This is a genomic window from Aeromicrobium sp. P2_G6, assembly GCF_056403535.1.
Window position 1 is genome coordinate 115,344 of record NZ_JBFUFH010000005.1, and the last position, 110,156, is coordinate 225,499.

A 110,156-nucleotide genomic window follows, 5' to 3' on the forward strand; every position below is an offset into this window, starting at 1 on the left:
TGAGGCGTGGGTGCCGGGCGAAGCACGCGCGGTACCGGCGGAGCGACGCGCGGACGGCCTGCTCCCACGTGTCTGCTTCGCCACCCTCGTCGCCACCCTCGCGGAAGACCCAGGAGCGCATCGCCTCGACGATCTCAGCCTTGCTCGACAGGTGGTTGTACAGCGACGACGGGCGCACGCCGAGCGTGTCGGCGACCTGGACGATGGTGAACCCGCCGGTGCGGTCGACAAGGCCGAGTGCGGCGGTGGCGATCGCGTCCCGTGAGAGCAGCGGCGTGATGGGTCGTCCCACGAAATTTCCTCTCAAGACAATAGAACTTGTCAGGTTTCCTTGCCATTTGGTGCGGATGCCACGATACTCAAACGAATCATATTCGTTTTGCCGACCGCGAGGTAGCCATGTCCATATCTGAACGTCCCACTTCCTCGGACCCATCTTCGTCCACGTCCGGCTCGAGCACCCTGCGAGCAAACTCGATCGGCGCCGTCGGCGTGACCGCGACGGTCATCTCCGCGGCGGCGCCCCTGACGGCCCTGGCCGGCGTGGCACCGATCGCGCTGGCGATCGGCGGCGTCGGCGTGCCGGGAGCCTACCTGCTGGCCGGGATCGTGCTGTGTGTCTTCGCCATCGGCTTCGGCGCGATGGCGGCGAAGATCAGGCGGACCGGCGGCTTCTTCGTCTACATCGGCCACGCGTTCGGCGGCACCGCGGGGTTCGCGGCAGCCGTGCTGGCGATCGTTTCCTACAACCTGCTCCAGATCGGCGTCTACGGTCTCTTCGGCCTCCAGACCCAGGCGGCGCTGGACGACCTCTTCGGCGTGACCGCTCCGTGGTGGGTGATCGCGGCGATCGCGGTGGTTGCGGTGTTCACCCTGGGGGCGCTCGGGATCGACGTCGGGGCGAAGGTCCTCGTCGTGCTGATCACCCTGGAGTCGGCGATCCTGGCGATCATGGGTGTGGCCATCATCGCCCAGGGCGGCGCCGATGGGCTCGGGGTCGCGTCGTTCGAACCGGGCAACATCTTCAACAGCGGGGTGTTTGCGGTCCTCGGGATCTGCTTCGCCGCGTTCATGGGCTTCGAGTCCACAGCGTTGTACCGTGCCGAGGCGCGCGATCCCGCGCGGACGATTCCGCGGGCGACGTACGCCGCTGTCGGGTTCATGGCGTTGTTCTACTGCTTCATCACCTGGACCGTGGTGCAGGCGTTCGGCGAGGCCGGCATCCAGGCCGCGGCCGGTAAAATGGGTCCGGGGCTCTTCTTTGCCACCATGGACCAGTACGTCGGCGCGTGGGCGGTGCACGCCATGTACGTCCTGATCGTGACCAGTGTCTACGCCTCGCAGCTGGCCTTCCACAACGCGATCAACCGGTACGTGTTCGGGATGGCGGAGAGCGGCGCGCTGCCGACGGTGTTCGCCCGCACCAACCGCGCCGGCAGCCCGGCGTTCGCGGGCGGGGTGCAGAGCCTGCTTGCCCTGGCCGTCGTGCTCGCCGCCGCCGCGCTGGACCTCGACCCGATCCAGGACCTGCTGATCAAGGTGAACACTCCTGGCGTCATCGGCATCATCCTGCTGCAGCTGCTCGCCGCGGCCGCGGCGGTGGCGTTCTTCGTCCGCCGACGGGACACGCCGCGACGGGGTTTCTTGATCTCGACCTCGGTGGCAGCGGCCGGGCTGATGGCCTGGGTCATCTACGAGGTGGTCAAGCACATCGACGTGCTCACCGGCGCGCCGCAGGCAACCAACGTCGTGCTGGTCGGGATTGTCCCGGCGGTGCTCCTGCTCGGTGTCGTCGGCGGCCTGGTGCTGCGCAGCGCCCGACCCGAGACCATCGCCCTGCTGGCCCACGACGACGCCGAAGTGGAGCTCGCGGAGTGATGGATCTCGTCGTCGCCGCTGACCGGATCAGAACCCTCGCAGATCCCGACTCAGGTCCCACCGCGGTCGGGATCCGCGAGGGCCGGATCGCGGCCTTGGGCACCCGCGAGGACATCGCGGCGTGGCGCGGGTCTGCGACCCAGGTGATCGACCTCGGTGACGCCACGATCACGCCCGGTCTCATCGACGCGCACATCCACCCGGTGCTCGGGGCAGGGCTCACCCGAGGAGCCGCGCTGCTCGGGTTGGACATGCATGACGTACGCCGGACGCTGGCCGAGCACGCCGCCACTGTCAAGCCGGGCGAGTGGGTCCTCGGGTGGGGGCTGGACACGAACGCCGTGCACGGCCGAACCCTGACAGCGGCGGACATCGACGACGTGGTCGGCGGGCGACCGGCGCTGATCCGGTTGTTCGACGGCCACTCGGCGCTCGCCTCCACCGAGGCGCTGCGGATCGCCGGCGTCACCGGCGCGCGTGCCTTCGACCAGCGGTCCGAGGTCGTGTGCGACGCCGACGGTATACCGACCGGGCTGCTGCTCGAGGCCGCGGCGATCGCCCTCGTCGACGCCGCGGTTCCCGAGGCATCCGTCGAGGAGATCGCCGCCCGCACCTACGAGGCACTATCGGGCATGGCGGCGCTCGGGATCACCGCGGCACACGCGCTCGAGCACGCGGCCCAGGCGGCGACCGTCTACGGCCTGATCGAGAGCGCGGGCGACCTGCCGGTGCGGCTACGCTGCTCGCCGTGGGTCCAGCCGGGCACGGCCGAGGAGGACTGGGCTGCGGTGGCCGCGCTCCAAGGCTCGGGCGGCCGGCGCTGGTTGGTGCGAGGTGCGAAGCTGTTCATCGACGGCACCGTCGACAACGGCACCGCCTGGCTCGAGGAGCCGGACACGCTCGGCGAGTCCAGGGCGCCGTACTGGCCCGACCCGGAGGCGTACGCGCGGGCGATCGCCTGGTTCGACGAGCACGACGTGCCGACCGCCACGCATGCGATCGGTGACCAGGGCGTCCGCTACGTCCTGGACGCACTCGCGCGAACCCGCCACCGCGTGCGGCACCGTATCGAGCACATCGAGACGATCCCGGACGACCTCGTCGAGGCATTCGCAACGCTGCCGGTCACGGCGAGCATGCAGCCGACGCACTGCACGGAGTACACCACTCCCGATCACAGCGACAACTGGTCGACGCGGCTCGGGCCGGCTCGGGCCGGCCGAGGCTGGCGGATCGGGGACCTCCGAGCGGCCGGCGTGCGCGTCGCGCTCGGGTCCGACTGGCCGATCGCCGACTTCGATCCACGCGGGATCCTGGCGGCCGCGCAACTACGTCGCCGCGGCGGAGCTCCTGACCGCACGCCGATCAGCCCCGAGCAGGCGATCTCCGCCCGGATGGCGCTGGAGGGTTACACCACGCACGCCGCATGGTCCGTCGCCGAGGACGAGGTCGCGGGGACGCTCGAGGTCGGCAAGCGTGCTGACCTGACCGCGTTCGCCGTCGACCCGTTGGTCGCGCCACCGGACGAACTGGTGGACGCTCCGATCGTCCTCACGGTCGTGGACGGCGCGGTCTCCCACCGGGGAGCGCTGGGTTGAGGGGGACCTCTCAGGTGAGCGCGACCGTGCCACAACCACACCACGAACAGGATGGATGAGGAGAACGATGGGGACGCGGACCCAGCGCGACGCGGGCGACGGCAGCCGCGTCGCGGTCATCACAGGCGCAGGAAGTCCCGCGGGCATAGGGGTGGCTTGCGCGCGAGCGCTGGCCGGGACACACCGTCTGCTGGTGTCAGCGACGAGCCCGCGCATCGACGCGCGGGTGGGCGAGCTGCGCGCGTCGGGGGCGAACGCCATCGGGTTCGTGGGTGACCTCACCAGCTCCGCGACGGCCGACGAGCTGATCGGCGTGGCGCTCGAGCGCTGGGGCAGGGTGGACGCGCTGGTCAACAGCGCTGGCATGGTGGCCACCTCCGGCGAGGAGGAGCAGTCGCCGGCCGAGGACACCAGCGATGAGCAGTGGCGAGCACTGATCGCCCGCAACCTCGACACGAACTTCTACGTCACCCGTGCGGCGCTCACTCCGATGATTGCCGAGGGCTATGGCCGGATCGTCAGCATCGGGTCCCTCTCTGGCGGTGTGATGGCCTATCGAGGGGATGCCGCCTATCACGCGGCGAAGGCCGCAGTGATCGGGCTGTCCCGCTCGATCGCAGTCGACCACGCACACCGTGGGATCACCTGCAATGTCGTGGCGCCGGGCTGGATCGCCACCGGCTCGTCCTCAGAGCACGAACGCACGCTCGGGGGTGCCACACCGGTCGGACGCCCGGGGACCCCGGAGGAAGTCGCGTCCTTGGTCGCCTACCTCGCGTCCCCGGCCGCGTCGTACGTCACCGGCCAGGTGCTGGCGGTCGACGGCGGCAACTCCATCGACGAGGAGCCTTTCCTCGTCCGCCCGGGCGAACAGCTCTGATGAGCAAAGCCACGGAGAGCGTGGACATCGGTGCCGGCGCTCCGTCTCGCGACAGGCGGCCGTACCGTTCCGAGAAAGAGGAATTGAGACTCATGGCTGATCAGGTTTTTGACTTCTTCGCCCGCCCCGAGCTGCCTTCGCCGACGCTGGGRATCGAGGAGGTTCGGCGATTGTTGGACGAGGTGTTCGGGCTGCGATGCAACCTCACTGAGCTGGGGAGCCAGCAGGATCAGAACTTCGTCGTGTCCGACACCGAGAGCACCGCGCCGATCGGCGTGCTCAAGCTGAGCAACCCCGTCTTCAGCGAGGGGGAGATCGAATTGCAGGACCTCGCCGCGAAGACTGTCGCTGAGCGCGAGCCGACGCTGCGCGTCCCTCAGGTGGTCGCCGGGCCGCGCGGGCCGATGTCCGCGTGGTGGGACACCACTCAGGGACGCATTCACGCCCGGGTCATCACGCACGTCTCCGGCATGACGCTGATGGGATCCGGATACCTCTCGCCGGCTGTGGTGGCCAGGATGGGCGAGCTTGCCGCGAAGGTGAGCGTCGCGCTCTCGGACCTCCGGCATCCGGCGTCTGCTCGTGTGCTGCAGTGGGACCTTCGTCATGCCGAGCGGGTGATCGCGACGCTCACCCTCGACGAACCCGACACCGACGTGCGCCAGTTCGCCTCCGCCGTCGCCGCGTCAGCGCAGAGCCGGCTGGATGCGGTCTCCTCACACCTGCCCGTTCAGATCGGGCACTGGGACATCACCGATGACAACGTGATCGCGGCCGCCACACCGGGTGCGCCGCTGCCTGATGCCGTCATCGACTTCGGAGACGTCGCCGAGTCCTGGGCCGTGAACGAGATCGCCGTCACCGTCTCCTCGCTCCTGCATCATGACGGCCTCACGCCAGCTCATGCGCTGCCGGCCGTACGCGCATTCCACTCGCTGCGTCCGCTCAGCGAGGAGGAGGTCGACGCGATCTGGCCGCTGGTCGCCCTCCGCGGGGTGGTCTTGGCGCTGAGCGGCCGTCACCAGGTCCGGCTCGACGCGCAGAACGACTATGCCGACGCCGCGCTGGATCGCGAGTTCCGCATCCTCCAGCAGGCGGCATCGGTGCCCTTCGAGGTGATGAGCGAGATGTTGCGTCGCGCAGTGGGTCTCGAGCCCCGTCCGCGACCGGTCTGGAACGAGGCTCCGCTGGTCGGTGGCGTGGTCGACGCGGTGATTCTCGACGCTGGGACGATGTCGCCGCTCAATGACGAGGGACGTTGGTTGGACCAGGAGGCACTGACTGACGCCGCGCTGGCTGCCCTGGACGGCGGTGCACCTGCAGCGATCGCGCCGGCGTGGCACCCCCGGCTCACCGGGAGCCCCATGCGCACCCCTGCCGCACCGGCGACGGTGCCCACCGCGCTCACCCTGTGGCTCGCGCACGACCGGGCCGTCGATGTCCCGTCGGGCGGCCAGCTCACGCAGACTGCCGATGGCATCGCCGTCTCCCTTGACGGGCACGCCATCCGCTTCACCGGCTTCACGGACTCGGCGTCGGAACCAGGCCTGCTGCCCGCGCGCACCCCGATCGAGATCCAGCTCACCCGCGCCGATGTCGGCGAGGTCCCGCTGCGAGTGGAACCGTCGTACGCCGTTGGCTGGCAGAGCCTCGCCGGCGATCCCGGACCGGTCATCGGCCTCCCGGCGGTCACTCTCGAAAGCGGCGATGACACTCTCGCACGCCGCGAACGGGTGCTCGCCGAGGTGCAGGAGCACTATTACGCGTGCCCTCCCCGCATCGAGCGAGGATGGCGCGAGTTCCTCGCCGACACCGACGGCCGCGTCTATCTCGACATGGTCAACAACGTCACCTCGGTCGGACACGCCCACCCGACCGTGGTCGAGGCTGCCAACCGGCAGATGCGACTGCTCAACACCAACTCACGGTTCAACTACCGCGTGATCGCTGAGTTCGCGGACCGTGTCTCGGCGACGCTGCCCGACGAGCTCGACACGGTGTTCTTCGTCAACTCTGGCTCGGAGGCAACCGATCTCGCCATCCGCATCGCGATGGCCGCGACCGGGCGCACGGACATCGTGGCCATGCGCGAGGCGTACCACGGTTGGACCTTCGCCAGCGACGCCGTGTCGACCTCCATCGCAGACAACCCCAATGCCTTGACCACGCGACCACCGTGGGTGCACACCGTCGACGCCGCCAACCCCTTTCGCGGGATCCACCGCGGCCCCGACGCCGCTCGCTACGCTCCCGAGGCCGTGCAGGTCATCGATGACCTGGCAGCTGCGGGAACACCACCCGCCGGGTTCATCTGCGAGCCGTACTTCGGCAACGCCGGCGGCGTCGCGCTTCCTGACGGTTATCTCGCGCAGGTGTATGCCGCCGTACGCCGGCACGGTGGCATCGCCATCGCCGACGAGGTCCAGGTCGGCTACGGCAGGCTCGGCGAGTGGTTCTGGGGCTTCCAGCAGCAGCGAGCCGTGCCCGATGTCGTGGCCGTCGCGAAGTCCGTGGGCGCCGGGCAACCGATCGGCGTCGTCATCACCCGTCGAGAGATCGCCGACCGTTACCGCACAGGCGGGTACTTCTTCTCCTCCACCGGCGGCTCGCCGGTGTCGTCGGCGATCGGCCTGGCCGTGCTCGACGTCATCCAGCAAGAGGGCCTGCAGGAGAACGCGCGCGTCGTCGGTGCGCACTTGAAGGCCCGCCTACTCGCACTCGCCGACGCGCACTCCATCGTGGGCGCCGTCCACGGCTCCGGCCTCTACCTGGGCCTCGAGTTCGTGCGCGACCGAACCACCCTCGAGCCCGCGACCGAAGAGACAGCCGCGATCTGCGATCGCCTGCTCGAGCTGGGCGTCATCATGCAGCCGACCGGTGACTTCCAGAACGTGCTCAAGATCAAGCCCCCGCTGTGTGTCTCACAAGAATCGGTCGACTACTTCGCCGACTCCCTCGAGCGGGTCCTCACGACGGGCTGGTGACGGCGCGGCGGTGACTACGCGATCGCGAAGAGCTGGACGGATCGGGCTGCTGCTGGGTGATGCAGTGGATGCCGCCGCCGCGGGCGAACAGCGGCCGGGCGTCGACTGAGACGATGCGCCGACCCGGGTACGCGTCCTGGAGGATCTCGCGGGCTTCGCTGTCGCGGGGGTCGTCGAACCCGCAGGCGACGACGCCCTCGTTGCACACCAGGTGGTTGACGTAGCTGTAGTCGACGAAACCGTCCTCGTCCTCCAGCACGGTGGGCGCCGGCAGGGCGACGATGTTCCAGCTCTCGTCGAAGCTCGCGAGGATCTCTTCGACGGCGGCGTGATCGGGGTGTGACGGGTCCGGTTGGGCGTGGACCAGAACGGTGCCGGCTGTGGGGATCGTCGCGACGATGTCGACGTGGCCGCGGGTGCCGAACTCGTCGTAGTCGCGGGTCAGGCCGCGCGGCAGCCAGACCACCCGGTCAGCGCCGATGGTGCGGGCCAGCTCGGCCTCGACCTGTGCCCTCGACCAATCGACGTTGCGACCCTCGCCGCGCTGGACGGTCTCGGTGACCAGGGCCGTGCCGCGGCCGTCGACGTGGATTCCGCCGCCCTCATTGATCATGGGTGACTCGATCAGCTCGGCCCCGGCCCACTCAGCGACCTGGCGGCCGATCTGGGCGTCGTGCTCCCACGACGCCCACTGCTGGGCGCCCCAGCCGTTGAACACCCAGGCCACCGCTCCGAGCCGGCCGGCGATGTCGGTGTCGGGCTCGCGGACCACGAAGCTGGGTCCGATGTCCCGCATCCACGCGTCATCGAGCTTCGCCTCGAACAGCTCGATCTCCGAGCCGAGCCAGTCGCGCGCGACCTTCGCAGCAGAGGGGTCGACCACCATGCGTACGGGCTCGAACTCGCTGACGGCGTGAGCAACCGCAGCCCAGGTGGCGCGGGCCTCGTCAGCCTCGCCGGCGGTGTCACCGAGCGTGTAGCCGGAGCTGGGCCAGGCCATCCACGTGCAGGTGTGGCGAGCGGTCTCCGACGGCATCCGCCACATCAGGCGAGCCCGGAGTAGGTGTCGGGGCGCCGTGTGCGCAGGAACGGGAAGAGCGTGAGCCAGTCCTCGCGCTGGTCGATCGCGAGGTCGGCGACGAGGACGGCCTCGGTGTCGCGGGGCGCCTCGGCGAGCACTCGCCCGTACGGATCGACGATGAACGACGAGCCGTAGAACTGCAGCGTCCCCTCGTCTCCGGTTCGGTTGGGTACGACGATGAACAGCCCGTTGGCGATGGCATGCCCGACGATGACCTGCCGCCACAGCGGCTGCGTGTCGAAGTCCGGGAAGTCAGGCTCCGAGCCGATGGCAGTCGGATAGGCGAGGACGTCGGCGCCGCCCAGTGCGTAGAGCCGGGCAACTTCGGGGAACCACTCGTCCCAGCACGTCGGCAGGCCGAGGTTGAACCCGAGCTCGTCGGGCTGGTGGACGGGGTAGGCGTCGTCGGCCGGGCCGGGACGGAAGTACTTGTCCTCGAAGTAGCCCTCAGTCACCGGGATGTGGGTCTTGCGCGTACGGGCGACGACCTGCCCCGACGGCGCCACCAGAATCGCGCAGTTGAACCCCAGCCCGTCATCACCGTCGGCGCGCTCATAGAGCGAAGCGTGCACGAAGATGCCGTGCTGCTGGGCCATCCGTGCCGCGAAGGTCGCGGTCGGGCCCGTCAGGAGGTCCTCGGCGATGGCTGACGGCAACCCGCTCGGGAGGGTGTCAGCCGGGTAGCGCGAGAGGGTCAGCTCGGGGAGGAACACGATCCGTGCGCCGAGCTCGGCTGCCTGGGCCACCCCGTCGGCGAGGACCTGCTGCAGCTCCGCGGGGTCCTCTCGCCAGTGATGCTGGACCAGGCCGACACGCACTGGCGGCACCGTCGACGGCTTCGCGCCGGCGAGCGAGGGCTGGACGTCGAAGGCGGTGATCAGTTCCATGAGTCTCCAAGTCGGGACTGGTAAAACGAAGAAGATTCGTTTTAGTATGGTGACGACGTACCGGACTGGCAAGGGGTTCGGCAAAAAATTGTGGCGGAGGTGGCGTGGATGGCTCGGCCGTCGTCACCGATCCTGTCCGCCGAGAAGATCGCCCGGGCGGCTCTCGAGCTCGTGGACTCCACCGGCGAGTTCACGGTTGGAGCCGTCGCGAACCGGCTCGGGGTCCGGCCGTCGTCGCTCTACAACCATGTCTCCGGCCGCGACGACATCGTCGAGGGCATGCGTGCCCTGATGATGAGTGACGGCGCCCTCCAGTTCGACCCGGATGCCTCGTGGGACGACGCGTTGCCGATGTTCCTGCGCGAGTACCGCGATTCGTTCGCGCGACACCCGCGGCTCATCCCGATGCTCACCTCCAACACCGTCGTCTCCGAACCGGTCATGCAGATGTACGGGGTCATGGCCACGATCCTGCGCAGGTCCGGCGTCCCCGACGAGCTTCTGCTCGACGCGATCACGATCATGGACAGCTATGTCATCGGAGCAGCGCTGGATGTCGCAGCGCCGGACGAGGTCTGGGACTCGAGCGCAGCAACCAGCGACGCCATGCACGCGGCCATCGATGCCGCGCCAACCGGGCGTGCGCGCGCCGACCGCTCGTTCGACATCGGACTCCGCGTGATGCTCGAAGGCATCCGGACCCTGGCCAAGGAAGCCGATGCAACATCAAGCACCGTGGAAGGTTGAGCCATGACCAACGAAGACGTCGATGTCCTGATCGTGGGCGCCGGAGCGACGGGACTGTCCGCGGCGTACGCATTGCAGCGCGCCGGCCGCTCGGTGCTGGTGCTCGAGTCGCGGGCGCGCGTCGGTGGCCGGTTGTGGACCGACGAGGTCGACGGCGTGGACCTCGAGATCGGCGGGCAGTGGGTCTCGCCTGACCAGGATGCACTGCTCGCGATGCTCGACGAGCTGGGTCTCGAGACGTTCGAGCGACACCGCGAGGGCGAGTCGATCTACGTGGGTCTCGACGGCGAGCGTCGCACGTTCACCGGAGAGGTGCTGCCGGTCGCCGCGGCCGTCGAGTCGGAGATGACGAGGCTCACGGGCCTGCTCGATGAGCTGTCGGCACAGCTGGACCCATCGCGTCCCTGGGACATGCCGGGCGCCCGTGAGCTCGACCAGATCACGTTCCTCGGCTGGCTCGAGCAGAACTGCGACGAGCCGGAGGCCCGCGACAACATCGGCATGTTCATCGCGCAGGCCATGCTGACCAAGCCCGCCCACACGTTCTCGGCGCTGCAGGCGGTGCACATGGCGGCGAGCGCGGGCAGCTTCAGCAACCTCGTCGACTCGGAGTTCATCCTCGACAAGCGGGTCATCGACGGCCTCCAGCAGGTCCCGCTCCGCCTGGCCGAGCGACTCGGCGCCGCCGTGCGTACGGGCCATGACGTCGAAAAGGTCGTCTGGACCGAGGCCGGCGTCACCGTGTCGTCCGGGGACCTGACGGTCACCGCCGGTCACCTGGTGCTCGCGATCCCGCCGACGGCGGTCACGCGCGTGCGCTTCGAGCCGCCGCTGCCGTCGATCCAGCGCGAGACCCGCCAGCACCAGTCGTTCGGGCAGGTCATCAAGGTCCACGCGACCTACGAGACACCGTTCTGGCGCGACGCCGGGCTGTCCGGTACGGCGTTCAGCCCGTACGAGATCGTGCACGAGGCGTACGACAACACCAACCACGACGAGACCCGGGGGACGCTCGTGGGGTTCGTCTCCGACCTGCAGGCCGATGCCGTGCTCGCGCTGCCGGCAGCCCAGCGGCGCGAGGCGATTCTGTCGTCGCTGTCGACCTACTTCGGGCCCCAGGTCACTTCGCCGCTGACGTACTTCGAGAGCGACTGGACGTCCGAGGAGCTCGGCAGCGGGGCGTACGGCTCGAGCTTCGACATCGGTGGCCTCACCCGCTTCGGCCCCCGACTCCGCGAGCCGGTCGGGCCCATCCAGATCGGTAGCTCAGACGTCGCCGGCCTGGGTTTCCAGCACGTCGACGGTGCTTTGCGCGTCGGTGCAGAGCTGGCACAGGCGATCACCGGCGACTGACACAGGGCTAGTCAGCCTGCTCGGAGTCGAAGAGTGCGGTCATGCGACCTGCGGGATCGAGCCCGGTCAACAACGCCTCGCTGATGCTGGTCAGCTGATCGATCTGCTCGCGCGTGAGCGGATCGAAGACATACCGCCGAACGGTGTCGACGTGGCCGTGGGACGCCGACTCGACGGCGCTCCAACCGTCCTTGGTGAGCTTCGCGTTCGTCGCCCGCGCGTCCTCCGGGCAGGGCACCCGTTCCACCAGCCCACGATCCTCCAGGCGGCGCACCACGTGTGACAGCCGCGGGAGGGTGGCGTTCGTGCGCTGTGCCAACGAGGTCATTCTCAGCGTGCGGTCCGGTGCTTCCGACAGCATCGCGAGGACGAAGTAGTCGAAGTGCGTCAAGCCGGCGTCCGCGCGGAGCTGCGAGTCCAGCGCGCTCGGAAGCAGCTCGACCACAGCGATGAACCGCAGCCACGCGGCGCGTTCGTTCTCGTCCAGCCATTGGGTGCCCATACCCGAGAGGATACCGCATTAGTTGACACAACAACTAAATGCTGTAGGGTAATAGTTGTAGGAACAACTAATACCAATCAGAGGAGCTCGTCATGGCACAACTTTCCATTCTTGGTACCGGCAACATGGGCCAGGCCATCGCCGCGATTGCACGCAACGGCGGCCACAGTGTCCAGCTGCTCGGTTCGGACGACACCAGCACCCCGATCAGCGGCGACGTCGTTGTCCTCGCCGTCCCCTTCTCCGCGATCAACGATGTGATCGCCCAGCGCGGCGAGCAGCTCGCCGACCGGGTCGTGGTCGACATCACCAACCCGCTGAACTTCGAGACCTTCGACTCGCTCGTGGTCGCGGATGACAGCTCCGCGACGGCTGAGATCGCCGCCGCCCTGCCGCAGTCGCGGGTGCTCAAGGCGTTCAACACGACCTTTGCCGCCACCCTCAGCGCCGGAACGGTCGGTCCGTTGACCACCTCGGTCCTGATCGCGGGCGACGACGCCGACGCCAAGTCGACCCTTGCCGGCATCGTCACCGACGGTGGGCTGAAGGCGATCGACGCCGGCGCGCTCTCCCGGGCGCGTGAGCTCGAGGCGCTCGGCTTCCTGCAGCTGACGCTCGCAGCGACGGAGAAGGTCTCCTGGTCCGGCGGATTCGGCATCGCGGCCTGACCCTCGTCAGCAACGGCGAGAGAAGCACGACATTCAAGGAGGAAAGAGTCATGAGCAAGAGACTGAGTGTGGCGCAGCACCGCCGGCGGTGGAGGATGTCGACGACGGCGGTCGTGTCCATCGGGGTCCTGGGAATCGCAGCGATTGCCCTCGCGCGGTACGACCGTATCGAGCTGAGCCCCTGGGGCCGCTACGTCGCTCTTGCCATGGCCGTCTTCTCTGCTCTGGCGGGTATGGCATTTGCATTCGCCAGGGCAGCCATCGAGAGCAGAGGCGACTGACCTCGCCGGGGCCGCTTCGCGAAGGTGAAACGGCCCCGGGGCGACGAGGGCCGCCTCGCTAGATTGCTTGCATGAGTGCGCCCGTTGACCGTGCCCGCCTGGACGTACGAGCTCACTGGCCGGTGGCCGCACCGGTCGCCTCACTGCTGGTGCTCATCGCCACGTGGTTCAACCACGACCAGTGGGCGGTGCTGGTCGTCGTCGGGGTTGCACTGGTCGCCGGGATCATCGCCGCCGTCCACCACGCCGAGGTCGTGGCGCACAAGGTGGGAGAGCCGTTCGGCTCGTTGATCCTGGCGGTGGCGGTCACGGTGATCGAGGTCGGCCTGATCGTGATGCTGATGACCAGGGGTGGCCAAGGCGCCAGCACGTATGCCCGCGACACGGTCTTCGCGGCGGTGATGATCACCCTCAACGGGATCGTGGGCATCTCGTTGGTGGCCGGCGCACTCAAGCACCACCTGGTGAGCTTCAATGCGTCGGGCACCGGATCGGCGGTGGCCACCGTCATCACCCTTGCCGGGGTCTGCCTGGTGCTGCCCAGCTTCACCACCTCGGCCGAAGGCCCGGAGTACTCACCCTCGCAGCTGGCGTTTGCTGCGGTGGCTTCCCTGGCGCTGTACGCCGCCTTCGTGTTCACGCAGACCATCCGTCACCGCGACTTCTTCCTGCCGGTCTCCAGCGATGAGCGCGGGCACGTCACCGGTCTGCTCGACCTCGACGCCGACGGCCACGCCGACCCACCGTCCGCGCGTGACGCCTGGCTCAGCCTCGGGCTGCTCCTTGCCGCCCTCGTGTCAGTGGTCGGGCTGGCGAAGCTGCTCTCGCCCAGCATCGAGGACGGCGTTGCTGACCTGGGTCTTCCCTACGGGGTGGTCGGCGTCGTGATCGCGCTGTTCGTGCTCGCGCCGGAGTCGATCTCAGCGCTCCGCAATGGTGCGCGCAACCGGGTGCAGACGAGCCTCAACCTCGCGTACGGCTCGGCGATGGCGTCCATCGGCCTCACCATCCCGACGGTCGCAATCGCCATGATCTGGATCGATGGCCCGCTCAAGCTCGGGCTGGAGCCCACGCAGATGGTGCTGTTGGCGCTCAGCGTCGTCGTCACGGCGTTCACGGTCGTCCAGGGCCGGGCGTACGCGCTTCAAGGCTTCGTCCACCTGGTGCTGCTCGCCGCCTTCCTGTTCCTGTCCGTGCAGCCCTGATACGCCCGGACGTACGCCGGCAGGCCGGCCGCACACCAGTCGTCCCTCAACCTCGCGTACGGCGGAACGCTCCGCGACCGTTGCGGCGGACCATGGCGACGACCGTGGCCAGGCGACCACGGCTGGGGTCGGGCTCCAGCCCGGCGCCGAGACGGTGAAGCTGGTCGGTGTGCCAGCTCAGGTCGAGGATCCCGTCGAGCTGCTTGAGGTCCGCGACCTTGCCCAGAACGCCGCGCATGCCGAACTTCACGTTGTGGGCCTCGATGCTGTCCGCGCGGCCGCCGAGGATCACTGATGCCGAGTCGGTCGTGAGGACAGTGGGGCGACCGATGCCGACGACGTCGCACTCGCCGGTTCCGACGGCCGAGTCCATGCCCGTGCGCGACCGGAATCCGCCGGTCACGGCGAGCGGCACATCTCCGACGACCTCGCGCACCGTGCGGGCGTACTCGAGGAAGTACGCCTCGCGCGCCCGCGTCGATGCTGCTGCGGTGCCCATCATGGCCGGTGACTCGTAGCTGCCGCCACTGATCTCGATCATGTCGAGGCCCTCGCCGGCCAGCGCAGCCAGGACGCCGCGCGACTCGTCCTCGGTGAACCCACCGCGCTGGAAGTCGGCGGAGTTGAGCTTGATGGCGACGGCGAAACCGGGGGAGACCCGCGAGCGGATGCGGCGGACGACCTCGAGCGGGAACCGCATGCGACGCTCGGGATCGCCGCCCCACTCGTCGGTCCGCAGGTTCGACAGCGGGGACAGGAACTGGTTGACCAGGTAGCCGTGGGCGCCGTGCACCTGCACGCCGTTGAACCCTGCCGTCTCACACACAACAGCCGCCGTGGCGAATCGGTCGATGATGTCCTCGATCTCGTCACCGGTCAGCTCGCGAGGGGTGGTCGCGCCGGGCAGGTTCAGCGCAACAGCGCTCGGTGCCACCGGCGTATGACGCACCGCCATCAAGCTCGACTGGCGACCCGGGTGGTTGAGCTGAGCCCAGATCGGCACGCCGGCGTCCTGGGTGGTCTTCGCCCACCGGGACAGGGCGTCGAGGTCGCGTTCGTCCTCGATCACGACGTTGTCGGGCTCGCCGAGCTGACGACGGTCGACCATGACGTTGCCGGTGATGATCAGGCCGTATCCGCCGGTGCTCCAGCGCTCATACAGCTTCGACAGCCGGTGGTCGGGCGAGTTGTTCCGGTCGGCCAGCGCCTCGCTCAGGGCTGACTTCATGATGCGGTTGGGCAGCACCTGGCCGTTGGGCAGGGTCAGGGGATCGTGGAGTGATGGCATGGCAGGTCCTTGTGTCGGGTGGGTGCGTCAGATGTTTAGGCGTGTGACCGGGCGAGCCCGTTCGTCTCGAGATCAGCGAGGGCTCCCTGCACCGCTTTGTCGGTCAGGTACTTCGCGTCGAGAACCGGTGCGGCGACGCCTCGCAGCGTTGACACCGGACGCCAGCGACCCGGCACCGTGAGCCTGCGGCGCCGATCCTCGATGCCCCGGACGATCGCTGCCGCAGCAGTCTCGGGCTTGATGCGCTTCAGCATGAACTTCGGGCTCGCGGACAACAGCGCGTGCAGATGGGGATCGGCGTCGACGCCTTCGCGGATCATGTCGGTCTCGATGAGCGAGAAGTACGCCGTCATGACCGAGGCCCCGTGCATCGCCAGCTCGGTGTTGAGCCCGCGTCCGAGCTGTTCGACGGCAGCCTTGCTCATGGCGTACGGGATCGCGCCGGCGCCGTTCATGTAGGCGAACACCGAGCTGATGAGCACCAGCTGGCCCTGGTTGGCGATGACCTCCTCGATCGTCGCTGCGACGGTGTTCGTCACGCCGTCGACGTTGACCGCCATGACAGCTGTGGTGTTCTCGGGTCGTGACGCGCGCATCGTGCCGCCGACGCCGAGGATGCCCGCATTGGCGATGGCCATGTCGATACGACCGCGCGACTCGCGGGCGATCTCGACGGCACTCCGGACGGACGCGAGATCGGTGACATCGCACTCGACGGCCATGCCGAGGCCGTCAGGCAGTGCCGCGGCAGTCCGCTCGGCGGTGGGCAGGTCACGGTCGGCGATGACCACGTACGCCCCTCGCTTGGCGAGCTCCGCTGCGGTCGCCGCCCCGAGGCCGCGGCCTCCTCCGGTGATGAAGGCGACCTTGCCGGCGAGCTGATATGTCGTGCGACGACGGGGATTGAGGTTCATGGCGGAGAACATAACATCGTTACAAAAGTTCCGGAAGGGCTATTGACGAACTCATGCTCAATTGAAAGTATGATCGTAATATAAATCTGAGGAGCAATGCCATGAAGTGGAAAGACGTACCGAACCAGACGATCGATGTCGATGGGGTGCCCTTCACCTACCGGGCCCTTGGGCCCGAGGGTGGCGTGCCCGTGGTCTTCCTCCACCACCTGATGGCGACGCTTGACGACTGGGACCCGAAGGTCATCAACGGGCTCGCTGAGCATCACCGCGTCATCGCGTTCGACAACCGTGGTGTCGGTGGCACCGGCGGATCGGTGCCGGACAACATCGAGGCGATGGGACGCGACGCGATCGCGTTCATCCGGGCGCTCGGACTCCAGAAGGTCGATCTCCTCGGGTTCTCCCTCGGCGGTGGCGTCGCACAAATGGTGCTCCTGCAGGCGCCGGACCTGGTGCGCCGCGCCATCCTCGCCGGGACCGGGCCTCGTGGTGGAGGCGGCATCGAGGAGATCACCAAGGTGGCAGTCCTCGCCTACGTCAAGGCGGCCGTGACCCTGAGCGACGCACGCAACTTCCTGTTCTTCCCGCGTACGACCGAAGGCAAGCGCGCCGCGAAGGCCTACTTTGCCCGCCTCAAGGAGCGCACGACGGGACGGGACAAGTCGATCTCGCTGCAGGCGCGGCGCGCACAGCTCAAGGCGATTCGCGCCGCCGGCCTGTCCAAGCCCGATGACCTGTCGCAGATCACCCACCCGGTCTTCGTCGCCAACGGAAGCAACGACCTGATGGTCGCGAGCAGCCACTCGATCGCCATGGCTGAGCGCATGCCCGACGCCCACGTCAAGATCTACCCGGACTCCGGCCACGGCGGCGTGTTCCAGCATCACGCGGAGTTCGTCGAGGACGCCCTGAAGCACCTCGCCGGCTGAGCTGACGGCCCTTGCGCAGCCGGGAGGCGTGTCCTAATGTCGAGCAACTCGCGTTCGTAACTTCGTTATGGAGATCTCATGAGCAGTGCCGACTTCCTGACCGTCGACGTCTTTGACCGTCCGCCCGGCGGGCGCCTCCTCTGGCGGCGCCGGGCGAGCCGCGAGGTCGCCCGTGGGATCTCCGGTCTGCGAGCCGCGACCGTCAACCACGCCAACAACGCCACATATTCGCTGGCGCCGAGTCTCGTGCCGGGCGGGTGCGCGCTGGTCGCGGCCTGGGACTCCCCGGATGCGGCCGAGGCGGCATACCGAGGACCGCTCCGTGCGTTGATCGACGGCCCGGGGCGCTTCAGCCTCGACGGCCAGATGGTCCGCGTCAGGGTGAGCGAGGACGGTGACCGGTGGCACGGCTGGTCGCCCTGTGCCGAGGGCGCTGAGCCCCTCGAAAAGGACGAGCCGATGGTGGCGATCGTCCACGGCGTCCTCCGCAAGGGTCACCTCGTGCGGTTCGTCCGCAACAACCTGCACGCAGCCAGTCGTGCGGCCCACCATCCTGGCCACCGTGGCAGCGTCGACATCTCGTCCCAGCTGCCGTACGAACACACGTCCATCAGCCTCTGGAAGACGTACGCACTCGCTCAGGACTTCGCCTACCGGCCCGGAGGGCATGCGACCGGCATGAAGCACTCTCTGCAGAACAATACGCACGCGACCGGTGTGTTCCTGCAGGTGCGGCCCACGGCGAGCACCGGGATCCTCGGGATCGATGCCCCGCCGTTTCCGGGCTTGTCACCGGCCAACCGCGGCGGGTCGTGAGCCCCATGCGGAAGTCTGCGCGCGAGCAACGAGCGATGGTCATGGACGCCGCGCTCACCCAGTACGGCATGACCGGCATCGACGCCACCTCTGTCGAGGCGATCGCGCGGCGGGCGCAGGTGTCTGCGCCGTACGCCCACAGGCTCTTCGGCGCCAAGGCGGAGCTCGTCACCGCGGCCATCGCTGAGCACACCGATCGGCTGCTGGGCGTACTGCGATCCGCCGCTGCCGAACGAGGCCCGGACGAGACGGCCTTGCGGGCGATGGGATCGGCATACGACCAGCTGCATCAGGACGATCCGGGCGCTCTGCGGCGGCAGCTGCACGTCTGGGGCGCTGCCCACGACCCGGCGGTCACCGCGCCCGTGCAGAGCAGCTTCGGGGCCACCTGGGACGACGCCGAACGCATGAGCGGCGGACGACCCGACGAGATCAGGGAGTTCATGGCTCAACTGGTGCTCCTGACGATCCTGTCGTCCCTGGACCTGATGGACCTGTACAAGCCGAAACCACCCAGCTCCAAACGCTCGATGAAAGAGGATCATGTCCAACCTGTCGCGCCTGCTCAGTGACTCAGCCGGCCGCCACCCTGACCGGCCAGCCATCATCTTCGGCGGTTCGTCGCTGACGTATGCCGAGCTCGACGCTGCGGCGAGCCGCGTCGCCCATCTCCTGGTGTCCCAGGGGATCGAGCCGGGGGACAAGGTGGCGTTGTCGTCGCCCAACGTGCCGTACTTCACGATCATCTACTTCGGCATCCTCAAGGTCGGCGCGACGGTGGTGCCCCTCAACATCCTGCTCAAGCCGCGAGAGGTCGCGTACCACTTGGTCGATTCTGAGGCCAAGGCCTACTTCGCGTTCGAAGGGTCGGCAGATCTGCCCATCGGCGAGACCGGCTGGCTCGGGTTCAGCGACACCGACAGCTGCACCGACTTCTTCCTCGTGTCAGCTCGGGGGTCGACGCCCACCGCAGCGCTGGCCGAGCAGCTGGCCACGGGCGCGGCCCAGGACTACTCACAAGCAGTCGCCGATCAACCCACAGAGTTCGCGACCGTTGCGGTGGACGACGAGGACACCGCTGTCATCCTCTATACGTCCGGCACCACTGGGCAGCCCAAGGGTGCTGAGCTGCGACACCGCAACATGCGCGACAACGCGCTGGCCGGGCTCGACATCTTCAAGATCGATCGGGCACACCCCGACACGTACCTGTGCGTCCTTCCGCTGTTCCACTCGTTCGGGCAGACCGTCATCCAGAACGGAGCCCTGGCGTTCGGCGGCACGATCGTGATGCTGCCGCGGTTCGAGCCCAAGGCTGCGCTGGACCTGATGCTGGAGCACCGCGTGAGCATCTTCGCCGGCGTGCCGACGATGTACTGGGCGCTGCTCAACGCCCTCGACGAGGGTGTCGACGTGGCCGCGCTGGCGGCGAACCTCCGCATTGCCATCGCCGGGGGCTCGGCCCTGCCCGGTGAGGTTCACAAGAACGTCAAGCAGCGCCTCGATGTGACGATCCTGGAGGGCTACGGCCTGTCGGAGACGTCGCCGATCGCGTCATTCGCCCGCTTCGGCGAGGAGCCGCGGGTCGGCTCGATCGGTGTGCCGATCCCCGGCATCGAGATGAAGCTCATCAACGACGACAGAAGCGATGTCGCCGACAACCCGAACGCGGTGGGTGAGATCGCGATCAAGGGCCACAACGTCATGAAGGGCTACTACCGACGCCCTGAGGCGACAGCCGAGGCGATCCGCGACGGCTGGTTCCGGTCCGGCGACCTGGCGAAGAAGGACGAGGACGGCTTCTACTACATCGTCGACCGGTCGAAGGACATGATCATCCGCGGCGGCTTCAACGTCTATCCGCGCGAGATCGAAGAGGTGCTGATGCAGCACCCCGCCGTGTCGCTGGTTGCGGTCATTGGCGTCCAGCACGACCAGCACGGTGAGGAGATCAAGGCCGTCATCGTGAAGAACAAGGATCACGACGACGTGTCCGAGGCCGATGTCGTGGCGTGGGGGAAGGAGCAGTTCGCTGCCTACAAGTACCCCCGGGTCGTGGAGTTCGTCGACGAGCTCCCGATGACGAGCACAGGCAAGATCCTCAAGCGGCAGCTGAGCTGACCCCGAGCCGAGCTGAGCCTGCGCTGACGGAGGGGCCAGCGCAGGCTCAGCTCAATGCGTGACCACAATCTCGCCGGACGAGTTGATCAAACGGGTCAGTTGCCTCAGCGGCGGTCGACGAACAGGTCGTACTCGAGCCTTCCCGTTCCTCCGTATTGCGAGAGGTCGACAGTTCCTAGGTCACGGATGACGTCCACATCGAGGAACGTGTTGCCGGTGCATTCCCGCGCTGGGCGGCGGAGGATCTCGACCGCTGCGTCGGCGACGATCTCGGGAGTTCGGGACTTCTCGATAGCGCCCTCTCCGCCCAACAGGTTCTGCACGGCCGCGGTTGCGATGAGGGTTTCGGGCCACAGACAGTTTGCCGCGACGCCCGCCTCGGAATACTCCGCCGCCCATCCCAGGGTCAGGAGGGTCATGCCGTACTTGGCCATCGTGTATGCCGGGTGTGCGCCAAGCCAGTGCTGCGAGAGGTTCAGCGGCGGCGACAGCGACAGGATGTGTGGGTTCGTTCCTTCGCGCAGGTGGGGGAGTGCCTTGCTGGAGAGCAGATAGGTGCCGCGCAGCTGGATCTGTGTCATCAGGTCGAAGCGTTTCAGGGGCAGTTCTTCCGTACCCTCCAACGCGATCGCGGAAGCGTTGTTGACCACGATGTCGATACCGCCGAAGTGCTCGACCGCCTGGGCGACTGCGTTGTCGACCGATGCCTCGTCGCGGACGTCGCCGACCACGGCGAGGGCGTGGCCGCCCGCGGCCTCGATCTCGGTAGCGGCAGTGTGAATTGTCCCGGGAAGTCTAGGGTTTGGCTTGTCGGTTTTCGCGAGCAGCACGACGTTGGCCCCGCGACGCGCTGCGGCTATGGCAATAGCCAGACCGATGCCGCGGCTGCCGCCCGACATGATGATCGTGCGTCCGCTGAGGCTCATCCGGTGATTTCCTTGCCGAAGATCGTGCGCGCGATGATCCACTTCTGAACCTCGTTCGTGCCTTCGTAGATCTCGCCGATCTTGCTGTCGCGGTAGATCGCCTCGACCGGTCCGGGTGTGCCGTCGGCGCTGAGCTCTCGGGCGAAACCGAGACCGCCGAACGCCTGAACAGCATCGCGGGCGAGGTCGACCGAGAGCCTGGTGGCGTAGTGCTTCGCCATCGCGGCTTCCGGCTCAGGGAACAGTTCACCGGCGTCGCGGCGGAGGGCCGCCTTGAGGTAGAGACTGCGGGCGTTCTCGAGCTCGGTGGCGCGATCGGCCATGAGGAACTGCCAGTGCTGGTTGGCAGCGATTGGCCTCCCGAACGCCTGTCGGGTGCCGAGGTGGGCGACTGCGTGATCGAAGGCGGCTTGGGCCATCCCGACGCCGGCGGCAGCGATCCCGATGCGGCCCAGGGTGAGCGTTGCCAGAGCCTGGCGGAGTCCATGCCCTTCCACCCCGCCGAGCAGTGCGTCGTTCCCGAGCTGGACATCGTCGTACCAGACGTCTGCAGTCAGCTGTCCCCGGTTGCCCATCTTCAGGTCCGGCTCTCCGACACGGACACCGGGCAGGCTGGTGTCGACGATGAAAAGCGAAAGTCGGTCGCCGGTACGGGCCAGGGTGACGATGAAGTCCGCGACCGGCGAGTTGGAGATCCAGCGCTTGCGGCCGTTGAGGACCCATTCATAGCCCTTGCGCTCGGCACTCGTGCGAACGGCTTGCGGGCTGAGATCAGAGGACGCCTCTGGCTCGGTGGTGGCGAAGGCGCCGACGGCCGAGCCGTCGGCGACGCGCCGCAGCCAGGTCTGCTGCTGTGCTTCGGTCCCATGCGTCAACGTATTGCCCGCGAGGATGCAGTGGACGTCGAACACCGCGGCGATGCTGCTCGAGTAGTACGCGAGCTCTTCGATCGCGACGGCCGTGGCCGTGACGGGGCGCTCGAGGCCTTCCCCGCCGACTTCGCGCCCGAACGGGACACGGTAGAGCCCCGCAACGGCGAGGGCATCGAAGACGTTGCGCGGGAACCCGTCGACACGTTCGTCACCGTTGGCGATGTGCCTCGCTGCGGGTGCGACGATGTCGGTCGCGACCTGTCGAACCCGGGCTCGGACGTCCATCGCCTCTTTGGGGGACAGGAGGTCGTGATGGAGGCGATCGGCCTGCCTTGAGGGGTGGGGACTGATGGACATGCTGATGCGTCTTCCTCTGATGGGTTGGAGGTCGTATGTCTCGCCGTCAGTGGGTGACGACGATCTTGCCGCTGGCGCGACCCTGCTCGACGTACGCCATGGCCTCGAGGGTCTGGTCGAACGGGAACGTGCGGTCGAGCACCGGCCGCAGCGTGCCGTCGTCGTACAGCGCGGCGAGCCGCGTGAGCTGCGCACCGCTGGCCTTCATGAAGAAGAACGAGTAGCGCACTCCCAGCTTCTTGGCCTGCTTGCGAACCTTGCGGCTGAGCAGCGCCATCACGGGTTTCATGATCGGCTGGCCGAGCTGTTCGGCGAAGGACGGGTCGGGTGGGCCGACGACGCTGATCGCGAGTCCGCCGCGCCTGAGCACCGTCAGGGACTTCTCGAGGTTGGTCCCGCCGAGCGAGTCGAGGACGACGTCGTAGCCGGCGAGCACCTTCGAGAAGTCGCTCTTGGTGAAGTCGATGACCTCGTCCGCGCCGAGGGCTCGGGCGCGCTCGACGTCGTCGGTGTGAGCCGTCGTGGCGACGTACGCACCCAGGTGCTTCGCCAGCTGGATGACGGTCGAACCGAGGCCGCCTGCGCCGGCGTGGACCAGGACCTTCTGGCCCGGCTTCACCTGGGCGAGCTCGACGAGCGTCTGCCTCGCCGCAAGGGCGACCAGAGGTACGGCAGCTGCTTCTTCGTGCGACAGGGACTTCGGCTTGAGGGCCACATCGTCCTCGTCGATCGCGACGAACTCGGCGAACGTGCCGATCCGCAGGTCGCGGGGTCGGGCGTACACCTCGTCGCCGGTCGCGAATCCGCGCACGTCGGCGCCGACCTCCACGACGATGCCGGACACGTCATGCCCCAGGACGAAGGGGCGCTGGTACTTCAGCAGCTGCTTGAACTCACCGTTGCGAACCATCTTGTCCAGGGGATTGATGCTTGCCGCGCGGGCTCGGACGAGCACGTCGCGGGGGCCCACCTGGGGTTTGGGCACGTCCACGGAGCGGAGCCCGTCCTTGCCGTAGGACTCGACGATGAATGCCTTCATGTCAGCTCACCTTCTGGATTGCGTGTGATGCGGTGTCGCGGAGCGCGAGCTTGGCGATCTTGCCGACCGCGTTACGTGGAAGGGCGTCCACCACGTGGATGGCGATGGGTCGCTTGTAGCCGCTCAGGCTTGCCGCGCACCGCGCGTGAAGGGCTTCGAGGTCGACCACGTCGCCGGGCTCGGGCTCCACGTAGGCGACGACGACCTCGCCCCACATCTCGTCGGGGACGCCGATGACCGCTGCCTCGAGCACCGTCGGGTCGCCGGTCAGGACGTCCTCGATCTCCTTGGGGTAGATGTTCTCGCCACCCCGGATGATCATCTCCTTCGACCGGCCGACCAGCGTCAGATAGCCGTCGTCGTCGAGGTGCCCGATGTCGCCCGTACGGAGCCACCCGTCGGTCAACACCTGCTCCGTCTCCGCCGGACGACCGAGGTAGCCCCGCATGATGTTGGGCCCGGCGACGACGACCTCGCCGTCGACGCCGCGGGGGACCTCTGAACCGTCCACTGCCAGGATCCGCAGCTCCTGTCCGGGGAACGGCAGTCCGACGGTTCCCGCCTTGCGCGGGCCGTCGACGGGGTTGACCGTGGAGCCGCACGTCGCCTCCGACAAGCCGTAGCCCTCGACGATCGGAATCGCGTATCGCGACTCGAACCGCTCCAGCAGCTCGGCCGGCGCCGGTGCCGCACCGCAGACGGCGAAGCGGACCGATGACGTGTCGGGCCGTACGTCGGCGGGCAGCGTCGCGAGCATGCCGAAGATGGTCGGGACGCCGCTGAAGAACGTCGGGCGCTCGGTCTCGACCAGCGTGAAGAAGGTGTCCGGGTGGAAGCGGCTCGCCACCACGACGCTGGCACCGGCGAGAAGTGGCATCAGCACGCTGACGACGATCCCGTTGACATGAAAGAGCGGCAGGATCAGTAAGCACTTGTCGGCCTCGTCAAGACGGAACGCGTCCGAGCCCATCTGCGCCATCGCGTCGAGGTTGGCGTGGTCGAGCATGACGCCTTTGGGGACGCCGGTGGTGCCACTCGTGTAGATGAGCAGCGCGAGCGCACTCGGATCGACGTATGGCTCGCCGGCCGAGCCTGGCTCGACGACCTTCCGCAGCTCACTGACGTCCAGCACCGGCACGTCGGGCGAGTCGAGGGGCTCGGCGTCGGGCTCGACCACCATGAGGGCGCTTCCGGAGTCAGCGAGCTGGCGAGCGACCTCGCCGGCGGTGAGGCTCGGGTTGACTGGGGTGATGGTGGCGCCGATGCGCCACGCGGCGAACAACAGGACGATGAACTCGACCCGGTTGCTCAGCTTGAGCGCGACGACGTCACGCGGACCGATGCCGAGGTCGTGGAGGTGCGACTCGGCAGCCCGCACGCGGTCGAGCAGCTCGGCATTGCTGAACGTACGCGCGGAGTCGGACACGGCCAGTCCCTGTGGATCCAGGGCGGCGCGGCGATCGGGGAGAGAGGAGAACGACATGGTCATCGGGCTTTCAGGTGACGGGTCAGGAACTCGACCTGGTCAGCGACGACGGCTTCGAAGGCGTCGCCGAGATAGATGTCGAAGTGGCCGGCCGGATAGGTCTTGATCTCGCCCTTGGGAGCGGTGCGGGCGTACGCGAGCGTCTCCGCCGGCGGGGTCACCGAGTCGGTGTCGCAGACGCAGAACAGGATCGGCGAAGCGACCTTCTTGGCTGCGCGACCCGGACGGTATGCCGTGATGGTGGGCACCACTCGTGCCGCAACCTCGTTGACGAACGTCGTGCCCTCGGGCATCAGCGCCTCGTAGCCGGGCAGGGCGTCCGGTGCCGTCATCAAGGCCCTGGAACCGGGTGTCCCGGCGAGCGTGATGCGTACGGGCTCCTTGCCGCGAGCCTTCGCGACCAGGTCGCGGCCCACCAGGGGCATGAGCCGCATCGACCCGATCGGCCCGAGCGCCTTGGCCGACGCGAGACCGTCGGTGAACGGGCACTGCGACACCGCGGCGGTCAGCTCGGGGTGACGTGAGGCCACGGTGATCGCGTGACCGCCGCCAAACGAGCTGCCCCACACCGCCACGCGTGTGCCGTCCACGTCATCGCGGGCCTTGACGTGCTCGATCGCGGCATCCCAGTCGGCCAGTTGTCGCTTGATCGACAGGAGCTGGCGAGGCTGGCCACCGGAGTCGCCGAAGTGGCGGTAGGTGAAGGCAACGGCAGCAATGCCGGCCGCGGCGAACCGCTCGGCGAATGCGTCCAGACGCATCTCGCGGGTCGCTCCCAGTCCGTGCCCGAGGATCACGACGGGCGGTGAGGTGACGCCGACCGGAAGGTAGAGCCATGCCGCGCAGAAGTCTCCGCCCGAGGTGAAGGAGATGTCCTGACGGGTGAAGGTCTTCGTCTTGGTCTTGCTCATCGCTGCTGCTCCGATCCTGAGGTGACCGCGGCGCCGGCGCCGCGGGTCGTACCGGCCTGCAGCACCTCTTCGTAGACGCCGGGAATGTAGAGCGGCAGCTCTCCGGCTGCCTCCGTGCTGGCCATGTAGTCGCGCATCAGCTCCTGGCCCACCTTGGAGAGGGCCGTGGTGAGGAACTCCGCGCGCTCGAGGTGCAGGCCGTCGGGCAAGGACATCGAGCCGCCGAAGTAGACGGCCCGCTTGATGGCGCCGACGGACGCCTTGGTCCGCCTGCCGAAGTGCTCGGCCAGCTCGATGGCCCGGTCGAGGACCTGGTCCTGCGGCACGACGTCATCGACGGCGCCGATCTCCAACGCCTGTGCCGGGGTGAACGGCTTGCCCTCGAGGATCGCGACGAGGGAGCGGTGCGTGCCGACGAGCCGGGTCAACCGCTGAGTGCCTCCGCCGCCGGGCATGATGCCCAGCAAGACCTCAGGCTGGCCGATGAAGAAGTCGCCCTCTGCCATGACCCGCAGGTCGTTGGCCCAGCTGAACTCGGCCCCCAGCCCCAGGGCGGATCCGTTGAGGGCGGCCACGAAGATGACGCCGCTCTGGTTCATCTTCAGGAATGTCTGGTGGACGCGTTCGAGCTGGATCGTCGGCCACAGCGGGGTCTTGCCCAACAACGGCCGCATGCCGCCGACGCGATTGACCCCCCTGGCTGTGTGCGCCAGCGCGGAGGCGCCCCTGACCCCGACGGACGGGACCGTTGCGCCGCCCTCCTGCAACCAGCGGACCTCGGCGTGGCTCACGAAACGTCCGGGATGATTCCCGGTGAAGACCACCGCATGAACGTTGGGATCGGCGTCTGCACGATCGACCAGGGCATCCAGCTGCTCGGCGATGTCGTTGCCGAACAGCCCGAGCGGACCGCCGTCGATCCGGGCGACCAGGACGGTTCCTCGATCCTCGATCTCGAGGTTTCCTCTGACTTCTTCGGTCATGGCGGTTCCTTGCACGAATGGGGGAGTTTCCAGCACACTATAACGAAGTTACAATGGCCCGACAAGACCTCACCTGCGGTGCTCCACCGGTCACGCAGGCGCCGATGGGAGTATGGGAACCATGTCCGAGGAACTGGCACCGCCGCTCGACCCGCCAGCACGTCTGGTGCAGGCCACGGTCAAGCTGCTGGCAGAGCAGGGACCCTCGGCCATCAAGGCGCGGACGATCGCGGCCGAGGCCGGCATGTCGACGATGGTCGTCTACCACCACTTCGGTGGCGTCCCTGAGCTCGTCGGGGCCGTGATCGACCACGGGTTCCGCGAGATCGAGAGCGCCTTCGCCCAGGTGCCCGTCACGGATGACCCGGTGACCGATCTCTTCTTCATGGCGTTGGTCGTCAGGGACATGGCACGCGCCAACCCGCACCTGTACGACATGATGTTCGGCCTGTCGACCCGGGCAACGTACCGACCGACGGACAAGGTGGCCCGCCGAAGTGGGCACTCCGAGGCGTTCCAGGCTGCGTACGCACACGTGACGGCGGCCTGCGAACGACTCGTCGCGTATGAAGGTGTCCAGGCCGTCGACGCCAAGAGCATCGCCGCCGGGCTGTGGAGCACGATGCACGGCTACATCAGTCTTGAGCTGGCGGACCACTTCGTCGAGTTCGAGGACCCGGTCAGGGCGATCATGATGCCGGCCGGTGTCGTGTTCACGGTGGGCCTTGGAGCAGACCTGGCAAGCGCCAAGGCGTCGCACGAGGAAGCCTTGCGCCGCCACGAGGCTGCCGCGCTGCGCTGAGCTGAGCGCCTACGTCCGTACCTGGTCCTGGCGCCCGAGCGCGTCGACCTCACGCTCGATGTCTGGGACCGCCTTGGCGGCGAAGCGCCTGAACCACGGCCACGTGATCGAGGAGTTGACGAACCCCTGGGCGACGTTGGCGATCGACACGGCTCGTGGCACGTACACCCGTCGTTCGCGCCGCTCGAGGCCTCGGACGATCGCTTCGGCCGCGTCCGTGACGCTCGTCGTCACGTTGCCCGGATAGGGCAGGCCGTCGCGGAGCTTGCGGAACGACGGCAGGTCGGCCTCGGCGCCGCGCACCAGGTCCGTGTCGATCCATGACGGGTGGACCAGGCTGACGGAGATGCCGAGATGGGCAACCTCCTGGCGGTACGTCAGCCCCAACGCTTCGACGGCCGCCTTGCTGGCGCCGTACGACGACATCGAGGGCAGCGCCAGGAACGACAGCGCGGACGCGATCACGGCGACATGGCCGCGGCTGCGCTCCAGGTGAGGCGTTGCGTGCTTCAGCGTGCGGAAGACACCGTTGACGTTGACGTCGAAGACCCGCTCGAACGACGCGTCGTCCGTCTGGCGGATGGTTCCGTATGCCACGACGCCGGCGTTCGCCACCAGGAAGTCGATTCCACCCAGGGCCGACGCGCAGTCGTCGATGGCGGCCTTCAGGTCCTCCGAGTTCCGCACGTCGACCTCACGCCACTCCGCCGTCGGACCGAGCTCGAGGGCGAGACTCCGGAGGCGTTCGGGTTCGAGCCCGATGAGTCCCACTCGGGCGCCACGCTCTGCGGCGATGCGCGCCACCTGCTCGCCGATCCCGCGCGCCGCTCCGGTGACGACGACCGTCTTTCCCTGCAATGAAGTCTTCATGGAGAGGAACTGTAACTTCGTTATGTACGCTTGGCAACGGTGCCGAGAACATTCCACCTCAGGCGCGCTGGTCCGCCTCGAGCATGGCGAGCGCTGACTGGGTGCCGTTCTCGAGGACGGACTTGGACAGCCGTCGATCGGAGAGCGCCCGGGAGAGCTGCATCGTGCCGACCAACATCGTGAACAGGTTGAGCGCCGTGCCCTGAGCCGCTTCCGGGTCTTCCGGAGAGAGCCGACCGGCGATCTCGTCGAGGATCGCCTTGGCGCCGGTGGTGTACGCGCGCTTGGCCGTGGTCGAGCAGCGCCCGATCTCGTCGAGGAGCGCTGCTGACGGGCACCCCGTGTCCCGATGGTCGCGCTGCTTGACGGTCAGGTAGTCCCGTATGAACTCCTCGAGACCGGCGCGACCGGGCGCCAGGTCGCTGAACGCGGCCGCCTGCCGGCTCAGCTCCTCGTGGACCACGGTCGCGACGAGGTCGTCCTTGGACTCGAAGTGCGCGTAGAACGCGCCATTCGTCAGTCCGGCGTCGGCCATCAGCGTGGCGACGCCCGACCCGTCGAACCCGTCCTGCTTGAAGCGCTTGCTGGCAGCGTCGATGATCCGTCGCCGGGTGATGTCCTTGTGTTCCTTGCCGTAGCGCGCCATCTGTTCATTGTATGACGGTCATCATGGAAAAGGTGATGCGACCTCTGTCAGTAGACCTGCACACCGTACGCGGCGAGCGCCTCCGTCACGGGCTGGAAGAACGTGGTCCCACCCGTCGTGCAGTCGCCGCTGCCGCCTGAGGTCAGGCCCAGCGCCTTGGTGCCGTCATAGAGGGCGCCACCGCTGTCGCCGGGCTCGGCGCAGACCGTCGTCTGGATCATCCCGCTGACCGTTCCGCCGCCCTGGTAGTGGACGGTCGCGTTGAGCGCCGTGACCCGGCCGGTGCGGATGCCGGTCGTGCTGCCGCGTCGGGTGACGGATTCTCCGACGACGGCGTTCGCTGCGCTGGTGATGTCCTGGCCGCCGACCGTGCCGGGGTAGTCCGTGAAGGACGAGGTGTACTGCACCAGGGCGTAGTCGTTGCCGGGGAAGCTGGCCGACAGCGTGTTGCCCAGCAACGTGGTGCGGCTCGACGAGCTCCACCACTTCTTCTCCGGCTTGCCGCAGTGGCCGGCAGTCAGGAAGTAGTGCGCCGTGCCCTTCATGACGTTGAAGCCGAGGGAGCAGCGGTACTTGGAGCCGTAGATGGCATCGCCGCCCGAGGCGAGGGCGCGGAACGATCCTGCCACCGTCTGCAGCCGTGCCGTCCCGTCGAGGTCTGCGACCGCGCGCTTGACCTTGTCGAGGCGAGAGCCCTTGACGGTGCTGTCGACCGAGACGACGACTTGCTGCGTGGAGGTGTCGACGCCCCAGGCCGTACCCGCGAATGCGGCCGACCGGTCGAGGTGCTTCATGGCCGCGGCGAGCTGCGCGCGGCTGGCGCCACCGTCAGAGCTCGCCTGGGCGGGTGCCTGCACCGCCAGGGCCGCCAGGCCGAGTGTTGCGACGAGTGCGCCCATGCGCCGTGCGAGTTGCAGGTTGGAACTCATGACTGGCTCCTTCATCTGGTGCCGGAGACCCGAGATCCCGTTGATCTGCTCGCACGCACCGCCTCCCACACCATCCTCCATATGCGGCGCATCGACAAGACCCGATCGAACCAGATCTGCTGCCAGATCGGGCTAGTGCCAGGTCGTCTCAGCGAGCCAGAACCGCGCTGACCTGCGTCCGGATGTCGTTCACGACAGCCGCATCGCTCACGCTGGGGTTCGCATTCGCGGCCATGCTGAGGAAGCTGATGGCCGAGACGATGTGGGCCAGGGTCCTGGCATCGTCATCACCGATCGACTCGTCCCGGACCAGGACGGCCGCGATGGCCTCCTCGGTCTGCGCACTGATCGCGAGCGCCTCGCCGTGGTGGGGCTCCTCGGGATCGCCGAACGCCATCTCACGCAGGTAGATGCGGCCGTTGTCGATCTGGGTGCGGTTGCACTCCACGATCGGCTGCATGATCGCCATCACCGCATCCAGCACGTCGGGGACGTTCTCGGCAGCTCTCCGGCCTCGCTCCAGCGCTTCGGCGTAGTGGGCGTTCTGCACGAGCAGGAGAAGCTCGCCCTTGGTCTTGGCATAGAGGAACAGGGTCCCGGTGCCGATGTCTGCCTTGTCGGCGATCTGCTGGGTCGTGACCTCTTCGACACCGTGCTCGGCGAACAGCTCGCTCGCGGCGGCCATGATGCGTTCGAGCTTCTGCTGCTTGTTGCGCTCGCGCCGGCCGACCGGCTGGGAGGCGAGAGTCATGGCGCATCCTCCGGGAATCGGCTCTGACGTGGCTCGGGCACATACTCCCACGACCGAGCGCGCCGGTGGGGTCTACGCCTCGTAGTGCGGGAGAACATGCCCGTCCTTGACGTAGGTGAGCGCGGCGGTGACGTCGTACGCATGGACCGCCGATGTCACCGGCTTCAGCTGCAGCGACATGTCCTTCACCGCGCTGCTGGAGAAGAAGGCGTCGCGGGCGGCGTCGTCGACGAACCCGAGCATCACCGAGGCGTGGTAGCGCTGATCGTCGGGGTTGTCGTGGGCCACGTTCGGGGTGTCCCACAGCTTCTTGCTCCAGGGCAGGAAGGTCTGCGTGCGCAGCTCCCTCAGCGCACCGGTGGCGACCAGTGACGGCACCAGCTGCTTCGTGACGTACGTGCGGAACGCGCGCGCTCCGACGCCTTCGCGGCGGCGAATGTAGAGGACAGCGCGAGAGCCGACCGCCTCGCCCGAGCCGGCGACGTCGTACCAGCGAGAGGCGCCCGGGAGTCCGGCGTAGAGCAGGGTGCGSCKGAACACGTTGATCTCGTCCTTGAACGCCATGGCGTTCTGCTTTCGCCCCTGCAGCGTCGAGAGCACGGACTTGAGGGTGACTTCCGCGATGCCATCGACCTTCCGGTCGGCAGGGATGGCGGTCTCGACGCCCTGGGTTGCCGGCCACCGGCCGGGGTTGTCCTCGGCCAGGTGGATCTGCCGGTACTCCTTGAGGCCCGGGTTGGCCGAGATGATCCCGGAGTGTGGCCCCTTCCAGTAGTCCATGCCGGTCTGGCGGGGCTGGTCGGTGCGCACCCACAGCAGGATCGAGCTCGAGAGCTGCTTGCTGACCTTCGGTGCCGTGGTCGGTGCGGCGTTCATGGTGCTCTTCCTGTCGTGAGGATCAGCGGTTGAGGAAGTCGACGGCGACCGGAGCGAACTGCTCGTGGAACTGGAAGATGCCGCCGTGGCCGGAGTCGGGGTAGATCACGAGCTCGGATCCCTTGATGCGACGGTGCAGGTCCTCGGAGAGGATCGACGGCACCATGCGGTCGTTGTCGCCGTTGGCGATGAGGGTCGGCTGGGTCAGCGTCGACAGGTCAGACGGGGTGGACCGGCCGTACTTCTTGATTGCCTTGAGCTGCGTCTGGAACGCCTGTGTCTTGATCTTCGCGTCGCGGTCGGTGGTGCGCTCCTCGAGGCGCTTGACGAACGCCTTCGCAGCGGGCTTGCCGGTGGCGTTGCGGTTGAAGAACAGGAACTCCTTGGGGTCCGACCGCGTCAGCGTTGCGCGGAGGATGTCCCAGTAGGTGGTGCCGGCAACCTTGTCGATGTCCTTGCCGCCGCGCGGCCCGGTGCCCGTGAGCACGAGCCTGCGGACCAGGTCGGGGTGCTTGACGACCAGGTCCTGGGCGACCATGCCGCCGAGGGAGAACGAGAAGATGTCGACCTTGTCGAAGCCGAGGGCCGCGATGAAGGTGTAGGCGTCGTCGGCCATGGCCTCGACGCTGTCGGGAACCTTGCCCGTCGAGCCGCCGACGCCCTTGTTGTCGAAGGCGATGACGTGGCGGGTCTTCGCGATGGGGTCGACGATGCGGGGGTCCCAGTTGTCCAGGGTCGCGGCGAGGTGGACGAAGAAGATGACGGGAATCCCGCCCTTCGGTCCGAGCTCGCGGTAGGCGTACGTCGTGCCGCCGGCGTTGATCGTGCGGGCGGGCGCCTTCGCGTACGAGGTGATGACGGGTTCGTCAGGGGTGTGGCTCATGGTTTCTTGCGCTCCTTGTGGGGTTCATTCCTGCCCGCAATTACGAGCACACTCAATTATGAGGACACTCAGAAAGATTTGTCAAGCGCGTGAACTATCGGGAGCCCGGGACGGGACAGAGGAATTCCAGTGCGCTAGAATGTGCAGAATAGTGCACATAATCGAGCGAAGAGGTACAACATGAGCGACCAAGCTCCGGGCATCCCGCCCTTCCATCTGGCGATCCCGGTCCACGACATCGAGGCTGCGCGCCACTTCTACGGCGAGGTGCTCGGCTTCGAGGCCGGACGCTCGGACACGCGCTGGACGGACTGGAACGTCGAGGGTCATCAGGTCGTCACCCATCAGGTCGAGGGCCACGTCAACGCCGTCGCGGGCACCAACCCGGTCGACGGCCACGACGTCCCGGTGCCGCACTTCGGGCTGGTGCTGGACGTTGCGCGGTTCCAGGAGCTCGCCGACCGACTCACCGATGCCGGGACCGACTTCGTGATCGATCCCTACGTGCGTTTCGAGGGCGAACCGGGTGAGCAGTGGACGATGTTCTTCCTCGATCCCTCAGGCAATGCGTTGGAGTTCAAGGCCTTCAGGGACCTGTCGCAGCTGTTCGCCGTCTGATGCCGGCAGACGTGACCAGCGAGGGCCAGATCGATCGGGCGTTCCTGACCCGCATCGGCGAGCGGATCCGCGAGCTGCGTCAGTCGCGCGGTCTCACGATGCAGCAGCTCGCTGACCGGGCGAGCATCAGCCGGCGCCTGATCACGCAGATCGAGCACGGCCAGGCCAACCCCAGCCTCGTGACGATCACCCGCATCGCGCGCGAGCTCGGCACGGACTTCACGAACCTCCTCGATGGTGCGGCCTCGTCTGCGAGTCCCATGGAGGTGTTCGGCGCCGACGAACACGTGCTGGTCTGGTCGAGCGACAACGGCAGCACGGCCCACCTCCTGGTGTCGACCCGCGACACGCGTGCCGCGGATCTCTGGTTGTGGCGGCTTGCGCCCGGAGACAGCTATCACGGCCACGCAGACCCGGAGCGTTCGCAGGAGCTGTTTTACGTGCTCGAGGGGACGCTCACGGTCTCGGCTGATGGCATGGAAGTGCTGGTGCCCCACGGCAGCGCCAGTCGGTTGCGCAGTGATCGCGCCTACTCGTACGTCAACGCCGGTCACAGCCCTGTGGTCTTCGTGAGGACTGTCGCGCTGCAACCGGGCTGACGGATCAGGCGAGCCGGGCGGGGAAGCCTCCGGTCGCGACGGGTCCCCATCGCGTGGGGGTGATGCGCATCAGGCACTTGCCCTGGTCGAGCATCGCCTGGCGGTACTCGGCCCAGTCGGGGTGTTCGCCGGAGATGTTGCGGAAGTACTCGACAAACGCGTCGAGGCCCTCGGGCACGTCGAGCACCTCGCACGTGCCGTCGACCTGCACCCACGGACCGTCGAAGTCGTCCGACAGCACGACGACGCTGACCTGGGGGCGCTTGCGGGCGTTCTTGGCCTTGGCTCGCTCGGGATAGGTGGAGACGACGATCCGGCCGGAGTCGTCGACACCGCCGATCACCGGCGAGGCCTGGGGTGAGCCGTCGGCGCGCTGGGTGATGACGAGCATCCGGTGACGGGGTCGTACGAACTCGACCAGCTCTGACTGGCTCACGGTGGTGGAGGTGGCGATCTGGCGTGCCATTGACGAGGTACGTCCTTCCGACGCAAGGTGGCTCATTCGATCGTACGGTCGGCCGCAATTGTCGGGGTCGAAGGCCATGCTGGCCACATGACGACGTACGTTGTGCTGTTCCGGGGCATCAATGTCGGCGGCCGCAACAAGGTCCCCATGGCCGGACTGCGCGAGCACCTCGAGACCGACTTCACCAATGTCCGCACGTACATCCAGTCCGGCAACGTGCTGCTCGACTCGGATCTGCCGGCCGACCAGGTGGCGGCGCGCATCGACGCCGGGCGGCCCTCGGCGTTCGCTCTCGACTCAGACCTCGTTCGAGTGCTGGTGCTCGACGAAGGGGCCTACCGCGAGGTCGTGGCCGCGGCGCCGAAGGGATTCGGTGACGATCCGGATCGCCACCGCCACGACGTCATCTTCTACATGGGCGTGACGGCAAGCGAGGTCGAGCCGTTCATCGTCGTCAATCCCGAGGTCGACGAGGCCTTCATCGGTGAGCGGGCGGTCTATCACCGACGGGTCACGGCGCTGGCGACCCGCAGCAGGCTCAACAAGATCATCGGCTCGCCGGTCTACCCGTCCCTCACGATCCGCAACTGGAACACCACGGTCAGGCTGGCGGCGATGCTCGACGACTGAGCTCGGTCAGACGTGATCATGCGGCGAGCAGGAGGATGCCACCGGCCACCAGCTCGACGCCGAAGTAGAACCAGATCGGGTAGAACCGAACCGATGCGTCGAGCAGCCGTGACACGAGCCGTCCGGCGGCCATGCCCAGGAGTGCAAGGCCAACGGTGACAACGACGCCGGTGCGGATGTCGCCGACATCGAGAGCGGCAGCGCCCAGCACGGCTCCCATGGCGATGCCGAAGCCGCCATAGACAGCGCGGACCTCTGACCGGCTCTCCGGGGTCTGGACCGACAGGTGGAACGGGCCGGCCAGCGCCGCGGGGGCGGCGAGCCCGTACAGACCCATCACGAGGAAGAAGAGCGCGATGACGGTGATGACGGTCGTGGCCATGCGTGTTCCTTCGTTCGATCCGGGACGGTCGGCGTCGTGCGATCATCACTCACATGGTGGGCGAGGCGCTTCCGGAAACGTGCTGGGACGAGCGGCCGACCGTGTGGCTCTGGTCAGGGCACGCCGCCTACGTGGGGCCGTCCCTCCAGCTCGACACGCACTCGGGCTCGGTCGACTGCTTCGCGCTCGGTCTGGACGAGCCATACACGCTCCGATCGGGCGATGCCGTGGAACGACGAACACGAAGCGCCTTGATCCCGGCGCGTACGCCCCATCAGGTGGTGGCCGGCGACGGTCGCATGATGTTCTTCTACGTCGACCCCAGCGCCGCGGGGTCAGGGAAGCTCCTCGGCCAGATGATGGACCGTACGACGACCATCGCCATCGACCATCGGGACGAGGCGGCGTTGATCGCGGCTTGCCGGGGTCCCGCGCTGCTCGACCCCGAGGTCCTGCGCCAGTCCCTGCTCGGGAGGGTGGAAGCAGACCCGATCGACGAACGCATTCGCGAAGCCATGTCCATCCTGCGGTCCAGGCCCGGCGGCCGGCTGAGCGCGGCCGAGATCGCGACCGCGGTCGGGCTCTCGCCGTCACGATTCCTGCACCTGTTCTCGGCGCACGCAGGAACGAGCTTTCGCCGCTACCGGCTGTGGGCCCGGATGTGTCACGCGGCCGGTCCACTCAGCGAGGGGGCGGACCTGACGACGGCGTCCAGCGAGGCCGGGTTCGCATCGCCGAGTCACTTCAGCGACACGTTCCGCACGATGTTCGGGCTGAGTGCCACGGCGCTGCTGTCCCGCCAGACGCGCGTGGTTGTCCAGCCCGGCGACTGAGTCCGTCAGACCACGGAGAACTCGTAGCGCACCACGTTGACGTACGTCTCGCCGGGCCGCAGCACCCGCTGCGGGAAGTGCGGGTGGTTGATCGAGTCCGGGAACGTCTGCATCTCGGCGGTGACGCCGGCGAAGGCTTCGTACGTCTCGAGGTCGCCCTTGGCGCTGGCGCCCTCGAGGTAGCCGCCGGCGTAGACCTGGGTGCCGGGCTGGTCCGTGACCAGTGTCAGGCGCCGACCGCTGTCCGGGTCGGTCAGCGTTGCGACCTGGCGCATGCCCTCACCGTCCAGGACCCAGTTGTGGTCGTATCCGGCGTTGTCGACGGCATCGATGTTCTTGCCGATCGGGGTCTCCACACGGAAGTCGAACGGCGTGCCGTCGACGCTGAGGACCTCGCCGGTGGGCAGCAGCTCGGCATCGACGGGTGTGTAGGCCGAGGCGTCGATCTGCAGGAGCTGGTCGAGCACCGTGCCGGAGTCATGGCCCGCGAGGTTGAAGTACGCGTGGTTGACCAGGTTGACGATCGTCGGCTGATCGGTCTCGGCCTCGATCCGGATCTCGAGCGCGCCGCCGTCGAGGGTGTAGATGACCCGGGCGTCGAGGTTGCCGGGATAGCCCTCCTCGCCGTCCGGTGATCGGCGGGAGAACGTGACGCTGTCGTTGTCGGGGTCGAGGGCTGTCGACCATACGTAGGTGTCGAAGCCCAGGTCGCCGCCGTGCACGTGGTTCTGGCCCTCGTTGCGGGTCACGGCATACTCCGTGCCGTCGATCTCGAAGCGCCCTTCGCGGATGCGGTTGGCGTAGCGGCCGGCCGTCACGCCGAAGTAGTAGGGATCGCGGGGCAGCTCGTCGTACGACTTGCGGCCGAGGACCACGTCGGCGAGGACGCCGTCACGGTCGGGCGCGTGCAGCTCGAGGATCCGTGCGCCGAGGTCCGCCAGGACGACTCGGCAGACGTCGTTGGAGATCGTGACGGCGGTGATCGTGTGGTCGCCTGCGGCGGCGGTGAAGCTCTCGAGCATCGTGAGGCTTTCTGGAACGGGTCGGAAGCCCCACCTTCTGGTGTGGCCACGGAGCTCCTCCTCACCGCGCGAGAACTCTATCCGAGAGAGGTCACACGGCCCGAAAGGGCTATGGCGGTCCCGAGACGGCCCGTCCTACGCTCCGAAGATGGACGACCACGAGCTGGTCGCACGTCTTCGCGCCGGTGACGAACGAGCCTTCGCGTCGCTCGTACGCCAGCACCAACCCAGCCTGCTGCGGCTGGCCGAAGCGTTCGTCGGCAGTCGAGCTGTCGCCGAAGAGGTCGTGCAGGACACCTGGCTCGCGGTCTGCAAGGGGGCTGCTGGGTTCGAAGGACGATCGTCGCTCAAGACCTGGATCTACACGATCCTCGTCAACCGGGCGCGGTCCACGGCGGCGCGGGAGCATCGCAGTGAGCCGCTCGACGGGGACGAGTACGACGGGTGCTTCGACTCCTCCGGGGTCTGGGCGACGCCGCCGGTGCCGTGGTCCGAGAAGGTCGATGACGAGATCGTCGCGCACCAGTTCGCCAAGCTGGTGTCGAAGGTCCTGCCGGAGCTGCCGGACGCCCAGCAGCAAGTCCTCGTGCTGCGCGATGTCGAAGGGCTCCCGGCCGCCGAGGTGGCTACGCTCCTGAGCATCAGTGACGGCAATCAGCGCGTCCTGCTGCATCGCGCCCGGTGCCGGATCAGGCAGCATCTCGAGCTCGCGATGGGAGGTGAATGGTCATGATGTGGTGGCACAGGCGTCGCGCGATCGTGTGCGAGCAGGCCGTTCGCCTGATGGCGGGCTATCTCGACGGTGCCCTGCCGGACGCAGACCGCCGCCGGCTCGAGGCCCATCTCGCGGACTGCCCGCACTGCAGCGAGCACCTGGCCCAGCTGCGCATCGCGATCGTCGCCGCGGGTCATGCCCAGCCCGAGGACCTGCCCGACGAGGTGGTCGACGACCTGGTTGCGGTGTTCCGTCGCTGGCAGCAGAAGTAGAGGCGTCGAACTTTTCTGTAACGCCGACGGGTCTCGCTGGGACTACTCATCAGGGCGACAGAAAGGAAAGGTTCCATGACCACCACGATTGACGAGGCCAAGCTTGATGCCTTCATGGGGCAGCTCGCGGGCTACATGACGGGCGCGACGGTATGCCTGGGCATCTGGCTCGGCGACCGGCTCGGACTCTTCCAGGCACTCAACGGCAGCGGACCCACCACCGCCGATCAGCTCGCCGAGCGGACGAACTGCCACCCACGGCTGGTCCGCGAATGGCTCAACTCCCAGGCGGCCGGCAAGGTGTTGACCTACGACGGTGCGACCGACACGTACGAGCTGTCGCCCGAAGTGGCACTGGCCGTGGCCGACGAGGACTCGCCGGCGTTCACCGCGCGGGGACTGAGCGTCCTCAACTCACTGTTCATCGACGCCGAGAAGGCCGCCGAGACGATCCGCGGCAACGGGGCGCTGAGCTGGGCCGATCACGACCGTCACCTGTTCGACGGCACCGAGTGGTTCTTCCGCACGGGCTATCGCGAGGGGCTGCCGGTGTGGATCGACGCCCTCGAAGGTGTCTCGGACGTCCTCCATTCGGGTGGCAGCATCGCCGACATCGGCTGCGGTCACGGCGCTGCAGTGGTCGTGCTCGCCGACCTCTACCCGGAAGCGACCCTCACGGGCTTCGACTTCCACGCACCCTCGGTCGAGACCGCGAAGGAACGCGCCGCCGAGGCCGGCGTCTCGGACCGTGCGTCGTTCCGTCAGGCGGATGCCCAGGGGTACGACGGCAGCTATGACCTGATCTGCTTCTTCGACTGCCTGCACGACATGGGCGACCCGGTCGGGATCCTGCGCTATGCCAAGGAGCACCTGAATCCCGGTGGCACGATCCTGCTGGTCGAGCCGTTCGCGCTGGACGACCTCGCCGCCAACATCGCGGACAACCCGATGGCCGCGATCTTCTACACCGCTTCGGCGACGATCTGCACGCCGAACTCGCAGTCGCAGGAGGTCGGTCTCGGCATCGGTACGCAGGCCGGCGCCGCCAGGTTGCGTGAGGTGGCGAACGAGGCCGGACTGACGCACGTACGAACGGCGGACCAGACACCGTTCAACCTCATCCTCGAAGTCCGACCCTAGGAAGTGACGATGACCGCCGAACCTGTAACCGACGTCGACTACTCCGACCTGAGTGCTGTCTTCATCAACTGCACGCTCAAGCGATCACCGGAGGTCTCCAACACCGAGGGCCTGGCCGCGATCTCGATCGACATCATGCGCAAGCAGGGTGTCGCGGTCGAGTCGATCCGGGCCGTCGACCACGAGATCGCGACGGGGGTGTGGCCCGACATGACCGAGCACGGCTGGGAGCGCGACGAGTGGCCCGGCATCTTCGACAAGGTCATGGCGGCCGACATCCTGGTGCTCACGACGCCGATCTGGCTCGGGGAGAAGTCGTCGGTGTGCACCCGGATCGTCGAGCGGCTCTATGGCAACTCGAGCCTGCTCAACGAGGCCGGCCAGTACGCCTATTACGGGCGGGTCGGCGGTTGTCTCGTCACCGGCAATGAGGACGGCGTGAAGCACTGCGCCATGAACGTGCTCTACTCGCTGCAGCACCTCGGGTATGTCATCCCGCCGCAGGCGGACTCGGGCTGGATCGGCGAGGCCGGGCCTGGACCCAGCTACCTGGATCCGGGCTCGGGAGGACCGGAGAACGACTTCACCAACCGCAACACGACGTTCATGACCTGGAACCTTCTGCACCTGGCCCGCATGCTCAAGGACGCCGGCGGCATACCTGCGCACGGCAACCAGCGGTCCCTGTGGGACGCCGGATGCCGGTTCGACTCCGAGAACCCCGAGCATCGCTGATCCCGGTGAGCAGGGCGTGAGGGATCATGTCCGCATGGATGATCAGCTCGAGGCCGCCGTCGAGACCTACCTGTCCGCCGTGCGCGAGGCTGATGTCGAGCGGGTGCTCTCGCTCTTTGCTCCCGATGCCGTCGTGCACTCGCCGCTGTACGGCGTGATGGCGCCGACCGAGTTCTACCCGACGCTGTTCGCCGACACGAGCGAGGCGAACCTGGAGCTGCGATCGGTCATGCACGGTCGCGACATGAGCGGCGTCAGGACCATGAGCTTCTGGTTCCACTTCGACTGGCGCCTGCCGTCGGGAGCAGCGGCGCCATTCGATGTCGTGGACGTTGTGACGCTGGACGACGACGGCAGGTTCACCTCGCTGCACATCATCTACGACACCGTCGACGTGCGCCCCGCCTTCGAGGCGGAAACCGGCCGGGCGTCCTGGCGGCAATGAGCCAGTAGGTCAGGACAGGACGCGCCCGCCGAGGCCGTCGAGCACGATGTCGAGGATCCGGTCGTGCCATGCGTGCCGCGCGGCGGAGGTGGTGCCGTCGCCGTTCTTGCGGGACAGCGGGTATGCCCCGACAGTTCCCTTGACCGACGTCGTGAGGGCGAGGTTGCCGGCGATCTGCACCGAGACGGTCGCGTCCTCGATCGTGAAGCCCTGGTCGTGCAGCGAGGCGATGTAGGGCGTGATCTGCTCGACGACGCGTTGGGGCCACTTCGGCGGCGAGAGCGCGACGACGTCGTAGCCGGGGTATCGCTCGCAGATGGCCCACACCGAATGGGTGATCTCGCGCAGCAGGTCACGCCACGGCAGGTCGGCCTCCGGCCAGTCCACCGAGAGGGCGGCCCGTTCGATCGCGGCGACGAGCAGCTCCTCGCGATCCTGGACGTAGCGATAGAGGCCCGAGTGCGCGACGCCGAGCCGCGCGGCGACCGACGGCATGCTGAACGTGCCGATCCCGTCCTCGAGCACGGCATCCACGATGAGCTCCAGGCTGAGGGAGCGTGGCCGGCCTGATCTGCGGTCCATGGTGTGATCGTACGTTCAGCCATCACAGCCTTGGCCAGGCGGCCGAGGTTCGCCGGACATCGTGTCTAGGAACGCTCGGGCGACGATTCCTCGAACACCAGCAAGGTGCGGGTGCTGAGGATCCCCGGGATGCCCTGGATCTCGTCGAGCACGAGGCGTCGCAGGCCGGCGTTGTCGCTGGCGCGCACCAGCATCACGACGTCGAACTCTCCGCCGACGAGCGCGATGTGCTCGACGCCCTCGAGAGAGCGCAGCTGGGCGTGGATGCTGCGCCAGTCGGGCTGCCGGACGTTCATCGTGAGGTACGCCGACGTGCCGAGGCCGCGGCCGACCGGGTCGACGAGCGCGGAGTAGCCCTTGATGACACCGGACTCGGTGAGCCGCTCGACGCGGGCGTAGGCGTTGGCGCGCGAGATGTGGACCTCCTCGGCGAGCTGGCGCATCGAGAGCCGGCCATCTCGCTCGAGCGCATCGAGGATGCGGTTGTCGATGTCGTCGATCTGAGCTCCGGCCATCTGTCTCTTCCTCATCGTGTGACGTGGGTCGCGCTGGACATACGGCCATCGTTCGCCGTGTCTGCCAAGACATCTTCTCGACAATCCTGCAGCACTTGAACTCGGATGGCCAGAAGGCGCACTGTTCTGTGAACAGTCGAATTCCGCGAAAGGAGTCGCCGGGTGCCCAGCAACGACCTCCTGCCGTCCGAGGAACCCGTCCAGCTGCTCGACCCCGAAGGGCGCCGTGTCGAGGCAGTCGCGCACGCGTTCCCGTCGGACGACGAGATGCTGCGGGCTCACGAGGCGCTGGTGATCGGCCGGCGGATCAACGAGCAGGCGTACGCCTTGGTGCGCCAGGGCCGCCTCGCGGTCTACCCGTCGTCGTACGGCCAGGAGGCGTGCGAGGTCGTCGCCGCGCTGGTGCTCCGCGACCAGGACTGGCTCTTCCCGACCTACCGCGACGTCGTCTCGATCGTCGGCCGCGGCGTCGATCCGGTCGAGACGCTGACGCTGCTCAAGGGCGACTGGCACTGCGGCTACGACCCGACCGAGCACCACGTCGCACCGCAGACGACGCCGCTGGCGACGCAGCTGATCCATGCGGTCGGTGTCGCGCACGCGGCGACCCTGCGCGGTGAGGACACGGTGGTGATGGCGATGTGCGGCGATGGCGCCACGAGCGAGGGCGACTTCCACGAGGCGCTCAACTTCGCCGCCGTGTTCAAGGCGCCGGTCGTGTTCTTCGTGCAGAACAACGAGTACGCGATCTCGGTGCCGCTCGCCCGCCAGAGCGTCGCGCCGTCGCTGGCCCACAAGGGCATCGGCTACGGCGTGCCGGGGGAGCGGGTCGACGGCAATGACGTCGCCGCGCTGCTGTCGGTGCTCGGCGGGGCTGTTGACGCTGCCCGGAACGGTGGTGGCCCGCAGCTCGTCGAGGCACACACGTACCGGATGCAGGCGCACACCAACGCCGACGATGCCACGCGCTACCGCCCCGACGGCGAGGTCGAGGCGTGGGCGGGCCGCGACCCGTTGCTACGCAGCGAGGCGTACCTGACAGCCCGCGATCTGCTGACCGAGGAGCGGCGAGCCGAGATCGCCGCGCAGGCCGAGGAGGTCGCCACCGTGATGCGGGACGGCCTGATGAAGGACGTCGAGCCCGACCCGCAGGAACTGTTCCGCAACATCTACGCGACACCCACGCCGCAGCTTCAGGAGCAGGCGGCATTCCTCGCCGAGGAACTGAGCCGGGAGGAGGCGCGCTGATGGCCGAGCACGAGAAGATCACGATGGCGCAGGCGCTCAACCAGGCCCTGCGCGACGCGATGAAGGCCGACGAGTCGGTGCTGGTGTTCGGCGAGGACGTGGGCGCGCTCGGCGGTGTCTTCCGCGTCACCGACGGCCTGACGGCAGAGTTCGGCGACGCGCGCTGCTTCGACACCCCGCTGGCCGAGTCCGGGATCATGGGCATGGCCGTCGGCCTCGCGATGAACGGGATGCGCCCCGTCGTGGAGATGCAGTTCGACGCGTTCGCCTATCCCGCGTTCGAGCAGCTCGTCAGCCACGTCGCCAAGATGCGCAACCGCACGCGCGGCGCCGTCGGGCTGCCGATCACGATCCGCATCCCGTACGCCGGTGGGATCGGTGGCGTCGAGCACCACTGCGACTCGTCGGAGGCCTACTACGTGCACACGCCCGGCCTGACCGTCGTCGCGCCGGCGACGGTCGCGGATGCGTACACGCTGATGCGCGAGGYGATCTCGTCGCCTGATCCGGTCGTGGTGCTGGAGCCCAAGAAGCTCTACTGGAGCAAGGACGAGGTCGACCTCGACGAGGCGCAGCCCGGCATCGGTCGCGCGGTCGTACGTCGTGAGGGCACGGACGCGACGCTCATCGCGTACGGCACCTCGGTGCCGATCGCGCTCGAAGCCGCTGACGCGGCTGCCGCTGAGGGCCGCAGCCTGCAGGTCGTCGACGTCCGGTCGCTCGTGCCGTTCGACGACGAGACGGTGTGCGCGGCCGTACGTTCGACCGGCCGCGCCGTCGTGGTCGCCGAGGCCGCCGGGTTCGCGAGCGTCTCGTCGGAGATCGTTGCCCGGGTCACCGAGCGGTGCTTCCACCACCTTGCCGCGCCGGTGCGTCGGGTCACCGGGTTCGACATCCCCTACCCGCCGCCCAAGCTCGAGCACCTCCACCTGCCGAGCGTCGATCGCGTCCTCGACGCGGTCGACGACCTCCAGTGGGACGACGACGTATGACCAACACGTTCACCCTGCCCGACCTGGGAGAAGGCCTGACCGAGGCCGAGATCGTTCGCTGGCTCGTGGCCGTCGGCGACGAGGTCGTCGTCGACCAGCCCGTCGTCGAGGTCGAGACCGCCAAGTCGATCGTCGAGGTCCCGTCGCCGTACGCCGGCCGGGTCAGCGAGCTGCACGGTGCCGAGGGTGGCACGGTCGCCGTCGGCAGTCCGCTGATCTCGGTGGAGCCGGTGTCGGTGCCGGCCGCAGTCGGGGAGTCGTACCGCGAGGAGGAGCGGGCCGGGTCCGGCAACGTGTTGATCGGCTACGGCACGCCGGAGGGCGCTGCCAGCGGTCGCCGCCGCAGGCCTCGTACGGCCTCCGCTGCTCCATCGCCGACGCCTCAGTCGTCGGTGCCGCGGGTGTCATCGCCGCTCGTACGGCGGTTGGCGCGTGAGGCGGGGGTCTCGATCCTCGGCATCACCGGGACCGGCGTCGACGGGCTCATCACCCGGCATGACGTCCAGGCCGCGATCGATGCCGCGGCGGCACCACAGGCAGCGCCGACGGAGTCGGTTGAGTCGGTGGAGACCGCGGACCGCACCGGGCTCGAGATCGCCCAGCGCATCCCGATGAGCGGCTTCCGCAAGGCCGTCTCGACCGCCCTGTCACGCAGCCGCAGCGAGATCCCCGAAGCCACGGTGTGGGTCGACGTGGACTTCACCGAGCTGTTCGCGCTGCGCGCCGCCGCGAAGGCAGCGGGCAAGCCGGTCCCCGGCCTGCTGGCATACCTCGCCCGCTTCACCGTCGCCGCTCTGCGGGCGCACCCCGAGCTCAACGGCGAGGTCGACACCGCGAACGACGAGCTGATCCAGTACGCCGGCATCAACCTCGGGCTTGCTGTGCAGACCGATCGCGGGCTGCTGGCGCCTGCCGTGCTCAACGCGCACCTGCTCACGACCGCGGAGCTCGACACCGAGATCCAGCGCGTCACGGCCGCGGCCCGCGAGGGCAAGGCGACGCAGGCCGAGCTCACGGGCGGCACGTTCACGCTCAACAACTACGGAGCGTTCAACGTCGACGGCAGCGCCGCGATCATCAACCACCCGCAGGTCGCGATCCTCGGCTTCGGCCGGGTCATCGACCGCGCGTGGGTCGTCGACGGTGAGCTGGCGGTCCGCAAGATCGCGCAGATGTCGTTCGTGTTCGATCACCGGGTGTGCGACGGCGGCACGGCCGCGGCGTTCATGCGGGTCGTCGCCGACGCGATCGAGTCACCCGCCTCGGCCATCGCGAACCTCTGAGCTCACCTCGTGGCCTCGGAGACGTGCAGGACCTCGAACACGTCGCCGAGTGCAGGGTCTGGCTCGGCTGCCCACAGGGAGAACTGGATCGTCTCCCAGTTCTCCAGGTCGATGCCGAACAGCGACACGAGCGCGCCATCTGCTCGCCTGCTCAGCTCGACCTGAGCCGCCTCCGTCGCGGCGTCGGTCGGATCGGTGTGCGGAGGCAGTGCCGACGTGGACCGGGTCGCGAATGCCGCCCGGCCGACGTCGCCCCGTACCTGGCAGGTTCCCTCCAGCCAGGAGCGGACGACAGGTCGACCGAAGTCGCGGACGATCCCGCCGAAGCCCGCACCTCCGAAGAAGAACCGGGCGGCGCCCTCGACGTCGGCCCAGCGGTAGAAAGGTGCGTACTGGTTGACGCGGGCGCCCCGGGCGCCCTTCTCCTGGATCAGGTACGCCTTGAGACTGAGGCCCGGATAGCCGTCCATCTTGGCGCCGTGCTCAGCGACCCGCTTGCGGATGATGCCCATGTCGTAGTCGGTGGGCAGGGGGATCGAGTACTGCGCAATCAGCATGGCGGCTCCATCGTCGGACGGGTGGCAGGGCCATCATGCACATACCGGGACAAGGAGCCTTGGGGATGCTCAGAGTTCGGTCTCGGTGACCTCACCGGTGAACGTCGTCATCGACGCGACATCGAAGGTCTGGGCGTCGGCGGCGGTCTCGGCCATCGCCGAGGACTTCAGCGCGGCCTTGAGCGCATCGGCGTCGTCGAACCACAGCTCGGCGACGAAGTACGGAGCGTCGCCGCCCATGGCTCGTGGGTGTGACCGGGAGAAGCGGCGCAGGTTCGGCAGCTTCGACGCCAGGGGTATGTGGACCTCGGTGTAGTGCTTCTCGAACGCCTCGGGATCGGCGGGCGCGCCGTACTGGATCGTGATGCGGTGCATGGAGGTCCTTTCAGGGTGCGTGGTGGTTTCGAGGCTCCGCTTCGCTCCGCACCTCAACCACCGGTGTCATCGCTGGTCGAGGTGCGGAGGCCGTCCGCGGCCGGAGCCTCGAAACCAGGTCAGGTGGCAGGGGGCCAGGTCTTGGCGACGAGGGTCAGCACGTCGTACGTCGCCACCGGCTTGCCCTCGGCGTTGGTGACGACGGCGTCCCAACGCACCTCACCGTAGTCGGCGCTGTTGCGCGGGGTGATCTGCTTGACCGTCAGAGTGACGTCGATCGTGTCGTCGGCCTTGACCGGCGTCAGGAACCGCAGGTTGTCGACGCCGAAGTTGGCCAACACCGGCCCCGGATTGGGCTCCACGAACAGCCCGGCGGCCAGCGACACGACGAGGTAGCCGTGCGCGACGATCCCGCCGAACAGCGGGTTGGCGGCTGCCGCCTCGGCGTCGGTGTGCGCGTAGAACGTGTCGCCGGTGAACTCCGCGAAGTGCTCGATGTCGTCGAGTGTCACCGTGCGGGACGACGAGCGGATCGTGTCGCCGATGCGCAGCTCGGCGAGGCTCTTGCGGAACGGGTGCACATCGTCGACGCGCTGCTCCGAGCCCTTGATCCACTGCCCGGTGATCGCCGTGAGCATGTCGGGCGAGGCCTGGATCGCGGTGCGCTGCATGTGGTGCAGGACGCCGCGGATGCCGCCGAGCTCCTCGCCGCCACCCGCGCGGCCGGGGCCACCGTGCACCAGCATCGGCAGTGGTGAGCCGTGGCCCGTCGACTCCGGAGCGTCGTCGCGGTCGAGCACGAGGATGCGGCCGTGCCACGGTGCGAGTCCGAGGGTCACGGTGCGGGCGATCTCGGGGTCGTGGGTGACGAGCGACCCGGCGAGGCTGCCCTGTCCGCGAGCGGCAAGCGCGACCGCCTCGTCCACCGAGTCGTACGTGATGACGGTGCTGACCGGGCCGAAGGCTTCGACCTCGTGGGGTTCGGTGGCGCCGGCGGTCGCGCGCAGCAAGATCGGCGACATGAACGCGCCGGCCTCGGCGTCGGCATCGACGACGTCCACGTGGTCCGGGTCGCCGTACACGATCTCCGCCGAGCCGCGCAGGATCTGGACGGCCTTGCGGACCTCGTCACGCTGGCCCAAGCTCGCGAGAGCTCCCATGCGTACGTCGGGGTTTGCTGGGTTGCCGACGGTGATCTTCGAGAGCCGCGCACTGATCGCGGTGATGACCTCGTCGGCGATCGCGGTCGGCACGATCGTCCGGCGGATCGCGGTGCACTTCTGACCGGCCTTGACCGTCATCTCGGCGACGACGCCCTTGACGTAGAGGTCGAACTCGGGGTCGTCGGTCGTGACGTCGGGGCCGAGGATCGAGCAGTTGAGCGAGTCGGCCTCGACGCCGAGCTGCGCGCCGCCGTGCAGGACCGAGGGGTGCTGGCGCAGCGTCGCTCCGGTGCTCGCGGAGCCGGTGAACGCGATGGAGTCCTGGGCGCCGAGCTGGTCGAGCAGACCTTCGGGGCTGCCGCACAGCAGCTGCAGCGAGCCCTCGGGCATGAGGCCGGAGTCGATGATGCGGCGGACCACGAGCTCGGTGAGGTATGCCGTCTGGCTCGCCGGCTTGACGATCGTGGGGAGACCGGCGAGGAACGCGGGCCCGAGCTTCTCGAGCATGCCCCAGACCGGGAAGTTGAACGCATTGATCTGGACCGCGACACCGGGTCGCGAGGTGTAGAGGTGCTGGCCGAGGAACACGCCGGTCTTGCCGAGCGGCTCGGTCGCGCCGTCGAGGATCACGGTGTCGTTGGGCAGCTCGCGGGTGCCCTTGCTGGCATAGCTGAACATCGTGCCGATGCCGCCGTCGATGTCGACCTGCGAGTCGCGCAGCGTCGCGCCGGTGCGCGCCGACAGGGCGTAGAGCGGGTCCTTGTCCTCGCCGAGGTGCTTGGCGACGGCCTTGAGGATGCTGGCGCGCTCGTGGAAGGTCAGCGCGCGGATCGCCGGCCCACCGACGGTGCGAGCATGGTCGACCATCGCCGAGAGGTCGAGGCCGGTCGCCGAGATCCGGGCGATCTCCTCACCGGTCGACGCATCGAGAAGGGGCTTGCCGTCGTCCGAGGCGCGGAACCACGAGCCTCCGACATAGCTTTCGAGCAGTGCACTCACGGGCCTAAAACCTTTCGTTGCGCGAACCTGATGCCGCGTGCAAGACTATTACAGACCGGTCGGTCAGTAAATGGCTGACGCGAGATTTCTGGAGGCGCACATGACGTTGGCACCCGAGGCCGACGAGGGCAAGCTGCGGGCGGAGTTCGAGGCCACGATCGAGCGGCACGACCGCATCGAGCCGCGCGACTGGATGCCCGAGGCATACCGCAAGACGGTGATCCGGCAGGTCGCCCAGCACGCACACTCCGAGATCATCGGCATGCAGCCCGAGGGCAACTGGATCACCCGGGCACCCTCGCTGCGCCGCAAGGCGATCCTGCTGGCCAAGGTGCAGGACGAGGCCGGCCATGGGCTCTACCTCTACTCGGCGTGCGAGACGCTCGGCGTCTCCCGGCTCGAGCTCACCGAGATGCTGATCAACGGCAAGCAGAAGTACTCCTCGATCTTCAACTACCCGACGCTGTCGTACGCCGATGTCGGCACGATCGGCTGGCTCGTCGACGGCGCCGCGATCTGCAACCAGGTCCCGCTGTGCCGCACCTCGTACGGGCCCTACGGCCGCTCGATGATCCGGATCTGCAAGGAGGAGTCGTTCCACCAGCGCCAGGGCTATGAGCTGCTCGCGACGATGATGCGCGGCACCGACGAGCAGCGCGAGATGGTGCAGGAGTCGGTCAACCGGTTCTGGTGGCCGGCGCTGATGATGTTCGGCCCGCCCGACGAGGACTCGCCCAACACCGCCCAGTCGATGGCGTGGGGCATCAAGCGCAACACCAACGACGACCTGCGCCAGCGCATGGTCGACATGACCGTCCCGCAGGCCGAGGCGCTCGGCGTGACGCTCCCGGACCCCGAGCTGAAGTGGAACGAGCAGCGCCAGTCGTACGACTTCGGGTCGCCGGACTGGGACGAGTTCAAGGACGTGATCCACGGCAACGGGCCGTGCAACACCCAGCGCATCGCGCATCGTCGCCGCGCCCACGAGGACGGTGCGTGGGTGCGCGAAGCCGCGACGGCGTTCGCCGCGAGAGGAGAAGCATGACTGAGCAGATCCAGGGCGACTGGCCGTTGTACGAGGTGTTCGTCCGCGGCAAGCGCGGGCTCAACCACGTGCACGTCGGCTCGCTGCACGCCGCCGACGACGAGATGGCCGTACGTCATGCCCGCGACGTCTACACCCGCCGCAACGAGGGCGTCAGCATCTGGGTCGTGCGGTCCGACGCGATCACCGCATCGAGCCCCGACGAGAAGGATCCGCTGTTCGCCCCGAGCGGCGACAAGGTCTACCGGCACCCCACGTTCTACGACATCCCCGACAACGTTCCACACATGTGATGGACATGAGCCATACTCCTGATCCGAGCCACCTGCCCGACGACGACTCCGTCTACGCCGGGCTGCTGGGCAGCGACGACTCCCAATGGGCCTTCGGCACAGACTTCGAGGACCCGCTCGCGGGCGTCGACACCACGGTCCCCGACGGCGTCGACACGCATGAGCTCGCGGTCTACTGCCTCATGCTCGCCGACGATGCGCTCGTGATGTCGCACCGGCTCTCGCAGTGGTGCAGCAATGCGCCCGACCTCGAGGAGGACATCGCGCTTGCCAACATCGCGCTCGACCTGCTGGGTCAGGCGCGGCTGTTGCTGGCGCGTGCAGCTGCGGCGGATCCGTCGGTCGTACCGTCCCTGCCTGAGGGGTCGCCGGTCCCGCCGGAGGATGCCCTCGCGTTCTTCCGCGGCGATCGCGAGTTCCTCAACGTACGCCTCGTCGAGGCCGACAACGGCGACTTCGCCGTGACGATCGTTCGGCTGCTGCTGTTCTCGACCTGGCGGCTCGCCCTGCTCCAGCGCCTCGCGGACAGCCGCGACCACGTGCTCTCGGCGGTTGCGGTCAAGGGCGTCAAGGAGATGACCTATCACCGCGACTACGCCGGGCGCTGGTTCCTCATCCTCGCCCGCGGCACTGAGGAGTCGCGCCGCCGACTGGTGGCCGGGCTCGACGCGACCTGGCCGCTGTACGCCGAGCTGTTCACCACGCACCGCGCCGAGCTCGTCGCTGCCGAGTCGGGCGTCGGGGTCGACCCGGCAACGGTCGCCGACGAGGTCGACGTGCTGCTCGAGCAGGTGTTCTCGATGAGTGGTGTCGACCGCCCGGAGGTCGCGCCTCTTGCGGGCGTACGCGGGGAGACCGGCCGCGACGGGCTGCACACCGAGGCGTTCAGCCGGCTGCTCGCTGAGATGCAGGTCGTGGCGCGGGCGCACCCCATGGGCCGGTGGTAATCGTGACCACGATCGCTCCCGCGCGAGGTGCATATGAGGTCGCGGCCTCCGTCACCGATCCGGAGATGCCGATGCTGACGCTCGACGATCTCGGCGTCCTGCGCGACGTCGAGGTCGAGGGTGAACGAGTCGTCGTGACGATCACGCCGACCTACTCCGGCTGCCCGGCCATGGCGACGATGCGCGACGACCTGGTGCACCGGCTGCATGACGAGGGCTTCGCCGACGTCGAGGTGCGGGTCAGCCTGCACCCGGCCTGGTCGAGCGACTGGATCACGGCCCGCGGACGGCAGGCGCTCGCCGAGCACGGCCTCTCGGCCCCCGGGCCCGCCCCACGCCACGACGGCCCGGTCGTGCTCTCGCTGCTGCCCACCCGCCGTACGCTCGCCTGCCCACGCTGCGGCTCGTCGGGCGTCGAGCTCACCTCGGAGTTCGGGCCCACGGCCTGCAAGGCGCTCTACCGCTGCGCGTCCTGCCTCGAGCCCTTTGAACACGTCAAGGAGATCTGACATGACCGTCATGGCCACGCCGGTCTCGGCGGCCCGCGCCGCGTTCCACACCCTCACGGTCGCCTCGGTGGAGCAGCTGACCGAGGACTCTGCCGCCATCACGTTCGACGTGCCGGAGGAGCTACGCGAGGCGTACGCCTTCGAGGCCGGCCAGTCGCTAACGCTTCGGCGAATGATCGAGGGTGAGGACCACCGTCGTACGTACTCGATCTGCGCCGCTGTCGGTGAGCGACCGCGCATCGGCGTTCGAGAGATCCCCGACGGGTTGTTCTCGCACTGGCTCGTGCACGACGTACGGCCGGGGGATCGCATCGAGGTGCAGACCCCGACCGGCAACTTCCGCGCCGATCCCGAGGGCGGGGGGCGCCACCTGTGCATCGCTGCGGGCTCCGGCATCACGCCGATGATCTCGATCGTGTCGTCGCTGCTGCGGCACTCCGATGCCGAGGTCACGATGCTCTACGGCAACCGCACGAGTCAGTCGGTGATGTTCTCCGAGGAGCTGGCGGACCTCAAGAACCTCTACGGCCCGCGCTTCGACCTCGTGCACGTCCTGTCCCGCGAACCCCGTGACGTCGAGCTGTTCTCCGGTCGGCTCGAGGCCGATCGTCTGCGCCGGCTGCTGACGGCGCTCGTGCCGGTCGGCGACCTCGACCACGTCTGGCTGTGCGGGCCCTTCGGGCTGATCGCCGACGCCCGCACGGTGCTCGCCGAGGTCGGCGTCGAGCCCGGCAAGGTGCACTTCGAGCTGTTCTACGTCGACGAGCCGCCGCCGGAGCTGCACCGCGCCGACAAGGTCGTCTCGGGCATCACCAGCGACGTGACGATCGTGCTCGACGGGCGTACGACCACCGCGCCGATGTCACGCGACCAGAGCGTGCTCGACAGTGCGGCAGCGACCCGCAATGACCTGCCGTTCGCCTGCAAGGGCGGGGTGTGCGGCACCTGCCGGGCCAAGGTCACCGACGGCGAGGTCGAGATGCTCCGCAACTATGCGCTCGAGGACACCGAGGTCGAGGCCGGCTTCGTGCTGACCTGCCAGAGCCACCCCGTCACCGAGACCGTCACGGTCAACTTCGATGCCTGAGGTCGAGCCGATTGCTGCCGATGAGATCGCTCGGGCCAGCGCCGACACGATGTGGGCCGCCGACCGGGCCAGCCGGCTCCTCGGCATGGAGATCGTGGACGTCGCCCCCGGTCGCGCCACGGTGTCGATGATCGTCCGTCCCGACATGATCAACGGCTGGGACGTGTGCCACGGCGGGTTCATCGCGTCGCTTGCCGACAGCGCGTTCGCGCTGGCGTGCAACTCGTACGGCGAGGTGACGGTGGCATCGGGCTTCGACATCGCGCTGCTCGAGCCGGCCCACGCTGGTGACAGGTTGCTGGCAGTCGCGGTCGAGCGTTCTAGGCGTGGACGTACCGGCATCTACGACGTCACGGTCACCCGGACCGCGGGTGCGGCGCCGGCGACGATCGCCGAGTTCCGCGGCCGCAGCCACTCGACCGGCCGGCCGATCACCTAGGACTGGCGCTCGTGCAGCGAGAGCCCGTCGAACGCCAGGGTGGCGATCGACGCGGCGAGGACGTCGGGGTCGACCGGACCGCCCGGGCGGTACCACTCGACGAGTGAGTTGACCATGCCGAACAACAGCCGGCTGATGAGGTCCGGCGGGATGTCGTCGCGCAGTGCGCCCTCGTCGACCGCGGCCTGCACGAGGACCGCCAGGCGCTCGTCGATGCGCCGCCGGCGCTTGAGCGCGGCCAGCTCGATCTCGCTGTTGCCGTGCACGCGCAGGAGCAGGGTCACGGCGGGCAGGTGCGCGACGAGGATCTCGACCGACTCCTGCACCACGGTGCGCAGTCGCTCGTACGCACTGGTGCCGGGTGCCGCCGCAGCGGCGGAGTCGACCGCGGCCGAGAGCCCGTCGAGGGCCTCGTCGAGGGCGGCCGCCAGCAGGTGTTCCTTGCTCGGCACGTGGTGATAGATCGCGGACTTCGTCAGCCCCAGCTCCTTGGCGAGGTCGCCCATGCTGGTGCCGTCATAGCCCTGGCGGTTGAACAGCTCGATCGCGCGACGCAGCACGGTCTGCTGGTCGTAGCCGGGCCTGCCGCGCCGGGGTGTCGCCGCCTCGGTCATGGCTCAAGCGTCTCACGGCGTACGCCGTGCAGGCCCCTAGGCGAACGCGGACAGGCCGGTCAGCTCGCGGCCGATCGTGAGCTGGTGGATCTCGGCGGTGCCCTCGTACGTCAGCACGGACTCCAGGTTGTTGGCGTGCCGCATGACGGAGTACTCGCCCGAGATGCCGTTGGCGCCGAGGATCGTCCGAGCCTTGCGGGCGATGTCGAGCGCGACGCGGGTGTTGTTGAGCTTGCCGGCGCTGACCTGGGCGGGCTTGAGGATGCCCGCCTCCTTGAGGCGCCCGAGGTGGACGCTGAGCAGCAACGCCGTGCCGTGCGCGACGCTCATGTCGGCGAGCTTGCCCTGCGTCAGCTGGAACGCGCCGATCGGCTTGTCGAACTGCGTGCGGGTCGTGGCGTACTCGATGGCGGTCTCGAGGCACGACCGTGCCGCGCCTGTCGTGCCGAAGACGATGCCGAACCGGGCCTCGTTGAGCGCGCCGAGCGGACCGCGCAGGCCCTCGGCTCCGGGCAGCAAGGCAGCCGCCGGCAGGCGCATGTCCTCGAACGTCAGCTCGCTGGTGACCGAGGCGCGCATCGACATCTTGTGCTTGATGGCCCGGCCGGAGAAGCCAGGCGTATCGGTCGGCACGACGAACCCGCGGATGCCGTCGTCGGTCTGGGCCCACACCACGACGACGTCGGCGACGCTGCCGTTGGTGATCCACATCTTCGAGCCGTTGAGCACCCAGTCGTCACCATCGCGCTTGGCGCGCGTACGCATGCCGTTGGGGTTAGATCCGTGGTCCGGCTCGGTCAGGCCGAATGCGCCGACGTAGTCGCCCGCGGCCATGCCGGGGAGCCACTGCTCCTTCTGCTCCTCGGAGCCGTAGGCGTGGATCGAGTACATCGCGAGCGATCCCTGCACGGAGAACAGCGACCGCAGGCCGCTGTCGATCGCCTCGAGCTCGATGCTGGCCAGTCCGTACGCCGTGGGGCCGACGCCCGCGCAGCCGTAGCCGGTCAGGTGCATGCCGAGCAGGCCCGCGCCACCCATCTGCTTGGCGATGTCGCGGGCCGGCAGCTCGCCGCTCTCGGCCCACTCGGCGACGTGCGGTTCGAGCTTGTCCTGGGCGAAACGGCGGGCCGTGTCGCGGATGGCCCGCTCCTCGTCGGTCAGCAGGTGGTCGACGTTGAGCAGGTCATGACGGGTCTCCATGGATCCACCTTCTCAGAGCGCGGTGTCGGTCGTTCAGGGGCTACGAGTCGAGCCGGCGGCCGGCCCACGACCACGCGTACGAGTCGTCCTCGGCGGCGAGACCGCCCTCGCCGAGCTCGAGTGGGCGGAACGTGTCGACCATGACGGCGAGCTCGTCGAACGCCTCGACGCCGAGGCTTGCCTCGATCGCGCTGGGCTGCGGCCCATGGGCGTACCCACCGGGGTGCAGCGAGATCGAGCCGATGCCGATGCCCGAGCCCTTGCGCGCCTCGTAGTCGCCGTCGACGTAGAACATGACCTCGTCGGAGTCGACGTTGGAGTGGAAGTACGGCACTGGGATCGCGAGCGGGTGATAGTCGACCTTGCGCGGCACGAAGTTGCAGACCACGAAGTTCTGGCCCTCGAAGACCTGGTGCACCGGTGGCGGCTGGTGCACGCGGCCGGTGATGGGCTCGTAGTCCGAGACATTGAACGTGTAGGGGTAGAGGCAGCCGTCCCAGCCCACGACGTCGAACGGATGGGTGTCGTACGTCATCCGGCTGCCGACGATGCCGTTCGGCCCCGAGCCGCGGTGCTTGACGAGGACCTCGACGTCAGTGCCCTCCTCGAGCAGCGGTGCCTCGGGCCCGTGCAGGTCGCGCTCGCAGTAGGGCGCGTGCTCGAGCAGCTGGCCGTAGCGCGACAGGTAGCGCTTGGGCGGTGCGATGTGGCTGTTGGACTCGATCGCGTACGCCCGCACCCCGCCCGTTGAGCTTGTCGAAACGTCGGGCAGCCAGCGGTGGGTCGTGGCGCGGGGGATGACCACGTAGTCGCCGGTGCGGAACGACAGCGCGCCGAAGACCGTCTCGACGACGCCGGAACCGGACTCGATGAACACACACTCGTCGCCGATCGCGTTGCGGTAGAGCGGCGATGGCGCACTGCCGACGGCGTACCCGATGCGGACGTCGCCGTTGCCGAGCACGAGGCGCCGTCCGGTCACGAGGTCGAGTGTCGTCGGATCGGTGTCGGCGAACAGCTGGGGCAGGCGCAGGTGGCGCGGCTTGAGCGGGTGGTTGGCGGTCGTGGAGTGGTCGGGGAGATCCCAGATCTCCGAAGCGACGATGCCCGACGGGACGCCGAGGTGGTAGAGCAGCGAGGAGTCACTCGAGAAGCCCTCCTCGCCCATGAGCTCTTCACGGTGGAGCGCGCCGGCGTCGGTGCGGAACTGCGTGTGGCGCTTGGGCGGAATCCGCCCGACGCTGCGATAGTGGGCCACGATGTCTCCTGTGTCCGGATAACGGATTGATATGTCCGATAAAAACACCATGCGATATCGTGGGGAACGTGTCAACCCTGCTCGATCGCCTGGTCGATGACGCCGCGATCTTCCCGCCCGGCAACGCGCCGCTCGACGTCGCGATCCGCGACCACGCGAGCCACCGGGCCAGCGCGTACGCCTCGATGGTCGGGCCGCTGCTGGTCCGCGACAACGACGTCGCCGAGGTCGTCGACCTCGCGGAGGGACCGCTCGAGATCGGCGTCATCGGGACGACCGGTCCGATCGGCCTGGAGCAGGCCATCGCCACGCTCCACGACTTCCCGCACGTCAGGGTGGTCGCATTCGAGCTGCCTCTACCGTCCGGTGATCCCGCGTCGGCGGCCAAGGACCTGGTGCTGGCGCTCGCCGGGTCCGACGACGTGACGGTGTCGGTCGAGCTGCCGAGGCCCGGCGCGTACGTGTCCGACGCCTGGCTCGCGGCTGCCGACGAGATCGCCGCAGCCGGGTTCCAGGCCAAGTTCCGCACGGGCGGGGTGGAGTCCGCTGCATACCCCGACGAGCAGGAGCTCGCCGCCGTGTTCAGCGCGCTCCTGCATCACCGGCTCAAGCTGACCGCCGGGCTGCATCGCGCCGTCCGCAACACCCAGCCGGCTACGGGCTTCGAGCAGCACGGGTTCCTCAACATCATGGTCGCCGTCCACCGGCTGCACTCCGGCGCGACGGTGGACGACGCTGCCGAGGTGCTCGCGGACCGGGACGGCCGTGCGCTCGCGGAGGTGGTCCGGGCGTGGTCGGAGGAGGAAGCGGCAACCGTGAGGCGTACGTTCTGCAGCTTCGGCAGCTGCAGCGTCATCGAGCCGTATGAGGACCTCGTCGACCTGGGAGTGATCGCATGAGCGGCTTCGGCCTGGACCATCTGCCGTACGGCGTCGTCGCGCATCAGGGCCGGGAGCTGGTCGTCGTACGCCTCGAGGAGGACGTCGTCGACCTTGCGGCCCTGGATGCTGCGGCGCCGTCCTTCGACCCGTTGCTGTTTGCCGGTCCGGACCTCGGTCCGCTGCTGGCAGCAGGACCGGACGTCTGGGCAGCTGTGCGTTCGTGGTTGCAGGAGACCCTGGTCGACTCGTCGGTCGGCCGCATCCCGCTGGTCGAGGTCGAGCCGCGGATGCCGTTCGCGGTGGCTGACTACGTCGACTTCTACGCCTCGCTCAACCACGCGTCCAACGTGGGCAAGATCTTCCGCCCCGACGCCGAGCCGCTGCTGCCCAACTGGCGCCACCTCCCGGTCGGCTATCACGGCCGCGCCGGCACGGTCGTCCCGTCGGGCACCCCGATCGCCCGTCCCCACGGCCAACGGCGCCCAGGACCCGACGGCCAACCAGGATTCGGGCCCTCGCAGGCGCTGGACATCGAGGCCGAGCTCGGGTTCGTCGTCGGCGTACCCAGCACCATGGGGGCGCCGGTCAGCGCGGACGCGTTCGCGGACCACGTCTTCGGTGTCACGCTGCTCAACGACTGGTCGGCCCGCGACATCCAGGCCTGGGAGTACGTCCCGCTCGGCCCGTTCCTCGGCAAGTCGTTCGCCACGTCGATCTCGCCGTGGATCACCCCGCTCGCCGCGCTGCAGGACGCCCGCGTGCCGCTGCCAGTGCAGGACCCCGAACCGCTGGACTACCTCCGGCTCGCCGAGCCGGCCGGGTACGCGATCGACCTCGAGGTCGTCATCAACGGCACCGTGGTGTCGCGACCGCCGTACGCGTCGATGTACTGGTCACCCGCGCAGATGCTGGCCCACATGACCGTCAACGGCGCCTCCCTGCGCACCGGCGACCTCTACGGCTCCGGCACGATCTCCGGCCCCGAACGCGACCAACGCGGATCATTGCTCGAGCTGTCCTGGGGCGGCAACGAGCCATTCACCCTCGACGACGGCACCAACCGCACGTACCTGCTGGACGGCGACACCGTCACCCTGCGCGCCACCGCCGGCACCATCACCCTCGGCGAAGTCGAAGGCACCATCACCCCCCGCGCTTCTTCGCCGGTCGAGTAGCTCGACGAGCTCTGCGAGGAGTGGGGGTCCCCCCACGAGCTCTGCGAGTAGGGGGAGTATCGAGACCTCCCAGCGGACTCAGGCCAGGGCTTCGGCGACGGCTCGGGCCGCCTCGAGGACCAGGGGCTCGACAGTTGCCGCGTCGATGTCGTGCAGGCTGACGATGCCGACCGAGGCCTCGAGGCCGGGGACGCCCCGCACCGGCGCGGCCAACCCGGCAGCGCCGGGCTGGAGCTCACCGGACGTGCTCGCGACGCCGTCCACGTGCCGGCGACCCAGCAGGATCGCCTTGCCGGCCGCGCCCTTGTCGAGACGATGACGGGCGCCCACCCGGTATGCCACATGCATGTCGCTGCGGCTCGGCTCGACCACGAGCAGCGCGACCGCGTCCTCACCATCCGCGATCGTCAGGTGCGCCGTGGCGCCGCTGGCGTCGGCGAGCCGGGTGAGCGCCGGGGTGGCGCGCGACTTGAGCTCAGGAAGGTACGCGTTGCGGAACGCCATCATGCCGAACCCGGCACCGATCCGGCCCTGGTCGTCGCGATGCAACAGGTCATGCTCCTCGAGCGTCACGATGAGCCGGTAGGCCACCGTGCGGCTGATGCCGAGCGACTCGGCGATCTCGTTGATCGTGAACCGCGAGTCCGACCCGGCGACGAGCGACAGGATGCGCAACCCGCGATCGAGCGTCTGCGCGGTCTCGGCGGCCATCGGTCCTCCTCGGTCGGTCGTTGAAAGTGTCGCAGGCGTCAGAGCATCGCACCGGGATTGAGGATGCCCTGCGGATCGAGCGCCTCCTTGACCCGGCGGGTGAGGTCCATGACGTCGGGCCCGAGGTAGGACGGCAGCCACGGCTTCTTGAGTCGTCCCACGCCGTGCTCGCCGGTGATCGTGCCGCCGAGGCCGATCGCGAGATCCATGACCTGCCCGTATGCCTCTTGGGCCCGGGCGGTCTCGTCAGCGTCCATCGGGTCGAACACGATCAGCGGGTGCGTGTTGCCGTCGCCGGCGTGCGCGACGACCGCGATCGTGAGGACGTGCTTGGCGGCGATCGCCTCGATGCCGCGGACGAGCGCGCCGAGCTCGGGCAGCGGCACGCCGACGTCCTCGAGCAGCAGCGAGCCCTTCTGCTCCATCGCGGGGATCACCATGCGGCGGGCGACGACGAACGCCTCACCGGTCTCGGCGTCGTCGGTCGAGAACACCTCAGTGCTGTGGTTGGCCTCGCAGATCGCGGTGACCTCGGCGATCTCGGCGGTGCCGTGGGTCGCCGGCTCGTCGGACTGCACCACCAGGATGGCCTCGGCGGTGCGGTCGAGCCCCATCCTGGTGATGTCCTCGACGGCGTTGATCGAGGCGCGATCCATGAACTCGAGCATGGCTGGCCGCATACGGCGGGTGATGTCGAGGACGGTCCGCGTCGCGTCGTCGAGCGAGGCGAACGTCGCGACGAGGGTGCACGGTGGGCGCTGTGCCGGGACGAGCCGCAGCACGATGCGGGTGACGATGCCGAGCGTCCCCTCGCTGCCGACGAACAGCTTGGTCAGCGACAGGCCGGCGGCATCCTTGAGCCGGGGACCGCCGAGCTCCACCGCCGTGCCGTCGGCGAGGACCACGGTCAACCCGAGAACGTAGTCGGCCGTCACGCCGTACTTGACGCAACAGAGGCCGCCCGCGTTGGTCGCGACGTTGCCGCCGATCGAGCAGATCTCGTACGACGAAGGGTCCGGCGGGTACCAGAGGCCGTGCTCAGCGGCGGCCGCCTTGACCTCGGCATTGAGGGCTCCGGGCTCGACGACCGCGATCCGGGTCGCCGGGTCGACGTCGACGGCACGCATGCGCTCCAGAGAGATGACGAGGCAGCCGTCGAGGGCTGACGCGCCGCCGGACAGTCCGGACCCGGCGCCGCGCGGTACGACTGCGAGTCCGTGCTGGCCGGCGAAGCGTACGGCGGCCTGCACGTCCTCGGTGCACGTCGCGCGCACGACGGCGAGGGGGACGCCGGCTGCCGGGTCGTTGGCGCGGTCCCAGCGATAGCCGTCCATCCGGTCCGGGTCGACCAGCAGCGCACCGTCGGGCAGCTGGACGGCGAGCGTGTCGAGGTCGGTCACGGTGCTCGTCAGTCCTCGGCGAGGATCTCCGCGGACTTCGAGTCCTGCTCAGGAGCCAGCACCGACACCGAGTCGTCGATGCGCTCGTTGAGGTAGCGGAGGACCTCGGCGACCGACGCAACGACTGGCACGGCGAGGAATGCGCCGGTGATGCCGAACAGCGAGCCGCCCGCCGTGACCGACAGGAGCACGACCGCGGGGTGGAGGTTCATGTTCTTGCCCTGCAGCCACGGCGACAGGACGTTGCCCTCGAGCTGTTGCACCCCGACCACGATGCCCAGCGCGATCAGCGCGTCGTTGGTGCCGTTGGTGACCAGCGTGACCAGTACGGCCAGGGCGCCACTGACGAACGCACCGATGATCGGGATGTACGCACTGAAGAACGTCACGACCGCGAGCGGCACGGCCAGGGGCGATCCGAGGATCGCGAGCCCGCCGCCGATGATGACGGCATCGATCAGGGCGACGAGGCTCTGGGTGCGGATGAACCCGGCGAGCGTGTCCCAGACCCGCTCCAGCACCTCACCCAGGTGCACACCTGCGCGCTGGCCGCCGATCGTCTGGACCCACGGCAGGAACTTGTGGCCGTCCTTGACGAAGAAGAACGTCAGCATCAGGACCAGGACCAGGTTGACGATGACCGATGTCGCGGTGCCGATCGTGGAGAAGACGCCCGAGCTGATCGCGCTGGCGCTCTGCGTGAGCTTGTCCTGCACAGCCTCGATGGCACGCGTGATCTGGCCCTCGGACAGGTTGAGGGGCTCGCCGGTGACCCAGTCGCGGACCTTCTGGAGGCCGTCGGACGCCCCCGAAGCGACCTCGCTAGCCTGGCCGGCGACCTGCGGCGTGAGGACCGCGATGATGCCGACGACGATGCCGATGAATCCCAGCACGATGGCCGCGGCGGCGAGCGCGGCAGGCCAGCCCTTGGAGCGGAGCCAGGCGGCGGGCGGGCCGAGGACCGTCGTGGCGATCAGCGCCAGCGCGACGGGATAGACGACCATCCAGACGTGCCCGATGGCCCATCCGACGACCCAGGCGGCGACACCGATGACGATGATCCGGAGTCCCCACCTTTGCAGGTGGGCGACACCTTCATCGATGACGACCGCGCGATCGCGGACCTGGTTGTTGTCGGCCACCCGCTAAGCCTAGGGGTACGAAGTCCCCTCCGCCCTCAGCCGGCGCCTCCGGCACGGAAGTTGACCCACGCGTCGTTCATGCGCTCGACCTGGCCAGGCGTGAACATGTTCATGCAGGAGTCCTGGCTGTAGTCCATGAAGTTGTGGATCGGATCGACGCCAGGAGCCGTGCAGGTGTCGGCGCCGACGGGGCAGTCGAACTGCGGCATCGCCTCACGGGGCGTGTCGTCGACGTAGTCACCCGAGGCTGAGCAACCGCTCTTGAAGGTGTGCTCGAGCATCAGCCAGTGGCCGACCTCGTGGGTGAGGGTGTCGCCCTCGGAGTACTTGCCGGCCGTGCCGCCGGGCATCGACTCGTCGAGCATCACGACGCCGTCGATGAAGTCGCGCCCGTTGTTGTAGCCCTTGGGGAAGTACGCCCAGCCGAGCAGCCCGGCGCCGATGTTGGCCGAGTACACGTTGAGGGTTCGCGAGTCGCCCTCGTACAGCGCCTTCTTCATGTCGCGCTCGTTCTTGCCGGGAACGACGGTGTACCACGCCGGGTTGGTCGTCCAGGTGATCTTGGTGAGCCCGAACCGGAACGGCGAGTCGGCCGCGTCGGCGGCTGTCTGGCCCGAGTACGAGTCGTTCAGGACCTGCATCTGCGCGTTGATCATGGTGGTCCAACGGGTCTTCTCGGACTTCGTCAGCGTGTGGTCCGAGACGACGTGGAAGACCGTGGGAATGTGCACGCTGCCGTCGGGCAGGCGCGGAGCGTCCTTGATGACGCCGTAGGCGTTCGCCTCGTTCTTGGGGTACAGCTCCGGCTCGTTCGCGTCGCTGCCATCGGCCACACGGGCCGCGCTCGGGAGGCACTCCGCCGCGCCGGGCGATGGTGCCGCGGACACGCTCTGCGTGGCTCCAGCAGCGGTGAGCATTCCGGCGACCACGGCCGCCACCGGCATCCAACGAATCATCGAACGACTGCGCATGAATCTTCCCCTCGACAGCGGGCGGTGGCCCGGTTTCGCAACAAGGTACGCCCAGGGGAGCTCATCCGCGAGAGATGCGGTCAGCCCTGCAGTCGCCAGTCGACCGGCGAGGCGCCCTGGGCGACCAGCAGCTCGTTGGCCAGGCTGAACGGCTTGGAGCCGAAGAACCCACGCGACGCCGACAACGGGCTCGGGTGCACCGACTCGATGCGCGGCACGTCTCCCAGCATCGGCGCGAGGCCCTGCGCGTCCCTGCCCCACAGGATTGCGACGAGGGGTGTGCCGCGCGCGACGAGCGCCCGGATGGCCTGCTCGGTGACGTCCTCCCAACCCTTGCCGCGATGGCTCGCCGGCGTGCCGGGGCGCACCGTCAGCACCCGGTTGAGCAGCAGCACACCCTGCCTGGCCCACGGCGTCAGGTCGCCCGACGGCGACCGTGGAATGCCGAGGTCGGCCTCGAGCTCGGTGAAGATGTTGACGAGGCTGCGCGGCAACGGGCGTACGTCCGGCGCCACCGAGAACGACAATCCGACGGGGTGGCCCGGCGTGGGATAGGGGTCCTGCCCCGTGATGAGCACCCGGACGTCGGCCATCGGCTCGGCGAACGCCCGCAGGATGTGGTCTCCCGCCGGCAGATAGGGCCGACCCGCGGCGATCTCCTCGCGGAGGAACTGTCCCATCGCGGTGATCCGGTCGGCGACCGGCGCCAGTGCCTCGGCCCAGTCCGGCGCCATGATCTCCGCGAGCGGTCGCGTCGTCATGCCTTCGCCGTCTCCTTGCGGAGGGCCGACGGCGCGAGGAGACCGGCGAGGAGGCACCCGATGATCGGCACGGCGAACGCCGTGGTCAGCGACACCCAGTTGGTCAGGATGCCGATGATCGCCGGCCCGGCGAGCAACCCCAGATAGCCCGTGCCGGTGACCCGGGCCAGGTAGGTGCCCGCCGCCGCCGGATCGATGTTGCCGGCTGCGCTGAAGAACTGCGGCACGCATCCAGCGAGGCCGACGCCGAACACCGCCCACGCGACGATCGCCAGCCCGGCGTTGGGAGCGAGCGCCGCCCCGAGGAGCCCGAATGCGCCCACGAGTGCGGCCCCCTGGACGTACGCCGCAGGGCCGATCCGGGCGACGATCCGGTCGGCCACCAGGCGTACGACAGTCATCGTGATGGAGAACGCGCCGAACGCCCATGCCGCCACCGACTTGCTCGCGTCCAGGGAGTCATGCAGGTGCACCGTGCTCCAGTCGTACGCGACGCCCTCGGACAGCAGCAGCACGAAGGCCAGCAGCGACAGGACGACGACGCGAAGCGTCCACGGTGCTCGTACGCGGGGAGTGCCGGACTCGCGGGTCGTGCCCGGCGACGGGAGGAGCAGCGCGGGACGAGCGACGAGCGTCACGAGGACCCCGAGCACCCCGGCACCGGCGAGCGTCAGCCGGAGGTCGGAATCCAGGGCGATCAGCGCCGCACCGACCAGGGAGGCGACGAATCCGCCCAACGAGAAGAAGGCGTGGAACCCGCTGATGATCGGTCGTCCGTAGGCACGCTCGACCTCGACGGCCTGCGCGTTCTGAGCCACGTCGATCACGCCGTTGAACACGCCGAGCAGGCCGAGCGCGACGGCGAGGGCCGGCGTGTTGGTGGCCAGCCCTGGTCCGACGAGGCACACGCTCAGCCCGAGTCCGGCCACGACCGCGACGACCCGGCTGCCGAACCGGTCGATCAGCCGGCCGGCAACCTGCATGCCGAGCAGGGCCGCGCCACCCAGGAGCAGCAGCAGGTAGCCGAGGACCGCGGTGCTGGCGCCCGTACGGTCGCGGATCTCAGGGATGTGCACGACCCACATGCCGAGGAGGAAGCCGTTCAACGCGAAGATCGCGAAGGTCGACCTTCGCGCGGCGGACGGCGGCATGCTCCGAGCCTATCGAGACGACCCGTGCCCTACAGTTGTCAGGCTGTGTCAGCAATCGCCGCCTACCGCGCGCTCCTGCGGATCGTCGGGCCCGCCTACATCCTCGTAGCCTTCCTCGGGCGGATTCCGCTTGCCATGAGCCAGCTCGGCGTCCTGGTCCTCGTCAGCTCGGAGCTCGACAGCTATGGCGCGGGCGGCGCCGCCGCGGGCATCCTCGCGATCGCCAATGCCGTCGGCTCCCCGCTCGCCGGCGCCCTCGCCGACCGCATCGGCCAGCGGCCGGTCGTCCTCGTGCAGTCGCTCCTCGGTGCGGCGGGGCTCGCGTCGGTGGTCTTCGTGACGGACCCGGACGCATCCCGCGCCGTGATCTACGCAGCGGCCGCCGTCACCGGGTTCGCGATGCCACAGGTCGGCCCGCTCGCCCGGGTGCGCTGGCGGCCCATCACCCGCGACGAGGGCGACCAACGCCGGCTCGTCGATGCGGCGTTCTCGTACGAGGGCGCGGCTGACGAAGCCTCCTTCGTGCTCGGGCCCGCGATGATCGGCGTTCTGGCGATCATCGCCGAGCCGGCCGGCGCGCTGCTCGCTGCCGCCGCGCTGCTGGCCGTCTTCGGATCATGGTTCGCGGTGCACTGGACGTCCGAGCTCGTCGCCAAGCGCTCGACGACCGGCGGCTCCGGGTCGGAACCCCTCTGGTCGGTCGCGTTCGCGGTGCTCGTCGTGGCGCAGCTGTGCGTCGGTGCGATCTTCGGCAGCGTCCAGACCGGGACCGCGGTGCTGGCGAGGGCCGACGGGCATGCCGGGAGCGCAGGCCTGATCCACGCCGTGCTCGGCATCGGCAGCGTCGCCGCAGGCCTCGCGATCACCGCCCTGCCCGAGCGCATCCTCTATGCCACCCGCATGCTCGTCGCTGCCGTCGGACTCCTGGTGCTGTCGGCGCCGTTGTTGCTGGTCGACTCGATCGGCTCACTGATCCTCGTGATCGCGCTGCTGGGCTTCGCCGTCGCGCCCTACATGATCAGCAACTTCGCCCTTGCGGGGATCCTGGTTCCAGTGCACCGGGTCGGCACCGCCATGACGCTGCTCGCGGGCGCGACCGGCATCGGGTACGCCTTGGGTGCGTCGATCGCCGGCCGACTGGCCGACGACGGCGGCCATACGCCGGCGTTCGCCGTCACGATCGGCGCGGCCGGTGTTGCCGTGCTCCTCGCAGGGGTCGCCAACAAGGCCCTGCGAGAAGCCCGGCCCTACAACCTCGCTGGTTGAGGTGCGAAGGCCGCTCAACAAGCGTGGACTCAGAGCTTCGACAGCGGGGTGACCTCGAGGTCGAGGGCTTCGCCGACGGCGGCGTTGACGAGGTGTCCGTCGTGCGTGCTGAGTCCGCCCGCGAGCGCGGCGTCGTCGGTCACGGCCTGCTTCCAGCCCTTGTTCGCGAGCGCAACGGCGTAGGGGAGCGTGACGTTGGTCAGCGCGTACGTCGACGTGTGCGGGACCGCGCCGGGCATGTTGGCGACGCAGTAGAAGATCGAGTCGTGGACCTTGAAGGTCGGGTCGTCGTGCGTCGTCGGGTGCGAGCTCTCGAAGCAGCCGCCCTGGTCGATCGCGATGTCGACGAGCACCGAGCCGGGACGCATCCGCGACACGAGGTCGTCGCTGATGATCTTGGGCGCCTTGGCGCCGGGCACCAGCACGGCGCCGATCACCAGGTCAGCGTTGGTCACGGCCTTCTCGACGGCGAACGCGTTGGAGGCGACGGTCGTGATCATGCCGCCGAAACGCGCGTCGACCTGGCGGAGCTTGGCGACGTCGAGGTCGAGGATCTCGACGCGGGCGCCCATACCGCGGGCGACCTCCGCTGCGTTGACGCCTGAGACGCCGGCGCCGATGACGACGACGTCCGCGGGGTAGACGCCGGGCACGCCGCCGGGCAGCACACCGCGGCCGCCGTTGCTCGCCATGAGGTGCTGGAAGCCGACCTGCGGGGCGAGCCGGCCGGCAACCTCGGACATGGGCGCGAGCAGGGGGAGCGAACGGTCAGGAAGCTGCACGGTCTCGTACGCGATCGAGGTCGTGCCGGCCGACAGCAACGCGTCGGTGCACTCGCGGCTCGCGGCGAGGTGGAGGTAGGTGAACAAGGTCTGCCCGCGACGCATGCGGCCGTACTCCTCGGCGATGGGCTCCTTGACCTTGAGGATCATCTCGGCCTCGGCCCACACTGCGTCGGCGGTGTCGAGGATCTTTGCGCCGGCGGCGACGTACTCGTCGTCGTGGATCGACGAGCCGAGACCAGCGCCCTGCTCGATGACGACGTCGTGGCCGTGCCGGGTCAGCTCGTGGACCCCTGCGGGGGTGATGGCGACGCGGTACTCGTTGTTCTTGACCTCGCGGGGGACACCGACCAACATGACGTGCTCTCCTTCAAACGGAATATTGGTTCCATGGTGAATCAACTGCGGAATGATGCGCAACTGTGCGAAGAAGATTCTGTATGATCGACAATCAGCGATGATTACGCTGAATTCGAGCCCTCAGGAGCCCCCATGCCGAATGATGTTCGCGCGCTGGACGACATCGATCAGCGGATCGTGGCCGCGCTACGCAGCCAGGGTCGGCTGCCCAACAACGCGCTCGCCGAAAAGGTCGGCATCGCAGCCTCGACCTGCCTGACCCGGTTGCGCAGCCTGACGGAGCGCGGCGTCATCGCCGGGTTCCATGCTGAGGTCGATCCGGCGTGGATCGGCCGGCCCATCCAGGCGATGATCGCGGTGCGCCTGCGAGGTGACGCCCGCGGCGCGATCAACGAGTTCTCCGACCGCCTCGCCGGGATGACCGAGGTGCTCAACGTCTACTTCCTGGCCGGCGCCGACGACTTCCACGTCCACGTCGCGGCCCGAGATCCTGACGACCTGCGGGCCTTCGTCGTCAACCACCTCAGTTCTGCCCCGGAGGTCGCCTTGACCGAGACCAACCTGATATTCGAGCACAAAAGGGGCAGACTGGCAGAGTGAGGGAGCGCATCACGTGACCGTCATCGAGGCGACGTTCCGGACGATCCCCGGCACGCAGGCTGCCGAGGGACGCACGGGCGGTCATGCCCTCGTCGTGGACCGGCCGCCCGGCATTGCCGGGGGATCGGGTGCCGGCATGAACGGTGGACAGCTCCTCGCGCTCGCGATCGGCGGTTGCCTCGCCAACGACGTGCGGTTCATCGCTGCGGTGCGCAACGACAAGATCGACGACGTGCAGGTCGACGTGTCGCTCGACATCGACGACGACGGGGTCGTCACATCGGCCGCTGTCGTCATCAGGCTCGTGGTGCCGGACGGGGTCGACACGTCGGCCATCGTCAGGGAGACGGTGGAGATCTCGACGGTCCTCAACGCCGTACGCAACGGCTTTCCCGTCACGGTGCGCTAGCCGGTCAGCGCCAGACCGGGGCGATCTCCTGGTTGTAGTGGCGGCCGGCGACGCGGCTGAGGACGAACAGCACCGGCGGTGGGATCTGCTTGCGGAGGAGTGCCTTGGTGTCGTCGTCGGCGCCGTCGACGAGCCAGGCCGCGAAGGTCCCGGCCTCGCCCTTATGGGCCTTGCGAACCTGCGCCTGGGCCTGCTTGATCTCGGGCGTCCCGCGGTGACTGGCGGCGAACGGCTCGAGGTCGCGCTCCTCGTGGGTGAAGTGCTCGGTGAGCACCGCGTCGAGTGCCCGGATCGCTGCTCGTGCGGACTCGGCGTTGGCGGCCGTGGGTGCGGCTCGAAGCTCCTGCATGACGGCGTCCGCGACGGCCAGCGCACCCTGCATGCGCTCATGCTCGCCGTCGAGGTCGGTGACCAGGGCCGGGTCCGCGCCGAGCGCCGTGAACGCCGGCCAGAAGATCGTCTCCTCGTCCTCGTGGTGGTGGTGCACCTGGGAGGCCAGGTTCTTCCACGCGCGGTTGAGCTCCTCCGCACGTGGCTGAGAGCCGGCCGGGAACGCCGCGAGTGCCGCGTCGAATCGCGCGACGTCGCGCCTGATGGCCGCGTGGATGACCGTGTTCATGGTCCGGTTCTCAGTCATGCGTGACCTCATTCCATGTCGTCGTCACCAACATGGTGCTCCCGGTGGAGGTCATCTGTGAATCCTCAGCGGGTCAGGCGTTCCTCGAGGGCGTCGCGAGCTGCAGGCCACTCGTCGTCGGTCATGGAGAACAGGACGGTGTCGCGCCACGACCCGTCGCGCCGGATCCGGTGCTTGCGCAGCACGCCCTCGCGGACGCCGCCGATGCGCGTGACCGCGGCCTGCGAGCGCTCGTTGAGGATGTCGACGTGCCAGACGACGCGCGCACAGTCCAGGTCGTCGAACGCGTGCCGCAGCAGCAGGAGCTTGGCCTCGGTGTTGACGCCCGTGCGCCAGAACCGGCGGCCGAGCCAGGTCGAGCCGATGGCGACGGTGCGGACTCCGGGGTCGATGTCGTAGTACGTCGTGATGCCCGCGACTTCGCCCGATGCCTCGTCGACCTGGGCCCAGGCGACCGTGCCCGGCCGCGTCAGGTAGAGCCCGACCAGCGCCTCGGCCTGCTCGATCGTGGTGGGCCGGGCGAATGCCTGCCAGGTGAAGACCTCGTCGTCATCGGAGGCGCTGAGGACGCCCGCCGCGTGGTGCGGTTCGAGGCGCTCAAGGCGGACATGCTTGCCGACCAGGGTCGGGGCAGCATAGAAGTGGTCGGGGCTCGCGCTCATACCCGCCAACCTACCGACGGGGTCCGTGGGCGAGCCCTGGCGTCAGACGGGGCGGGGGTTCTTGAGGTGCGGGTTGCGGACGTTCGTCAGCTCGCGCAGGAAGTTGGCAGCCCACAGCTCGATGTCGTTCTCCATGACCTGCTTGCGCATCGCCTTCATGCGGCGCGCCTTCTCGCGCGGACTGGCGTTGATCGCCTCGAGCATCATGCTCTTCATGCCGTTGATGTCGTGCGGGTTGACCTGATAGGCCGACTTGAGCTCCGACGCGGCGCCGGCGAACTCGCTCAGCACGAGGGCGCCGCGGTCGTCGTAGCGACAGGCGACGTACTCCTTGGCGACGAGGTTCATACCGTCGCGCAGGGGAGTCACGACCATGACGTCGGCGGCGCGGTAGAGCGCGGCCATCTCGGCCCGTGGGTATGAGGCGTGCAGATAGGTCACGGGCTGCTGCCCGATGCGCGCGACGTCGCCGTTGATGCGGCCGACGAGCCGGTTGATGTCGTCGCGCAGGATCTTGTACTGGTCGACCCGCTCGCGCGACGGGGTCGCGACCTGCACGAACACGGCGTCGTCGACGTGCAGCGACCCGTCACTGATGAGCTCGCCGAAGGCGCGGAGCCGCTGGCGCAGGCCTTTGGTGTAGTCGAGCCGGTCGATGCCCAGCAGCATCGTCTTGGGACTGCCGAGGCTCTCGCGGATCTCGGCGGCCCGGGCGATGACCTCGGGCGTACGGGCGAGCTCCTCGAAGCCGGCCGCGTCGATCGAGATCGGGTACGCCTGCGCGAGGACCGTGCGGCCGTCGGGCAGGTAGATCATGTCGCGGTGCGTCTTGTGGCCGACCCGCTGGCGTACGAGGCGGACGAAGTTCTGGGCGGCGCCGGGCATCTGGAAGCCAACCAGGTCAGCACCCAGCAGGCCCTCGAGGATCTGGCGGCGCCAGGGGAGCTGCTGGAACAGCTCGGCCGGTGGGAAGGGGATGTGCAGGAAGAAGCCGATGCGCAGGTCGGGGCGCAGCTCGCGCAGCATGCTGGGCACGAGCTGCAGCTGGTAGTCCTGCACCCAGACGACGGCGTCCGGCTTGGCGACCTTGGCGGCCCGCTCGGCGAACCGCTGGTTGACCCGGACGTACGCGTCCCACCACTCGCGGTGGAACTCCGGAGGCGCGACGACGTCGTGATAGAGCGGCCAGAGGGTCGAGTTGGAGAAGCCCTCGTAGTACTCGGCGACCTCTTCCTCCGACAGCGGCACCGGCACGAGGTGCAGGCCGTTGTGCTCGAACGGCTTGAGCTGCTCGTCGGCTGCGCCGTGCCACCCGATCCATGCGCCGCCATTGCTGTGCATCACGGGCTCTAGGGCGGTGACGAGGCCGCCGGGGGAGGTGCGCCACATCGTGCTGCCGTCGGGTGCGTTGATCCGGTCGACGGGCAAACGGTTGGCGATGACGACGAAGTCTGCAGATCCGGTTGCCATGCACGGCAGCCTAGCCCGATGTGTCGAGGGTCACCTCGCGGCGACCCCGCAGAAGCTCCCGCGCCATTCGGCCAAGCAAATGACACTGGTGTGATTCGTGGCTTAAGGTAATGGCATGAGCGCCGTGGAGAAGCCGAACGCCGGAAGTCCGGCCGCCGTCGAGTCGCTGTCGGAGCGCGACCGCGAGATCCTGGCGCTCGAGCGGCTCTGGTGGCAGTATGCCGGCGCCAAGGAGCAGGCGATCCGCGACAAGTTCGACATGTCGGCGACCCGCTACTACCAGGTGCTCAACGCCCTGATCGACCGCGAGGACGCGCTGGCGTACGATCCACTCCTGGTCAAGCGCTTGCGCCGCCTGCGCGCCCAGCGCCAGCGCAGCCGCTCGGCCAGGCGTCTCGGCATCGACCTCTGAAGGTTCCCATGGACCACCGCAGGACCCCGTCTGGCAAGGCATACGTCCCAGCCAGCTGGTTCATCGTCCTGACGATCATGGTGTGCATCGGGGCCGCGGGATGGCTCGGCTGGCTGTTCGTCGACGACGACCCGGAGACCCCGAGTGCCGGTGCCACGACCGCCGCGCCTTCGGCGACGGCGACAACCCCGTCCCCGACGCCGAGCAAGTCCACCAAGACGACGCCGTCCCCGAAGCCGAGCAAGACGACGGCCAAGCCGGAGCCCGAGCCCCAGGTCGCGCGCGACGCACCCGTGTCGGTGCTCAACAACACGACGATCCAGGGGCTCGCGGCGACCTACTCCGTCAAGGTACGCAACGCGGGCTGGTCAGATGTCAGGGTCGGCAACTGGCGCGGATCGATCGCCGGCAACACGGTCTACTTCCCGCCGCAGTTCGCCGAGCAGGCCAAGGTGCTCGGCAACGACCTGGGCATCGACCGGATCCTGCCGAGCTTTGCGCCCATGAGGCCCGACCGGCTGACGATCATCCTGGCCGGCCCGCAACAATAGGCGGATGCCCGCTACCACTCGCGCGGATGTCGTCGCGGATCCTGCCGGAACCCTGCTCGCCCTCGACTTCGACGGCACCCTGGCGCACATCGTCGACGACCCGACCCAGGCGTACGCCCACGAGCGTTCGGTGGCCGCGCTCGCTCGGCTCGGCCGGGTGCTCGGCCAGGTCGCGATCGTCACCGGCCGCCCCGTGCGCCAGGCGCTCGAGCTGGGCGGGTTCGCCGGCATGGACGGCCTCGACCGGCTCGTGATCTGGGGCCAGTACGGCGCCGAGCGCTGGGACGCTGCGACTTCGGAGACCGTCGAGCCGGAGCGCCCCGAGCTGGTGCGGCGCCTTGCCGAGGACCTGCCCGGCTGGCTCAGCGAGCGTGGGGCGGGTCACGTACGCATCGAGGACAAGGGCCTGGCGATCGCCGTCCACACGCGAGGGATCGATCCGGGCTTGATCGACGAGCTCGCCGAGCCGCTGTCCGCCCTCGCCGGCGAGCTCGGCCTCCTGGTCGAACCAGGTCGTCAGGTCATCGAGCTTCGCGCTCCGGGCATCGACAAGGGCGACGCGGTGCGGGCGCTCGTCGACCGGCTCGGTGCCCGCCAGGTCATCTTCGTCGGCGACGACCTCGGCGACCTGCCGGCGTTCGCCGCGGTCGAGGAGCTGCGCGACACCGGCATCGGCGGGATGTTGATCTGCTCGGCGTCGACCGAGCAGGACGCGCTCGTGGCACGCGCCGACGTCGTCCTCGACGGGCCCGACGGTGTCGCCGACTGGCTGGAGTCGCTCGCCGATGAGTTCTGAGCTGCTGCCGCACACGGGCTGGACCCGCGTTCGCACGGTGCTCAACTGGCTCAACCTCAGCACGCCACTCGGACTCGCGATCGCGAAGATCGGCGGCGCGTCGATCGTCCGCCGCGGCCGCGGGACGTACCTGGCGACCGGCTACCGGTTCGGCTTCCCGGTCGCGAGCGCGTTCACGGTCGGCAGCGTCATCACAAGCAAGCATGATGTCGACTACTTCCGTGAGCGACCGCTCCTGATGCAGCACGAGGACCGCCACTGCACGCAGTACGCGTTCGTGCTCGGCGTCGTGATGCTGCCCTTCTACTTCCTCTGCGTCGGCATCTCGTACGTCATCGCCGGTGACCACTCGTCGTACAACCCCTTCGAACGCCTCGCCAACCTCGCCGACGGCAACTACCCGCCCCCGCGCACCCGCTTCTCCCGCCGCTGACGCAACGTTCGGGTGACCGGATGGCGAACGTTCGATGTCCACGATCCGGACCGAGTGGACACATCGTGAGACGCGCCCGTAGGGTGAAACCACTCATCACGAGGGGTACAGGGACACGGCCCTACGACGCCCCAGCAACCAGTCGCTCATCGACCAGGTGCTCAATCCGTCCCGGACGACAGTCGATCCGGGAAAGATGAAAGGTCACGTCTGTGAACACATCCGCTCCAAGCCTCGCCCAGGCCACGTCGCCAGTCCTTCGCGAGGGAGCGTTCGGCAATGCCGTCGAGCTCGCCTGCCGCGAGTGCGGCACGACCCGGGAGCTCGGCCCGCACTACGCGTGCGCCGAGTGTTTCGGCCCCCTGGAGATCAAGTACGACTTCCCGGCCGTGACGCGCGAACAGATCGCCGCCGGCCCGGCCAACATCTGGCGCTACAAGGCGTTGCTGCCGGTCCCCGACGACATCGAGCTCAGCCCCAACCTCGAGCCCGGCTTCACCCGCCTCCTCAAGGCCGACAACCTGGCCGCCGAGCTGGGCATCAAGAACCTCTGGGTCAAGGACGACAGCACCAACCCGACCAACTCGTTCAAGGACCGCGTCGTCGCGTGTGCCCTGAGCGCTGCCCGCGAGTTCGGCAGCAAGGTCTTCGCGTGCCCCTCGACCGGCAACCTCGCCAACGCCGTCGCCGCGGCCGGCGCGCGGGCCGGCATCAAGACCGTCGTGTTCATCCCCAGCAACCTCGAGACGCCCAAGCAGGTCAACTCGGCGGTCTACACCGAGAACCTCGTCGCTGTCGACGGCAACTACGACGACGTCAACAAGCTCGCCTCCGAGATCGCCGGCGAGGAGGACGGTTGGGCGTTCGTCAACGTCAACGTCCGCCCGTTCTACGCCGAAGGGTCCAAGACGCTCGGCTACGAGATCGCCGAGCAGCTCGGCTGGCGCCTGCCCGACCAGATCGTCATCCCGGTCGCCTCCGGCTCGCAGCTGACCAAGGTCCACAAGGCGTTCCAGGAGCTCGTTGCCCTCGGCCTGGTCGAGGACAAGCCCTACAAGGTCTTCGGCGCCCAGGCCACGGGGTGCTCGCCGGTGTCCGAGGCATTCCGCGAGGGCTGGGACGTCGTACGCCCGGTGAAGCCCGACACGATCGCCAAGTCGCTCGCGATCGGCAACCCCGCTGACGGCGTGTACGTCCTCGACATCTGCCGCGAGACCGGCGGCGCGATCGCCGACATCTCCGACGACGAGGTCCGCGAGGCGATCGTGCTGCTCGCGCGCACCGAGGGCATCTTCACCGAGACCGCCGGCGGCACGACCGTCGGCGTGCTCAAGAAGCTCGCCGAGACCGGCCAGCTCGATCCCGAGCTCGAGACCGTCGTCATCAACACCGGACACGGCCTCAAGACCCTCGACGCGGTCACAGACCTGGTCCGCCCCGCGGCCACCATCGCGCCCACCTACGAGGCCTTCGTGGCCTCCGGCATCGCCTGAGTCAGAGAACATCCAAGGAGCACTGTGAGCATCAACGTACGAATCCCGACGATCCTTCGCACCTACACGGAGGACCAGTCTCAGGTCACCGCGGAGGGCGCGACCCTCAACGAGGTCATCGAGTCGCTCGAGGGCACCTTCCCGGGCATCAAGGCGCGCGTCGTCGACGAGCAGGGCAAGCTGCGCCGGTTCGTCAACATCTACGTCGCCGAAGAGGACGTGCGGTTCGCCCAGGGTCTCGACACCCCGACCCCGGCCGGCACCCAGGTCTCGATAATCCCGGCCGTCGCCGGGGGTTGCTGAACTCGCGGTAGAGCCTTGTAGGCTCTGCGCATGAAGGGGCTCCGGCAGGTGGGTTCCTCCAGGATCAGGTGGGAGTGGCGGCATGGTGCAAGGCACCGTCAAGTGGTTCAACGCTGACAAGGGCTACGGCTTCATCGAGGTCGAGGGCCAGGACGATGTCTTCGTCCATTGGTCCAAGATCGCGTCAGACGGATACAAGACTCTCGAGGACGGCCAGAAGGTCGAGTTCGAGGTGGTCGACGGCCCCAAGGGCCGTGAAGCCCACGAGGTCATCGGACACTGAGTCCAGTGGAGGAGCCCGGTCCGGGGGGACCGGGTTTTTTCATGTCCTGAGGGCACGTGAGCCATGTGACACTTGCGATGTCACATAGTCGCTGACATACTCCCGGTATGTTGATTTTCGCGACGGAACCCGTCACCGCGCCCGCAGGTGGAGCCGAGCTCGGCCAGGTCATCGGCCTCTCGATCGCCGCCGGCCTCGTCACGAGCGTCCTGCTCGTCATCGCCTGGGCCCACCGCACGCACCGCATCGAGTGGTTCCAGAAGGCCGGCGAACGCCTCGGCGCGCGCACGGGCGAGCCGGGCTGGGCCTCGATCCCCACGCTGTTCGTCGCGAGCTCGCTGATCATCGCGCTGCTGGGCTTCATGTGGGACGTCAGCCTGCACGCCGGCCGCGGTCGCGACGCCGGACCGCTGGCCAACCCCGCGCACTACCTGATCCTCTACGGGCTCTTCGCCCTGTTCATCGCCGGCATGTCGGCGGTCGTCTACGCGCGCGACGGTGAGCAGCCCGGCATTGCGTCGGTGCGCATTACCCGCACCTGGTACGCCCCGGTGAGCGGCATCTTCATCGCCGCGTGCGGCCTGTACGCGCTGATCGGCTTCCCCCTCGACGACGTCTGGCACCGGATGTTCGGCCAGGACGTGACGCTGTGGGGCCCGACGCACCTCATGCTGATCGGCGGCGCCGGACTGTCCACCGCGGGCATCATCCTGCTGCACCGCGAGGCGGACTTCGCAATCCGCCAGGACGGCAAGGAGATGCCGACCTGGATCAAGACCGCGACCCTGTCGATCGGGTTCGGCGCCCTGCTGATCGGCCTCTCGGTGTTCCAGGCCGAGTTCGACTTCGGMATCGCGCAGTTCCGCATGGTGTTCGCGCCGCTCATGATCGTCGCGGCTGCCGGCATCGTGCTGGTCGCGGCCCGGCTGTACGTCGGCCCGGGCGCGGCGATCGTCGCCGCGGTGTTCTTCCTGCTGATGCGCGGCATCATCTCGTTCATCGTCACGGACTTCTTCGGCGAGGCGCACCATGTCTTCCCGCTCTACCTCGGCAGCGCGGTCCTGGTCGAGCTGTTGGCACTGACCCAGCTGCGCCACAAGTCGCTGTGGTTCGGCGCGATCGGCGGGTTGCTGATCGGCACGGTCGGGCTCGTCATCGAGAAGTTCTGGAACGACCAGGTCTTCCAGTTCCCGTGGACCCAGGACATGTGGCTCGAGGGTCTCCTCATGGCCGTCCCCGTCGCGATCGCGTCGGGCCTGTGCGGGGCGCTCTTCGCGCTCGGCCTGCAGGGCCGGCTGCCGGCCAAGCAGATAAGCCGGACGATCGTCACCTTGTCGGTGCTCGTCATCGCCGCGGCGGTCGCCAACGGGCTGCACGCCACCGTGCCCAAGAACGCGTCAGCCACCTTCGCGCTGACGCAGGTCGGCACCGCGGACCAGCCCGAGGTCACCGCCAAGATCGCCCTCAAGCCGGCCGACCTCGTCGACGACCACCCGACCTGGGTGCAGATCACGGCGTGGCAGGGCGGCGGAGAAGGCGTCGTGACCGATCGCCTCAGGCGTACGGGTGACAACACGTGGGAGTCGACCAAGCCAGTCCCCGTGGGCGGCAACTGGAAGACCCTGCTGCGCGTGCAGGACGGCCGTACGCTCGCCGCCGTGCCGATCTTCATGCCGGCCGACGCACCGCTGAAGGTCAAGGAGGTCCCGGCCTCGGCCTCGTTCACCCGCGACTTCGTGCCCGAGATCGACATCCTGCAGCGCGAGCGCAAGGGTGACACGTCGCCGTGGCTGTGGGGCGCGGCCAACATGGTGGTCCTGCTGTGCAGCCTCGCGATCATCATCGGGATCTCGGTCTCGGTGGCCCGCGTCGCGCGCCGCATCGAGGAGCACGAAGCCGCTTCGCCGGGGGACCGTACGCCTACGCTGACGTCATGACGCCGGCCGGAGACCAGCTCCTCGCCCATCATGCTGCCCTGCTCGCGATCCCGGCGTTCGTCCCGGCCGTCGTGGTCGTCGGGGTGATCCTCTACATCGCCCGCAAGGACCGGCGTGAGGAACGCGAGGAGCGCGAGATCATCGAGCGGGCCTTCGAGCCCGATGACGACAAGGAGAACGAGTGAGGATCGCTGCGACGGTGCTGGCCTGTGCCCTCGCGCTGACCGGCTGCGGCGGCTCCGACGAACCCGGCACACGCGAGGAGGGCGGCGGACTGAAAGCGACCGGCACCAAGGTCGACATCGTGATCAAGGACGGCAGGGTCACTCCGCAGGGCAAGCGCGTCAAGGTCAAGGCCGGGGATCCGGTGACCCTGAACGTCACGTCCGACGCCGACGAGGAGATCCACGTCCATTCCGACCCCGAGCACGAGTACGAGGTCAAGGCCGGCGACTCGCTCGACGAGACCTTCACGATCGACACTCCCGGCCAGGTCGCGGTCGAGGCACACCACCTCGACGTCACGATCCTGCAGCTCGTCGTCGAGCCGTGATCCCGGCCGGTCTGCAGGCACACGGCCTCGGCGGGTCGACCGACCTGCCGATCCCGTTCCTGTACGCCATGGTCGGCGCCTCGTGGGCGCTGACGATCTCGTTCGCGGTCCTGGCTCTTGCGTGGAAGGAGCCGCAGTTCGCCGCTGAGCCGGAGCCAGCCAAACAGCCGCCTCGCCGCCCGTGGCTAGCCGGGATCGGCCTGCTGCTCACGACCTGGCTGCTCGTCGCGCTGTACGCCGGACCGTCCGACGCCTCCAACGGCGGCCTCGGCGCGTTCTACATCTTCGTGTGGGTCGGCCTCGTTCCGCTGGCGCTCGTCGCGGGCCACGTGTGGCGCGACCTGTCCCCGTGGCGGACCGTGACGGGTCGGGGCCTCTGGGCGTACCCGGAGCGCCTGGGCTACTGGCCCGCAGTCGTCGGGCTGCTCGCCTTCGTGTGGCTCGAGCTCGCTTCGCCGGATCCCGGCTCCGTCCACGCCGTACGTGTGTGGGTCGCGATGTACGTCGTGGCCATGATCGCCGGCGGTCTCGCCTTCGGACCGCGCTGGTACGACCGGGCCGACCCCTTCGACGTCTACAGCGCGATCGTCGCGAAGCTCTCCCCGTTCGTCCGGGACGACCGCCGTTGGATCGTGCACAACCCGCTCCGCACCCTGCCGTCGGTCCCGGTCGCGCCCGGCCTGGTTGCGGTGCTCGCGGTGCTGCTGGGCTCGACGGCGTACGACAGCTTCTCGGCGTCGTCGTTCTGGCAGTCCAAGACGCTGTCGGTGTGGCAGCACTCGCTGACCCTGCTCGGATTCTGTGTCGTCGTCGCGGTGCTGTTCGTCGCCGCTGCGATGGCGACCGGGGGAGTGACGCGCGAGCAGCGACGGGCCATGCCGGGCAAGCTGGCGCACTCGCTCGTGCCGATCGTCGTGGGCTACATCTTCGCGCACTACCTGACGTACCTCCTGGAGAAGGGACAGGTCGCGTTCTTCGCCCTGCTCGACCCGCTGGGGCGGGGCTGGCAGCCGTTGGGCGATCCCGCGACGCAGTACTTCCTCTCCGAGCACACGTCGATGCTCGCCGCGCTCAAGGTGACGTTCGTGGTGGCCGGTCACGTGCTCGCGGTCGTCGCGGCGCACGACAAGGCCCTGGCGCTGCTGCCGAAGGGCCACCGGCTCAGCGGGCAGGTGGCGATGCTGATGCTGATGGTCGCCTACACGTTCACGGGGCTGTTCCTGCTGTTCTCTGTCTGACCGGATCGGTAGCGTCGCGATCATGGCGACGATCTACAACACCGCGACGACGCTGGACGGCTTCCTCGCGACGACGGACAACTCGCTCTCGTGGCTGTTCGAGGTTCAGGGAGCGGACGACGCCGAGTCGTCGTTCGGCGACTTCCTCGCGGGCATCGGCGCGATGGCGATGGGCTCGACGACCTACGAGTGGCTGCTCGAGCACGAGTCACTCGTCGACAACCCAGCCAGGTGGCAGGAGTGGTACGCCGAACGGCCGACCTGGGTGTTCACGCACCGCGACCTGCCGGTCATCGCTGACGCCAACATCACGTTCACGAGCGACGACGTCAGGGCGGTGCATGCCGAGATGGCGGCTGCGGCGGGCGAGCGCGACATCTGGCTGATGGGTGGCGGCGACCTCGTCGGCCAGTTCGACGACGCGGGCCTGCTCGATCGCATCACGGCGACGATCGCGCCGGTCACGCTCGGCGCCGGCGCACCCTTGCTCCCGCGGGACATCCGTTCGGACCGTTTGACGCTCACCTCGATCCTCCAGCGGGGCCAGTTCGCCGAGGTGACGTACGACGTCAAGCCCAAACCGACAACCTGATTGCGCGGCGTTGATTAGCACTCGTATGATGAGAGTGCTAACCGGATCAGATCGATGAGGTTGTGGGCCGCGGCGAGAAGGGTTCGCCGCAACGCCGCAGCCGTCCGTCGCGGGCATCGCCTGGTCATCCACGTCGACAACCAAGTCGGAGAAACGTACACATGGCAAAAACCATTGCTTTCAACGAGGAAGCACGGCGCGGCCTCGAGCGCGGAATGAACCAGCTCGCCGACGCCGTCAAGGTCACGCTCGGTCCCAAGGGTCGCAACGTCGTCCTGGAGAAGAAGTGGGGAGCCCCCACGATCACCAACGACGGTGTGAGCATCGCCAAGGAGATCGAGCTCGAGGACCCCTACGAGAAGATCGGTGCCGAGCTCGTCAAGGAGGTCGCCAAGAAGACCGACGACGTCGCCGGTGACGGCACGACGACCGCCACGGTCCTCGCCCAGGCCCTCGTCCGCGAAGGTCTGCGCAACGTTGCGGCCGGCGCCAACCCGATGGGTCTCAAGAAGGGCATCGAGACCGCCGTCGAGGCCATCAGCTCGCAGCTGCTGGGCATGGCCAAGGACGTCGAGACCAAGGAGCAGATCGCTTCGACCGCCTCGATCTCCGCTGCTGACACCACGGTCGGCGAGATCATCGCCGAGGCCATGGACAAGGTCGGCAAGGAAGGCGTCATCACGGTCGAGGAGTCGAACACGTTCGGCCTCGACCTGGAGCTCACTGAGGGCATGCGCTTCGACAAGGGTCACCTGTCGGGCTACTTCGTGACCGACGCCGAGCGCCAGGAGACGGTGCTCGAGGATCCCTACATCCTCATCGTCAACTCCAAGATCAGCTCCGTGAAGGACATGGTCCCGGTCCTCGAGAAGGTCATGCAGGCCGGCAAGCCGCTGGTCATCATCGCCGAGGACGTCGAGGGCGAGGCTCTCGCGACCCTGGTCGTCAACAAGATGCGTGGCACCTTCAAGTCCGTCGCCATCAAGGCCCCGGGCTTCGGTGACCGTCGCAAGGCCATGCTGGCCGACATCGCGATCCTCACGGGTGGCGAGGTCATCAGCGAGGAAGTCGGACTCAGCCTCGAGACCGCCGACCTGACGCTGCTCGGCACGGCCCGCAAGGTCGTCACGACCAAGGACGAAACCACGATCGTCGAGGGCGGCGGCTCCGACGACCAGATCCAGGGTCGCGTCAACCAGATCAAGGCCGAGATCGAGAACAGCGACTCGGACTACGACCGCGAGAAGCTCCAGGAGCGCCTCGCCAAGCTCGCCGGCGGCGTCGCCGTCATCAAGGTGGGCGCGGCGACCGAGGTCGAGCTCAAGGAGCGCAAGCACCGCATCGAGGACGCCGTCCGCAACGCCAAGGCGGCCGTCGAAGAGGGCATCGTCGCCGGTGGTGGCGTCGCACTCGTGCAGGCCACTGCTGCGGTCTTCGAGAAGCTCGAGCTCACGGGTGACGAGGCCACCGGCGCGAACATCGTTCGCACCGCGGCGTCCGCTCCGCTCAAGCAGATCGCGATCAACGCCGGCCTCGAGGGTGGCGTCGTCGCAGAGAAGGTTGCCGGACTCGAGTCGGGTTGGGGCCTCAACGCCGCGACCGGTGAGTACGTCGACCTGATCGCTGCCGGCATCATCGACCCGGCCAAGGTCACGCGCTCGGCGCTGCAGAACGCAGCCTCGATCGCGGCACTGTTCCTCACCACCGAGGCCGTCGTCGCCGACAAACCTGAGCCTGCTCAGGCTGGCGGAGGCGCCCCGGACATGGGGGACATGGGGGGAATGGGATTCTAGGGAAACCTGACCCATACAGCTGAACCAACGAAGGCCCTCACCGCATTGCGGTGGGGGCCTTCGTCATGTCCGGCATAGCCCAGTTCTGCGGTGTGACCGACCACATCTTGCATGCCGGAATGTGTGTCCGGGTGTCGCAGTTCGTTCCTAGCGTGGTGTCTCGAAGCGGAACACCACCGCACCCGGAAACACCGGCCACGAGCCGGACGAAAGGAAGCACCTGATGTCCGAGAACATCATCGAGGCGCCCAAGCGCCGCGGACCCCTCTACGCGATCGTCGCGGCCGTCATCGCCGTCCTCGTCGTCGCCGGATTCCTGATCTTCGGCGGGGACGACAGCGACGCCAAGGGCAAGACCATCAAGATCGGCGTCGTCGGCGCCGCGGACCCCTACTGGGACACGTACAAGCAGGAAGCCAAGGACGCCGGCATCAACATCAAGCTGGTCAACTTCACCGACTACGCCCAGCCCAACCCGGCCCTCGCCGAGGGCGAGCTCGACATCAACCAGTTCCAGCACATCGTGTTCCTCGCCGACTACAACGTGTCGAACGACAAGAACCTGACACCGATCGGCGCCACCGCGATCTACCCGCTCGGGCTCTACTCCAAGAAGTACGACTCGGTCGACCAGATCAAGACCGGCGACACAGTCGCGGTTCCCAACGACGTCAGCAACCAGGCCCGCGGTCTGCTCGTGCTGCAGTCGGCCGGGCTGATCAAGCTCAAGGACGGCGGCACGATCTTCTCCGACCTCAGCGACGTCGACACGGGCGCCTCCAAGGTCAAGGTCAAGGCGCTCGACGCGGCCCTCACGGCGAGCTCGCTCAACGACCTCGCCGCCGCGATCATCAACAACGACTTCGTCGAGAAGGCCGGGCTGAAGTTCTCCGAGGCCATCGCGCAGGACGACCCGAACGACCCGAACGCCCTGCCGTACGTCAACGTGTTCGCGGTGCGACCCGAGGACAAGGACAACAAGACGTACCAGAAGCTGGTCGAGATCTTCCAGGACAGCAAGCCGGTCATCGACGGGTTGAAGAAGGTCTCGGGCGACACCGCCGTACCGGTGAAGACACCCGTCGCCGACCTCGTCGCCTCGCTCAGGAAGGTCGAGGCGGACACCGCCGCCAACAAGAAGTAGCCACCATCTCGGGATGCCGGTCCGGCGCGAGCGATCCTCGCCGCCGGACCGGCAACACCTGCAAGGAAGGAACGTCATGGCTCTCGTCGAGCTGCGCGAGGTCTCGAAGGTCTTCCCCTCGAGTCGTCGTGGTGCCCCTCCGGTCAATGCCGTCACGGGTGTCGACCTCGACATCCACGCGGGTGAGATCGTCGGCATCGTCGGCTACTCAGGCGCCGGCAAGTCGACTCTCGTCCGCCTGATCAACGCCCTCGAACCCGTCACGTCGGGCACCATCACGGTCGATGGCACCGAGATCACGTCGCTGAAGGAGCGGGAGCAGCAAAAGGTACGCCTGGGGATCGGSATGATCTTCCAGCAGTTCAACCTGTTCACGTCCCGCACGGTCTACGGCAACATCGCCTACCCGCTGCAGGTGGCCGGCGTGCCGCGTAGCCAGCAGCACGCCCGCATCGTCGAGCTGCTGACGTTCGTGGGCCTCGCCGACAAGGCGCATGCCTATCCCGAGCAGTTGTCCGGCGGGCAGAAGCAGCGGGTCGGCATCGCCCGCGCACTCGCCACCTCGCCGCGCATCCTGCTGGCCGACGAGGCGACCAGTGCACTCGACCCCGAGACGACCCATGAGGTGCTCGGCCTGCTCAAGCGGGTCAACGAGGAGCTCGGCATCACGATCGTGGTCATCACCCACGAGATGGAAGTCATCAAGGCAATCGCTCACAAGGTCGTCGTGATGGACCAGGGCCGCGTCGTCGAGCAAGGACCGGTCTTCGACATCTTCGCCAATCCAGCTGAGGCGGCCACCCGACGCTTCGTGTCGACACTCGTTGACGACGTGCCGACCGGCCGTACGCTCGAGGGTCTCCGCGAGCGGCACAAAGGCCGGCTCATCACGGTGTCGTTCCGTGACACGTTGGTCTCCCAGTCCCAGGTGTTCGCCGAGATCATCGGACGCGGGGTCGAGTTCGAGCTGGTCTACGGCGGCATCGAGGACATCCAGGGCGACACGTTCGGCCACCTGACGCTCGCCCTCCAGGGCGACGATGCCGCGATTGATGATGCGGTCGCCGCTGTGCAAGCCCGCGTCGAGACGAAGGAGGTGGCCTGATGGATCGCCTCCAGGAGCTGCAGTCCCTGTTCTGGCACTCGACGTGGGAGACCCTCTACATCGTCGGGTTCGCCCTGGTCCTGGGCGGGCTCGGCGGCCTGCTGCTCGGCGTCGCGCTGTATGTCACCCGTCGGGGCGGGATCCTCGCCAATGCGCCGGTCTCCTTCGTGCTCAACCTCGTCGTCAACTTCTTCCGGCCGATCCCGTTCATCATCTTCATCGCTGCTGCCCAGCCAGCCGCCCGCGCCGTGGTCGGGATCGGGATCGGCAACAAGGCGATCATCTTCGCGCTGGTCGTCGCGGCGTCATTCGGGATCAGCCGCATCGTCGAGCAGAATCTCGTCAGCGTGCCGACCGGCGTGCTCGAGGCGGCGCGTGCGATGGGTGCCGGTCGACTGCGGATCATCCGGACCGTCCTGATCCCCGAGGCGCTCGGCCCGCTGATCCTGGGCTACACGTTCGCGTTCGTGGCGATCGTCGACATGTCGGCCGTCGCAGGTGTCATCGGTGGTGGGGGCATCGGAAACTTCGCGATCGTCTACGGCTACACGCAGTACAACCCGACCGTCACCTGGGCGGCCGTCCTGGTGATCGTGATCATCGTGCAGCTGGGCCAGTTCGCGGGCAACGCGCTGGCTCGCAAGGCCCTGCGCCGCTGATCGCGGGCGCCTCGGCCAGGCTCAGTTGTCGGAACCCGTCCCGCGAATGACCTCCACGAGCTCATCACGGGTCGGACCAGGGGCGTACGCCGGCCGCCAGCCACCCTCGTAGACCGCCCGCGCCAGCGGTTCGGCCGGTCTGAGCGTCTCGGGCAACGCGGTCATGGCGAAGTAGCCACCCGCGTGCGCGCCGATCCGCGGGTCGGCCTGGACTGCGTCGGCGATGAGATCTGAGGTGAGCGGGATGCTCAGGTCGAGGTCTTCGCCCTGCCAGCGCCTCACCATGCCGCCGTCGATCGCGATGTGGTCGGCGACCCACGGTTCGATGGCTCGATCGCACCAGGCGCCGAACGGCTCGGTCACTGTGACTGGGTCGGCGCCCCCGTCCAGGATCTCGAGCAGTGCAGTGATCTGCATGCAAGCCATCGCGATGCCGCGTCCTCTCGTCGGCGTGGTGGTTGCGACGGAGTCCCCGACGGCGACCACTCCCGGCGTGGCAGCCTGACGGCGATAGACGTTGCGAAGCGCCCCACCGACGAGAACCGACGACGTGGGTCGAGCCCGGTCCGGATCGGTCCATTCGGCGAGGGCAGGGATGGCTCGGCACGCTGCCTCGAAGGCGGACTCGGACTGCAGGCCCTTGAGCTCGGCGTCGGCCGTGGGACGTACCAGCACCACCGAGAAGTGACCGTTCTCGTGCAGGAAGACCAGAGACTGATATCCGTCGAAGTCGGCGATGTACGCCATCGGGTTCACCATCGGGCCGGGCTCGGCACCCGGTCGCAGCACGTACGTGCGGTCGACATAGGCGAGCCCGCAGTCGCCATCGAGCTTCTGGGTGCTGCCGTGCGCACCGGATCTGCCCAGACGACCGGCTCGCCCCGTGGCGTCCACGACGAGGTCGGCCTCGACCAAGGACCCATCGATTCTTACGCCAGTGACACGTCCATGCTCGTGGACGAGCTCGTCGACGTGGCCGGTGTGCAGGCTGAGCCCGAGCTGCTTCTCCGCCGCGCTTCGAAGCGCTCGCTCGAAGGTCGAGCGACGCGAGAGCACAGCCATCAGCTGGCGTGAACCGTCGGGAGTCGACGCGTCGACAGGCTGAGCGCCCAGACCTTCCCAGCTGTCATACGCCTCTGGCCACTCCGCCTGAAGCGTCATCGGGACCTGGGGCCGGAAACCATGGGCGTGCTCGAACTGCATGACGCCACGACGGGACCAGTGTTCGCCAGCCGGGCCGGGGTCCCGATCCACCGAGGTGACGTGGTGACCGCGTTTGGCGAGGGCGGCGCCGAGCAGGAGCCCGGTCGGGCCCGCGCCTACGATGAGTGTCCGCACGCTGGTTCTCCGTTACACTGTGTGAGACTTGATTACACTCAGAGTTACCCCAAAAGGAGCTGGTGTCAAGATGCCGGAGACACGCCGGCCATACCGATCGGCGCTTCGCGAGGATCAGGCGCGCGCCACCAGACGGGCCATCGTCGGCGCCGCCCGCGACCTCTTCGTCGAGCTCGGCTGGTCACGTACGACGATCGACGCGGTGGCCGAGCGGGCTGGAGTGAGCCGCAAGACGGTGTTCACCTCGGTCGGCGGCAAGGCGGCACTCCTGAAGCTGGCCCTGGACTGGGCACTGGTGGGCGACGATGAACCGATCCCGATGTCCGAGCGGCAGGTCCTCGTCGAGATGGAGCAGCTCACCGATCCGCGCGAGCTGATATCCCGTTGGGCGCCGTTCATCGCCGAGCTGGAGGAGCGCGCGGCGCCCTTGGCCGAGGTGCTCGTCGTGGCTGCGGACGCTGATGCGGAAGCGGCGGAGGTGCACGCCACGTCCGAGCGCAACCGCCTCGGGGCGGCGGAATTCATCGTGGCTCGCATCAGGGCAACCCATGGCCTGCGGACGGGACTCACCACGAAGCGTGCTGTGGCTGCCGTCCTGGTGATCATGGACCCGGCTGCCCACCGCACGCTCGTCCGCGAGCACGGCTGGACGCGTGCCCAGTACGCGCAATGGATCGAGCGCTCGGCCGTGGCCGAGCTGCTCGCGCCGGACGACGCGGGCACCAGGAGCTCGTGAGGATCACGAGCAGCTGCCCGGATGCCGCCGCTACGGGGCGCCGATGTGCGTGCGTACGTCCAGCAGCTCGGGGAAAAACTGGAGCTCGAGGGCCTTCTGCAGGAAGCTCACTCCGGACGACCCGCCGGTGCCGCGCTTGAAGCCGATGATGCGCTCGACGGTCTTGAGGTGCCGGAACCTCCACAGCTGGAAGCTGCCCTCGACATCGACGAGCTCCTCGCACATCTCGTATGCCGCCCAGTATGTGTCGGGGTCGGCGTAGATCCTGCGGAGCACCTCGATCACGCCGGGGTCTGCGACGTACGGCTGGGTGACGTCGCGTTCCAGCACGGCCGCCGGGACGGCATGCCCCTGCCTGGCCAGGAAGCGCAGGAACTCGTCGTAGAGGCTCGGCGCCTCGAGGTCGGCCTGCAACGCTGCCCGCAGTGCCTCGTCGTGCTCGAAGACCTTGATCATCTGCGGGTTCTTGTTGCCGAGCAGGAACTCGACGGTGCGGTACTGCGGCGACTGGAAGCCCGACGCCTTGCCGAGTGAGTCGCGGAACTGCGCGTACTCGATCGGCGTGAGGGTCTCCAGCACGGCCCACTGCTCGAACATCTGCCGCTGGATCGCCTTGACCCGCGCGAGCCGCTTGAGTGCCGGCGGCAGGTCGTCGGCGGCGATCAGCGCGATCGCCGAGCGCAGCTCGTGAGTCAGCTGCTTGAGCCACAGCTCGGTGACCTGGTGCTGGATGATGAACAGCATCTCGTCGTGGTGGTCCGAGACCGGCTGCTGTGCCGACAGCAGGGTCGGCAGCTGGAGATAGCTGGCGTACGTCATCTCACCGCGCAGGTCGGTCGCGACCCCGTCCTCGATCGGCCTGAAGGACTCGGTGTGCTCGGTCATACCTGCACGGTATGCCGTCACGGCTCATGCTCCACGTGAAAGGGTGGTGCGCATGGCGCTGATCAGGGCAAATGGGCTCGGTAAGTCGTACGGGTCGACGCGTGCCGTCAACGACCTGTCGTTCGAGGTGCATCCAGGCAGCGTGACCGGGTTCCTCGGTCCCAACGGTTCCGGCAAGTCGACCACCATGCGGTTGATGCTGGGGCTCGACCGGGGCGAGGGCCGGACGACGTTCGACGGCAAGACCTTCGACGAGCTGAAGCACCCGATGCGGCATGTCGGCGCGCTCCTCGAGGCCAAGCCGTTCCACCCGACTCGACGAGCCCGCAACCATCTGCGCATGCTCGCCGCCGCCAACCGCATCCCCGACAGCCGCGTTGACGAGGTCATCGAGCTGGTCGGCCTGGCGACGGTCAGCAAGGGCAAGCCCAAGAAGTTCAGCCTCGGCATGGGGCAGCGGCTCGGGATCGCGGCAGCGCTGCTGGGCGACCCTGACACGCTGATCCTCGACGAGCCGAGCAATGGCCTCGACCCGCAGGGCATCACCTGGTTCCGGAATCTGCTCAAGCACCTCGCAGGTGAGGGGCGCTCAGTCTTCGTCTCGAGTCACCTTCTGCAGGAGATGGCGGTGCTCGCGGACGAGCTCGTCGTGATCGGCCGGGGCAAGATGCTCGCCAACGGGGCGGTTGCCGACTTCATCTCGCACAGCAGCCTCGGCGTGGTCGAGGTCCGTACGCCCGACGCGGGAGTCCTTGCGCCGGCGATCGAGGCGCTCGGTGCCACGATCGCCGAGGATGCCAAGGGTCTCGTCGTCAGCGGTGCCACGGCTGAGCAGATCGGTGACGCCGCGCACGCGGCGGGCGCGCGGCTGCATCAGCTCGTCACACGTCAGGCGACGCTGGAGGAGGCATTCCTCGAGGCGACCGGCCTCTCGGAGGAGTTCCGCGGCGGTCAGGTGGGGGATCGCTCATGATCGACGCGTTGCGCTACGAATATGTTCGCCTCCGCACCATCCGGTCGACGTACTGGCTGGTCGGCTTGGCGCTGACCTTCCAGCTCGTCATGACGGTGATCATCGCGTGGCAGATGTCGTTGGCGGACAACCCACCGAGCGGCAACGACGCCTTCGACGTGCTGGCCACGATCGGCGCCTCAACGGGCTTTGCGCCGTTGTTCATCGCGTACATCATCGGCCTGGTCGGGGTGTTCTCGACGGGGCACGAATATCGCCATGGCATGATCCGCGCGACCCTGACGGCGCTGCCGAACCGGAGCATGGTGTTCGCCGCCAAGAACATCTCGACGGGCATCATCTCGGCGTTGGCGGCCGTCATCTGCATCGGCATCGCCCTGGTCGCCTGCCTGGCTTTCGGTCTGGACGGGCCGTCCACGCAGGAGGTGCTGGACATGACGCTCGGCACGGTGCTGTTCACGGTGCTCTTCGCGTTGTCCGGGCTGGCGTTCGCTGCGATCACCCGCAACCAGACCGCGGCCGTCGCACTCCTGATGCTGCTCCCGAGCGTCGTCGAGCAGATCATCAAGGCCATCATCCTCGCCATCAAGGCGTCGTCGGACGATCCGCGTGGCACCGGCGGTCTTGTCAAGGTCCTGAAGTACCTGCCTTACGACGCAGGCGGGCAGATGTACACGCGCGCCTCCTTCGACGACCTGCTCCAGATCTTCGGGGTCGTGCCGTTCGGGGCGCTCGGCGGGGGCGTCGTCATGGGCGTCTTCGTCGGCGCACTGCTCGCCGGCTCGTACGCGCTGTTCGTCCGTCGCGACGCGTGACCGTCATCACAGCGGGCCGTACACTCCGGACATGGCGCGCCATGACCTCGCGATGCCGCCGGGTGCCGACCCGGCGGCGCTCTCGCGACACCTCGAGGAGGCGCACGACCAGTTCGTGAGCACCGGCGTCGTCGACCCGGCGCTCCGCCAGCTGGTGTTCGACTCGTGGCGTCGAAGCGTCGAGGGTGGCCTCGACCCGGAGCAGGCGCTTGCCGCCATCCGGCTCGACGACCGGGCACTCGCCGACATCCGCGACTCGCATCCGCTCGCAGCGGGCATGCCCGTCATCCGCCGGCTCCTCGTCGAGAGCGCTGCCGAGGCTGGGCTGCTCGTCGCGGTGAGCGACGCCGCCGGGCAGCTGCTGTGGGTCGAGGGAGACTCGTCGCTCCGGTCGCGAGCCGAGGACATGCACTTCCTGCCCGGCGCCGACTGGAGCGAGGCCAGCGTCGGCACCAACGCCCCGGGCACGGCCCTGGCGCTCGACCGGCCGGTCCAGATCTTCGGGGCGGAGCACCTCGCTCGGCAGGTCACACCATGGAGCTGCTCGGCCGCTCCGATCCACGACCCTGACACTGGCGCGATTCTCGGCGTCCTCGACCTCACGGGCGGGCCTGATGTCGCGACGCCGCAGAGCCTGACCCTCGTACGCGCGACCGTCGCCGCGGTCGAGGCGGAGCTGCGCATCGAACGGCTCAGCCCGGCACCGGCGGCGACCGCGAGCGGGTGGACCATCCCGGCACTCGACGTGCTCGGCGGCCGCGGCGCAACGCTGCGGCACGGCACGACGACGACCAGGTTGAGCCTCCGGCACAGCGAGATCCTGCTGTTGCTCGCGGAGTCCACCGACGGGATGACGACTGCGGAGCTCGCCGTTGCCCTCAGCGACGACGAACAGGCGCAGGTCACGATCCGCGCGGAGCTGTCCCGCCTGCGCACCGTGCTGGGCCCGATCGAGCTCGACTCGCGGCCATACCGCCTCCGCAACGAGATCAGCACGGACGTCGACCGCGTGCGCGAGGACCTCGCCGCCGGCCGCGTGCGCCATGCGGTCGCGCACTATCTCGGTCCGATCCTCCCGGGGTCGACCGCGCCGGCGGTGGAGCAGCTGCGCGACGACATCCACATGTACGTGCGCTCGTGCCTGCTCGCAGCTGGCGACGCGGACGCACTGCTGTCATTCGCCGACACGGCCCACGGCCGGGACGACTTCGAGATCTGGGAGCGCGTCCTCGCGATCCTGCCGCCCACCTCGCCGCGCCATGCACAGGTCGCGGCCAACGTGGCGAGGCTCGACGCCGAACTTGGCTGAGCTCAGGGTTGTCGGTTTCGTTGCAACGTTCGGGCAACTGTCGCGTGACTACGGTCACGTCAACACCCCGAACTGAAGGAGCATCATGACCGTCTACGCGCAGCCCGGAGCTGAAGGAAGCGTCGTCTCCTACAAGCCCCGCTACGACAACTGGATCGGTGGCGAGTACGTCGCTCCGGTCAAGGGCCAGTACTTCGAGAACCCGTCGCCGGTCAACGGCAAGGTGTTCTGCGAGGTCGCCCGTGGCACCGCCGAGGACATCGAGCTCGCCCTCGACGCGGCTCATGCCGCTGCGCCCGCCTGGGGCAAGACCTCGGTGGCCGAGCGGGCCAACATCCTCAACCAGATCGCCGATCGCATCGAGCAGAACCTCGAGATGCTCGCCGTCGGCGAGACGTGGGACAACGGCAAGCCGGTCCGCGAGACGCTCGCCGCTGACCTGCCGCTCGTGGTCGACCACTTCCGCTACTTCGCCGGAGCGATCCGCGCCCAGGAAGGCAGCCTCTCGCAGCTCGACGAGAACACCGTGGCGTACCACTTCCATGAGCCGCTCGGCGTCGTCGGCCAGATCATCCCGTGGAACTTCCCGCTGCTCATGGCCGTGTGGAAGCTCGCCCCGGCGCTCGCGGCGGGCAACACCGTCGTGCTCAAGCCCGCCGAGCAGACTCCGGCATCGATCATGCTGCTGATGGAGCTCCTCGCGGACCTGCTCCCGGCCGGCGTCATCAACGTCGTGAACGGTTTCGGCGTCGAGGCCGGTGCACCGCTCGCCTCAAGCAACCGCATCCGCAAGATCGCGTTCACGGGCGAGACCACGACCGGGCGGCTGATCGCGCAGTACGCGAGCCAGAACCTCATCCCGGCGACGCTGGAGCTCGGTGGCAAGAGCCCCAACATCTTCTTCGAGGATGTCGCCGCCCATGACGACGCGTTCTACGACAAGGCGCTCGAAGGCTTCGCGATGTTCGCCCTCAACCAGGGCGAGGTTTGCACCTGCCCGAGCCGTGGGCTGATCCAGAACTCGATCCTCGAGCAGTTCCTGCCCGCAGCGACCGACCGGGTCAAGCAGATCATCCAGGGCGACCCGCTCGACACCGACACCATGATCGGCGCGCAGGCCAGCAACGACCAGCTCGAGAAGATCCTGTCGTACTTCGACATCGGCGTGAAGGAGGGTGCTCGCATCATCACCGGTGGTGAGCGCGTCGACCTCGGTGGCGACCTGTCGGGTGGCTACTACGTCGCGCCGACGATCTTCCAGGGCCACAACAAGATGCGCATCTTCCAGGAGGAGATCTTCGGGCCGGTCGTCTCGGTGACCGGCTTCGAGGACTACGACGAGGCCATCGAGATCGCCAACGACACGTTGTACGGCCTCGGTGCCGGCGTCTGGTCCCGCGACAGCAACACGGCATACCGGGCCGGGCGCGACATCCAGGCCGGCCGCGTGTGGACCAACTGCTATCACCAGTACCCCGCCCACGCGGCATTCGGTGGCTACAAGTCGTCGGGCATCGGCCGCGAGAACCACAAGATGATGCTCGACCACTATCAGCAGACCAAGAACCTGCTGGTGTCGTACGACCAGAACAAGCTCGGCTTCTTCTGATGATCGTGCTCGGGACGGGAGATCACTCGTGACGGTGCACCGCGTCGCGATCACCCCGGAGGCTGCGGACCTGCTCCGCAGCCTCCGGGCGTCCCACGCCCAGCCACTGATGTTCCACCAGTCCGGTGGATGCTGCGACGGCTCGGCGCCGATGTGCTTCACCCAGGGCACGTTCCTGACCGGAGCGCAGGACGTCCACCTCGGCGAACTGGAATACGGTGCTCCTGAGACCGCGCCCGTGTGGATCTCGCGCGAGCAGTTCGCGTACTGGTCACACACCCACATCACGATCGACGTCGTGCCCGGCAGAGGAGCCGGCTTCTCGATCGAGGGGCCGACCGGCAACCGGTTCATCATCCGGTCGCGCATCTTCACCGAGGAGGAGACCGCCGAGCTGGCGACGTACGTCACGCCCTGAAACCGTAACTCATTGTTACACTTTCTCGGTTCGACCCGGCCGCGCTAGCGTCGTGGGTGCGTACAAGGGAACTGGAGTCGCATGAGCGAGCTGGGCTACACGCTGAAGGTCTTCCGTCAGATCGGGATGTTGAAGCCGGTCCTGCCACACCGCCTCATCGGCGCAGGCCTGCAGCTGGTCAAGTGGGGGCCCGGCCTCCCGTCGGGTGTCAACGCGGCGGCGAAGCGGTTCCCCAATCAGCTGGCGATCATCGACGACGCCGGCCAGATCACCTGGACCGAGCTCGCCGAGCAGATCAACCAGTTCACCCAGGCGCTCAAGGACCGAGGCATCCAGCCTGGTGACTCCGTCGCGGTGCTGTCGCGGAACCACCGCTACATGATCATCGCGCTGATCGCCATCATGCAGGCCGGCGGCCGCGTGCTGCTGCTCAACACCATGGCGAGCCGCTCCCAGCTCGGTGAGCTGGCAAAGCGTGAGGGTGCCAAGCTCGTGATCCTCGACCAGGAGTTCCTCGAGGTCGGCGCCGACGTCGACGACGACTCGATCGTGCTGTGCTGGGCCAACGAGACGGCGCCCGCGACGTACCCGACCGTGGCCGGCCTCCTGAAGGGTCAGCCGACCAAGGCACACCCCAAGCCGGCCCGGCACGGGCAGATCATCATCTTCACCTCCGGCACGACGGGCCTGCCCAAGGGCGCCAAGCGGGAGGAGCCGGCGGACCTCAAGCCGCTCATCGCGTTCTTCGGCGCGATTCCCTATCGCGGCAACTCCACCGTGGTGCTCGCCGCGCCGCTGTTCCACTCCTGGGGCCTCATCAACTTCGGCTTCGGCCTGTCAACCGCCCCGACGTACGTGCTGCGCCGGCGATTCTCCGCCGAGCAGGTGCTGCGCGACATCGACGAGCACAAGGCCAAGGTCCTGGTCGTCGTGCCGCTCATGATGCAGCGGCTCGTCGACGCCGATCCGGTCATCGTCGAGAAGACCGACGTCTCCTCGCTCGAGGTCACGGCGAGCAGCGGATCCGCCCTCGCCGGTGATCTCGCCAACCGGTTCATGGACCTGTTCACCGACTCGGTCTACAACTTCTACGGCGCGACCGAGACCGGCTGGGTCACGATCGCGAGCCCCAAGGACCTGCGCGAGGCTCCCGGCACGGCCGGCACGCCGCCGTTCCGCACGTTCGTCAAGATCCTCGACGCCGACGGCCGCGAGGTGCCGCAGGGGGAGACTGGCGTCATCCACGTCGGCAACGACATGCCGTTCGGCGGCTACACCGACGGAAACACCAAGGCCTTTGCCGACGGACTCATGAACACCGGCGACCTGGGCTTCTTCGACGAGAACGGCCGGTTGTTCGTGTCGGGCCGCGACGACGACATGGTCATCTCCGGCGGCGAGAACGTCTTCCCGCGCGAGCTCGAGGACGCCCTCATCGAGCACCCCGACATCTCCGACGTCGTGGTCACCGGCATCGACGACCCGGCGTTCGGCCAGGCCCTTGCGGCGTACGTCGTGGTCAAGGACGGCGCGTCCCTCAGCGAGGAGGACCTGGTCGCGTACGCCAAGGAGCACGTCGCCCGCTTCGCAGTCCCGCGCCGCACGATGTTCCTCGACGAGCTGCCCCGCAACCCCACCGGCAAGGTCATGAAGCGCGAGCTCCCGGAATTTGGCTGAACCAAGCGAGCTCTACACACCGCCGTTCAACGCGTCTTCGGGATCATCGCTGTGGCAGGCTGGCCGCGTGGACATCGCGTACGACCCGCACCCGGACGGCAGACCGGACCCCGGCGAGGTCGTCTGGACCTGGGTCCCGTACGAGGACGAGCCGACGCAGGGCAAGGACCGGCCCGTGCTGATCGTGGCTCGGCAGGGCGCCAGCCTGGTCGCGGTGCCGATGACGTCCAAGGACCACGACCGCGACCTGGTCCAGGAGGCGGCCGAGGGCCGATTCTGGTTCGACGTGGGCACCGGGCCCTGGGACCGGGAGGGGCGCCCCAGTGAGGTGCGGCTCAACCGGTTCCTGACGGTCGACCCCGCCGACGTTCGCCGTGAGGGGGCGGTCCTCGACGAGGCACGGTTCAATGCGGTTGTCTCGGCGTTGGAGCCGTACCTGCCATGACGATTCGCCCTGCGACACCTCGGACCCCTCGGATCGGCCGGATGGACGCCTTCCAGCGAAAGCACCGGGTGATCGGCTTCCCGATCGCCGTGGTCTACAAGTACTTCGACGACCAGGGGCCCTATCTCGCGGCGATCATCGCCTACTACGCGTTCATCGCGATCTTCCCGCTGTTGCTCTTGGGCTCCTCGATCCTGGGGTTCGTGCTGCAGGACAACCCTGGCCTTCGTGACGAGCTGCTCGACACCGCGCTGAGCCAGTTCCCGATCATCGGCAACGAGCTCGGCCGGCCGGAGGGGCTCAGCGGCAGCACCACCGCGATCGTGATCGGCTCCGTCGTCGCGCTGTACGGCGCCATGGGCCTCGGCCAGGCGGTCCAGAACGCCGCGAACATCGCCTGGTCCGTGCCCCGCAACAGCCGGGCCAACCCGATCATCCTGCGGCTGCGCAGCATCCTGTTCCTGGCGATCAGCGGGGCCGGAATCCTCACCTTGGCGATCGCCACGTCGGTGTTCGCGAACCCCGACGCTCTGGGCACGGACCTCGAGGCAACCCTGCAGTGGGTCATCCGCCTGGTGGGCTTCATGCTGACGATCGGGATCTTCGTCAGCGTGTTCCGGCTGATCAGTCACGGCCGCGCCGGCTGGCGCTCGGTCCTGCCGGGCGCGATCGTGACGGCGTCGCTCTGGCAGGGCCTGCAGTGGGTCGGCAACACGTATGTCCGCGAGGTCATCGGGAGAGCCAAGGGCAACGACATGAACGGCACGTTCGCGCTGGTTCTCGGCCTCGTGGCGTTCATCTTCGTCGCCGCGATCATCGTGGTGCTGGGCCTCGAGGTCAACGTCGTGCTGCGGCGCCATCTCTATCCCCGCGCGCTGCTGACACCGTTCACCGACAACGTCATCCTGACGAAGGCCGACCAGAAGGCGTACGCGGCCTACGCGAAGTCGCAGCGGCACAAGGGCTTCCAGTCCGTCGAGGTCACGTTCGAGGACCGCACCCCCAAGCCACCGCCGCCGCCCGAGCCGAAGCCATCCGACTAGGCTAAAGGCAGCAGCCCATCGACCAGAGGACAGCGCCATGCCCACGGGCAAAGTGAAGTGGTACGACGCGGACAAGGGATTCGGCTTCCTGACACAGGAGGACGGACCTGACGTGCACGTGCGCTCCGACGCGCTGCCCGAAGGCGTCAAGACGCTCAAGGCCGGCACCCGCGTCGAGTTCGGCATCGTGCAGGGCAGCCGTGGCGACCAGGCGCTCCAGGTGCGCGTCCTCGACCCGGTGACCTCGGTCTCCCGGGCGCAGTCGCACGCACGCCGCAAGGATCCTGAGACGATGGCGGTCATCGTCGAGGACCTCATCCGGCTGCTCGACTCGATCGGCGAGGGCTACCGGCACGGTCGCCACCCCGACAGCAAGAAGGGCAAGTCGGCGGCTCAGGTGTTGCGCGCCGTTGCGACCGAGCTCGAGCTCTGACTGGGGTCATCCAAGGCTTCGGGGTCATCGGGATCCTGATCGCCCTTGGCCTGGGGCTGGCCCACGCGGGCGTCCTCGGCCAGGACTCCCAGCGGGTCCTGTCTCGCCTGGTCTACTTCGTCGCGACGCCGGCGCTGCTGATCGACCTCTTGTCGCGCACCGACGTCTCCGACGTCCTTGGTGTCGGGTTCGCGATCGCCGGGCTCACGGTGCTCGCGGTGCTGATCGTCTACGTCCCGGTGGCGCGTCGCCGGGGCCGCTCGTTGTCACACATCGTGATCGGAGCGTTGTCGGCGTCGTACGCCAACGGCGGCTACCTCGGCCTCCCGATCGCCGTGTACGTCCTCGGTGATGCGGCCTTCGCAGTGCCGATCATGGTGCTGCAGCTGATCGTGTACGCGCCGCTTGCCCTCTCGGTCCTCGATCTCGAGGCAACCGGCCGCCGCCCGACCGTCGGCGCTCTCGTGCTGTCCGGCCTGCGCAATCCGGTCTCGGTGGCTGCCGTGTGTGGCGTCCTGATCTCGGTCGTCGGGGTCGAGCTGCCCGAGATCGTCGGCGAACCCATCAAGCTGCTGGGTGGCATGGCGGTGCCCGGAGCGCTCCTGGCCTACGGCGTCTCGCTGCGGTTCGGCGGAGCCATCGGCTCGGCACATCGCCGGGAGATCGCGGCGATCGCACTCCTCAAGCTCGTGTGGATGCCGGCCGTGGCGTACGTCCTGGCGCGCTTCGCGTTCGGCCTCGACTCGCACGAGGTCTTCGGGCTGACCGTGATGGCGGCGTTGCCGACCGCGCAGAACGTGTTCGTCTATGCGTCGCGGTTCCAGCGGTCCGAGCTACTGGCCCGTGACAGTGTCGCGATCACCACGTTGCTCTCGATACCCGTGCTCTTCGGGCTGGCGGCCGTCCTTGCCTGACGGCGGCCGGCCCATGGCCCTGCTGAGCACGAACCCCAGCCATGCCACGAGGATCACCGCCGTCACCAGAAGGCCGATGCGTGGGGTCGCGTCGACCGTGAACAGGCCGATGCCGATCAACCCGCCGATGACCCACGACAACTGCAGCAGCGTCTCGGACCGGGCGAACATGCTCGTGCGGACCCGCTCGGCGACGTCGCGCTGGATCAGCGCGTCGAGGCTGAGCTTGCCGAGGGACTGGCAGAGCCCGACCGTCAGGCCCAGGATGACCGCGGTCCACCAGGTGAAGAACACCGCGACCGTGACGACGACCGCGACGTCGAGCACCAGGACCGCGATGACGACGCGCTCGGGCCGGCGGGACTTGGTGAGCGACGCGATGAGCGTGCCAATCGTGTTGCCGGCGCCGGCGCCACCAATGACCAGGCCCAGCAGGATCGTCGCATTGCCCTCCCAGCCCATCGAGTCCGGTGGGTCGCGCAGGGTGAACGCCATGAAGATCGTGAGGAACCCGGACAGCAGCCGCAGGCCGGAGTTGCTGCGCAGCCCGTTGACGACGTCGCGCGAGATGCTGATGCCCTTCTTGGCGGCACCGGTCGCGATCTTCGTGAGGTCGACCTGCTCCTCGCCCTCGCTGGAGTCGACCCGGGCCGGCAGGAGGATCGCGAGGATCGTGCCGACCACGAACAGCACGGCGGCGTAGCGGACGGCCCACTCGGCGCCGATCGCCGCAGCGCCGCCGGCCAGGGGAGCCGAGATCGCGGCAGCCGCCGTGCCGGTCAGGGAGATCCGTGAGTTGGCCTTGACCAGCGTGAACTCCGACGGCAGCAGGCGCGGGACAGCCGAGGCACGGGTCACGCCGTACGCCTTGGAGGCCACCAGGCAGCCGAGCGCCGCGAAGTAGAACGAGGGCGGGGGGTTGTTGGACGAGATCGCGCCGGCCAGGACCCAGCAGCAGAATGCCCGGATCGCGAGCGTAGCTCCGATGGCCCACCGGCGACCTCTGCGGAACCGGTCGAGGAACGGCCCGATGAGCGGTGCCACGAAGGCGAACGGCAGCATCGTGAGGACCAGGAACAGCGTCACCTGGCCCGTGGCCTCCCCGGTGGGGACGGTGAAGAACAGGGTCCCGGCGAGTGAGATCGCGAAGGCGGCGTCACCTGCGGTGTTGAACGCGTGGAGCTCGAGCAGCCGCGCGAGTCCGCTCTCGCCGGCACCCCCGGAATGTGTGAACCGGCGGGATGCCGTGAACGCCGAGGTGCTGCCCCTGGCGACGAGGCGTGCGGTGGTGGACGACACCCGTCCGGCGATCTGCGCGGACCGGCTCAGGCGGGACTGCTCGGGCTGCTCGGGGCGCGTCGGATCGGGCCTGCGGTCGTCCTCGTCTCCGTACCCGTCCACAGCGTCCATCCTGCCTCACCCCGCGAGCCACGACAGCGCGGACATGGGCGACAATGGGTGAATGCCCATCGATGAGCAGCTTGCCGCCGCTGTCGACGTCGCCCGCGCGGCCGTCGACGAGGCCGCTGACGCCGGCACGGTCGGCGATCACCTGCGTGCCGTCGAGGACGACGAGCGCCTCGTCTCGCACCACTTCGCGTGCCTCAAGCCCGGCTATCAGGGCTGGTACTGGTCGGTCAGCACGTCCCGTGCCCCCGACAGCGACCGGGTCACGGTCAACGACGTGGTCCTGCTGCCGGGCGACGACGCGATCATCGCCCCGCCGTGGACGCCCTATCGCGAGCGCATCCGTCCGGGTGACCTCAGCCCCGGCGACGTGCTGCCTCCCGACGAGGACGACATCCGACTCGTTCCGTCCTGGTCCGCCGGTGACGGCGAGGAGCAGACGCCTGACCGCTTCTTCGCCCGAGAGGTCGGCCTCGGCCGTGAGTGGGTCCTCTCGATCGAAGGTCGTGAGCTCGCTGCCGACCGCTGGCAAGAGGGCGAGCACGGTCCTGACCCGGCGATGGCCCAGCAGGCCGCGGGTTCGTGCCAGTCGTGCGGGTTCATGGTCAGCCTGGCCGGTCCGTTGTCCGATCGTTTCGGTGTGTGCGCCAACGGCATGGCCAACGACGACGGCAAGGTCGTCTCGTTCGATCACGGTTGTGGTGCGCACTCGGGCGCGCGGCTGAGCCGCTCGGCCAGCGCCCAGGCTTTGCCCCCTCCGGTGTTCGACACCGTGGGCGTCGACGAAGTCGACAACTACTAGCCCGTCGTCGTACGCCCTTTCGGTCGCTGGCGCTCCCGCCCCCTACTCGCTGCGCTCGTGGGAGGTGCCCCCACCGCGACTTCGTCGCAAGTGGCCGACTGGCTCAGTCGACGCGGCGGCGACGTCCGGGCTGCATGCGCAGGGCGTTGCGGCGCCGGCGGCAGTACTCGATGCCGATCAGGCCCAGGCCGAACCCGGCGAGCGCGGTCCACAGCCACCAGGTCCGGTCGTTCTCGTCGAGCGTGCCGATGAACGGCAGCAGGGCGACCGCGATGACGCCCCAGACGATCGTGCCGACGGTCATGGTCCGGACGCCGTCGACGTCCATCGGCTCCACTTCGGCGACACGGTGGGTCTTGCTGCCGATCTCGAGCTCGGTGAGCTCGGGCCGGCCGAACTCGTGACGACGGGCGGCACGCTCGAGCCGGGCGATCTCGCGATGGCCCATCTTTCGCTCGATGGTCTCGGGACCATCACCCTGACGGATGACCCAGTCGTCGTCATTACTGCTCACTGCACCACCTGCGTTGAAAAGGCACGGTACGCAGATGGTGCCGTGATGTCCTGATGGTTCACTCGCTGGCGCTCGCTCACAGGCTCACCCTACCGCCGCGGGCTTTCGTGGTTTCCGGTGCTGTCATGCTGATCTGCAATGAATCCGCGCCACCGCCGCCTGTTGATCCCGGGCCTCCTCATCGCCTTGTTGGTCGTCGTGCTCGTGAGCTCGCTGGCTCGCCGGGCCGACGGCGCCGAAGCCGGCCCGGACATCGTCAGCCGGATGAGCGACCCCAGGATCACGGAGTCGAGCGGTCTCGCCGTCAGCGTCGAGCACGACGACCTGGCGTACACGATCAATGACTCCGGCAACGCGCCGATCGTCTTCGCCGTGAAGATCTCGACCGGGGCGGTGGTCGGCACGACGACGATCACGGGCAGCACGCCGGTCGACACCGAGGCGATCGCGATCGACGGCGACGGCGAGCTGTGGGTGGCCGACACCGGCGACAACGAGGAGAACCGCACCGACATTGCGTTGTACGCACTGCCGGAACCGGGGCCGGGCAACCATTCGGTCGCCGCCAAGCGCTACCCGCTGACGTACCCGTCGGGACCGGCCGACGTCGAGGCCCTCCTGATCAATCCGCGCACGGGCGCCAAGGGCGTCGTCACCAAGGGCCTCTTCGCCGGTGAACTGCTCGCGCTGCCGAAGAAGCTCTCGACGGACAAGCCCAACATGGCGAAGGCCACCGGACACGACATGCCGGCCATGGTGACGGACGGAGCGATGTCGGCGAACGGACGTTTCGCGTTGGTACGCACGTACAGCGACGTCCACCTGTACGACGCGAAGACCTGGAAGAGCATCCGGTCGCACAAGACGCCCGCGCAGCCACAGGGCGAGTCGGTCGCGATCGATCGATCGCAGAAGTCGTTCCTGATCGGCAGTGAGGGCGCGAACTCGGCGCTGATCCGAATACCGCTGACGCTGCCGAAGGCTGAGCCGGTCGCGACCCCGAAGCCCACCGCGACCAAGGGCACATCGGCAGCGACGGCCGACAAGAACGAGGCTGGTGGCGGGTTCGCCGGGAGCATCTGGGTCTGGGTGGTCGGCGGCGTCGCCCTGGTGGCGGCGATAGCGTCTGCGGCGAGTCGCCGCACCTGACAACCACGCACGCTCCAGATCTGGCATGCTCCCTTGCGACCGGTGTCCACGTCGACCAGGAGTGCCATGACCAGCACGCTCGAGCAGTACTTCAAGATCAGCCAGCGCGGCTCCTCGATCGGCCGGGAGGTGCGCGGCGGTGTCGTGACGTTCCTGACGATGGCCTACATCGTCGTGCTCAACCCGATCATCCTGGCGGGAGTCGCCGACGAGGACGGCAAGTTCCTCGGCGGCGGGTCCACGCCGGGCTCCGGCTTCGCGACGATCGCCGCGGTGACCGCGCTGGTCGCCGGCCTGCTGACGATCCTCATGGGCGTCGTCGCGAACTTCCCGTTGGCGCTGGCCACCGGCCTCGGTCTCAACGCATTCGTCGCGTTCTCGGTCGCGTCCCAGATGACGTGGGCGGATGCGATGGGGCTCGTCGTGCTCGAGGGCCTGATCATCCTGGTCCTCGTGCTGACCGGGTTCCGAAAAGCCGTGTTCGATGCTGTGCCACGCCAGCTCAAGACCGCCATCGCCGTCGGCATCGGCCTGTTCATCACCCTGATCGGCCTCGTCGATGCCGGCTTCGTGCGTACGACCGGCATCGGCGCACCGCCGTTGCAGCTCGGCATCGGCGGTCACCTCGCCGGCTGGCCGGTGCTGGTGTTCGTCATCGGCCTGCTGTTGATGATCGCGCTCTACTCGCGAGGCGTGCCCGGTGCGATCCTGATCGGCATCGTCGCCACGACGATTCTCGCCGGCATCGTCCAGGCGATCGCCGACGTGCCGGCCAGCGGCGGAAATCCCACGTCGAAGGGCTGGAACCTCAACGTCCCGGAGTGGCCCGACAAGATCTTCGCCAAGCCTGACTTCTCGCTGCTCGGTGACTTCAACCTGTTCGACGGCTTCGAGCGCGCCGGCGTGGTGACCGCCGCCCTGCTGGTCTTCACGCTGTTGCTCGCGGACTTCTTCGACACGATGGGCACGATGACCGCGATCGGTGCCGAGGGCGGCCTCAATGACGCCGACGGTACGCCGGCCGGCGCGCAGAAGATCCTCGTCGTCGACTCGATCGCAGCGGCGGCGGGCGGCGCGGCCAGCATCTCGAGCAACACGTCGTACATCGAGTCGGCCTCCGGCGTCGGCGACGGTGCACGTACTGGACTCGCGTCGGTCGTCACCGGCGTGCTGTTCCTGCTATCGACGCTCGCGGTGCCTCTGGTCGAGCACATCCCCAACGAGGCCGCCGTGCCTGCGCTGGTGCTCGTCGGTTTCCTCATGATGACCCAGGTCAAGGACATCGCGTGGGACGACTCGGAGATCGCCATCCCGGCGTTCCTCACGATCGTGCTGATGCCGTTCACGTACTCGATCACGGCCGGCATCGGCGCCGGTTTCATCACGTACGTCGTCATCAAGCTCGTCAAGGGCAAGGTCGCCGCGATCCACCCGTTGATGTGGCTGATCAGCATCCTGTTCGTGATCTACTTCGCGATCGACCCGATCACCCGCTGGGTCAGCTGAGTCATTCCTTAGTACGTTGAGCGCATGCTCATCGCACTCGGAGACAAGACCCCACACGTGGCCGACACGGCGTGGGTCGCACCCAATGCGACCCTCGCCGGGTCCGTCGTGATCGAGGACGGCGCCAGCATCTGGTACGGCGCTGTGCTTCGCGCGGACAACGAGCCGATCACCATCGGCGCGCGCTCGAACGTGCAGGACAACTGCGCGTTCCACGTCGACAAGGGCAAGCCGGTGTTCCTCGGCGAAGGTGTGTCGGTGGGGCACGGAGCGGTCGTCCACGGCGCCACGATCGGCGACCACGTGCTGGTCGGCATGGGCGCGATCATCATGAACGGCGCTGTCATCGGCAGCGAGTCGCTGATCGCCGCCGGCGCGCTGATCGCCGAGGGCGTCGTCATCCCGCCGCGGTCGCTGGTCGCGGGCGTGCCGGGCAAGGTGCGCCGCGAGCTGACCGAGGACGAGGTCGAGACGCTGCACCACAACGCCGTGATCTACGAGGAGCACCGCGAGCTGCACCGCCACGGCACCGAGCTCATCTGACGCTTCGATGGTCTCGGTGGTCTCGATACACCTGCTCGTTCCGCCCCCTACTCGCAGAGCTCGTGGGGGGACCCCCAGCAGGCACTCGACCAGCGAGATGGCTCGGTGGTCGAGTTCGCCCGAGGAACGAGGGCGAGTATCGAGACCACGTCGCCTGGCTCAGAGGCGCTCGACGACGTAGTCGATGCACTGCGTCAGCTTGGTGATGTCCTCCGGGTCGATCGCGGGGAACATCGCGATGCGCAGCTGGTTGCGACCCAGCCCGCGATAGCCGGCCAGGTCGACGATGCCGTTGTCGCGCAACGCGTCAGTGACGGCCGCGGCGTCGACGCCTTCGAGATCGATCGTCCCGACGACCAGCGAGCGGTCCGCCGGATCGGTGACGAACGGGGTGGCGTACGTCGACGCCTCGGCCCACTCGTAGAGGCGCGTCGACGAGTCCGTCGTACGTTTGACCGCCCAGTCGAGCCCGCCCTGCCCGAGCATCCACCGCACCTGGTCGTCGATCAGGAACAGCGTCGCCAGCGCCGGCGTGTTGTAGGTCTGGTTCTTGCGCGAGTTGTCGATCGCGATCGGCAGGTCGAGGAATCCGGGGATGTGCCGTCCACCGGCCTTGATCTCCTCCGCGCGCTCGATCGCCGCAGGGGACATCAGCGCGACCCACAGCCCGCCGTCGGACGCGAATGTCTTCTGCGGCGCGAAGTAGTAGACGTCGGTCTGCGACACGTCGAGCGGCAGGCCACCTGCGCCGGACGTGGCGTCGATCAGCATCAGCGCGTCGTCATCGGCACCCGTCACCCGCTCCACCGGCACCATGACGCCGGTCGAGGTCTCGTTGTGCGCCCACGCGTACGCGTCGATGCCCGGCTCGGCGACCGGCACGGGGTGCGTCGTGAACTCGCTCTCGAGCACCTGGGGATCGGCGAGGAACGGCGCCTTCTGCACCGCGGTGGCGAACTTGCGGGTGAACTCGCCATGCACGAGGTGCTGGCTGCGCTCGCGGACGAGCCCGAACGTCGCAGCGTCGAAGAAGGCGTGCGACCCGCCGACGCCCAGCACGACCTCGTAGCCGTCCGGCAGCGTGAACAGCTCGGCGAGACCTTCGCGGAGGCTGCCGACCAGGTTGCGGACGGGCGCCATCCGGTGCGAGGTGCCCATGAGGGACTCGCCGGTCGCGGCCAGGGCGTCGAGCGCCTCGACGCGCACCTTCGACGGTCCGGACCCGAATCGGCCGTCACCGGGCAGGAGCTCAGCAGGAATCTTCACGAACTGATTCTCGCAGGCGTGGTTTCGAGGCTCCGCTTCGCTCCGCACCTCAACCACCGACGGGTCCGGGCGCGTAACAGGCCCGTCACATATGTCACATTGAGTGGCCGGTACCACCGGCGATTCGTACGATGCCCCTTATGGCCTCTGACGGAACGGTCGATGTCCCCCTGTCCAAGGGGCTCGAGCACACGCTGGACGAGTGGGAGAGCGCGACCGCCGCGGTCCTCCGCAAGGCCAGGAAGCTCGCCGACGACGCACCCGACACCGATGTGTGGCAGAAGCTCGCCACCACGACCCTCGACGGCATCACCGTCACTCCGCTCGGCACGCCCGCGCTGACCCGCGACCTGCCTGACGGTGGTCTGCCGGGACAGGCGCCCTTCACCCGCGGCAGCGCCGCAGCCCGCGAGCTCGACGGCTGGGACGTACGCGCCTGGTTCGCCGACCCCGACGTGGAGCGCACCGCGACGGACGTCGTCACCGATCTCGAGAACGGCGTCAACTCCCTGTGGCTCTCGGTCGGCGGCGGAGCGATCCCGGTCGATGCACTTGCCACGATCCTCGAGCCGGTCTTCGTCGACCTCGCCGCAGTCGCGCTCGACGCGCCCGTCGAGCCGGTCGACGCGGCCCGCGCGCTGGCCGCCGTGCTCGCCGACAAGGCGGTCACTGCCGCATCCGGTACGTCCTTCGGCGCCGATCCGCTCGGCGCCGCAATGCGCGGCCACGGCGTCACCGACCTCGGGATCGTCTGGGAGGTTGCCGCCCTGGCCCAGCCGCTCGGCGTACGCGCGGTGACCGTCGACGCAACGGCGGTGCACGATGCCGGAGCCTCGGACGTCCAGGAGCTGGCCTATTCGCTCGCCGCCGGCGTGACCTATCTCCGCGCACTCGTCGAAGCCGGCCACGGGGTCGACGAGGCCGCTGGCCTGATCGACTTCCGCTATGCCGCGACGGATGAGCAGTTCCCGACAATCGCCAAGCTCCGTGCCGCCCGCCAGCTGTGGAACCGCGTCGCCGAGCTCAGCGGCGTCACCACGGCCGCCGCCGGCCAGGTGCAGCACGCCGTGACTTCGCGCCCGATGATGGCGAAGTACGACCCCTACGTGAACATGCTCCGCACGACCGTCGCGGCGTTCTCAGCCGGTGTCGGCGGAGCAGCCAGCGTCACCGTGCTGCCGTTCGACGAGCCGCTGGGCCTGCCGGAGGCGTTCAGCCGCCGCATCGCCCGCAACACCTCGAGCCTGCTGATCAGCGAGTCACATGTCGCCGCCGTCGCCGACCCGGCCGGTGGGGCGCATGCCGTCGAGAAGCTCACCGACGACCTGGCGCGCGCGGCCTGGTCGCTGTTCGGCGAGATCGAGGGCAAGGGCGGGCTCGTGGAGTCGCTCGACTTCCTCCGCGCGGCCATCGCCGACACGGTCTCGACGAGGGCGCTCGACATCGCCAAGCGCAAGCGCCCGATCACCGGTGTCTCGGAGTTCCCCAACCTGCACGAGGAGCTGCCCGAGCGCCGCCCATACGGCCACCCTGTCGACGTGCACCGGTATGCCGGCGAGTACGAGGCGCTCCGCGACGACCGCGCTGCGACGCCCGTGTTCCTGGCGTCGATGGGCACCGTCGCCGCCTACACCGCACGCGGCACGTTCGCCGCGAACCTGTTCGCCGCCGGCGGCATCGACACCGTCGTCGCCGGGCCGACCGAAGGCGTCGACGACGTCCTCTCGGCGTACTCCGAGGCAGGCAACCCCGCGATCGCCTGCCTGGTCGGCAACGACAAGGCATACGAGGCGTGGGGCGCTGACCTGGTGACCGCCCTGCGTGAAGCCGGGGCGACGTACGTCATCGTCGCCGGCAAGGCAGACATCGGCGCCGACACGAACGCCGCGGCGGGACTCGATGCGCTCGCCTTCCTCCGCTCGATCCGACAGGAGCTGCAGGCATGAGCATTCCCGAGAGCTTCGCCGGGCTGCCGCTCGATCCCGAGCAGCCGTACGAGCCGGACGCCGACACGTACGCCCGCGCCACGGACGGCGCTGAGCCGTGGCCGGCGCCCGAGGGCATCGACATCGAGGGGCTCTACACGCCCGCCGACCTGGAGGGCCTCGACGCGCTCGACACCTACCCGGGCCTCGCGCCCTACCTCCGCGGCCCCTACCCGGCGATGTACACGACGCAGCCGTGGACGATCCGCCAGTACGCCGGGTTCTCCACCGCCGAGGAGTCCAACGCGTTCTACCGCCGCAACCTCGCCGCCGGGCAGAAAGGCCTCTCCGTCGCGTTCGACCTGGCGACACACCGCGGCTACGACTCGGACAACCCGCGCGTCGTCGGCGATGTCGGCATGGCCGGCGTGGCGATCGACTCGATCTACGACACCCGCAAGCTGTTCGAGGGCATCCCGCTCGACGAGATGAGCGTGTCGATGACGATGAACGGCGCGGTGCTGCCGGTGCTCGCGCTCTACATCGTCGCCGCGGAGGAGCAGGGCGTGCCGCCCGAGAAGCTCTCCGGGACCATCCAGAACGACATCCTCAAGGAGTTCATGGTCCGCAACACCTACATCTACCCGCCGGCACCGTCGATGCGGATCATCTCGGACATCTTCGCCTACACCGCGCAGAAGATGCCGCGCTTCAACTCGATCTCGATCTCCGGATATCACATCCAGGAGGCCGGGGCGACGAACGACCTCGAGCTGGCCTACACGCTGGCCGACGGCGTCGAGTACATCCGTGCCGGCCTCGACGTGGGCCTCGACATCGACGCGTTCGCCCCGCGGCTGAGCTTCTTCTGGGCGATCGGCATGAACTTCTACATGGAGATCGCGAAGCTGCGTGCCGCCCGGGCGCTGTGGGCCGAGCTCGTCGCCGGGTTCAACCCGAAGAACCCCAAGAGCCTCAGCCTGCGTACGCACAGCCAGACGTCGGGCTGGTCGCTGACGGCGCAGGACGTGTTCAACAACGTCGGGCGTACGTGCATCGAGGCGATGGCCGCGACCCAGGGCCACACCCAGTCGCTGCACACCAACGCGCTCGACGAGGCGATCGCGCTGCCGACCGACTTCAGCGCCCGCATCGCCCGCAACACCCAGCTGCTGCTGCAGCAGGAGTCCGGCACGACCGACATCATCGACCCGTGGGGCGGCTCCTACTACGTCGAGCGGCTGACGCACGACCTCGCCAACCGCGCCTGGGCACACATCCAGGAGGTCGAGCAGGCCGGCGGCATGTCCAAGGCGATCGAGGCCGGCATCCCCAAGATGCGCATCGAGGAGGCCGCTGCGCGCACGCAGGCGCGCATCGACTCCGGTCAGCAGGCGGTCATCGGCGTCAACACCTACCGGCTCGCCGATGAGGACCCGCTCGAGGTGCTCAAGGTCGACAACAAGGCGGTGTACGCCTCACAGATCGCCAAGCTCGAGCGGCTGCGCGCCGAGCGCAACCAGGACGACGTCGACGCCGCCCTCGCGGCGCTGACCAAGAGCGCCGAGCGTGGTTCGACCAGCGACGGCTCCCTCGACGACAACCTGCTCACGCTGGCGGTCAACGCCGCCCGCGCCAAGGCCACGGTCGGCGAGATCTCCGACGCGCTCGAGAAGGTCTACGGGCGCCATCAAGCCGTGATCCGTACGATCTCAGGTGTGTACCGCACCGAGGCCGGCCACGGCGGCAACATCGACAAGGTCATCGACGCCACCGCGGCGTTCGAGAAGGCCGAGGGCCGACGTCCGCGCATCCTCGTCGCCAAGATGGGCCAGGACGGGCACGACCGCGGCCAGAAGGTCATCGTCACGGCCTTCGCCGACATGGGCTTCGACGTCGACGTCGGCCCGCTGTTCTCCACGCCGGAGGAGGTGGCGCAGCAGGCGGTCGACGCCGATGTGCACATCGTCGGGGTCTCGTCCCTGGCGGCCGGCCACCTGACGCTGCTGCCGGCGCTCAAGACGGCGCTTGCCGAGATGGGCCGTCCGGACATCATGATCGCGATCGGCGGCGTCATCCCGCCCGACGACGTCCCGACGCTCAAGGAGATGGGTGCCGCCGCGGTCTTCCTGCCCGGCACCGTCATCGCCGACTCCGCACTCGACCTGCTCGACAAGCTCCGCGCGACGCAGCAGACCTGATGGTCGACGTCGCAGACCTCGCCGACGACGTCCGCGTGGGCAAGCGCGCGGCGATCTCGCGGGCGATCACGCTGATCGAGTCGAGCCGCGCCGACCACCGTGCGGAGGCCCGTGAGCTGCTCGGGCTCCTTTCGGCGGAGGCTGGGGGAGCCGTGCGGGTCGGCGTCTCCGGCGTCCCGGGGGTCGGCAAGTCGACGTTCATCGAGGCGCTCGGCACCTATCTCGTCGACGAGGGCCACCGGGTCGGCGTGCTGGCGGTCGACCCGTCGAGCGTACGTACGGGCGGCTCCGTGCTCGGCGACAAGACGCGCATGTCGCGGCTCGCAGTGAGCCAGGATGCGTACATCCGCCCTTCGCCCAGCGCCGGCACGCTCGGGGGCGTCGCCCGCGCGACGAGCCAGGCCATGACGGTGCTCGAGGCGGCCGGATTCGACGTCGTGCTGATCGAGACCGTCGGCGTCGGCCAGTCCGAGATCACCGTGGCGGGCATGGTCGACACGTTCCTGTTCCTGACGATCGCGCGCACCGGCGACCAGCTGCAGGGCATCAAGAAGGGCATCCTCGAGATCTCCGACGTCGTCGCGGTCAACAAGGCCGATGGCGAGCGCGTGCAGGAGGCCGAGGCGACGGCCAAGGATCTCGCCGGAGCGCTTCGGATGGTCTACGCCGGAGGCCAAGGCTGGGTCCCGCCGGTGTTGACCTGCTCGGCCCTCGACGGCACCGGCATCGACACCGTGTGGAGCCGGATCATCCGCCATCGGGAGTTCCTCGGCCGCAAGGGCCTGCACGAGAAGCGCGCGCAGCAGCAGCTCGACTTCACCTGGGCGCTGGTCCGCGACGAGCTCGACCAGCGGCTCCGAACAGACCCCCGCGTCGCCGCGATGCGCGAGGAGATCCGCGAGGCCGTCCTGTCCGGAGAGATGCCCGCAGCGACCGCCGCCGACCGCATCCTCGAGGCGTACGACTCCTGAGTTCCGTGCCGTTTGCGTCATAGGAATCGAGGGTCCTGGGCCACGATTTTGATGACGCAACGAGTGTGAAACGATCGGGCGGTGAAGCGATCAGTCTCGGCCCATCTCCAGCTCCATCTGCACGACAAGGCCGACCTGATCTTCTCGATCGCGGTCGCCGAGGGCCATGACACGACCGAGACGTTCACGATCCGGTCCGGCGGCGAGGAGCTCGAGGCGCACGAGATCGCCGGCCGGCACGGCACCCGGCTGCACCGGCTGACGGGCCCCCCGGGGCACATGACGATCGACTACTCTGCCGAGGTCCTGGGCCACGCCCCGCCCGCGGCGGTCGACGAGCTCGACCTCATCGAGTACCGCCGGCCCAGCCGCTACTGCGAGTCCGACACCTTGTTCTCGACCGCCAACTCCGAGTTCGCGGGTGTGCACGGCAAGGAGCTGCTCGATGCCGTCAGCTCCTGGGTCGGGGCGCACCTGTCGTACGTGCCGGGCGCGAGCCAGCCGACGGACGGTGCGGTCGCCACGATGCTGGCCCGCGAAGGCGTGTGCCGCGACTACGCCCACCTCGTGGTCGCGCTGCTCCGTGGGCTCGACGTCCCGGCACGGCTGACGTCGGTGTACGCCCCCGGCCTCTATCCGATGGACTTCCACGCGGTCGCCGAGGCGTACATCGAGGATGCGTGGCACGTCGTCGACGCCACGACACTGGCACCCCGGGGGAGCCTGCTGCGGATCGCGACGGGCCAGGATGCCTCCGAGACGGCATTCCTCTCCCAGCACTGGGCGAGGGTCGACCTGCTGTCGATGAACGTCACCGCCGTGGTCGACGAGCTGCCGACCGACGACCTCGCGAAGCTCGTCGAGCTGCGCTGAGCGTCAGGCGGCGTCGCGGGTCGCGGTCTGGGCCGCGACGCGCAGCTCGTCGGCGGTGAGCCGCGGACCGTAGCCGGGGGTGTTCGGCTGGACCCGCCAGCCCTCGGCGAGCGCACCCAGGTCGACGACGTCGAAGCCGATCGAGTCGATGAACGCCGCGACGGTTGCCTTGGCGCTGTCGTCGTCGCTCGCGACGGCAAGGGCGCGACGGTCGGGCGTACCGGCCTCCTGCGCCTCAGCCGTGATGGCTGCCGACTGGATGTGGTTGAACGCCTTCACGACGTTCGCGCCGACGAGGTGCCGCTGCAGGAGCTCCGCGCTCGTCAGTGAGCCGTCCTCCAGCTCGGCGATGACGCCGTCGCGCTGCGAGTAGTAGTTGTTGGTGTCGATCACGGGCTTGCCGACGAGCGGCTCGACCGGCACCGAGCCGATCGCGCTGACGGGCGTCGTGACGACGGCGATGTCGGCGGCCTCTGCGGCCTCCGCAGGCGTGCCGGCGCGGGCTGATGGACCGAGCTCGGCGACGAGGTCGGCAAGGGTCTCGGGTCCGCGGGAGTTGCTGAGCACGACGTCGTGTCCGTTGGCGATGGCGGCGCGGGCGAGCTGGCTGCCGATGTGGCCGGCGCCGATGAGTCCGATGGTGGTCATGACGGTGACAACCGGCGCCATAGCGCATGTATTTCCTGACAGGTTTTTCCCGACGGACTTAGGTCCTTGAAAATGTCACTAGGAGTGACTAGTGCGAAGTAGCCCTAAGTAACTACTTTGTGCGCTAATGTCAAGACTGCACTTGCCGGGAATGCTCGGCTAGCGTGTATGTCACAGGTTGTCAGGTCCGAACGATTCGGGGGGATGTTCGGGCCGTCGCACGACCGGCGCCGGGGGGCGTCATAGGCCGGCCATCTCGGGGGGATGGCCGGCCTCGGTGCGTCATCTCAGCTTGAGTCGCGCGTAGTCGTACGTCCCGCTGTCGATCCGCCAGCCGCCGACCTTCCACGTCGCGCCCTTGGCCTGGCGGAGGAAGAACATCGCGTGTGTCGGGATCGTGAGCATGTCGTGGCGCCGCTTGGTGGCGTTGAAGACGGGGATGGCGGCCGACGCGTCGAGGGTCGCGACGATCCGGGGCTCGGCCTTCGAGCGGTCGACGCTGATCGCGACCTTCGACCACGTGGGGTTGATCCAGGTGGCGCGGCCACGGTAGCCGTTCGTCGAGAACGCCTTGCCGTAGAAGACCCGGCCCTTGCCGGCCGACGTGTGCTTGGCACCGACCGGTGTGCCCTCGCCGCGGAGCACGATGAGTCCGAG

General features: G+C 68.3%; 117 protein-coding genes, 1 pseudogene and 1 riboswitch (2 of these 119 cut by a window edge). Of the genes and pseudogenes, 72 read left to right on the plus strand and 46 right to left on the minus strand.

Features of this window, described 5'->3' with window-relative positions; all coding sequences use genetic code 11:
• Positions 1-292, minus strand: partial view of a TetR/AcrR family transcriptional regulator gene (locus AC1DVU_RS16205; RefSeq protein WP_476923491.1) — the 5' end (the start) only. It extends 347 nt beyond the left edge of the window; only the first 292 of its 639 coding nucleotides appear in the window; it begins with the start codon at positions 290-292; its stop codon lies off the left edge, out of view.
• A gap of 200 nt (positions 293-492) precedes the next feature.
• On the opposite strand from AC1DVU_RS16205, the gene AC1DVU_RS16210 reads away from it, so the two are divergent.
• From AC1DVU_RS16210 to AC1DVU_RS16225, 4 genes are all read left to right on the plus strand, one after another.
• Positions 493-1,878 carry an APC family permease gene (locus AC1DVU_RS16210; protein ID WP_476923492.1) on the plus strand — a complete coding sequence of 462 codons (1,386 nt, stop codon included), beginning with the start codon at positions 493-495 and terminating at the stop codon, positions 1,876-1,878.
• Positions 1,878-3,476: an amidohydrolase gene (locus tag AC1DVU_RS16215; RefSeq protein ID WP_476923493.1), complete on the plus strand. Its 1,599-nt coding sequence runs from the start codon at positions 1,878-1,880 to the stop codon at positions 3,474-3,476. The genes AC1DVU_RS16210 and AC1DVU_RS16215 overlap by 1 nt, the downstream gene beginning before the upstream one ends.
• 67 nt (positions 3,477-3,543) lie before the next feature.
• Entirely contained in the window at positions 3,544-4,356 is an 813-nt protein-coding gene (locus AC1DVU_RS16220; RefSeq protein ID WP_476923494.1) for an SDR family NAD(P)-dependent oxidoreductase, read from the plus strand.
• A gap of 92 nt (positions 4,357-4,448) precedes the next feature.
• Positions 4,449-7,340 (plus strand): aminotransferase, encoded by a 2,892-nt coding sequence (locus AC1DVU_RS16225; protein ID WP_476923495.1) that lies wholly within the window; start codon positions 4,449-4,451, stop codon positions 7,338-7,340.
• Here the strand turns inward: AC1DVU_RS16225 and AC1DVU_RS16230 are convergent.
• The gene (locus AC1DVU_RS16230) at positions 7,324-8,376 is read right to left on the minus strand and encodes an agmatine deiminase family protein (protein ID WP_476923496.1); all 1,053 of its coding nucleotides are present in this window, start codon (positions 8,374-8,376) and stop codon (positions 7,324-7,326) included. The genes AC1DVU_RS16225 and AC1DVU_RS16230 overlap by 17 nt on opposite strands.
• Positions 8,377-8,384: 8 nt before the next feature.
• Positions 8,385-9,308, minus strand: coding sequence for a nitrilase-related carbon-nitrogen hydrolase (locus tag AC1DVU_RS16235; protein WP_476923497.1), 924 nt, complete (start codon positions 9,306-9,308; stop codon positions 8,385-8,387).
• Positions 9,309-9,416: 108 nt separating this feature from the next.
• On the opposite strand from AC1DVU_RS16235, the gene AC1DVU_RS16240 reads away from it, so the two are divergent.
• Together AC1DVU_RS16240 and AC1DVU_RS16245 are read left to right on the plus strand one after the other, a co-directional pair.
• Positions 9,417-10,055, plus strand: a complete 639-nt coding sequence (locus tag AC1DVU_RS16240) for a TetR/AcrR family transcriptional regulator (RefSeq protein ID WP_476923498.1) — start codon at positions 9,417-9,419, stop codon at positions 10,053-10,055.
• A gap of 3 nt (positions 10,056-10,058) precedes the next feature.
• On the plus strand, positions 10,059-11,408 hold the full coding sequence (locus tag AC1DVU_RS16245; RefSeq protein ID WP_476923499.1) for a flavin monoamine oxidase family protein: 1,350 nt from the start codon (positions 10,059-10,061) through the stop codon (positions 11,406-11,408).
• 7 nt (positions 11,409-11,415) lie between these two features.
• Here the strand turns inward: AC1DVU_RS16245 and AC1DVU_RS16250 are convergent, their stop codons facing one another.
• Positions 11,416-11,910, minus strand: coding sequence for a MarR family winged helix-turn-helix transcriptional regulator (locus tag AC1DVU_RS16250; protein WP_476923500.1), 495 nt, complete (start codon positions 11,908-11,910; stop codon positions 11,416-11,418).
• Positions 11,911-12,002: 92 nt separating this feature from the next.
• Between AC1DVU_RS16250 and AC1DVU_RS16255 the strand changes: the two genes are divergently transcribed.
• The 3 genes from AC1DVU_RS16255 (at position 12,003) to AC1DVU_RS16265 (ending at position 14,064) form a co-directional block, all read left to right on the plus strand.
• Positions 12,003-12,578 (plus strand): NADPH-dependent F420 reductase, encoded by a 576-nt coding sequence (locus AC1DVU_RS16255; RefSeq protein ID WP_476923501.1) that lies wholly within the window; start codon positions 12,003-12,005, stop codon positions 12,576-12,578.
• Between the two features lie 50 nt (positions 12,579-12,628).
• Positions 12,629-12,859, plus strand: coding sequence for a hypothetical protein (locus tag AC1DVU_RS16260; RefSeq protein ID WP_476923502.1), 231 nt, complete (start codon positions 12,629-12,631; stop codon positions 12,857-12,859).
• Positions 12,860-12,930: 71 nt separating this feature from the next.
• Positions 12,931-14,064, plus strand: coding sequence for a calcium:cation antiporter (locus AC1DVU_RS16265; protein ID WP_476923503.1), 1,134 nt, complete (start codon positions 12,931-12,933; stop codon positions 14,062-14,064).
• Positions 14,065-14,110: 46 nt separating this feature from the next.
• Here the strand turns inward: AC1DVU_RS16265 and AC1DVU_RS16270 are convergent, their stop codons facing one another.
• Positions 14,111-15,352, minus strand: coding sequence for an NADH:flavin oxidoreductase/NADH oxidase family protein (locus tag AC1DVU_RS16270; protein WP_476923504.1), 1,242 nt, complete (start codon positions 15,350-15,352; stop codon positions 14,111-14,113).
• Between the two features lie 35 nt (positions 15,353-15,387).
• Complete coding sequence (locus AC1DVU_RS16275) at positions 15,388-16,266, minus strand: SDR family NAD(P)-dependent oxidoreductase (protein ID WP_476923505.1); 879 nt, start codon at positions 16,264-16,266, stop codon at positions 15,388-15,390.
• Between the two features lie 101 nt (positions 16,267-16,367).
• Between AC1DVU_RS16275 and AC1DVU_RS16280 the strand changes: the two genes are divergently transcribed.
• The 4 genes from AC1DVU_RS16280 (at position 16,368) to AC1DVU_RS16295 (ending at position 20,135) form a co-directional block, all read left to right on the plus strand.
• Entirely contained in the window at positions 16,368-17,198 is an 831-nt protein-coding gene (locus AC1DVU_RS16280; protein WP_476923506.1) for an alpha/beta fold hydrolase, read from the plus strand.
• A 78-nt stretch (positions 17,199-17,276) separates the two neighbouring features.
• Entirely contained in the window at positions 17,277-18,014 is a 738-nt protein-coding gene (locus AC1DVU_RS16285; RefSeq protein WP_476923507.1) for a hypothetical protein, read from the plus strand.
• Positions 18,015-18,019: 5 nt separating this feature from the next.
• On the plus strand, positions 18,020-18,586 hold the full coding sequence (locus tag AC1DVU_RS16290) for a TetR/AcrR family transcriptional regulator (protein WP_476923508.1): 567 nt from the start codon (positions 18,020-18,022) through the stop codon (positions 18,584-18,586).
• Positions 18,558-20,135 (plus strand): long-chain-fatty-acid--CoA ligase, encoded by a 1,578-nt coding sequence (locus AC1DVU_RS16295; protein ID WP_476923509.1) that lies wholly within the window; start codon positions 18,558-18,560, stop codon positions 20,133-20,135. The genes AC1DVU_RS16290 and AC1DVU_RS16295 overlap by 29 nt, the downstream gene beginning before the upstream one ends.
• A 104-nt stretch (positions 20,136-20,239) precedes the next feature.
• Here the strand turns inward: AC1DVU_RS16295 and AC1DVU_RS16300 are convergent, their stop codons facing one another.
• Genes AC1DVU_RS16300 through AC1DVU_RS16325 form a run of 6 tightly spaced genes read right to left on the minus strand, consistent with a single transcriptional unit; the run spans position 20,240 to position 26,709 of the window.
• Entirely contained in the window at positions 20,240-21,061 is an 822-nt protein-coding gene (locus AC1DVU_RS16300) for an SDR family oxidoreductase (RefSeq protein WP_476923510.1), read from the minus strand.
• The gene (locus AC1DVU_RS16305; protein WP_476923511.1) at positions 21,058-22,290 is read right to left on the minus strand and encodes an acyl-CoA dehydrogenase family protein; all 1,233 of its coding nucleotides are present in this window, start codon (positions 22,288-22,290) and stop codon (positions 21,058-21,060) included. The genes AC1DVU_RS16300 and AC1DVU_RS16305 overlap by 4 nt, the downstream gene beginning before the upstream one ends.
• Before the next feature lie 46 nt (positions 22,291-22,336).
• Positions 22,337-23,329, minus strand: coding sequence for an NADP-dependent oxidoreductase (locus AC1DVU_RS16310; protein WP_476923512.1), 993 nt, complete (start codon positions 23,327-23,329; stop codon positions 22,337-22,339).
• A 1-nt stretch (position 23,330) separates the two neighbouring features.
• Entirely contained in the window at positions 23,331-24,812 is a 1,482-nt protein-coding gene (locus AC1DVU_RS16315; RefSeq protein WP_476923513.1) for a class I adenylate-forming enzyme family protein, read from the minus strand.
• A 2-nt stretch (positions 24,813-24,814) separates the two neighbouring features.
• On the minus strand, positions 24,815-25,726 hold the full coding sequence (locus AC1DVU_RS16320) for an alpha/beta hydrolase (RefSeq protein WP_476923514.1): 912 nt from the start codon (positions 25,724-25,726) through the stop codon (positions 24,815-24,817).
• Positions 25,723-26,709 (minus strand): enoyl-CoA hydratase/isomerase family protein, encoded by a 987-nt coding sequence (locus AC1DVU_RS16325; RefSeq protein WP_476923515.1) that lies wholly within the window; start codon positions 26,707-26,709, stop codon positions 25,723-25,725. The genes AC1DVU_RS16320 and AC1DVU_RS16325 overlap by 4 nt, the downstream gene beginning before the upstream one ends.
• 121 nt (positions 26,710-26,830) lie before the next feature.
• Between AC1DVU_RS16325 and AC1DVU_RS16330 the strand changes: the two genes are divergently transcribed.
• A complete protein-coding gene (locus AC1DVU_RS16330; RefSeq protein ID WP_476923516.1) occupies positions 26,831-27,511 on the plus strand; it encodes a TetR/AcrR family transcriptional regulator in 681 nt (226 codons plus the stop codon).
• Positions 27,512-27,520: 9 nt separating this feature from the next.
• On the opposite strand, the gene AC1DVU_RS16335 is transcribed toward AC1DVU_RS16330, so the two are convergent.
• The 6 genes from AC1DVU_RS16335 to AC1DVU_RS16360 form a co-directional block, all read right to left on the minus strand.
• The gene (locus tag AC1DVU_RS16335; protein ID WP_476923517.1) at positions 27,521-28,381 is read right to left on the minus strand and encodes an SDR family oxidoreductase; all 861 of its coding nucleotides are present in this window, start codon (positions 28,379-28,381) and stop codon (positions 27,521-27,523) included.
• A 58-nt stretch (positions 28,382-28,439) separates the two neighbouring features.
• Positions 28,440-29,027 carry a TetR/AcrR family transcriptional regulator gene (locus AC1DVU_RS16340; protein ID WP_476923518.1) on the minus strand — a complete coding sequence of 196 codons (588 nt, stop codon included), beginning with the start codon at positions 29,025-29,027 and terminating at the stop codon, positions 28,440-28,442.
• 47 nt (positions 29,028-29,074) lie between these two features.
• Positions 29,075-29,956, minus strand: coding sequence for a S1 family peptidase (locus AC1DVU_RS16345; protein WP_476923519.1), 882 nt, complete (start codon positions 29,954-29,956; stop codon positions 29,075-29,077).
• 148 nt (positions 29,957-30,104) lie between these two features.
• Entirely contained in the window at positions 30,105-30,707 is a 603-nt protein-coding gene (locus AC1DVU_RS16350; RefSeq protein WP_476923520.1) for a TetR/AcrR family transcriptional regulator, read from the minus strand.
• Between the two features lie 72 nt (positions 30,708-30,779).
• Complete coding sequence (locus tag AC1DVU_RS16355) at positions 30,780-31,583, minus strand: hypothetical protein (protein WP_476923521.1); 804 nt, start codon at positions 31,581-31,583, stop codon at positions 30,780-30,782.
• Between the two features lie 22 nt (positions 31,584-31,605).
• A complete protein-coding gene (locus AC1DVU_RS16360) occupies positions 31,606-32,466 on the minus strand; it encodes an alpha/beta fold hydrolase (protein ID WP_476923522.1) in 861 nt (286 codons plus the stop codon).
• A gap of 180 nt (positions 32,467-32,646) precedes the next feature.
• On the opposite strand from AC1DVU_RS16360, the gene AC1DVU_RS16365 reads away from it, so the two are divergent.
• Positions 32,647-33,084, plus strand: coding sequence for a VOC family protein (locus AC1DVU_RS16365; protein WP_476923523.1), 438 nt, complete (start codon positions 32,647-32,649; stop codon positions 33,082-33,084).
• A gap of 11 nt (positions 33,085-33,095) precedes the next feature.
• Positions 33,096-33,683, plus strand: a complete 588-nt coding sequence (locus tag AC1DVU_RS16370) for a helix-turn-helix domain-containing protein (RefSeq protein ID WP_476923524.1) — start codon at positions 33,096-33,098, stop codon at positions 33,681-33,683.
• Positions 33,684-33,687: 4 nt separating this feature from the next.
• Here the strand turns inward: AC1DVU_RS16370 and AC1DVU_RS16375 are convergent, their stop codons facing one another.
• Positions 33,688-34,149 (minus strand): PPOX class F420-dependent oxidoreductase, encoded by a 462-nt coding sequence (locus AC1DVU_RS16375; protein WP_476923525.1) that lies wholly within the window; start codon positions 34,147-34,149, stop codon positions 33,688-33,690.
• Positions 34,150-34,236: 87 nt separating this feature from the next.
• Between AC1DVU_RS16375 and AC1DVU_RS16380 the strand changes: the two genes are divergently transcribed.
• On the plus strand, positions 34,237-34,779 hold the full coding sequence (locus AC1DVU_RS16380) for a DUF1697 domain-containing protein (protein ID WP_476923526.1): 543 nt from the start codon (positions 34,237-34,239) through the stop codon (positions 34,777-34,779).
• A gap of 16 nt (positions 34,780-34,795) precedes the next feature.
• Here the strand turns inward: AC1DVU_RS16380 and AC1DVU_RS16385 are convergent, their stop codons facing one another.
• Positions 34,796-35,161, minus strand: coding sequence for a DUF4345 family protein (locus tag AC1DVU_RS16385; protein WP_476923527.1), 366 nt, complete (start codon positions 35,159-35,161; stop codon positions 34,796-34,798).
• Positions 35,162-35,214: 53 nt separating this feature from the next.
• On the opposite strand from AC1DVU_RS16385, the gene AC1DVU_RS16390 reads away from it, so the two are divergent.
• Positions 35,215-35,994: a helix-turn-helix domain-containing protein gene (locus AC1DVU_RS16390; RefSeq protein WP_476923528.1), complete on the plus strand. Its 780-nt coding sequence runs from the start codon at positions 35,215-35,217 to the stop codon at positions 35,992-35,994.
• Positions 35,995-35,999: 5 nt separating this feature from the next.
• On the opposite strand, the gene AC1DVU_RS16395 is transcribed toward AC1DVU_RS16390, so the two are convergent.
• Positions 36,000-37,016 (minus strand): aldose epimerase family protein, encoded by a 1,017-nt coding sequence (locus tag AC1DVU_RS16395; RefSeq protein WP_476923529.1) that lies wholly within the window; start codon positions 37,014-37,016, stop codon positions 36,000-36,002.
• Positions 37,017-37,164: 148 nt separating this feature from the next.
• Between AC1DVU_RS16395 and AC1DVU_RS16400 the strand changes: the two genes are divergently transcribed.
• The 5 genes from AC1DVU_RS16400 to AC1DVU_RS16420 all read left to right on the plus strand — a co-directional run bounded on the left by AC1DVU_RS16400 (position 37,165) and on the right by AC1DVU_RS16420 (position 40,323).
• A complete protein-coding gene (locus tag AC1DVU_RS16400; protein WP_476923530.1) occupies positions 37,165-37,749 on the plus strand; it encodes an RNA polymerase sigma factor in 585 nt (194 codons plus the stop codon).
• Positions 37,746-38,003, plus strand: coding sequence for an anti-sigma factor family protein (locus AC1DVU_RS16405; protein ID WP_476923531.1), 258 nt, complete (start codon positions 37,746-37,748; stop codon positions 38,001-38,003). Before AC1DVU_RS16400 ends, AC1DVU_RS16405 begins: the two co-directional genes overlap by 4 nt.
• 75 nt (positions 38,004-38,078) lie before the next feature.
• Positions 38,079-39,143 (plus strand): class I SAM-dependent methyltransferase, encoded by a 1,065-nt coding sequence (locus tag AC1DVU_RS16410; protein WP_476923532.1) that lies wholly within the window; start codon positions 38,079-38,081, stop codon positions 39,141-39,143.
• A gap of 9 nt (positions 39,144-39,152) precedes the next feature.
• Positions 39,153-39,878, plus strand: a complete 726-nt coding sequence (locus AC1DVU_RS16415) for a flavodoxin family protein (RefSeq protein ID WP_476923533.1) — start codon at positions 39,153-39,155, stop codon at positions 39,876-39,878.
• Between the two features lie 34 nt (positions 39,879-39,912).
• Positions 39,913-40,323 (plus strand): nuclear transport factor 2 family protein, encoded by a 411-nt coding sequence (locus AC1DVU_RS16420; RefSeq protein WP_476923534.1) that lies wholly within the window; start codon positions 39,913-39,915, stop codon positions 40,321-40,323.
• A gap of 9 nt (positions 40,324-40,332) precedes the next feature.
• Here AC1DVU_RS16420 and AC1DVU_RS16425 read toward each other — a convergent pair whose 3' ends face one another.
• Both AC1DVU_RS16425 and AC1DVU_RS16430 read right to left on the minus strand, forming a co-directional pair.
• Positions 40,333-40,905 (minus strand): TetR/AcrR family transcriptional regulator, encoded by a 573-nt coding sequence (locus AC1DVU_RS16425; protein ID WP_476923535.1) that lies wholly within the window; start codon positions 40,903-40,905, stop codon positions 40,333-40,335.
• 65 nt (positions 40,906-40,970) lie between these two features.
• Complete coding sequence (locus tag AC1DVU_RS16430; protein ID WP_476923536.1) at positions 40,971-41,420, minus strand: Lrp/AsnC family transcriptional regulator; 450 nt, start codon at positions 41,418-41,420, stop codon at positions 40,971-40,973.
• A 162-nt stretch (positions 41,421-41,582) separates the two neighbouring features.
• On the opposite strand from AC1DVU_RS16430, the gene pdhA reads away from it, so the two are divergent.
• From pdhA to AC1DVU_RS16445, 3 genes are read left to right on the plus strand one after another with little or no spacing between them, the layout of a single operon-like run.
• The gene (gene pdhA, locus AC1DVU_RS16435; RefSeq protein WP_476923537.1) at positions 41,583-42,668 is read left to right on the plus strand and encodes a pyruvate dehydrogenase (acetyl-transferring) E1 component subunit alpha; all 1,086 of its coding nucleotides are present in this window, start codon (positions 41,583-41,585) and stop codon (positions 42,666-42,668) included.
• Positions 42,668-43,660: an alpha-ketoacid dehydrogenase subunit beta gene (locus tag AC1DVU_RS16440; protein ID WP_476923538.1), complete on the plus strand. Its 993-nt coding sequence runs from the start codon at positions 42,668-42,670 to the stop codon at positions 43,658-43,660. The genes pdhA and AC1DVU_RS16440 overlap by 1 nt, the downstream gene beginning before the upstream one ends.
• On the plus strand, positions 43,657-44,943 hold the full coding sequence (locus AC1DVU_RS16445) for a dihydrolipoamide acetyltransferase family protein (protein WP_476923539.1): 1,287 nt from the start codon (positions 43,657-43,659) through the stop codon (positions 44,941-44,943). The genes AC1DVU_RS16440 and AC1DVU_RS16445 overlap by 4 nt, the downstream gene beginning before the upstream one ends.
• A gap of 2 nt (positions 44,944-44,945) precedes the next feature.
• On the opposite strand, the gene AC1DVU_RS16450 is transcribed toward AC1DVU_RS16445, so the two are convergent.
• From AC1DVU_RS16450 to paaZ, 3 genes are all read right to left on the minus strand, one after another.
• Positions 44,946-45,500, minus strand: coding sequence for a DUF4865 family protein (locus AC1DVU_RS16450; protein WP_476923540.1), 555 nt, complete (start codon positions 45,498-45,500; stop codon positions 44,946-44,948).
• 69 nt (positions 45,501-45,569) lie between these two features.
• Positions 45,570-45,875 carry an EthD family reductase gene (locus tag AC1DVU_RS16455; protein ID WP_476923541.1) on the minus strand — a complete coding sequence of 102 codons (306 nt, stop codon included), beginning with the start codon at positions 45,873-45,875 and terminating at the stop codon, positions 45,570-45,572.
• Between the two features lie 119 nt (positions 45,876-45,994).
• Complete coding sequence (gene paaZ / locus AC1DVU_RS16460; protein WP_476923542.1) at positions 45,995-48,037, minus strand: phenylacetic acid degradation bifunctional protein PaaZ; 2,043 nt, start codon at positions 48,035-48,037, stop codon at positions 45,995-45,997.
• Between the two features lie 100 nt (positions 48,038-48,137).
• On the opposite strand from paaZ, the gene paaA reads away from it, so the two are divergent.
• Genes paaA through paaI form a run of 6 tightly spaced genes read left to right on the plus strand, consistent with a single transcriptional unit; the run spans position 48,138 to position 52,357 of the window.
• On the plus strand, positions 48,138-49,082 hold the full coding sequence (paaA, locus tag AC1DVU_RS16465; protein WP_476923543.1) for a 1,2-phenylacetyl-CoA epoxidase subunit PaaA: 945 nt from the start codon (positions 48,138-48,140) through the stop codon (positions 49,080-49,082).
• On the plus strand, positions 49,079-49,375 hold the full coding sequence (paaB, locus tag AC1DVU_RS16470; protein WP_476923544.1) for a 1,2-phenylacetyl-CoA epoxidase subunit PaaB: 297 nt from the start codon (positions 49,079-49,081) through the stop codon (positions 49,373-49,375). Before paaA ends, paaB begins: the two co-directional genes overlap by 4 nt.
• Positions 49,376-49,380: 5 nt before the next feature.
• Complete coding sequence (gene paaC, locus AC1DVU_RS16475; protein WP_476923545.1) at positions 49,381-50,322, plus strand: 1,2-phenylacetyl-CoA epoxidase subunit PaaC; 942 nt, start codon at positions 49,381-49,383, stop codon at positions 50,320-50,322.
• 2 nt (positions 50,323-50,324) lie between these two features.
• Positions 50,325-50,831: a 1,2-phenylacetyl-CoA epoxidase subunit PaaD gene (paaD, locus tag AC1DVU_RS16480; protein WP_476923546.1), complete on the plus strand. Its 507-nt coding sequence runs from the start codon at positions 50,325-50,327 to the stop codon at positions 50,829-50,831.
• A gap of 1 nt (position 50,832) precedes the next feature.
• The gene (gene paaE, locus AC1DVU_RS16485; protein ID WP_476923547.1) at positions 50,833-51,918 is read left to right on the plus strand and encodes a 1,2-phenylacetyl-CoA epoxidase subunit PaaE; all 1,086 of its coding nucleotides are present in this window, start codon (positions 50,833-50,835) and stop codon (positions 51,916-51,918) included.
• Positions 51,911-52,357, plus strand: a complete 447-nt coding sequence (paaI, locus tag AC1DVU_RS16490; RefSeq protein ID WP_476923548.1) for a hydroxyphenylacetyl-CoA thioesterase PaaI — start codon at positions 51,911-51,913, stop codon at positions 52,355-52,357. Before paaE ends, paaI begins: the two co-directional genes overlap by 8 nt.
• On the opposite strand, the gene AC1DVU_RS16495 is transcribed toward paaI, so the two are convergent.
• Genes AC1DVU_RS16495 through AC1DVU_RS16505 form a run of 3 tightly spaced genes read right to left on the minus strand, consistent with a single transcriptional unit; the run spans position 52,354 to position 55,429 of the window.
• The gene (locus AC1DVU_RS16495) at positions 52,354-52,971 is read right to left on the minus strand and encodes a TetR/AcrR family transcriptional regulator (protein ID WP_476923549.1); all 618 of its coding nucleotides are present in this window, start codon (positions 52,969-52,971) and stop codon (positions 52,354-52,356) included. The two genes, paaI and AC1DVU_RS16495, sit on opposite strands and share 4 nt — an antisense overlap.
• A gap of 36 nt (positions 52,972-53,007) precedes the next feature.
• A complete protein-coding gene (locus tag AC1DVU_RS16500; RefSeq protein WP_476923550.1) occupies positions 53,008-54,171 on the minus strand; it encodes an acyl-CoA dehydrogenase family protein in 1,164 nt (387 codons plus the stop codon).
• 40 nt (positions 54,172-54,211) lie between these two features.
• Positions 54,212-55,429 carry a homogentisate 1,2-dioxygenase domain-containing protein gene (locus AC1DVU_RS16505; RefSeq protein ID WP_476923551.1) on the minus strand — a complete coding sequence of 406 codons (1,218 nt, stop codon included), beginning with the start codon at positions 55,427-55,429 and terminating at the stop codon, positions 54,212-54,214.
• Between the two features lie 68 nt (positions 55,430-55,497).
• Here AC1DVU_RS16505 and AC1DVU_RS16510 point away from each other — a divergent pair, with 68 nt between their 5' ends.
• Positions 55,498-56,328, plus strand: coding sequence for a hypothetical protein (locus tag AC1DVU_RS16510; RefSeq protein WP_476923552.1), 831 nt, complete (start codon positions 55,498-55,500; stop codon positions 56,326-56,328).
• On the plus strand, positions 56,325-57,485 hold the full coding sequence (locus AC1DVU_RS16515; protein ID WP_476923553.1) for a fumarylacetoacetate hydrolase family protein: 1,161 nt from the start codon (positions 56,325-56,327) through the stop codon (positions 57,483-57,485). The genes AC1DVU_RS16510 and AC1DVU_RS16515 overlap by 4 nt, the downstream gene beginning before the upstream one ends.
• Positions 57,486-57,563: 78 nt before the next feature.
• Here AC1DVU_RS16515 and AC1DVU_RS16520 read toward each other — a convergent pair whose 3' ends face one another.
• The 6 genes from AC1DVU_RS16520 to AC1DVU_RS16545 all read right to left on the minus strand — a co-directional run bounded on the left by AC1DVU_RS16520 (position 57,564) and on the right by AC1DVU_RS16545 (position 63,621).
• Positions 57,564-58,196 (minus strand): IclR family transcriptional regulator, encoded by a 633-nt coding sequence (locus AC1DVU_RS16520; RefSeq protein WP_476923554.1) that lies wholly within the window; start codon positions 58,194-58,196, stop codon positions 57,564-57,566.
• A 38-nt stretch (positions 58,197-58,234) separates the two neighbouring features.
• Positions 58,235-59,596, minus strand: coding sequence for an FAD-binding oxidoreductase (locus AC1DVU_RS16525; protein WP_476923555.1), 1,362 nt, complete (start codon positions 59,594-59,596; stop codon positions 58,235-58,237).
• Positions 59,597-59,604: 8 nt separating this feature from the next.
• A complete protein-coding gene (locus tag AC1DVU_RS16530) occupies positions 59,605-60,738 on the minus strand; it encodes an AI-2E family transporter (RefSeq protein WP_476923556.1) in 1,134 nt (377 codons plus the stop codon).
• Positions 60,739-60,773: 35 nt separating this feature from the next.
• The gene (locus AC1DVU_RS16535) at positions 60,774-61,709 is read right to left on the minus strand and encodes a zinc metalloprotease (RefSeq protein ID WP_476923557.1); all 936 of its coding nucleotides are present in this window, start codon (positions 61,707-61,709) and stop codon (positions 60,774-60,776) included.
• 80 nt (positions 61,710-61,789) lie between these two features.
• A complete protein-coding gene (locus AC1DVU_RS16540) occupies positions 61,790-62,470 on the minus strand; it encodes a uracil-DNA glycosylase (protein ID WP_476923558.1) in 681 nt (226 codons plus the stop codon).
• The gene (locus AC1DVU_RS16545) at positions 62,467-63,621 is read right to left on the minus strand and encodes an MFS transporter (RefSeq protein ID WP_476923559.1); all 1,155 of its coding nucleotides are present in this window, start codon (positions 63,619-63,621) and stop codon (positions 62,467-62,469) included. The genes AC1DVU_RS16540 and AC1DVU_RS16545 overlap by 4 nt, the downstream gene beginning before the upstream one ends.
• Before the next feature lie 45 nt (positions 63,622-63,666).
• On the opposite strand from AC1DVU_RS16545, the gene AC1DVU_RS16550 reads away from it, so the two are divergent.
• Positions 63,667-64,887 carry an MFS transporter gene (locus AC1DVU_RS16550; protein WP_476923560.1) on the plus strand — a complete coding sequence of 407 codons (1,221 nt, stop codon included), beginning with the start codon at positions 63,667-63,669 and terminating at the stop codon, positions 64,885-64,887.
• Between the two features lie 29 nt (positions 64,888-64,916).
• On the opposite strand, the gene ald is transcribed toward AC1DVU_RS16550, so the two are convergent.
• Positions 64,917-66,026 carry an alanine dehydrogenase gene (gene ald, locus AC1DVU_RS16555; protein ID WP_476923561.1) on the minus strand — a complete coding sequence of 370 codons (1,110 nt, stop codon included), beginning with the start codon at positions 66,024-66,026 and terminating at the stop codon, positions 64,917-64,919.
• Between the two features lie 135 nt (positions 66,027-66,161).
• Here ald and AC1DVU_RS16560 point away from each other — a divergent pair, with 135 nt between their 5' ends.
• Complete coding sequence (locus AC1DVU_RS16560; protein WP_476923562.1) at positions 66,162-66,629, plus strand: Lrp/AsnC family transcriptional regulator; 468 nt, start codon at positions 66,162-66,164, stop codon at positions 66,627-66,629.
• A 13-nt stretch (positions 66,630-66,642) separates the two neighbouring features.
• Positions 66,643-67,038: an OsmC family protein gene (locus AC1DVU_RS16565; RefSeq protein WP_476923563.1), complete on the plus strand. Its 396-nt coding sequence runs from the start codon at positions 66,643-66,645 to the stop codon at positions 67,036-67,038.
• A gap of 4 nt (positions 67,039-67,042) precedes the next feature.
• On the opposite strand, the gene AC1DVU_RS16570 is transcribed toward AC1DVU_RS16565, so the two are convergent.
• The 3 genes from AC1DVU_RS16570 to AC1DVU_RS16580 form a co-directional block, all read right to left on the minus strand.
• Complete coding sequence (locus tag AC1DVU_RS16570; protein ID WP_476923564.1) at positions 67,043-67,675, minus strand: hemerythrin domain-containing protein; 633 nt, start codon at positions 67,673-67,675, stop codon at positions 67,043-67,045.
• Between the two features lie 65 nt (positions 67,676-67,740).
• Positions 67,741-68,337, minus strand: a complete 597-nt coding sequence (locus tag AC1DVU_RS16575) for a GNAT family N-acetyltransferase (protein ID WP_476923565.1) — start codon at positions 68,335-68,337, stop codon at positions 67,741-67,743.
• Between the two features lie 42 nt (positions 68,338-68,379).
• On the minus strand, positions 68,380-69,807 hold the full coding sequence (locus tag AC1DVU_RS16580) for an alpha,alpha-trehalose-phosphate synthase (UDP-forming) (protein WP_476923566.1): 1,428 nt from the start codon (positions 69,805-69,807) through the stop codon (positions 68,380-68,382).
• 115 nt (positions 69,808-69,922) lie between these two features.
• Between AC1DVU_RS16580 and AC1DVU_RS16585 the strand changes: the two genes are divergently transcribed.
• The 16 genes from AC1DVU_RS16585 (at position 69,923) to AC1DVU_RS16660 (ending at position 83,099) form a co-directional block, all read left to right on the plus strand.
• A complete protein-coding gene (locus AC1DVU_RS16585) occupies positions 69,923-70,219 on the plus strand; it encodes a DUF3263 domain-containing protein (protein WP_476923567.1) in 297 nt (98 codons plus the stop codon).
• Positions 70,220-70,227: 8 nt separating this feature from the next.
• A complete protein-coding gene (locus tag AC1DVU_RS16590) occupies positions 70,228-70,770 on the plus strand; it encodes a LytR C-terminal domain-containing protein (protein WP_476923568.1) in 543 nt (180 codons plus the stop codon).
• A gap of 4 nt (positions 70,771-70,774) precedes the next feature.
• A complete protein-coding gene (gene otsB, locus AC1DVU_RS16595; RefSeq protein ID WP_476923569.1) occupies positions 70,775-71,566 on the plus strand; it encodes a trehalose-phosphatase in 792 nt (263 codons plus the stop codon).
• Positions 71,556-71,999 carry a hypothetical protein gene (locus AC1DVU_RS16600; RefSeq protein WP_476923570.1) on the plus strand — a complete coding sequence of 148 codons (444 nt, stop codon included), beginning with the start codon at positions 71,556-71,558 and terminating at the stop codon, positions 71,997-71,999. Before otsB ends, AC1DVU_RS16600 begins: the two co-directional genes overlap by 11 nt.
• A gap of 90 nt (positions 72,000-72,089) precedes the next feature.
• A riboswitch (SAM riboswitch) is annotated at positions 72,090-72,202 on the plus strand.
• Between the two features lie 9 nt (positions 72,203-72,211).
• Complete coding sequence (gene thrC / locus AC1DVU_RS16605; RefSeq protein ID WP_476923571.1) at positions 72,212-73,492, plus strand: threonine synthase; 1,281 nt, start codon at positions 72,212-72,214, stop codon at positions 73,490-73,492.
• A gap of 24 nt (positions 73,493-73,516) precedes the next feature.
• Positions 73,517-73,795: a MoaD/ThiS family protein gene (locus AC1DVU_RS16610; RefSeq protein WP_476923572.1), complete on the plus strand. Its 279-nt coding sequence runs from the start codon at positions 73,517-73,519 to the stop codon at positions 73,793-73,795.
• An 82-nt stretch (positions 73,796-73,877) separates the two neighbouring features.
• The gene (locus tag AC1DVU_RS16615) at positions 73,878-74,078 is read left to right on the plus strand and encodes a cold-shock protein (protein ID WP_056211909.1); all 201 of its coding nucleotides are present in this window, start codon (positions 73,878-73,880) and stop codon (positions 74,076-74,078) included.
• Positions 74,079-74,185: 107 nt separating this feature from the next.
• A complete protein-coding gene (locus AC1DVU_RS16620) occupies positions 74,186-76,015 on the plus strand; it encodes a hypothetical protein (protein WP_476923573.1) in 1,830 nt (609 codons plus the stop codon).
• Entirely contained in the window at positions 76,012-76,200 is a 189-nt protein-coding gene (locus tag AC1DVU_RS16625) for a hypothetical protein (protein WP_476923574.1), read from the plus strand. The genes AC1DVU_RS16620 and AC1DVU_RS16625 overlap by 4 nt, the downstream gene beginning before the upstream one ends.
• Complete coding sequence (locus AC1DVU_RS16630) at positions 76,197-76,568, plus strand: hypothetical protein (RefSeq protein WP_476923575.1); 372 nt, start codon at positions 76,197-76,199, stop codon at positions 76,566-76,568. Before AC1DVU_RS16625 ends, AC1DVU_RS16630 begins: the two co-directional genes overlap by 4 nt.
• The gene (locus tag AC1DVU_RS16635; protein WP_476923576.1) at positions 76,565-77,806 is read left to right on the plus strand and encodes a hypothetical protein; all 1,242 of its coding nucleotides are present in this window, start codon (positions 76,565-76,567) and stop codon (positions 77,804-77,806) included. Before AC1DVU_RS16630 ends, AC1DVU_RS16635 begins: the two co-directional genes overlap by 4 nt.
• Before the next feature lie 22 nt (positions 77,807-77,828).
• Positions 77,829-78,398, plus strand: a complete 570-nt coding sequence (locus tag AC1DVU_RS16640) for a dihydrofolate reductase family protein (protein WP_476923577.1) — start codon at positions 77,829-77,831, stop codon at positions 78,396-78,398.
• A 161-nt stretch (positions 78,399-78,559) separates the two neighbouring features.
• The gene (gene groL, locus AC1DVU_RS16645; RefSeq protein WP_476923578.1) at positions 78,560-80,191 is read left to right on the plus strand and encodes a chaperonin GroEL; all 1,632 of its coding nucleotides are present in this window, start codon (positions 78,560-78,562) and stop codon (positions 80,189-80,191) included.
• A gap of 223 nt (positions 80,192-80,414) precedes the next feature.
• Positions 80,415-81,335: a MetQ/NlpA family ABC transporter substrate-binding protein gene (locus AC1DVU_RS16650; RefSeq protein ID WP_476923579.1), complete on the plus strand. Its 921-nt coding sequence runs from the start codon at positions 80,415-80,417 to the stop codon at positions 81,333-81,335.
• A 76-nt stretch (positions 81,336-81,411) separates the two neighbouring features.
• Positions 81,412-82,440 (plus strand): methionine ABC transporter ATP-binding protein, encoded by a 1,029-nt coding sequence (locus AC1DVU_RS16655; RefSeq protein ID WP_476923580.1) that lies wholly within the window; start codon positions 81,412-81,414, stop codon positions 82,438-82,440.
• Positions 82,440-83,099 carry a methionine ABC transporter permease gene (locus tag AC1DVU_RS16660; RefSeq protein WP_476923581.1) on the plus strand — a complete coding sequence of 220 codons (660 nt, stop codon included), beginning with the start codon at positions 82,440-82,442 and terminating at the stop codon, positions 83,097-83,099. The genes AC1DVU_RS16655 and AC1DVU_RS16660 overlap by 1 nt, the downstream gene beginning before the upstream one ends.
• Positions 83,100-83,120: 21 nt before the next feature.
• On the opposite strand, the gene AC1DVU_RS16665 is transcribed toward AC1DVU_RS16660, so the two are convergent.
• Positions 83,121-84,437: an FAD-dependent monooxygenase gene (locus tag AC1DVU_RS16665; RefSeq protein WP_476923582.1), complete on the minus strand. Its 1,317-nt coding sequence runs from the start codon at positions 84,435-84,437 to the stop codon at positions 83,121-83,123.
• A 70-nt stretch (positions 84,438-84,507) separates the two neighbouring features.
• On the opposite strand from AC1DVU_RS16665, the gene AC1DVU_RS16670 reads away from it, so the two are divergent.
• Positions 84,508-85,173 (plus strand): TetR/AcrR family transcriptional regulator, encoded by a 666-nt coding sequence (locus AC1DVU_RS16670; protein ID WP_476923583.1) that lies wholly within the window; start codon positions 84,508-84,510, stop codon positions 85,171-85,173.
• Positions 85,174-85,203: 30 nt separating this feature from the next.
• Here the strand turns inward: AC1DVU_RS16670 and kynA are convergent, their stop codons facing one another.
• Positions 85,204-86,058 (minus strand): tryptophan 2,3-dioxygenase, encoded by an 855-nt coding sequence (kynA, locus tag AC1DVU_RS16675; protein WP_476923584.1) that lies wholly within the window; start codon positions 86,056-86,058, stop codon positions 85,204-85,206.
• Positions 86,059-86,110: 52 nt separating this feature from the next.
• Here kynA and AC1DVU_RS16680 point away from each other — a divergent pair, with 52 nt between their 5' ends.
• The 10 genes from AC1DVU_RS16680 (at position 86,111) to AC1DVU_RS16725 (ending at position 95,694) form a co-directional block, all read left to right on the plus strand.
• Entirely contained in the window at positions 86,111-87,031 is a 921-nt protein-coding gene (locus tag AC1DVU_RS16680) for an ATP-binding cassette domain-containing protein (RefSeq protein WP_476923585.1), read from the plus strand.
• On the plus strand, positions 87,028-87,846 hold the full coding sequence (locus AC1DVU_RS16685) for an ABC transporter permease (RefSeq protein ID WP_476923586.1): 819 nt from the start codon (positions 87,028-87,030) through the stop codon (positions 87,844-87,846). Before AC1DVU_RS16680 ends, AC1DVU_RS16685 begins: the two co-directional genes overlap by 4 nt.
• A 31-nt stretch (positions 87,847-87,877) precedes the next feature.
• Positions 87,878-89,155: a GAF domain-containing protein gene (locus tag AC1DVU_RS16690; RefSeq protein WP_476923587.1), complete on the plus strand. Its 1,278-nt coding sequence runs from the start codon at positions 87,878-87,880 to the stop codon at positions 89,153-89,155.
• An 85-nt stretch (positions 89,156-89,240) separates the two neighbouring features.
• Complete coding sequence (gene adh / locus AC1DVU_RS16695) at positions 89,241-90,764, plus strand: aldehyde dehydrogenase (RefSeq protein ID WP_476923588.1); 1,524 nt, start codon at positions 89,241-89,243, stop codon at positions 90,762-90,764.
• A 28-nt stretch (positions 90,765-90,792) separates the two neighbouring features.
• Positions 90,793-91,182, plus strand: coding sequence for a DUF779 domain-containing protein (locus AC1DVU_RS16700; protein ID WP_476923589.1), 390 nt, complete (start codon positions 90,793-90,795; stop codon positions 91,180-91,182).
• A gap of 81 nt (positions 91,183-91,263) precedes the next feature.
• Positions 91,264-92,859 (plus strand): AMP-binding protein, encoded by a 1,596-nt coding sequence (locus AC1DVU_RS16705; RefSeq protein ID WP_476923590.1) that lies wholly within the window; start codon positions 91,264-91,266, stop codon positions 92,857-92,859.
• Between the two features lie 67 nt (positions 92,860-92,926).
• The gene (locus AC1DVU_RS16710; protein ID WP_476923591.1) at positions 92,927-93,304 is read left to right on the plus strand and encodes a type II toxin-antitoxin system PemK/MazF family toxin; all 378 of its coding nucleotides are present in this window, start codon (positions 92,927-92,929) and stop codon (positions 93,302-93,304) included.
• The gene (locus AC1DVU_RS16715) at positions 93,301-94,347 is read left to right on the plus strand and encodes a YihY/virulence factor BrkB family protein (protein ID WP_476923592.1); all 1,047 of its coding nucleotides are present in this window, start codon (positions 93,301-93,303) and stop codon (positions 94,345-94,347) included. Before AC1DVU_RS16710 ends, AC1DVU_RS16715 begins: the two co-directional genes overlap by 4 nt.
• A 37-nt stretch (positions 94,348-94,384) precedes the next feature.
• On the plus strand, positions 94,385-94,780 hold the full coding sequence (locus tag AC1DVU_RS16720; RefSeq protein WP_476923593.1) for a cold-shock protein: 396 nt from the start codon (positions 94,385-94,387) through the stop codon (positions 94,778-94,780).
• 56 nt (positions 94,781-94,836) lie between these two features.
• Positions 94,837-95,694 (plus strand): AEC family transporter, encoded by an 858-nt coding sequence (locus tag AC1DVU_RS16725; RefSeq protein WP_476923794.1) that lies wholly within the window; start codon positions 94,837-94,839, stop codon positions 95,692-95,694.
• Here the strand turns inward: AC1DVU_RS16725 and AC1DVU_RS16730 are convergent.
• Positions 95,614-97,095 carry an MFS transporter gene (locus tag AC1DVU_RS16730; RefSeq protein WP_476923594.1) on the minus strand — a complete coding sequence of 494 codons (1,482 nt, stop codon included), beginning with the start codon at positions 97,093-97,095 and terminating at the stop codon, positions 95,614-95,616. The two genes, AC1DVU_RS16725 and AC1DVU_RS16730, sit on opposite strands and share 81 nt — an antisense overlap.
• 61 nt (positions 97,096-97,156) lie before the next feature.
• Here AC1DVU_RS16730 and AC1DVU_RS16735 point away from each other — a divergent pair, with 61 nt between their 5' ends.
• Positions 97,157-97,903, plus strand: coding sequence for a DUF3027 domain-containing protein (locus AC1DVU_RS16735; RefSeq protein ID WP_476923595.1), 747 nt, complete (start codon positions 97,157-97,159; stop codon positions 97,901-97,903).
• A 103-nt stretch (positions 97,904-98,006) separates the two neighbouring features.
• Here the strand turns inward: AC1DVU_RS16735 and AC1DVU_RS16740 are convergent, their stop codons facing one another.
• Positions 98,007-98,417 carry a DUF2530 domain-containing protein gene (locus tag AC1DVU_RS16740; RefSeq protein ID WP_476923596.1) on the minus strand — a complete coding sequence of 137 codons (411 nt, stop codon included), beginning with the start codon at positions 98,415-98,417 and terminating at the stop codon, positions 98,007-98,009.
• A gap of 138 nt (positions 98,418-98,555) precedes the next feature.
• Between AC1DVU_RS16740 and AC1DVU_RS16745 the strand changes: the two genes are divergently transcribed.
• From AC1DVU_RS16745 to AC1DVU_RS16755, 3 genes are all read left to right on the plus strand, one after another.
• Complete coding sequence (locus AC1DVU_RS16745; RefSeq protein ID WP_476923597.1) at positions 98,556-99,566, plus strand: hypothetical protein; 1,011 nt, start codon at positions 98,556-98,558, stop codon at positions 99,564-99,566.
• A gap of 66 nt (positions 99,567-99,632) precedes the next feature.
• The gene (locus tag AC1DVU_RS16750) at positions 99,633-101,072 is read left to right on the plus strand and encodes an NCS2 family permease (RefSeq protein WP_476923598.1); all 1,440 of its coding nucleotides are present in this window, start codon (positions 99,633-99,635) and stop codon (positions 101,070-101,072) included.
• Between the two features lie 24 nt (positions 101,073-101,096).
• Positions 101,097-101,615, plus strand: a complete 519-nt coding sequence (locus AC1DVU_RS16755) for a gamma carbonic anhydrase family protein (RefSeq protein ID WP_476923599.1) — start codon at positions 101,097-101,099, stop codon at positions 101,613-101,615.
• Positions 101,616-101,774: 159 nt separating this feature from the next.
• Here the strand turns inward: AC1DVU_RS16755 and serC are convergent, their stop codons facing one another.
• The gene (gene serC / locus AC1DVU_RS16760; protein ID WP_476923600.1) at positions 101,775-102,881 is read right to left on the minus strand and encodes a phosphoserine transaminase; all 1,107 of its coding nucleotides are present in this window, start codon (positions 102,879-102,881) and stop codon (positions 101,775-101,777) included.
• Between the two features lie 140 nt (positions 102,882-103,021).
• Between serC and AC1DVU_RS16765 the strand changes: the two genes are divergently transcribed.
• The 4 genes and pseudogenes from AC1DVU_RS16765 (at position 103,022) to AC1DVU_RS16780 (ending at position 108,851) form a co-directional block, all read left to right on the plus strand.
• Positions 103,022-104,827, plus strand: coding sequence for a methylmalonyl-CoA mutase family protein (locus AC1DVU_RS16765; RefSeq protein ID WP_476923601.1), 1,806 nt, complete (start codon positions 103,022-103,024; stop codon positions 104,825-104,827).
• 86 nt (positions 104,828-104,913) lie between these two features.
• Positions 104,914-107,007 (plus strand): annotated as a pseudogene (gene scpA / locus AC1DVU_RS16770) (methylmalonyl-CoA mutase); the annotation flags it as partial.
• Positions 107,007-107,978, plus strand: coding sequence for a methylmalonyl Co-A mutase-associated GTPase MeaB (gene meaB / locus AC1DVU_RS16775; protein WP_476923602.1), 972 nt, complete (start codon positions 107,007-107,009; stop codon positions 107,976-107,978). The pseudogene scpA and the gene meaB, both read left to right, overlap by 1 nt.
• A gap of 81 nt (positions 107,979-108,059) precedes the next feature.
• Positions 108,060-108,851 (plus strand): transglutaminase-like domain-containing protein, encoded by a 792-nt coding sequence (locus AC1DVU_RS16780; protein ID WP_476923603.1) that lies wholly within the window; start codon positions 108,060-108,062, stop codon positions 108,849-108,851.
• A gap of 3 nt (positions 108,852-108,854) precedes the next feature.
• Here the strand turns inward: AC1DVU_RS16780 and AC1DVU_RS16785 are convergent, their stop codons facing one another.
• Positions 108,855-109,499 carry an NADPH-dependent F420 reductase gene (locus tag AC1DVU_RS16785; RefSeq protein WP_476923604.1) on the minus strand — a complete coding sequence of 215 codons (645 nt, stop codon included), beginning with the start codon at positions 109,497-109,499 and terminating at the stop codon, positions 108,855-108,857.
• Between the two features lie 282 nt (positions 109,500-109,781).
• Positions 109,782-110,156, minus strand: the 3' portion of a protein-coding gene (locus AC1DVU_RS16790) for a hypothetical protein (protein WP_476923605.1). The gene runs 522 nt beyond the window's last position; the window shows 375 of its 897 coding nt (coding positions 523-897); its start codon lies off the right edge, out of view; its stop codon occupies positions 109,782-109,784.

Bases quoted from the DNA above. Each gene is read 5' to 3' on its own strand.
- AC1DVU_RS16215 (WP_476923493.1), top strand. From the start codon at position 1,878: ATGGATCTCGTCGTCGCCGCTGACCGGATCAGAACCCTCGCAGATCCC.
- AC1DVU_RS16220 (WP_476923494.1), top strand. From the start codon at position 3,544: ATGGGGACGCGGACCCAGCGCGACGCGGGCGACGGCAGCCGCGTCGCG.
- AC1DVU_RS16230 (WP_476923496.1), bottom strand. From the start codon at position 8,376: ATGCCGTCGGAGACCGCTCGCCACACCTGCACGTGGATGGCCTGGCCC.
- AC1DVU_RS16235 (WP_476923497.1), bottom strand. From the start codon at position 9,308: ATGGAACTGATCACCGCCTTCGACGTCCAGCCCTCGCTCGCCGGCGCG.
- AC1DVU_RS16240 (WP_476923498.1), top strand. From the start codon at position 9,417: ATGGCTCGGCCGTCGTCACCGATCCTGTCCGCCGAGAAGATCGCCCGG.
- AC1DVU_RS16245 (WP_476923499.1), top strand. From the start codon at position 10,059: ATGACCAACGAAGACGTCGATGTCCTGATCGTGGGCGCCGGAGCGACG.
- AC1DVU_RS16250 (WP_476923500.1), bottom strand. From the start codon at position 11,910: ATGGGCACCCAATGGCTGGACGAGAACGAACGCGCCGCGTGGCTGCGG.
- AC1DVU_RS16255 (WP_476923501.1), top strand. From the start codon at position 12,003: ATGGCACAACTTTCCATTCTTGGTACCGGCAACATGGGCCAGGCCATC.
- AC1DVU_RS16260 (WP_476923502.1), top strand. From the start codon at position 12,629: ATGAGCAAGAGACTGAGTGTGGCGCAGCACCGCCGGCGGTGGAGGATG.
- AC1DVU_RS16265 (WP_476923503.1), top strand. From the start codon at position 12,931: ATGAGTGCGCCCGTTGACCGTGCCCGCCTGGACGTACGAGCTCACTGG.
- AC1DVU_RS16270 (WP_476923504.1), bottom strand. From the start codon at position 15,352: ATGCCATCACTCCACGATCCCCTGACCCTGCCCAACGGCCAGGTGCTG.
- AC1DVU_RS16275 (WP_476923505.1), bottom strand. From the start codon at position 16,266: ATGAACCTCAATCCCCGTCGTCGCACGACATATCAGCTCGCCGGCAAG.
- AC1DVU_RS16280 (WP_476923506.1), top strand. From the start codon at position 16,368: ATGAAGTGGAAAGACGTACCGAACCAGACGATCGATGTCGATGGGGTG.
- AC1DVU_RS16285 (WP_476923507.1), top strand. From the start codon at position 17,277: ATGAGCAGTGCCGACTTCCTGACCGTCGACGTCTTTGACCGTCCGCCC.
- AC1DVU_RS16290 (WP_476923508.1), top strand. From the start codon at position 18,020: ATGCGGAAGTCTGCGCGCGAGCAACGAGCGATGGTCATGGACGCCGCG.
- AC1DVU_RS16295 (WP_476923509.1), top strand. From the start codon at position 18,558: ATGTCCAACCTGTCGCGCCTGCTCAGTGACTCAGCCGGCCGCCACCCT.
- AC1DVU_RS16300 (WP_476923510.1), bottom strand. From the start codon at position 21,061: ATGAGCCTCAGCGGACGCACGATCATCATGTCGGGCGGCAGCCGCGGC.
- AC1DVU_RS16305 (WP_476923511.1), bottom strand. From the start codon at position 22,290: ATGTCCATCAGTCCCCACCCCTCAAGGCAGGCCGATCGCCTCCATCAC.
- AC1DVU_RS16310 (WP_476923512.1), bottom strand. From the start codon at position 23,329: ATGAAGGCATTCATCGTCGAGTCCTACGGCAAGGACGGGCTCCGCTCC.
- AC1DVU_RS16315 (WP_476923513.1), bottom strand. From the start codon at position 24,812: ATGTCGTTCTCCTCTCTCCCCGATCGCCGCGCCGCCCTGGATCCACAG.
- AC1DVU_RS16320 (WP_476923514.1), bottom strand. From the start codon at position 25,726: ATGAGCAAGACCAAGACGAAGACCTTCACCCGTCAGGACATCTCCTTC.
- AC1DVU_RS16325 (WP_476923515.1), bottom strand. From the start codon at position 26,709: ATGACCGAAGAAGTCAGAGGAAACCTCGAGATCGAGGATCGAGGAACC.
- AC1DVU_RS16330 (WP_476923516.1), top strand. From the start codon at position 26,831: ATGTCCGAGGAACTGGCACCGCCGCTCGACCCGCCAGCACGTCTGGTG.
- AC1DVU_RS16335 (WP_476923517.1), bottom strand. From the start codon at position 28,381: ATGAAGACTTCATTGCAGGGAAAGACGGTCGTCGTCACCGGAGCGGCG.
- AC1DVU_RS16340 (WP_476923518.1), bottom strand. From the start codon at position 29,027: ATGGCGCGCTACGGCAAGGAACACAAGGACATCACCCGGCGACGGATC.
- AC1DVU_RS16345 (WP_476923519.1), bottom strand. From the start codon at position 29,956: ATGAGTTCCAACCTGCAACTCGCACGGCGCATGGGCGCACTCGTCGCA.
- AC1DVU_RS16350 (WP_476923520.1), bottom strand. From the start codon at position 30,707: ATGACTCTCGCCTCCCAGCCGGTCGGCCGGCGCGAGCGCAACAAGCAG.
- AC1DVU_RS16360 (WP_476923522.1), bottom strand. From the start codon at position 32,466: ATGAGCCACACCCCTGACGAACCCGTCATCACCTCGTACGCGAAGGCG.
- AC1DVU_RS16365 (WP_476923523.1), top strand. From the start codon at position 32,647: ATGAGCGACCAAGCTCCGGGCATCCCGCCCTTCCATCTGGCGATCCCG.
- AC1DVU_RS16375 (WP_476923525.1), bottom strand. From the start codon at position 34,149: ATGGCACGCCAGATCGCCACCTCCACCACCGTGAGCCAGTCAGAGCTG.
- AC1DVU_RS16380 (WP_476923526.1), top strand. From the start codon at position 34,237: ATGACGACGTACGTTGTGCTGTTCCGGGGCATCAATGTCGGCGGCCGC.
- AC1DVU_RS16385 (WP_476923527.1), bottom strand. From the start codon at position 35,161: ATGGCCACGACCGTCATCACCGTCATCGCGCTCTTCTTCCTCGTGATG.
- AC1DVU_RS16390 (WP_476923528.1), top strand. From the start codon at position 35,215: ATGGTGGGCGAGGCGCTTCCGGAAACGTGCTGGGACGAGCGGCCGACC.
- AC1DVU_RS16395 (WP_476923529.1), bottom strand. From the start codon at position 37,016: ATGCTCGAGAGCTTCACCGCCGCCGCAGGCGACCACACGATCACCGCC.
- AC1DVU_RS16400 (WP_476923530.1), top strand. From the start codon at position 37,165: ATGGACGACCACGAGCTGGTCGCACGTCTTCGCGCCGGTGACGAACGA.
- AC1DVU_RS16405 (WP_476923531.1), top strand. From the start codon at position 37,746: ATGATGTGGTGGCACAGGCGTCGCGCGATCGTGTGCGAGCAGGCCGTT.
- AC1DVU_RS16410 (WP_476923532.1), top strand. From the start codon at position 38,079: ATGACCACCACGATTGACGAGGCCAAGCTTGATGCCTTCATGGGGCAG.
- AC1DVU_RS16415 (WP_476923533.1), top strand. From the start codon at position 39,153: ATGACCGCCGAACCTGTAACCGACGTCGACTACTCCGACCTGAGTGCT.
- AC1DVU_RS16420 (WP_476923534.1), top strand. From the start codon at position 39,913: ATGGATGATCAGCTCGAGGCCGCCGTCGAGACCTACCTGTCCGCCGTG.
- AC1DVU_RS16425 (WP_476923535.1), bottom strand. From the start codon at position 40,905: ATGGACCGCAGATCAGGCCGGCCACGCTCCCTCAGCCTGGAGCTCATC.
- AC1DVU_RS16430 (WP_476923536.1), bottom strand. From the start codon at position 41,420: ATGGCCGGAGCTCAGATCGACGACATCGACAACCGCATCCTCGATGCG.
- AC1DVU_RS16445 (WP_476923539.1), top strand. From the start codon at position 43,657: ATGACCAACACGTTCACCCTGCCCGACCTGGGAGAAGGCCTGACCGAG.
- AC1DVU_RS16450 (WP_476923540.1), bottom strand. From the start codon at position 45,500: ATGCTGATTGCGCAGTACTCGATCCCCCTGCCCACCGACTACGACATG.
- AC1DVU_RS16455 (WP_476923541.1), bottom strand. From the start codon at position 45,875: ATGCACCGCATCACGATCCAGTACGGCGCGCCCGCCGATCCCGAGGCG.
- paaA (WP_476923543.1), top strand. From the start codon at position 48,138: ATGACGTTGGCACCCGAGGCCGACGAGGGCAAGCTGCGGGCGGAGTTC.
- paaB (WP_476923544.1), top strand. From the start codon at position 49,079: ATGACTGAGCAGATCCAGGGCGACTGGCCGTTGTACGAGGTGTTCGTC.
- paaC (WP_476923545.1), top strand. From the start codon at position 49,381: ATGAGCCATACTCCTGATCCGAGCCACCTGCCCGACGACGACTCCGTC.
- paaE (WP_476923547.1), top strand. From the start codon at position 50,833: ATGACCGTCATGGCCACGCCGGTCTCGGCGGCCCGCGCCGCGTTCCAC.
- paaI (WP_476923548.1), top strand. From the start codon at position 51,911: ATGCCTGAGGTCGAGCCGATTGCTGCCGATGAGATCGCTCGGGCCAGC.
- AC1DVU_RS16495 (WP_476923549.1), bottom strand. From the start codon at position 52,971: ATGACCGAGGCGGCGACACCCCGGCGCGGCAGGCCCGGCTACGACCAG.
- AC1DVU_RS16500 (WP_476923550.1), bottom strand. From the start codon at position 54,171: ATGGAGACCCGTCATGACCTGCTCAACGTCGACCACCTGCTGACCGAC.
- AC1DVU_RS16515 (WP_476923553.1), top strand. From the start codon at position 56,325: ATGAGCGGCTTCGGCCTGGACCATCTGCCGTACGGCGTCGTCGCGCAT.
- AC1DVU_RS16520 (WP_476923554.1), bottom strand. From the start codon at position 58,196: ATGGCCGCCGAGACCGCGCAGACGCTCGATCGCGGGTTGCGCATCCTG.
- AC1DVU_RS16535 (WP_476923557.1), bottom strand. From the start codon at position 61,709: ATGCGCAGTCGTTCGATGATTCGTTGGATGCCGGTGGCGGCCGTGGTC.
- AC1DVU_RS16540 (WP_476923558.1), bottom strand. From the start codon at position 62,470: ATGACGACGCGACCGCTCGCGGAGATCATGGCGCCGGACTGGGCCGAG.
- AC1DVU_RS16545 (WP_476923559.1), bottom strand. From the start codon at position 63,621: ATGCCGCCGTCCGCCGCGCGAAGGTCGACCTTCGCGATCTTCGCGTTG.
- ald (WP_476923561.1), bottom strand. From the start codon at position 66,026: ATGTTGGTCGGTGTCCCCCGCGAGGTCAAGAACAACGAGTACCGCGTC.
- AC1DVU_RS16560 (WP_476923562.1), top strand. From the start codon at position 66,162: ATGCCGAATGATGTTCGCGCGCTGGACGACATCGATCAGCGGATCGTG.
- AC1DVU_RS16570 (WP_476923564.1), bottom strand. From the start codon at position 67,675: ATGACTGAGAACCGGACCATGAACACGGTCATCCACGCGGCCATCAGG.
- AC1DVU_RS16575 (WP_476923565.1), bottom strand. From the start codon at position 68,337: ATGAGCGCGAGCCCCGACCACTTCTATGCTGCCCCGACCCTGGTCGGC.
- AC1DVU_RS16580 (WP_476923566.1), bottom strand. From the start codon at position 69,807: ATGGCAACCGGATCTGCAGACTTCGTCGTCATCGCCAACCGTTTGCCC.
- AC1DVU_RS16585 (WP_476923567.1), top strand. From the start codon at position 69,923: ATGAGCGCCGTGGAGAAGCCGAACGCCGGAAGTCCGGCCGCCGTCGAG.
- AC1DVU_RS16590 (WP_476923568.1), top strand. From the start codon at position 70,228: ATGGACCACCGCAGGACCCCGTCTGGCAAGGCATACGTCCCAGCCAGC.
- otsB (WP_476923569.1), top strand. From the start codon at position 70,775: ATGCCCGCTACCACTCGCGCGGATGTCGTCGCGGATCCTGCCGGAACC.
- AC1DVU_RS16600 (WP_476923570.1), top strand. From the start codon at position 71,556: ATGAGTTCTGAGCTGCTGCCGCACACGGGCTGGACCCGCGTTCGCACG.
- AC1DVU_RS16615 (WP_056211909.1), top strand. From the start codon at position 73,878: ATGGTGCAAGGCACCGTCAAGTGGTTCAACGCTGACAAGGGCTACGGC.
- AC1DVU_RS16625 (WP_476923574.1), top strand. From the start codon at position 76,012: ATGACGCCGGCCGGAGACCAGCTCCTCGCCCATCATGCTGCCCTGCTC.
- AC1DVU_RS16640 (WP_476923577.1), top strand. From the start codon at position 77,829: ATGGCGACGATCTACAACACCGCGACGACGCTGGACGGCTTCCTCGCG.
- groL (WP_476923578.1), top strand. From the start codon at position 78,560: ATGGCAAAAACCATTGCTTTCAACGAGGAAGCACGGCGCGGCCTCGAG.
- AC1DVU_RS16650 (WP_476923579.1), top strand. From the start codon at position 80,415: ATGTCCGAGAACATCATCGAGGCGCCCAAGCGCCGCGGACCCCTCTAC.
- AC1DVU_RS16660 (WP_476923581.1), top strand. From the start codon at position 82,440: ATGGATCGCCTCCAGGAGCTGCAGTCCCTGTTCTGGCACTCGACGTGG.
- AC1DVU_RS16670 (WP_476923583.1), top strand. From the start codon at position 84,508: ATGCCGGAGACACGCCGGCCATACCGATCGGCGCTTCGCGAGGATCAG.
- kynA (WP_476923584.1), bottom strand. From the start codon at position 86,058: ATGACCGAGCACACCGAGTCCTTCAGGCCGATCGAGGACGGGGTCGCG.
- AC1DVU_RS16680 (WP_476923585.1), top strand. From the start codon at position 86,111: ATGGCGCTGATCAGGGCAAATGGGCTCGGTAAGTCGTACGGGTCGACG.
- AC1DVU_RS16685 (WP_476923586.1), top strand. From the start codon at position 87,028: ATGATCGACGCGTTGCGCTACGAATATGTTCGCCTCCGCACCATCCGG.
- AC1DVU_RS16690 (WP_476923587.1), top strand. From the start codon at position 87,878: ATGGCGCGCCATGACCTCGCGATGCCGCCGGGTGCCGACCCGGCGGCG.
- adh (WP_476923588.1), top strand. From the start codon at position 89,241: ATGACCGTCTACGCGCAGCCCGGAGCTGAAGGAAGCGTCGTCTCCTAC.
- AC1DVU_RS16705 (WP_476923590.1), top strand. From the start codon at position 91,264: ATGAGCGAGCTGGGCTACACGCTGAAGGTCTTCCGTCAGATCGGGATG.
- AC1DVU_RS16715 (WP_476923592.1), top strand. From the start codon at position 93,301: ATGACGATTCGCCCTGCGACACCTCGGACCCCTCGGATCGGCCGGATG.
- AC1DVU_RS16720 (WP_476923593.1), top strand. From the start codon at position 94,385: ATGCCCACGGGCAAAGTGAAGTGGTACGACGCGGACAAGGGATTCGGC.
- AC1DVU_RS16735 (WP_476923595.1), top strand. From the start codon at position 97,157: ATGCCCATCGATGAGCAGCTTGCCGCCGCTGTCGACGTCGCCCGCGCG.
- AC1DVU_RS16745 (WP_476923597.1), top strand. From the start codon at position 98,556: ATGAATCCGCGCCACCGCCGCCTGTTGATCCCGGGCCTCCTCATCGCC.
- AC1DVU_RS16750 (WP_476923598.1), top strand. From the start codon at position 99,633: ATGACCAGCACGCTCGAGCAGTACTTCAAGATCAGCCAGCGCGGCTCC.
- AC1DVU_RS16755 (WP_476923599.1), top strand. From the start codon at position 101,097: ATGCTCATCGCACTCGGAGACAAGACCCCACACGTGGCCGACACGGCG.
- AC1DVU_RS16765 (WP_476923601.1), top strand. From the start codon at position 103,022: ATGGCCTCTGACGGAACGGTCGATGTCCCCCTGTCCAAGGGGCTCGAG.
- meaB (WP_476923602.1), top strand. From the start codon at position 107,007: ATGGTCGACGTCGCAGACCTCGCCGACGACGTCCGCGTGGGCAAGCGC.
- AC1DVU_RS16785 (WP_476923604.1), bottom strand. From the start codon at position 109,499: ATGACCACCATCGGACTCATCGGCGCCGGCCACATCGGCAGCCAGCTC.